Origin of the sequence: Adlercreutzia sp. ZJ176 (assembly GCF_011038975.1) — a bacterium.
In the GTDB taxonomy this organism is placed as follows: Bacteria; Actinomycetota; Coriobacteriia; order Coriobacteriales; family Eggerthellaceae; genus CAAEEV01.
Map to the genome: position 1 here is coordinate 56445 of NZ_JAAKEC010000004.1, position 115343 is coordinate 171787.

Annotated in this window: 87 protein-coding genes and 2 pseudogenes (2 of these 89 cut by a window edge); 23 read left to right on the forward strand and 66 right to left on the reverse strand. The window is 65.0% G+C overall.

The annotated features are described in order from the left end of the window. The 10 genes from G7Y50_RS11995 to nifS form a co-directional block, all read right to left on the reverse strand. Positions 1–626: the 5' portion of a flavodoxin family protein gene (locus G7Y50_RS11995; RefSeq protein ID WP_165053822.1), read on the reverse strand. The gene continues 217 nt to the left of window position 1, outside the view; only the first 626 of its 843 coding nucleotides appear in the window; its start codon is at positions 624–626; its stop codon lies off the left edge, out of view. Positions 627–783: 157 nt separating this feature from the next. Next, positions 784–1437, reverse strand: coding sequence for a TatD family hydrolase (locus G7Y50_RS02985; protein WP_165053819.1), 654 nt, complete (start codon positions 1435–1437; stop codon positions 784–786). Positions 1438–1455: 18 nt separating this feature from the next. Continuing rightward, positions 1456–1764 carry a nitrate ABC transporter substrate-binding protein gene (locus G7Y50_RS02990; protein ID WP_165053816.1) on the reverse strand — a complete coding sequence of 103 codons (309 nt, stop codon included), beginning with the start codon at positions 1762–1764 and terminating at the stop codon, positions 1456–1458. A 54-nt stretch (positions 1765–1818) separates the two neighbouring features. Then, the gene (gene metG, locus G7Y50_RS02995; protein ID WP_165053813.1) at positions 1819–3411 is read right to left on the reverse strand and encodes a methionine--tRNA ligase; all 1593 of its coding nucleotides are present in this window, start codon (positions 3409–3411) and stop codon (positions 1819–1821) included. Positions 3412–3570: 159 nt separating this feature from the next. Beyond that, positions 3571–4281 (reverse strand): DUF5714 domain-containing protein, encoded by a 711-nt coding sequence (locus G7Y50_RS03000; RefSeq protein ID WP_165053810.1) that lies wholly within the window; start codon positions 4279–4281, stop codon positions 3571–3573. Between the two features lie 240 nt (positions 4282–4521). After that, positions 4522–5553 (reverse strand): ABC transporter permease, encoded by a 1032-nt coding sequence (locus G7Y50_RS03005; protein ID WP_165053807.1) that lies wholly within the window; start codon positions 5551–5553, stop codon positions 4522–4524. Next, a complete protein-coding gene (locus G7Y50_RS03010) occupies positions 5550–6332 on the reverse strand; it encodes an ABC transporter ATP-binding protein (protein ID WP_165053804.1) in 783 nt (260 codons plus the stop codon). Before G7Y50_RS03010 ends, G7Y50_RS03005 begins: the two co-directional genes overlap by 4 nt. A 63-nt stretch (positions 6333–6395) precedes the next feature. Continuing rightward, complete coding sequence (locus G7Y50_RS03015) at positions 6396–7574, reverse strand: ABC transporter substrate-binding protein (protein ID WP_165053801.1); 1179 nt, start codon at positions 7572–7574, stop codon at positions 6396–6398. Between the two features lie 317 nt (positions 7575–7891). Continuing rightward, the gene (nifU, locus tag G7Y50_RS03020; RefSeq protein ID WP_165053996.1) at positions 7892–8356 is read right to left on the reverse strand and encodes a Fe-S cluster assembly scaffold protein NifU; all 465 of its coding nucleotides are present in this window, start codon (positions 8354–8356) and stop codon (positions 7892–7894) included. Between the two features lie 15 nt (positions 8357–8371). Continuing rightward, positions 8372–9586, reverse strand: a complete 1215-nt coding sequence (gene nifS, locus G7Y50_RS03025) for a cysteine desulfurase NifS (protein ID WP_206214748.1) — start codon at positions 9584–9586, stop codon at positions 8372–8374. Between the two features lie 193 nt (positions 9587–9779). Between nifS and G7Y50_RS03030 the strand changes: the two genes are divergently transcribed. Next, positions 9780–10262: an Rrf2 family transcriptional regulator gene (locus G7Y50_RS03030; protein WP_165053798.1), complete on the forward strand. Its 483-nt coding sequence runs from the start codon at positions 9780–9782 to the stop codon at positions 10260–10262. A 57-nt stretch (positions 10263–10319) separates the two neighbouring features. Here the strand turns inward: G7Y50_RS03030 and G7Y50_RS03035 are convergent, their stop codons facing one another. From G7Y50_RS03035 to G7Y50_RS03055, 5 genes are all read right to left on the reverse strand, one after another. Beyond that, positions 10320–10970, reverse strand: coding sequence for a M48 family metallopeptidase (locus G7Y50_RS03035; RefSeq protein WP_165056925.1), 651 nt, complete (start codon positions 10968–10970; stop codon positions 10320–10322). Continuing rightward, positions 10963–11988 (reverse strand): 16S rRNA (cytidine(1402)-2'-O)-methyltransferase, encoded by a 1026-nt coding sequence (gene rsmI / locus G7Y50_RS03040; protein ID WP_255464103.1) that lies wholly within the window; start codon positions 11986–11988, stop codon positions 10963–10965. Before rsmI ends, G7Y50_RS03035 begins: the two co-directional genes overlap by 8 nt. Positions 11989–11992: 4 nt before the next feature. Then, a complete protein-coding gene (locus G7Y50_RS03045; protein ID WP_241156649.1) occupies positions 11993–17014 on the reverse strand; it encodes a 2-hydroxyacyl-CoA dehydratase in 5022 nt (1673 codons plus the stop codon). A gap of 10 nt (positions 17015–17024) precedes the next feature. After that, positions 17025–17636, reverse strand: coding sequence for a TetR/AcrR family transcriptional regulator (locus tag G7Y50_RS03050; protein ID WP_165056775.1), 612 nt, complete (start codon positions 17634–17636; stop codon positions 17025–17027). 347 nt (positions 17637–17983) lie between these two features. Then, on the reverse strand, positions 17984–19363 hold the full coding sequence (locus G7Y50_RS03055; protein WP_165056774.1) for an MATE family efflux transporter: 1380 nt from the start codon (positions 19361–19363) through the stop codon (positions 17984–17986). 204 nt (positions 19364–19567) lie between these two features. Between G7Y50_RS03055 and G7Y50_RS03060 the strand changes: the two genes are divergently transcribed. Beyond that, entirely contained in the window at positions 19568–21058 is a 1491-nt protein-coding gene (locus G7Y50_RS03060) for a CapA family protein (protein ID WP_165056926.1), read from the forward strand. On the opposite strand, the gene G7Y50_RS03065 is transcribed toward G7Y50_RS03060, so the two are convergent. The 10 genes from G7Y50_RS03065 to nrfD (G7Y50_RS03110) all read right to left on the reverse strand — a co-directional run bounded on the left by G7Y50_RS03065 (position 21048) and on the right by nrfD (G7Y50_RS03110) (position 30964). Continuing rightward, on the reverse strand, positions 21048–21869 hold the full coding sequence (locus tag G7Y50_RS03065) for a molecular chaperone (RefSeq protein ID WP_241156486.1): 822 nt from the start codon (positions 21867–21869) through the stop codon (positions 21048–21050). The two genes, G7Y50_RS03060 and G7Y50_RS03065, sit on opposite strands and share 11 nt — an antisense overlap. Then, the gene (locus G7Y50_RS03070) at positions 21859–22365 is read right to left on the reverse strand and encodes a DUF4405 domain-containing protein (RefSeq protein WP_165054047.1); all 507 of its coding nucleotides are present in this window, start codon (positions 22363–22365) and stop codon (positions 21859–21861) included. The genes G7Y50_RS03065 and G7Y50_RS03070 overlap by 11 nt, the downstream gene beginning before the upstream one ends. Before the next feature lie 6 nt (positions 22366–22371). Continuing rightward, positions 22372–22737 (reverse strand): hypothetical protein, encoded by a 366-nt coding sequence (locus G7Y50_RS03075; protein WP_165054051.1) that lies wholly within the window; start codon positions 22735–22737, stop codon positions 22372–22374. A 161-nt stretch (positions 22738–22898) separates the two neighbouring features. Then, the gene (gene nrfD / locus G7Y50_RS03080; protein ID WP_165054072.1) at positions 22899–24125 is read right to left on the reverse strand and encodes an NrfD/PsrC family molybdoenzyme membrane anchor subunit; all 1227 of its coding nucleotides are present in this window, start codon (positions 24123–24125) and stop codon (positions 22899–22901) included. A gap of 18 nt (positions 24126–24143) precedes the next feature. After that, positions 24144–24752 (reverse strand): 4Fe-4S dicluster domain-containing protein, encoded by a 609-nt coding sequence (locus tag G7Y50_RS03085; RefSeq protein ID WP_206214753.1) that lies wholly within the window; start codon positions 24750–24752, stop codon positions 24144–24146. Between the two features lie 24 nt (positions 24753–24776). Continuing rightward, positions 24777–27194 carry a molybdopterin-dependent oxidoreductase gene (locus G7Y50_RS03090; protein WP_165054078.1) on the reverse strand — a complete coding sequence of 806 codons (2418 nt, stop codon included), beginning with the start codon at positions 27192–27194 and terminating at the stop codon, positions 24777–24779. Positions 27195–27357: 163 nt separating this feature from the next. Further along, the gene (locus G7Y50_RS03095; protein WP_165054081.1) at positions 27358–28470 is read right to left on the reverse strand and encodes a Fic family protein; all 1113 of its coding nucleotides are present in this window, start codon (positions 28468–28470) and stop codon (positions 27358–27360) included. Between the two features lie 88 nt (positions 28471–28558). Then, positions 28559–28954, reverse strand: coding sequence for a GntR family transcriptional regulator (locus G7Y50_RS03100; protein WP_165054084.1), 396 nt, complete (start codon positions 28952–28954; stop codon positions 28559–28561). A 16-nt stretch (positions 28955–28970) separates the two neighbouring features. Further along, on the reverse strand, positions 28971–29918 hold the full coding sequence (locus tag G7Y50_RS03105) for a slipin family protein (RefSeq protein ID WP_165054115.1): 948 nt from the start codon (positions 29916–29918) through the stop codon (positions 28971–28973). Between the two features lie 131 nt (positions 29919–30049). Beyond that, on the reverse strand, positions 30050–30964 hold the full coding sequence (gene nrfD / locus G7Y50_RS03110) for an NrfD/PsrC family molybdoenzyme membrane anchor subunit (RefSeq protein ID WP_165054118.1): 915 nt from the start codon (positions 30962–30964) through the stop codon (positions 30050–30052). Between the two features lie 202 nt (positions 30965–31166). Between nrfD (G7Y50_RS03110) and G7Y50_RS03115 the strand changes: the two genes are divergently transcribed. After that, complete coding sequence (locus tag G7Y50_RS03115) at positions 31167–32531, forward strand: PFL family protein (protein WP_165054121.1); 1365 nt, start codon at positions 31167–31169, stop codon at positions 32529–32531. Positions 32532–32596: 65 nt separating this feature from the next. On the opposite strand, the gene G7Y50_RS03120 is transcribed toward G7Y50_RS03115, so the two are convergent. The 4 genes from G7Y50_RS03120 to G7Y50_RS03135 form a co-directional block, all read right to left on the reverse strand. Beyond that, positions 32597–33361 carry a TlyA family RNA methyltransferase gene (locus G7Y50_RS03120; protein ID WP_165054124.1) on the reverse strand — a complete coding sequence of 255 codons (765 nt, stop codon included), beginning with the start codon at positions 33359–33361 and terminating at the stop codon, positions 32597–32599. Between the two features lie 156 nt (positions 33362–33517). After that, on the reverse strand, positions 33518–34573 hold the full coding sequence (locus G7Y50_RS03125) for an aspartate-semialdehyde dehydrogenase (RefSeq protein WP_165054140.1): 1056 nt from the start codon (positions 34571–34573) through the stop codon (positions 33518–33520). A gap of 350 nt (positions 34574–34923) precedes the next feature. Beyond that, positions 34924–36201 (reverse strand): aspartate kinase, encoded by a 1278-nt coding sequence (locus G7Y50_RS03130; protein WP_165054144.1) that lies wholly within the window; start codon positions 36199–36201, stop codon positions 34924–34926. A gap of 261 nt (positions 36202–36462) precedes the next feature. Then, positions 36463–37695, reverse strand: a complete 1233-nt coding sequence (locus G7Y50_RS03135; protein WP_165054149.1) for an MFS transporter — start codon at positions 37693–37695, stop codon at positions 36463–36465. Between the two features lie 114 nt (positions 37696–37809). On the opposite strand from G7Y50_RS03135, the gene G7Y50_RS03140 reads away from it, so the two are divergent. Next, a complete protein-coding gene (locus G7Y50_RS03140) occupies positions 37810–38775 on the forward strand; it encodes a peptidase (protein WP_165054152.1) in 966 nt (321 codons plus the stop codon). A gap of 146 nt (positions 38776–38921) precedes the next feature. On the opposite strand, the gene G7Y50_RS03145 is transcribed toward G7Y50_RS03140, so the two are convergent. The 9 genes from G7Y50_RS03145 to recJ all read right to left on the reverse strand — a co-directional run bounded on the left by G7Y50_RS03145 (position 38922) and on the right by recJ (position 54380). Then, a complete protein-coding gene (locus tag G7Y50_RS03145) occupies positions 38922–39551 on the reverse strand; it encodes a DUF47 domain-containing protein (protein ID WP_165054155.1) in 630 nt (209 codons plus the stop codon). Positions 39552–39590: 39 nt separating this feature from the next. After that, a complete protein-coding gene (locus G7Y50_RS03150; protein ID WP_165054166.1) occupies positions 39591–40646 on the reverse strand; it encodes an inorganic phosphate transporter in 1056 nt (351 codons plus the stop codon). 376 nt (positions 40647–41022) lie between these two features. After that, positions 41023–42627 (reverse strand): ATP-binding protein, encoded by a 1605-nt coding sequence (locus tag G7Y50_RS03155; RefSeq protein ID WP_165054168.1) that lies wholly within the window; start codon positions 42625–42627, stop codon positions 41023–41025. A 9-nt stretch (positions 42628–42636) separates the two neighbouring features. Continuing rightward, positions 42637–44364, reverse strand: coding sequence for a VWA-like domain-containing protein (locus G7Y50_RS03160; protein WP_165054170.1), 1728 nt, complete (start codon positions 44362–44364; stop codon positions 42637–42639). A 20-nt stretch (positions 44365–44384) separates the two neighbouring features. Further along, positions 44385–47009: a leucine-rich repeat domain-containing protein gene (locus G7Y50_RS03165; protein WP_165054172.1), complete on the reverse strand. Its 2625-nt coding sequence runs from the start codon at positions 47007–47009 to the stop codon at positions 44385–44387. Between the two features lie 18 nt (positions 47010–47027). Next, positions 47028–47687, reverse strand: coding sequence for a TetR/AcrR family transcriptional regulator (locus G7Y50_RS03170; RefSeq protein ID WP_255464110.1), 660 nt, complete (start codon positions 47685–47687; stop codon positions 47028–47030). A 192-nt stretch (positions 47688–47879) separates the two neighbouring features. Then, entirely contained in the window at positions 47880–48557 is a 678-nt protein-coding gene (locus G7Y50_RS03175; RefSeq protein ID WP_165054176.1) for an MBL fold metallo-hydrolase, read from the reverse strand. Between the two features lie 6 nt (positions 48558–48563). Then, a complete protein-coding gene (locus G7Y50_RS03180; protein ID WP_165054261.1) occupies positions 48564–50957 on the reverse strand; it encodes a bifunctional (p)ppGpp synthetase/guanosine-3',5'-bis(diphosphate) 3'-pyrophosphohydrolase in 2394 nt (797 codons plus the stop codon). 78 nt (positions 50958–51035) lie between these two features. Then, complete coding sequence (recJ, locus tag G7Y50_RS03185) at positions 51036–54380, reverse strand: single-stranded-DNA-specific exonuclease RecJ (RefSeq protein ID WP_165054179.1); 3345 nt, start codon at positions 54378–54380, stop codon at positions 51036–51038. Positions 54381–55010: 630 nt separating this feature from the next. Between recJ and G7Y50_RS03190 the strand changes: the two genes are divergently transcribed. Continuing rightward, entirely contained in the window at positions 55011–56285 is a 1275-nt protein-coding gene (locus G7Y50_RS03190) for an ATP-binding protein (RefSeq protein WP_165054181.1), read from the forward strand. A 157-nt stretch (positions 56286–56442) separates the two neighbouring features. Here the strand turns inward: G7Y50_RS03190 and G7Y50_RS03195 are convergent, their stop codons facing one another. After that, a complete protein-coding gene (locus tag G7Y50_RS03195; protein ID WP_165054183.1) occupies positions 56443–57426 on the reverse strand; it encodes a MarR family winged helix-turn-helix transcriptional regulator in 984 nt (327 codons plus the stop codon). A gap of 272 nt (positions 57427–57698) precedes the next feature. Here G7Y50_RS03195 and G7Y50_RS03200 point away from each other — a divergent pair, with 272 nt between their 5' ends. Continuing rightward, a complete protein-coding gene (locus G7Y50_RS03200) occupies positions 57699–60086 on the forward strand; it encodes a molybdopterin-dependent oxidoreductase (RefSeq protein ID WP_165054186.1) in 2388 nt (795 codons plus the stop codon). Positions 60087–60090: 4 nt separating this feature from the next. Then, a complete protein-coding gene (locus G7Y50_RS03205; RefSeq protein WP_165054189.1) occupies positions 60091–60507 on the forward strand; it encodes a 4Fe-4S dicluster domain-containing protein in 417 nt (138 codons plus the stop codon). A gap of 133 nt (positions 60508–60640) precedes the next feature. Here the strand turns inward: G7Y50_RS03205 and G7Y50_RS03210 are convergent, their stop codons facing one another. From G7Y50_RS03210 to G7Y50_RS03220, 3 genes are all read right to left on the reverse strand, one after another. Further along, complete coding sequence (locus G7Y50_RS03210) at positions 60641–61483, reverse strand: NAD(P)-dependent oxidoreductase (protein WP_165054192.1); 843 nt, start codon at positions 61481–61483, stop codon at positions 60641–60643. Between the two features lie 37 nt (positions 61484–61520). After that, the gene (locus G7Y50_RS03215) at positions 61521–63617 is read right to left on the reverse strand and encodes a TRAP transporter fused permease subunit (protein ID WP_206214749.1); all 2097 of its coding nucleotides are present in this window, start codon (positions 63615–63617) and stop codon (positions 61521–61523) included. 150 nt (positions 63618–63767) lie between these two features. Then, positions 63768–64772, reverse strand: a complete 1005-nt coding sequence (locus G7Y50_RS03220; protein WP_165054195.1) for a TAXI family TRAP transporter solute-binding subunit — start codon at positions 64770–64772, stop codon at positions 63768–63770. Positions 64773–65134: 362 nt separating this feature from the next. Between G7Y50_RS03220 and G7Y50_RS03225 the strand changes: the two genes are divergently transcribed. The 4 genes from G7Y50_RS03225 to G7Y50_RS03240 all read left to right on the forward strand — a co-directional run bounded on the left by G7Y50_RS03225 (position 65135) and on the right by G7Y50_RS03240 (position 68290). After that, entirely contained in the window at positions 65135–66064 is a 930-nt protein-coding gene (locus tag G7Y50_RS03225; protein WP_165054198.1) for a LysR family transcriptional regulator, read from the forward strand. A gap of 234 nt (positions 66065–66298) precedes the next feature. Next, positions 66299–67516, forward strand: coding sequence for a diphosphate--fructose-6-phosphate 1-phosphotransferase (locus tag G7Y50_RS03230; RefSeq protein ID WP_165054202.1), 1218 nt, complete (start codon positions 66299–66301; stop codon positions 67514–67516). Positions 67517–67638: 122 nt separating this feature from the next. Further along, complete coding sequence (locus G7Y50_RS03235) at positions 67639–67872, forward strand: antitoxin (protein WP_165054207.1); 234 nt, start codon at positions 67639–67641, stop codon at positions 67870–67872. Positions 67873–67882: 10 nt separating this feature from the next. Then, complete coding sequence (locus G7Y50_RS03240; protein WP_165054210.1) at positions 67883–68290, forward strand: type II toxin-antitoxin system VapC family toxin; 408 nt, start codon at positions 67883–67885, stop codon at positions 68288–68290. A gap of 435 nt (positions 68291–68725) precedes the next feature. Here the strand turns inward: G7Y50_RS03240 and G7Y50_RS03245 are convergent, their stop codons facing one another. From G7Y50_RS03245 to G7Y50_RS03265, 5 genes are all read right to left on the reverse strand, one after another. Beyond that, complete coding sequence (locus tag G7Y50_RS03245; protein ID WP_165054213.1) at positions 68726–70039, reverse strand: nitrate/nitrite transporter; 1314 nt, start codon at positions 70037–70039, stop codon at positions 68726–68728. An 87-nt stretch (positions 70040–70126) separates the two neighbouring features. Beyond that, entirely contained in the window at positions 70127–71188 is a 1062-nt protein-coding gene (locus tag G7Y50_RS03250; RefSeq protein ID WP_165054216.1) for an amidohydrolase family protein, read from the reverse strand. A 97-nt stretch (positions 71189–71285) separates the two neighbouring features. Further along, a complete protein-coding gene (locus G7Y50_RS03255; RefSeq protein ID WP_165054219.1) occupies positions 71286–72575 on the reverse strand; it encodes a nitrate/nitrite transporter in 1290 nt (429 codons plus the stop codon). Positions 72576–72643: 68 nt separating this feature from the next. Continuing rightward, positions 72644–72988 (reverse strand): oxidoreductase, encoded by a 345-nt coding sequence (locus G7Y50_RS03260; RefSeq protein WP_165054222.1) that lies wholly within the window; start codon positions 72986–72988, stop codon positions 72644–72646. Next, entirely contained in the window at positions 72985–75501 is a 2517-nt protein-coding gene (locus G7Y50_RS03265) for a molybdopterin-dependent oxidoreductase (protein ID WP_165054225.1), read from the reverse strand. Before G7Y50_RS03265 ends, G7Y50_RS03260 begins: the two co-directional genes overlap by 4 nt. A gap of 264 nt (positions 75502–75765) precedes the next feature. Here G7Y50_RS03265 and G7Y50_RS03270 point away from each other — a divergent pair, with 264 nt between their 5' ends. Beyond that, positions 75766–77220, forward strand: a complete 1455-nt coding sequence (locus G7Y50_RS03270) for a helix-turn-helix transcriptional regulator (RefSeq protein WP_165054229.1) — start codon at positions 75766–75768, stop codon at positions 77218–77220. Between the two features lie 56 nt (positions 77221–77276). On the opposite strand, the gene G7Y50_RS03275 is transcribed toward G7Y50_RS03270, so the two are convergent. The 9 genes from G7Y50_RS03275 to nhaA form a co-directional block, all read right to left on the reverse strand. Continuing rightward, a complete protein-coding gene (locus G7Y50_RS03275; protein ID WP_165054232.1) occupies positions 77277–77927 on the reverse strand; it encodes a YigZ family protein in 651 nt (216 codons plus the stop codon). 110 nt (positions 77928–78037) lie between these two features. Beyond that, the gene (locus G7Y50_RS03280) at positions 78038–79987 is read right to left on the reverse strand and encodes an ABC-F family ATP-binding cassette domain-containing protein (RefSeq protein ID WP_165054235.1); all 1950 of its coding nucleotides are present in this window, start codon (positions 79985–79987) and stop codon (positions 78038–78040) included. 3 nt (positions 79988–79990) lie between these two features. Further along, complete coding sequence (locus G7Y50_RS03285) at positions 79991–81355, reverse strand: DHA2 family efflux MFS transporter permease subunit (RefSeq protein ID WP_241156488.1); 1365 nt, start codon at positions 81353–81355, stop codon at positions 79991–79993. Positions 81356–81548: 193 nt separating this feature from the next. After that, a complete protein-coding gene (pth, locus tag G7Y50_RS03290) occupies positions 81549–82106 on the reverse strand; it encodes an aminoacyl-tRNA hydrolase (protein WP_165054241.1) in 558 nt (185 codons plus the stop codon). A gap of 293 nt (positions 82107–82399) precedes the next feature. After that, the gene (locus G7Y50_RS03295) at positions 82400–83365 is read right to left on the reverse strand and encodes a ribose-phosphate pyrophosphokinase (protein WP_165054245.1); all 966 of its coding nucleotides are present in this window, start codon (positions 83363–83365) and stop codon (positions 82400–82402) included. A 272-nt stretch (positions 83366–83637) separates the two neighbouring features. Further along, on the reverse strand, positions 83638–85011 hold the full coding sequence (glmU, locus tag G7Y50_RS03300) for a bifunctional UDP-N-acetylglucosamine diphosphorylase/glucosamine-1-phosphate N-acetyltransferase GlmU (RefSeq protein WP_165054248.1): 1374 nt from the start codon (positions 85009–85011) through the stop codon (positions 83638–83640). Positions 85012–85444: 433 nt separating this feature from the next. Continuing rightward, a complete protein-coding gene (locus G7Y50_RS03305; RefSeq protein WP_206214750.1) occupies positions 85445–87922 on the reverse strand; it encodes a cation-translocating P-type ATPase in 2478 nt (825 codons plus the stop codon). Positions 87923–87932: 10 nt separating this feature from the next. Then, positions 87933–88286, reverse strand: a complete 354-nt coding sequence (locus G7Y50_RS03310) for a metal-sensing transcriptional repressor (protein ID WP_165056374.1) — start codon at positions 88284–88286, stop codon at positions 87933–87935. A 267-nt stretch (positions 88287–88553) separates the two neighbouring features. Next, entirely contained in the window at positions 88554–90305 is a 1752-nt protein-coding gene (gene nhaA / locus G7Y50_RS03315; protein ID WP_241159491.1) for a Na+/H+ antiporter NhaA, read from the reverse strand. A 475-nt stretch (positions 90306–90780) separates the two neighbouring features. On the opposite strand from nhaA, the gene hpf reads away from it, so the two are divergent. Both hpf and G7Y50_RS03325 read left to right on the forward strand, forming a co-directional pair. Continuing rightward, positions 90781–91359, forward strand: coding sequence for a ribosome hibernation-promoting factor, HPF/YfiA family (gene hpf, locus G7Y50_RS03320; protein ID WP_165056369.1), 579 nt, complete (start codon positions 90781–90783; stop codon positions 91357–91359). 3 nt (positions 91360–91362) lie between these two features. Further along, positions 91363–91581, forward strand: a complete 219-nt coding sequence (locus G7Y50_RS03325; protein WP_165056366.1) for an acyl carrier protein — start codon at positions 91363–91365, stop codon at positions 91579–91581. A 93-nt stretch (positions 91582–91674) separates the two neighbouring features. Here the strand turns inward: G7Y50_RS03325 and G7Y50_RS03330 are convergent, their stop codons facing one another. The 5 genes and pseudogenes from G7Y50_RS03330 to alr all read right to left on the reverse strand — a co-directional run bounded on the left by G7Y50_RS03330 (position 91675) and on the right by alr (position 98530). After that, positions 91675–93264 (reverse strand): folylpolyglutamate synthase/dihydrofolate synthase family protein, encoded by a 1590-nt coding sequence (locus G7Y50_RS03330; RefSeq protein ID WP_241156590.1) that lies wholly within the window; start codon positions 93262–93264, stop codon positions 91675–91677. Positions 93265–93286: 22 nt separating this feature from the next. After that, positions 93287–95137: an NADPH-dependent glutamate synthase gene (gene gltA / locus G7Y50_RS03335; RefSeq protein WP_165056364.1), complete on the reverse strand. Its 1851-nt coding sequence runs from the start codon at positions 95135–95137 to the stop codon at positions 93287–93289. 255 nt (positions 95138–95392) lie between these two features. Beyond that, positions 95393–96232, reverse strand: a pseudogene (locus G7Y50_RS03340) (sulfide/dihydroorotate dehydrogenase-like FAD/NAD-binding protein); the annotation flags it as partial. A gap of 345 nt (positions 96233–96577) precedes the next feature. Continuing rightward, positions 96578–97174: a uracil-DNA glycosylase family protein gene (locus G7Y50_RS03345; protein ID WP_165056381.1), complete on the reverse strand. Its 597-nt coding sequence runs from the start codon at positions 97172–97174 to the stop codon at positions 96578–96580. Between the two features lie 135 nt (positions 97175–97309). Continuing rightward, positions 97310–98530 carry an alanine racemase gene (alr, locus tag G7Y50_RS03350; RefSeq protein ID WP_370457975.1) on the reverse strand — a complete coding sequence of 407 codons (1221 nt, stop codon included), beginning with the start codon at positions 98528–98530 and terminating at the stop codon, positions 97310–97312. A gap of 1005 nt (positions 98531–99535) precedes the next feature. On the opposite strand from alr, the gene hsdR reads away from it, so the two are divergent. Genes hsdR through G7Y50_RS03370 form a run of 4 tightly spaced genes read left to right on the forward strand, consistent with a single transcriptional unit; the run spans position 99536 to position 105769 of the window. Then, the gene (hsdR, locus tag G7Y50_RS03355; RefSeq protein ID WP_165056360.1) at positions 99536–101860 is read left to right on the forward strand and encodes an EcoAI/FtnUII family type I restriction enzme subunit R; all 2325 of its coding nucleotides are present in this window, start codon (positions 99536–99538) and stop codon (positions 101858–101860) included. Positions 101861–101875: 15 nt separating this feature from the next. Continuing rightward, a complete protein-coding gene (locus G7Y50_RS03360) occupies positions 101876–103354 on the forward strand; it encodes a class I SAM-dependent DNA methyltransferase (RefSeq protein ID WP_165056357.1) in 1479 nt (492 codons plus the stop codon). Continuing rightward, on the forward strand, positions 103355–104932 hold the full coding sequence (locus G7Y50_RS03365) for a restriction endonuclease subunit S (protein ID WP_165056355.1): 1578 nt from the start codon (positions 103355–103357) through the stop codon (positions 104930–104932). A gap of 33 nt (positions 104933–104965) precedes the next feature. Beyond that, positions 104966–105769 (forward strand): tyrosine-type recombinase/integrase, encoded by an 804-nt coding sequence (locus G7Y50_RS03370; RefSeq protein ID WP_165056353.1) that lies wholly within the window; start codon positions 104966–104968, stop codon positions 105767–105769. Here G7Y50_RS03370 and G7Y50_RS03375 read toward each other — a convergent pair. Together G7Y50_RS03375 and G7Y50_RS03380 are read right to left on the reverse strand one after the other, a co-directional pair. Further along, a complete protein-coding gene (locus tag G7Y50_RS03375) occupies positions 105756–107255 on the reverse strand; it encodes a restriction endonuclease subunit S (RefSeq protein ID WP_165056351.1) in 1500 nt (499 codons plus the stop codon). The two genes, G7Y50_RS03370 and G7Y50_RS03375, sit on opposite strands and share 14 nt — an antisense overlap. A 17-nt stretch (positions 107256–107272) precedes the next feature. Continuing rightward, positions 107273–109006: a DUF262 domain-containing protein gene (locus G7Y50_RS03380; protein WP_165056349.1), complete on the reverse strand. Its 1734-nt coding sequence runs from the start codon at positions 109004–109006 to the stop codon at positions 107273–107275. A 534-nt stretch (positions 109007–109540) separates the two neighbouring features. Here G7Y50_RS03380 and G7Y50_RS03385 point away from each other — a divergent pair. The 4 genes from G7Y50_RS03385 (at position 109541) to G7Y50_RS03400 (ending at position 112597) form a co-directional block, all read left to right on the forward strand. Beyond that, positions 109541–109843 carry a DUF1016 N-terminal domain-containing protein gene (locus G7Y50_RS03385; RefSeq protein WP_165056379.1) on the forward strand — a complete coding sequence of 101 codons (303 nt, stop codon included), beginning with the start codon at positions 109541–109543 and terminating at the stop codon, positions 109841–109843. Between the two features lie 123 nt (positions 109844–109966). Next, positions 109967–110929 carry an ORF6N domain-containing protein gene (locus tag G7Y50_RS03390; RefSeq protein WP_165056346.1) on the forward strand — a complete coding sequence of 321 codons (963 nt, stop codon included), beginning with the start codon at positions 109967–109969 and terminating at the stop codon, positions 110927–110929. Between the two features lie 287 nt (positions 110930–111216). Beyond that, on the forward strand, positions 111217–111465 hold the full coding sequence (locus G7Y50_RS03395; protein ID WP_165056344.1) for a DUF1016 domain-containing protein: 249 nt from the start codon (positions 111217–111219) through the stop codon (positions 111463–111465). A gap of 169 nt (positions 111466–111634) precedes the next feature. Next, positions 111635–112597 (forward strand): ORF6N domain-containing protein, encoded by a 963-nt coding sequence (locus G7Y50_RS03400; RefSeq protein ID WP_165056341.1) that lies wholly within the window; start codon positions 111635–111637, stop codon positions 112595–112597. A gap of 62 nt (positions 112598–112659) precedes the next feature. On the opposite strand, the pseudogene G7Y50_RS03405 reads toward G7Y50_RS03400, so the two are convergent. Then, positions 112660–112887 (reverse strand): annotated as a pseudogene (locus G7Y50_RS03405) (molybdenum cofactor biosynthesis protein B); the annotation flags it as partial. Positions 112888–113146: 259 nt separating this feature from the next. On the opposite strand from G7Y50_RS03405, the gene G7Y50_RS03410 reads away from it, so the two are divergent. After that, positions 113147–114106, forward strand: a complete 960-nt coding sequence (locus tag G7Y50_RS03410; RefSeq protein ID WP_165056338.1) for an Abi family protein — start codon at positions 113147–113149, stop codon at positions 114104–114106. A gap of 276 nt (positions 114107–114382) precedes the next feature. Here G7Y50_RS03410 and G7Y50_RS03415 read toward each other — a convergent pair whose 3' ends face one another. After that, complete coding sequence (locus G7Y50_RS03415; RefSeq protein ID WP_165056335.1) at positions 114383–114871, reverse strand: molybdenum cofactor biosynthesis protein B; 489 nt, start codon at positions 114869–114871, stop codon at positions 114383–114385. Positions 114872–114927: 56 nt separating this feature from the next. Continuing rightward, on the reverse strand, positions 114928–115343 hold the final stretch of the coding sequence (gene glp, locus G7Y50_RS03420; RefSeq protein ID WP_165056333.1) for a gephyrin-like molybdotransferase Glp. It continues 841 nt past the right edge of the window; only the last 416 of its 1257 coding nucleotides appear in the window; its start codon lies beyond the right edge, outside the window — the gene reads right to left on this strand; the stop codon is at positions 114928–114930.

Below are 115343 nucleotides of genomic sequence, written 5' to 3' on the forward strand. Positions count from 1 at the left end.
GCGAAGCCTCCCACGGGCGGGAGGGGGTATTCCTCGGCCTCGGCCGTGATCTCGCCGTTCTCGTCAATCTTCCCCACCCAGTCGAGCACGAGCTCGAGCTCGAAGCCCGCGCAGGCGAACGCCGAGCGCACGCACCCGATGAGCGGCTCGAAGCCGTGCGGGTCGCCGCCCTCGCCCACCACATGCAAGACCATCGGGCGTTTGGGCTGCGCGCGCACGTCTGACCAAAAGTACGGCTGCAGGCGGTCGAGCAGGCACTTGAGCTGGGCCGGAGCGCCCGCGAAGTACACCGGCGACACCACGATGAGCTCGTCGGCCGCGTCGAGGTGCTTGCGCACCTCGGTCATGTCGTCGTGGATCACGCAGCGGTGCACGAGCGCGTCGCTCGCCGCCACCGCAGGCCCCACGGCCAGGTTGTCGTCGCTTTCCGGCAGCTTGTCGGGTGCCTCCGTGGCCGCGCGGCACGCGTCGCACCCGCGGCACGGCCCCACCTCGATGCTCGCCACCGACACGATGGACACGCCGTCCTCCGGGCACTCGTCGATGCACGCGTTGAACAGCTCGTCGGCCAAGCTCGCGCTGCGCCCGTTCGTACGCGGCGACCCCACCACAATGACTCGATGCATGCTCATCCTCTCCTCGTCAGCCGCCGCCTCGCGGCTCGCCATCGCCCCACATCGTCGGCCGCTCGCGGCCCTTCGCCACCCGCAGCCGCCCCGCAGTCCCGCCGCCGACCGCGCCCGCTGCGCCAGCAGCGCCCGTCACCGCTGTCCGCCGACCGCCCTAGCGCGGCGCGCCCGCCTGCCAGGCCGTCGGCTTGCGGTCGAGCAGCTCCAGCGCGTTTCCCTGCGTCGCGAGCAGAAGCGCGCGACGCTCGTCCTCATCATCTGCGCCGCGCACCTCGCACAGGCGCTCGGCCGTGAACACCATCTGCGCCGGCTCGCACTTCTGCCCGCGCAGGGGCTTCGGCGCCATGTAGGGCGCGTCGGTCTCCAGCAGCAGCTGCCCGACCGGCACGCGCGCTGCCGCGTCGCGGATCGCGTCGGCGTTGCCGAACGTGATCGCGCCGCCGAACGACACCCGGCACCCCGCCTCGATCCACGGCTCGAGCGCCTCCCACGTGTCCGTGAAGCAGTGCAGCAGGACCCCCGCCTCGGGGATCCCCTCGTCCTGCACGATCTCCCACGCGTCGGCGAGCGCCTCGCGCACGTGCAGCACCACGGGCAGGCCCGCCTCCTTCGCCAAGCACAGCTGCGCGCGGAAGACGCGCTTCTGGTCGGCCACCGGCGAGAAGTCGTAGTGGTAGTCCAGCCCGATCTCGCCGAGCGCCACCACGTCGGGCTTGCGCAGCCACGCGCGCAGCTTTTCCTCGAGCGCCGCGTCGTAGTGCGCGGCGTTGTGCGGATGGCAGCCAGCCGCAACCTTGACCCGCGGCACGCGCGGGCGGGGCGTCCCTCAACAGTGCGGCACCGCGCGCTGCATGCTGACGGCGGCCTGGTGCGTCCACGGCCGCAAGCGGCCGAACACCGCCTCGTCGTCCTCGAACACGTCGAGCACCGTGCAGACGAAGCTCACGCCGGCGAGCCCCGCGCGCGCGAGGGCGCGCACCGGGTCAGCCAGGTACTGCAGGTGCGTGTGCGCGTCGGCGAGCGTCACGTCGAACGTCGGGGCCGCCACGGCCTTCCACGCGCCGTTCTTCTTCCTCACGCGGAACAGGTCGTCCGCGGACAGGGGCTCCTCGCCCGCCAGCAGCTCTTCACTCATCGGCAGCCTTCCTCTCCTCTCACGCGCCACGCGCCGCGCCGTCGCGGGGCGCGCCTACTCCACGCCCAGGTCGATGGCGTCCACGTCGAGGCGCGGGAACAGCACGTCGCCGACCTCCACCGCGTTGCCGGCGGGCAGCTGCCCCCACGCGGTCGCGGCCTCGATGTCGGCCACGGCCGTGATGTCGCCGAGCGACAGGCGGCGAAACACCTCGGCGGAGGTGTTCGGCGCGAACGGCGCCATGTACAGCGCCGTGATGCGGATGGCCTCGAGCAGGTTGTACATCACGAAGGCCAGGTCATCGGCGCGCTCGGGGTCCTTCGCCAGCTTGAAGGGCTCCGTCTCCTCGATGTAGCGGTTCGCGCGCTCGGCGAGCTTCTGCACCGCCGCGGCGGCCGCGGTGAAGTCGACTTCGGCCATGGCCGCGTCGTAGGCCGCGTACAGGCCCGACGCCACCTCGGCCAGCGGGTTCTCGGCGCCCGCGAGCCCCTCGGGCACGCGCGGCACCTGCGCGCCGAAGTACTTCTTGGTCATGTTGGTCACGCGGCTCACGAGGTTGCCCCACGTGTTCGCCAAATCGGCGTTGTACACCTGCACCATGCGCTCCATGGAGATGTTGCCGTCGTGCCCGAACTGCACGTCGCTCATGAAGTAGTAGCGGTACGCGTCCACGCCGAAGACCTTCACCAGGTCGGCGGGCATGAGGCCGTTGCCCTTGGACTTCGACATCTTCTCGCCCTTGGTGAGCAGAAAGCCGTGGCCGAACACCGTGTTCGTAACGGGCAGGCCCGCGGCCATGAGCATGGCCGGCCAGATCACGCAGTGGAAGCGCGTGATGTCCTTGCCCACGAAGTGATAGCGCATGGGCCAGGAGCGCTCGAACTCGCCTGCGCGCTCGTCCTCGTCGCCGTACCCGATGCCCGTGAGGTACGCGAGCAGCGCGTCGGCCCACACGTAGGCCACGTGCCCCTCGTCGAACGGCAGCGGCACGCCCCAGTTGAACGTCGAGCGCGAGATGGAGAGGTCCTTCAGGCCCGCGCTCACGAACGACACGATCTCGTTGCGGCGCGTCTCGGGGCGGATGAACTCAGGGTGCTCCTCATAGAACGCCAAAAGCGGCTCCTGGAAGTCGGACAGCTTGAAGAACCAGTTCTCCTCACCCGAGGCCATCAGCTGCACGGGGCGCTTGCAGTCGGGGCACACGAACTGCCCCTCCTCGTTCTTCTCGAGGTCGCTCTCGGCGTAGTAGGTCTCCTCGTGCACGCAGTACCAGCCCTCGTAGCTGCCCTTGTACAGGTAGCCGCGATCGTAGAGGTCCTGCCAGAACTTCTGCACGGTGCGCGCGTGGCGCGGCTCGGTGGTGCGCACGAAGTCGGTGTAGGTGATGCCGAGCAGGTCCCACGCGTCGCGGAAGGCGGGCTCCATGGAGTCGCACCACTCCTGCGGCGTCATGCCCTTCGCGGCGGCGGTGTCGGCCACCTTCTGGCCGTGCTCGTCCATGCCCGTCACGAACGACACGTCGTAGCCGTTCATGCGCTGGTAGCGCGCCACGGTGTCGGCGGCAACGGTGGTGTAGGCCGTGCCGAGGTGCGGCGCGGCGTTGACGTAGTAGATGGGGGTGGTGAACGAGTAGGTTCCCTTGGACATGAGTTGTGCTCCTTCCGAGCGCGCCGGCCAATGGCGCCCGCGCACCCACATGCGGCCCCGCGACCAATGACATCGCGCGCCTCGTACGGTTCATTGCATAAGCCGTATGATTCTAGCACTAACGGGAGGCTCAAGGGGCGAAGAGGAGGCGCGGCGCCCCTACTCCTGCGGGCCGGGGAAGTACGGACACGCGGTGCGCAGGCACTCCTTGTTGCGCGGGTAGTGCGTGCACGTGATGCGCTCGGGCATCTCCATCTGCACGCCGAGCGTCTCGCCCACGTACGCCGCGGTCACCTCGATGGCGGAGAACCCCGTGCGCTTGCAGCAGCGCGGGCCGCCCAGATCAGCCAGGCGCCCCAAGATGAGCGAGGTCAGACGCTGGGTGCGCGCCCACGGGTCGCGCGTCATGGGCGTCGATCCCGCCACGATGGAGTAGAACTGCCCCGCGCTCGTGGCGGCGCCGCACGTGCCCCAGAAGCCGCACGTGCCGCCCGGCACCTGCAGCGAGCGCTTCCTCAGCTCGGCGAGCCCCTTCTCCAAGTCGACGTCGCCGCCGGCGTTCGCGTACGCCGTCATGAGCGCCGCGCCCACGAGCGTGTGGTGCTCGGGCCCGTTCGGGAACACCGCCCTGTCGGCCATGAGCGCCTGCGCGATCTCCACCGGGTTCTTCGACGCGCACGTCGTGCAGAAGTCCATGATCCACGCCACGCCGCCCGCGCGGTGGCACGCGTCGCACACGTAGTGCCCCGCGGTGCAGATGGAGTGCCCCGTCTCCCTCTTCCCGCAGAGGTGGCACGTCACCTCCTGGGCCTCCTCGAAGTAGTCGAGCGGCTCCCCGCACACCAGGCACACGGCCAATCCAGCTGACATCGCATCTCTCCTCTCTTGATTACGCTTATCTTCGCACGTTTTGCGCGCAATCTCGCATGGCTTCGCGCGAAAGCGGTATCAGAACGCGTGTTTCTCGCCCCGCCTCTGACCTGGAACTATTCCAAGAAACACCAGATCATAAGGGTAGTCTGCAAAGGCGCGAGAAACACGCGTTCTGATACCGCGCCACCGCCTCCCACACCCACACGCGCCGCGCGCCCCCACGTCGCCGCACGCGGATCATTCGCTCCACTTCACCGTCTTGCGCACGAGCAGGCTCACCAGGCCGTCGAGCACCGTCACCACGACGCCCACCATGATGATGCCCGCCACCACGTTGGTGTAGTTCGCGTAGTTCGTGTAGTTGATGACGAAGTACCCCAGGCCGCTCGTGGCACCGTACATCTCCGCCATGACGAGCATGAGCATGGCAGAGGGCAGCTGCGTCTTCAGGCCTTGGGCGATGGTGGGGTACATGAAGGGCAGCAGCACCTGGAAGATCATCTCAGGGGTCGTAAGCCCCAGCATGCGCGCCGACTCCACGATGCGGTGGTCCATCGACTCCACGCGCAGGATGGTGCCGAGCAGCGTGGGCCAGAAGATCCCGAGGAAGATGACGGCGACAGCCGCCATCTTGAACGACGGCAGGAGCATCACCAGATACGGCGCGAACACGATGGCCGGCACGGGCGCGAGCACGTGCGCGATGGGATACACCGCCTCGCGCAGCTGCGGCACCCAGCCCACGAACAGCCCGACGAGGTAGCCCGCCACGAGCGCCGTGATGAAGCCCTGGGCCAGAAGCGCCATCGACGACGCCACGTTGAGCGCAAGCTCGTCGTAGAGCTTCGGGAACACCGCGAACACGTTCTCAGGGATGGGGATGAGCACCGGGTGCGTGAGCTTGAGGTCAGTCGACGCCACCTCCCACACGATGAGCAGCGCCCACACCACGATGGCGATGTGGCAGGTCGAGCGCTTCTTGCCGCCCGCCACGTAGCGCCACAGAAACAGCGCCTCCATGAGCGCCGCGGCCACGTAGAACGGCACGCTCGTACGCGGCGTCACCTTGCCGGGGACGGCGATGGCCACCAGGAGCGCCGCGAACATGACGGTCGCTACCAGAAACGACGCCGTGACGAACTTGTGCGGCGCGGCCTCCCCCGCGGGCGCGGGTGCCCCGGCTGCCGCGCACGCTGCGACGCTAGCCCCAGCCGCGCTGCCCGCCCCAGCCGCGCCGCCCGCGGCCGCCTTCTTCCTCCACGCCGTCATGCGTCCTCCCCTCCCGTCGCCGTCGCCTCGAAGAGCGCGAGCACCTCGTCCTTCACCGCGCGCACAGCTGGGTCGCTGGCGAGCGCCTCGGGGTCGCGCGAGCGGCCGCGCGGCAGCTCGAAGCTGCGCACCACGTGGCGCGGCTCCATGAACACGATGCGGTCGGCCAGGATGAGCGCCTCGTCGATGTCGTGGGTGACGAACACCGCCGTCTTGCAGCACGCGCCCTTCCACAAATCGAGCAGCAGCAGCTGCAGCTTGCGGCGGATCATGGGGTCGAGCGCGCCGAACGGTTCGTCGAGCAGCATCGTGGGCGCGTCGATGGCCAGGGCGCGCGCGATGGCGACGCGCTGGCGCATGCCGCCCGAGAGCTGGAACGGGTAGCGATCCGCCGCATCGCCGACGCCCACCTGCCCGAGCAGCTCGAGCGCCCGGGTGCGGGCCTGCCCCTTCGACGCCTTCCGGTCAGTCTTGCGGATGGCGAACATGACGTTGCGCAGCGCGGTCTGCCACGGGAACAGCGAGTAGCTCTGGAACACGATGGAGCGGTCGGGGCCGGGGCCGGCGACGGGCTCGCCGCCGATGAGCACCTCGCCGCGCGTGGGGCGCGCCAAGCCTGCGATCAGGCTCAGCATGGTCGACTTGCCGCACCCCGAGTGCCCCACCAGGCACAGAAACTCGCCCTCCCCGATCTCGAGGCTGACGTCCTCGAGCGCCGGGAAGGACTCGCCGTTGTTGACGTAGGAGTACGTGACGTCCTTGAAAACGATGGATGGCATGGAAGTCCTCGACGAAGAAAGCGCGCCCGCGAGAAGCGAGCGCGCATGCCTGCATGACAGGGGCTACACGCCCAGGGTGTTGTGGGCCTCGTAGACCTTGAGGAGGCCCTCGTAGAACTCCTTGTTCTCGCCGCGCTCGATCAGCGCGTCAAGCGCCGCCTTGTAGATGGTGGAGTCGAGGTGCGCGTCGATGAGGTCCTTGTTCGCATCCTCGATGTCGCCGTTGTCGACCATGTCGCCGTAGAACGCCTTCACGTCGTCGGTGTAGGGATCCATCTCGAACGTCATGGCCGCCACGTAGTCGCCCTTGCCGTACGTGATGTTCTCGACGTACTCCTCGGGCTGGCCGGAGTACGCGGTGATGATGGCGATGGTGCCCTCGTGGTCGTTGGCGATGTCGTACATGGCGCGCAAGTTGGCGATCTCGAACTTGATGAGCGCCGAGCGCTTCTCCTCGAACGCCGTGCGGTTGGTGGACTGGCGGCAGCAGGGGAAGTCCTTGCCGATGAGCTCGTTGGGGCGGAACGCCACGGCGCACTTGCCGCCCTGCGTGGCCACGTAGCCGTAGCCGCTGTTCACGAAGCACATGTCGATCTCGCCGTTCTCAACGGCGGCCACCTCGGCGGCCGAGCTCTCCAGCAGGATGAACTCCACGTCCTTGCCGTCCTCGATGCCGTTTTGGCGCAGCCAGCTCTTGGTGACCATGTGCCCGGTCTCCATGCGGAAGCAGCCGATCTTCTTGCCCCTGAAGTCCTCGGGCTTGGTGTAGCGGTCCTTGTTCTCGATGAGGGTGACGCACTCGGAGCCGTTGGCCACCGTGCCGCCGAAGATCACGAGGTCGTCGCCCTGCCCCACGTAGGTGCAGGTGGGGATGGAGCCGAAGGGAAGCACGTCAACCGAGCCGTTGAAGAGCGCCGGCATGGCCTCAGGGAAGCCGCCGGAGACCACCTGCGTGGACAGCGTGAGCTTCTCCTCGTCGTAGTAGCCCTTGTTGAGCGCCACGATGATGGCCGCGATCTTGGAGTCCTTGCCCAGAAGGACGGCCTTGAGCTCCTCCACCTCGGGGTTGATGGTGTTGTCGAACGTCGGCGCCTCCCCGGCCGCGCTGCTCGCCGCCGAGCTCGCGCCGCCCGCGCCGCTGCCGCCCGCGCAGCCCGCAAGCGCCGTCATCCCCGCCATGGCCGCCGCAGCACCCGCGACCTTGACGAAGGTGCGACGCGTCATCGTCCTCTGGTTGGTCATGTGTTGCCTCCCTTGTTCCGTGATGTCGCTCATGAGACAAGGGGAAGGCGCGACCCCGAGGGGCGCGCCTTCCCCTTGCTCTTGTCAATGCATGAGTGATTATAGCATATATTGGCTTATATCAACTATCAGCTTTACCACTACTTTAGAGGTAAGCAATTGCTTGGTTTTATCGGGTAGTAGAGCGGCACGCGCTTCGGGCCGGCGCCATGCGCCATGAGCCGTCGCGCGGTCCAACCTGGCGCCGCGCGGTCCAACCCGACGCCGCACGCTGCCGCACGATCCAACCCGGCGCCGCACGCCGCCGCGCGATCCAGCTACTCCTCTTCCTCTTCGTCCTCCTCGATCCCGTGGCCGTGGTCGTGCTCGCCGATGTCGCTCACGGGCTTCTCGAGGCCCTCGATCACGATTCCGTTCTTCTCGGCGTAGTCCCACAGCGCCGCGTGGATGGCCTCCTCGGCCAGAAGCGAGCAGTGCACCTTGACGGGCGGCAGGCCGTCAAGCGCCTCCATGACCGCCTTGTTCGTCACCTCGAGCGCCTCTTGGACGGTCTTGCCCTTCACGAGCACGGTCGCCATCGAGGAGGTGGCGATGGCCGCGCCGCAGCCGAACGTCTTGAACTTCGCGTCCTGGATGACGCCGTCGTCGTCGATGTCGAGGTACACGCGCATGATGTCGCCGCACACCGCGTTGCCCACGGTGCCGCAGCCGCTCGCGTCCTCGATCTCGCCCACGTTGCGCGGGTTGGTGAAGTGGTCCATGACCGCCTCGGAGTAGTTCATTGCCATGGGATGCTCCTAGTTCTGCTTCGAAAAGCTCTCGTCGATGATGGATGTCACGCGGCCCTGCTTGAAGTCCTCGTACAGCGGGCTCATCGCGCGCAGGTTCTCGAGCGTCTTCGCCAGCGCGTCGACGGCGAAGTCCACCTCCTCGCGCGTGGTGTCGCGCCCGAGCGTCATGCGCAGCGAGCCGTGCGCGATCTCGTGCGGCAGGCCGATGGCCAGAAGCACGTGGCTCGGGTCGAGCGAGCCGGAGGTGCAGGCGCTGCCGGACGAGACGCAGATGCCGCGCGCCGCGAGCTGCAGCAGCATGCCCTCGCCCTCGATGAACTCGAACGAGAAGTTCACGTTGTTGGCGAGGCGCCGCGTGGCGTGCCCGTTGAGCTTGGCGTGCGGGATCTCGGCGGCGATGCGCGCGAAGGCGTGGTCGCGCAGGGCGGCTTGACGCTCATGCTCAGCCTCGCGCTCGGCGCATGCCAGCTCGAGCGCGCGAGCGAACCCCACGATGCCCGGCACGTTCTCCGTGGTGGCGCGACGGCCGCGCTCCTGCTGCCCGCCGTCGATGAGGTTCTGGAGCTTCACGCCGCGTCGGATGTACAGAAGGCCGGTGCCCTTCGGGCCGTAGAGCTTGTGCGCGCTCGCCGACAGCATGTCGACGCCGAGCTCGCGCACGTCGACGGCCTCGTGGCCGAGCGCCTGCACCGCGTCGGTGTGGAAGATCACGCCGTGCTCGTGCGCGATGCGCGCCAGCTCGCCGATGGGCTGCAGCGTGCCGATCTCGTTGTTGGCGAACATGACCGACGCCAGGATGGTGTCGGGGCGCAGGGCCGCCTCGAAGTCGGCGGGCGACACGAGCCCCTCGGCGTCGACGGGCAGGTAGGTGACCTCGAAGCCCTCGCGCTCGAGCGCCTCGCAGGCATGCAGAACCGCATGGTGCTCGATGGCGCTCGTGACGATATGGCGGCCCTTGCCCGCGTTGGCGCGCGCGAACCCCTTGACCGCCCAGTTGTCGGCCTCGGAGCCGCCGGAGGTGAAGTACACCTCGCGCGGCGCGGCTCCGATGAGCCCGGCGATGGAGGCGCGGGCAGCCGCCACCGCGTCCGAGGCGCGCTGCCCGAGCGGGTAGATCGACGAGGGGTTGCCGAACTCGGTGGTGAAGTACGGCAGCATGGCGTCGAGCACCTCGGGCCTGACCGCCGTAGTGGATGCGTTGTCCAGGTAGATCTGCTTCATGATCGCGCTTCCTTTGCGTGGGAGGGGCGTTGCCGAAGGCGGCGAAACGCAAGCCCGCCGCCCCTCGTCGTTTCCCGTCATCCCATAGTCTAGTAGTTTGCTGGGCTTTAATATACGGGTTTCGACGACAAAGTCAAGCAAGTTGCTAGGTTTTTTGCTAAGCTATCGTCCAGAACGACTGAGAGGCAAGCTCATGAAGATTTCGACGAAGACCCGGTACGGGATGCGGTTCATGATCGACCTCGCCCAGCACGCGGACGAGGGCTGCGTGGCGCTCAAGGACGTGGCGGCGCGGCAGGGGATCTCGAAGAAGTACCTCGAGCAGGTGGTGGCGCCGCTTTCCAGCGCGGGGCTTCTGCGCGTGACGCGCGGGTACGCGGGCGGCTACGAGCTGGCGCGCCCGCCCGAGGAGATCACGCTCGCCGACGTGGTGAGCGCCTCGGAGGACGGCCTCGAGCTGCTCGACTGCATGAGCGGCCTGTTCGCGTGCGAGCGGCAGGAGGGCTGCCTGTCGCAGCGCATCTGGGGCGGCCTGCAGCAGGCGATGTTCGACTTCCTCGACGGCATGACACTCGCCGACGTGGCGGCCGAGACGCCGGGGACGGAAAGAGCGGAGGAAGCGCAGGGCATGGCGGAGGTGGCGAAGGCGCAGCCCGCCGAGCGCGCGGGCGCCTGACGCCGGCAGCTCGCCCGCCGCAGGGCGGCGGCGCCGGCGCGATCGCCCGCCGGCCCGCTAGCGCAGCTTGTCGCGGCGGGCGCGCCAGTCGGGCATGAAGTGGTCCATGAGCGCGCGGAAGCGCGGGCCGTGCCCGTGCTCGAGCAGGTGGCACAGCTCGTGCACCACCACGTACTCCAGGCACTCCGGCGGGTAGAGCGCCAGGCGCACGTTGATGCAGATGCGTCCCGTGGCCGGCTGGCAGCTGCCCCAGCGGCTCGTCATGTTGCGGTAGGTCAGCTTGCCTGCGCGCACGCCCATGAGGGGCTCCCACGCCTCCACGAGCGCGGGCACGCACGCCGACACCACGGCCTTCCACTGGGCGACCTCCTCGGGCGTCGCCTCGGCGGCGCGGAGGCGCGGCGAGTCTGCCAGCGCGCTGACCTGCGCGTCGATCCACGCGCGCTTCTCGCGCACGAAGGCGCGCACGAGGGCGTCTGACGTGCGCGCGGGCGCCGATACCTCCACGCGCGGGCCGCCCGCCGCAGGCCGCACGCGCAGGCTCACGTTCTTGACGCGCTTGCGCGCAACCCACACGTCCAGCCCGTCCACCGCCAGGAGCCGAGGCTCAGGTGTCTGCCTGCCCGCCGCGCGCGGGGCCGGCCTGCGCGGCGCCGACGCGCGAGCCGCTTCGCGCCCGCCGCCTGGCCGCGGCGCGGCGCTACCCATGCGCTTCCACCGCGATCTCGTAAGCGTCGTTGCGCGCGAGGCCGTACTCGGCGGACAGGCGCTTGGCGACCTCCTTCGTGCGCAGGCCCTGCGCGGTCAGCTCGCCTGCGCGCACGCGCGCCGCGCCAGCGGCGTCGGCGGCCGCCGCGGCCGCCTCGCGCGCGTTCGGCCCGTCGATCACGAGCACGATCTCGCCGCGGATGCCGCCTGGCTCCCCCGCGCGCGCCGCGAACGCGTCGCGCACCGCGCCCGCCAGCCCGCGCAGCACCTCCTCGTGCAGCTTCGTGAGCTCGCGGCACACCGTCACCTCGCGCAGGGGAAACGCCTCGGCTACGGCCTTCAACGCCCCCACCAGGCGGTTCGGGCTCTCGTAGAACACGAGCGCCGCGTCGAGGGCGCGCAGGGACTCCAGGCGCGCCCGCTGCTCGGCGGCCTTGCGCGGGAAGAACCCGCCGAAGAAGTAGCTCGTGTTCGCGCATCCGCTCGCCACGTACGCCGTGGCCGCCGCCGAGGGGCCGGGCAGCACCTCCACAGGCGCGCCCGCCGCGCGCGCGGCCGCCACGAGGCGCATCCCCGGGTCGGACACGCCCGGCATGCCCGCGTCCGAGCAGTACGCGATCACCTCGCCTGCGCACACGCGCTCGGCCACGCCCGCCGCGCGTACGCCGATGAGCGCCTCGTCGAGGCGCTCGAGGCGCTTCTCGATGCCGAACGCCGCCAAGAGCCTGCCCGTGACGCGCGTGTCCTCCGCGCACACCACGTCGGCCGCGCGCAACGCGTCGAGGGCGCGCGCCGTCATGTCGCCGAGGTTCCCGATGGGCGTCGGCACGATGACGAGCCGGCCGCGCGCGTCGCTCGCGCCAGCAGCGCCCAAATCGCCCGCGCCGGCCGCAACCTGCGCGTCGCTCGCGCCAGCAGCGCGCGACCCGCCAGCCGTCCGCGGCATACCTGCGTCAGCCGTCCGCGGCGCGCCTGCGTCAGCCGGCCGCGACGCGCGCTCGCCCACATCAGCCCCCACGGCCCTACGCCTTGATCTCCACGTAGCTCACGCTGTCACTCTCGCGCTCACGCGTGGGCTGGGCGGGAGCGTCGCGGTGGGCGTCGCGCGAGGTGCGGGCCTCCTTCTCCTTCGCCGCCAAGTTCGCCTTCGCCACCGCGATCATGAGCTTGATGCGGTTGAGCTGGTTCACCTCCGAGGCACCCGGGTCGTAGTCCACGGCCACGATGTTGCTCTCGGGGTACTGACGGCGCAGCTCCTTGATGACCGCCTTGCCCACCACGTGGTTCGGCAGGCAGGCAAACGGCTGCGTGCACACCACGTTGGGGCACCCGTTGCGCACGAGCTCCACCATCTCGGCGGTGAGCAGCCACCCCTCGCCCATCGAGTTGCACAGCGATAAGATCTGGCTCGCGTACTCGGCCAGCTCGTAGATGTCGGCGGCCGGCTCGAAGCGCTGCGAGCGCTTGAGGGCGTCGGTCACGGGCTTGCGGAACTTCGCGATGACCTCGAGCGCCATGCGGCTTCCCACCGCGCCCTTCGACGAGCGGCCGAGCGGGTCCTTCTGGAAGATGGCGCCCGCGATGCCGAACAGGAAGAACTCGATGAGCCCGGGCACCACGGCCTCGCAGCCCTCGCGCTCGATCACGTCGACGATCTGGTTGTTCGCCGTGGGGTGGAACTTCACGAGGATCTCGCCCACCACGCCCACGCGCGGCTTGGTGCCCTCGCCGGCGAGCGGCAGCGTGTCGAAGTCCTCCACGATGGCGTTCACCGTGCGCTTGAACCCGCCGCGCGTGACGCCCTCGGCAAGCTGCGATTTGCAGGCGGCCATCCAATGGTCGAACAGGCGCTCGGCGCTGCCCGGCTCCACCTCGTAGGGGCGCGTGCGGTAGAGGCACTGCATCAAAAGGTCGCCGTAGCACAGCGCGTACACCGCCTGCAGCAGCATCTTCGGCGTGATGTTGAAGCCCGGGTTCACCTCGCCGAGGTCCTTGAACGACAGCGCGATGACCGGGATGTGCCCGAGCCCCACGCTCTTGAGCGCCTTGCGGATGAGCGCGATGTAGTTGGTGGCGCGGCAGCCGCCGCCGGTCTGCGTGATGAGCACGGCCAGCTTGTCGGTGTCGTACTCGCCGCTCATGACCGCTTCCATGATCTGACCCGTGACCAGGATGGACGGGTAGCAGATGTCGTTGTTCACGTACTTGAGGCCCGCGTCCACCGCGCCGTGGTCCACGCTCGGCAGAAGCTTCACGTTGTAGCCGAAGCGCCCGAAGATGGGCACCAGCAGCTCGAAGTGGTACGGCGCCATCTGCGGGGCCAGGATGGTGTAGCCCGCCTCCTTCATCTCAGGCGTGAACTGCGGGCGCGCGAACTCGGTGGACTCGCCCTCGCGCTGGGCCACCTGGGCGGCGCGCACCACGCCGTCGGCCTTCTCGGTGAAGCTCTCGGGCACGAGCTTGTCGATGTCGTCGAGGTTGATGGACGCCGCCGGGCACGCGCGCCCCTCGGCCGCCGCGTCCGAGGCCGCCTCGGCCTCGCGGTCGGCCTGGTCCTTGAGCGCCGCGAGCAGGCTGCGCACGCGGATGCGCGCCGCGCCGAGGTTCGACACCTCGTCGATCTTGAGCACGGTGTACACCTTGCCCGCCGCCTCGAGCACCTCCTGCACCTGATCGGTGGTGAGCGCGTCGAGCCCGCAGCCGAAGGAGTTCAGCTGGATGAGGTCCAGGTCACGCCGCTGCGTGGCCACCTTCGCCGCCGCGTACAGGCGCGTGTGGTACATCCACTGGTCGACCACGCGGATGGGGCGCTCGAGCTGGCCCAGATGCGCGATCGAGTCCTCCGTGAGCACGGCCAGCCCGAAGCTCGTCAGAAGCTCGGGGATCGCGTGGTTGATCTCGGGGTCCTGGTGGTAGGGACGGCCCGCCAGCACGATGCCGTGCGTGCCCGTCTCCTCCATCCACGCGAGCGTCTCGGTGCCCTTCGTGCGTATGTCGCGCTTGAACGCCTCGTCCTCGGCCCACGCGGCGTCCACCGCCGCGTCCACCTCGGCCTGCGTCAGCGGCGCGCGCGCGACGCCCGCCTCCTCGGCGAAGTTCTGCGAGAGCTCCACGAACAGGCGCTTCTTCAGGTGCTCCTTGTTGTCGTAGGGCAGCCACGGGCTCACGAACTTGGTGTCGGACACGCGCAGCTCGTCGATGTTCAGGCGCAGCGCCTCGGGATAGCTCGCCACGATGGGGCAGTTGAAGTGGTTGCCCGCCGTGTCGTCCTCTTGGCGCTCCCACTTCGAGCACGGCATCCAGATGAAGTCCGGGTGCTTGTCGAGCAGGTTCATGATGTGGCCGTGGGAGAGCTTCGCCGGGTAGCACACGCTCTCGCTCGGCATGGACTCGATGCCGGCCTCGTAGGTCTTCTTCGTGGACGGGTCCGACAGGATCACGCGGTAGCCCAGGTTCGTGAAGAACGTGAACCAGAAGGGGTAGTTCTCGTACATGTTGAGCGCGCGCGGAATGCCCACCGTGCCGCGGCGCGCCTCGTCGGCGGCAAGCGGCGCGTAGTGGTCGAACAAGCGACGGCTCTTGTACTCGAAGAGGTTCGGCACGTCTGACTTCGCCGCGCCCACGCCGAGGCTCTCGCCCTTCTCGCAGCGATTGCCCGTAATGAAGCGGCGGTGCTTGCCCGTCTCCTCGTCGCGGCCGAAGTCGTTCACCGTGAGCAGGCAGCTGTTCGAGCAGCCCTTGCAGCGCACCGTGCGGTGCGTCGGGGCGAGCGCCTCGATGTCCTCGAGCGAGAGCAGCGAGGAGGCGGGGGCGGCTGCGGCGCTGCCTCCCGCGAGGGGCTCGGACGCGCCGGCGGCAGAAGCGCTGTCCCCCGCGAGGGGCTCGGTAGAGCTCAGTCGCTCGGACAGTCCTGCTCGCTCGAAAGCGCCGCCGGCGCTTTCGGCTCGTGCGGAACTCGCTTGGTGAGCACCGCCGAGCCCCTCGCCCGCTGCGTCAACCTCCTGCAGGAAAGCTGCGGCCGCAAAGGCGCCGGCGGCGCGCAGCTGCGTGCGGTAGCGGTCGCGCGCCAGAAGCGCGGCGCCGAACGCGCCCATGTTGCCGGCGATGTCGGGGCGCACGGCGTTCACCTCGGAGAGCTGCTCGAAGGCGCGCAGCACGGCGTCGTTCAGGAAGGTGCCGCCCTGCACGATGACCTTCGTGCCCACGTCATGCGGGTCGCGGATCTTGATGACCTTGAACAGCGCGTTCTTGATGACCGAGATGGCCAGGCCCGCAGCGATGTCGCCCACCGTGGCGCCTTCCTTCTGCGCCTGCTTCACGCGCGAGTTCATGAACACGGTGCAGCGGCTGCCCAAGTCGACGGGGCGCTCGGCCTGGATGGCGGTCTTGGCGAACTCGGCCACGTCGAGGTTGAGGCCGGTGGCGAAGCTCTCGATGAAGCTGCCGCAGCCCGACGAGCACGCCTCGTTGAGCATGATGTGGTCGATCACGCCGTCCTTCACGCGCAGGCACTTCATGTCCTGCCCGCCGATGTCGAGGATGAACTCCACGCCCGGCAGCATCTCCTGCGCGCCGCGCAGGTGCGCCACCGTCTCGATCTCGCCGGAGTCCACGCGCAGCGCCTCGAGCAGCAGCCCCTCGCCGTAGCCCGTCACCGTGGCGTGCCCGATGCGCACGAGCGGCTCGCCCGTGGCCTCGTCGCACGGCAGCGCGCGGTAGAGCTCGGCGAGCGCCGCCTTCGCGCACCCGAGCACGTCGCCCTTGTTGGAGGCGTACGTCGACCACAGAAGCGCGCCGTCCTCGCCGATGAGCGCGGCCTTGAACGTGGTCGAGCCCGCGTCGATGCCCAGGAAGGCCACGCCGCGGTAGTCCGCAAGCGACGCGCGGCGCACGCGCTCGGTGTCGTGGCGCGCCTTGAACTCGGCGTAGTCCTTGTCGTCGGCGAACAGCGGCGCCAGGCGCACCACCTCGCTCCCCTGCATGTCGCCGAGGTTCTCTAGGCGCACGAGCACGTCAGAGAGGCGCTCGGGCGCGGCGCCCTCCGCGGCGCCCGCGATGGCGCAGCCGCTCGCGACGAACAGGTGCGCGTTCTCGGGCACGATGATGGCGTCGCCCGCAAGGTCGAGCGTCTCGTAGAAGCGGCGGCGCAGCTCGGGCAGGTACTGCAAGGGGCCGCCGAGGAAGGCCACGTTGCCGCGGATGGGACGCCCGCACGCCAGGCCCGAGATGGTCTGCGTGACCACCGACTGGAAGATGGAGGCCGCGATGTCCTCCTTCTTCGCGCCCTCGTTGAGAAGCGGCTGCACGTCGGTCTTGGCGAACACGCCGCAGCGGCTCGCGATGGGGTAGATGGTGGCGTGGCTCTTCGCCAGCTCGTTCAGGCCGCCCGCGTCGGTGTTCAGAAGCGCGGCCATCTGGTCGATGAACGCGCCCGTGCCGCCCGCGCACGTGCCGTTCATGCGCTGCTCGATGCCGTTGTCGAAGTAGATGATCTTGGCGTCCTCGCCGCCGAGCTCGATGGCCACGTCGGTGGCGGGGATGAACGTCTCCACGGCCGTCTTGGACGCGATGACCTCCTGCACGAACGTGATGCCGAGCCACTGGGACAGAAGCAGGCCGCCCGAGCCCGTGATGGCGATGGTCATGCGCTCGGCGGGGAACTGGGCGGCGGCCTCGCGCAGCACCTCGATGATGGTGGCGCGCACGTCGGCATGGTGGCGGCGGTACACCGCCCACTTCACCTCGCCGAGCGCGTCGAGCACGGCGAGCTTCACCGTGGTCGAGCCCACGTCGATGCCGAGGCGCAGAAGCCCGTCAGCCGCCGCGAGCACCGCCTCGCGCTCGGCGGCAGCCTCGGCCGCGGCTTCGGCCTCCTCCACGCGCGTCACGCGCAGAGTGGCCGCGTCCTCGGTGGCGTCGGTGATGATCTGGACGTACTTCCTCTCCTCGCGCTTGGCGGACTTGCGCGCCGCGCGGGCGCCTCTCGCGGTCTTCCTCATGGTTCCCTTGGCTTTCTCGGATTTGTCGTTAGTCTTGTCGAACATGGTCCTCACCTTAGAGCTTGATCGATTCGCCGGGCTTTATGAACAGAAGGCGCATGACGATGCGCGCCATGTCCTCGGAGCTCTCCTGCATGCCGCGCTCCAGCCACCGCACGATGACGCCCAGATACGCCGACGCGTAGAACGCCACGTAGTAGTCGACGAACGGCGCGGGGTCGCTGCGGTAGCGCTCGTGCAGAAGCCCCAGGATGATGTCGGTGCACAGCGTGTCGCGCAAGCGCTGGCCGAAGCGCGCGTCGCCGCGCGGGCCGAGCATCGCGCGCAGGAAGTCGCCCTGCTCGCGCAGGTGGTCGAACAGCTCGACGAGCAGCGGCAGCGGCTCGCGCGATGCCTTGAGCTTCGCCAGGTCGAGCAGCGTGAGCTTGGACATCTCGCCGCGGAACTGGCGCAGGTCGCCCATGACCTCGTCCTCGAGCTGGGCGAGCAGGTCCTCCTTGTCGCGGAAGTGGTTGTAGAACGTGCCGCGGTTGAGGTCGGCGCGAGCGCACAGGTCGTTCACCGTGAAGCCGTCGAGCCCGCGCTCCTCGGTGAGCGCGATGAGCGCAGCGCGCAGCGCACGGCGCGAGCGCGTGATGCGGCGGTCGGTGCAACCGTCGGACGTCATGCGGTCCCCTCTTCGACGTCAAGGCCAATAATCAACACGATGTTCATTATAGCGAGAACGGGGCGGCCCGTCAGCCCTTGCGGGCGCCCCCGTGCAGAAAAACAGCGGCGTTTTGGCAGAAATTTACAGATATTTGTCACTCGGAAGGCAACGAGGGGCTCTTTTCTCGCAGATCACCCCGCTTTCACTAGCAAAACCGCAGGTCGCATTTTTTTCGATAGACCGGAAGAGCGCTCATCTTGCTGCGAAAAGACCAATATCTGAAGATTTCTGCCAAAATGGGCGCTGAGAATTGCACGCCGGGACGCCCCCCGCGCCAGCGGGCGGCGCTCGACGAAGCAGGCGCCCTACGCCAGCGGACGGCGCCTCTTCTTGCGCGCCTTCCCCGGGCGGGGCTTCATGAAGCCGTAGACGTCGCCGAGGCCGAGCATGAACGCGAGGGTGACCACGAGCGCCACCAGCTCGGCCGCGGGCGTGGCAAACCAGATGCCCTGCGGGCCGAACGCAAGCGGCAGCAAGAGCACCGCGGCGACCTCGAACACCAGCGTGCGCAGAAACGAGATGGCCGCCGACACCAGGCCGTTGTTGAGGGCGGTGAACAGCGCCGAGCCGTACACGCAGAAGCCCATGAGCAGGTACGTCAGCGCGTAGATACGAAACGCGCGCTCCGTGAGCGCGCAAAGCTCGGGGTCGTACCCCACGAACACCTGCGCCAACGCGCCCGCGCTCGCCTGCGCCAGCGCGAACATGCCCACGCCGCCCGCCGCCACGAACGCCATGCTCTTCCTGAACAGGCTGCGCATCTCGACGTGGTTGCACGCGCCGAGCTGGAAGCTCATGAGCGGCGAGGTCCCCATCGCGTACCCCATGAACATCGCGCCGAACACCATGGCCACGTACATGATGACGCCATAGGCCGCCACGCCGTCCTCGCCGATCAGGCGCAGCAGCTGGAAGTTGTAGAGCATGGCCACCAGCGACATGGCGATGTTGCTCACCATCTCGGACGACCCGTTCACGCAGGCGCGCGCCAGCACGCGGCCCTCGAGACGCGTGCGCCCTAGGCGCAGGAAGCTCGCGTTCTTGCGCGCGAAGTAGAGAAGCGGCACGCCGCCGCCGATGAGCTCGCCGATCGACGTGGCGATGGAGGCGCCCACCACGCCCCAGCCGAACACGCCGATGAACAGCGCGTCGAGCGCCATGTTCGCGACGCCGGCCGCAACCACCACGCAGAAGCCCAGCTGGGGCTTGCCCGCCACCACGAAGAAGCTCTGGAACACGTACTGGAGCATGAAGAACGGGAGCGACAGCAGCGCGATGAGGCCGTAGACCACAGCAAGCTCGAGCATCTCGCCGCTCGCCCCCATGAGCTGGTACAGCGGGCGCAGGACGAAGGCGCCGACCACCGCGAGCACCACGCCGATGAAAAGCGTCGCGTACACGAGCAGCGAGAAGTAGCGGTTCGCGCGCTCGTCGTCGCGCTCGCCGCGCGTCTTCGCCACGATGGCGCTGCCGCCCGCGCCGATCATGAACCCCACCGAGCTCAGCACCATGAGGATGGGCATCGCCCAGTTCACGGCGGCGAGCGCGGTCTTGCCGGCGAAGTTCGACACGAACAGCCCGTCCACGATGCCGTAGATGGAGGTGAAGATCATCATCGCGATGGACGGCGCAGCGTACCTCAGAAGCTGGGGCATGCTGAAGTGCCTGCCCATGTCAACGGCCATGACGGGAAACTCCTTAGGGGTCGAGGTGCGGAAGGCGGCGCGCAAGCGGCCGCGCCGGCGGCCAGACGTGGTCGCGGTGCCCATTGTAACCCAAAGCCCCGATGGGTAAAGGGGCTCCGCCTGCGCGCGCCTTCCCCGCGAACCGCTCCGCAAGCCGCGAAATGCCCTACAATGGACCGAGTGAAACCTGCAGAAGGGACTTCCATGGCAACCTCGGGAAGCAAGCCCACGCGTCGCAAGCCCAACCCCGCGGCGCGCCCCCAAGCCGCGCGACCGGCGCGGACGCCGCAGCCCGCGCAGCCCCAAGCCGCACGTCAGACGCGGGCGTCTCAGCCTGCCCAGCCCCGCGGCGCGCAGGCCGACCGCGCGGCCCGACCGTCGCAGCCCGCAGGCCGCTCCCCCCGACCGCAGCCCGCGCGACCGGCGCGGGCGCCGCAGCCCGCAACGCGCTCCTCCTCCCCGCGCCCCCGGGCGCAGGCATCGCAGCGCGCGCTTCCCCTCAGGGAGTCTGGCGCGCTCCCCGTCAGGGGGCTCGTCATCCTCATCGCCCTCATCGCCGCCGCGGCGCTCCTCTTCTCCGTCGGGAGCTGCGCCGCCAACGCCCTGTTCGGCCCCAGCCCCGCCGCTGCGCCCGAGGCTGCGGCGAGCGAGCAGCGCGTGAGCTTCGCAGCCGTCGGCGACAACCTGCCCGAGATCAACGCCGCCGCCTACGCCGACGCACTCGCCGGCGAGGAGGGCGACGGCCTCTATGACTACGCGCCCATCTACGCGAACGTCAAGCCCCTCGTCGAGGCCGCTGACCTCGCCTACGTGAAGCAGGAGACGCACCTGGGCGGCGACGAGATCGGCCCGCGCGGCTGGCCGTCGTTCAACACTACCGACGCCATGGCCGACGCCATCGTGGCAACCGGGTTCGACCTGGTGGCCTCCGCGTCGAACCACGCCTACGACTGGGGGACCTACGGCGCGGTAGAGCACTCGCGCAGCGTGTGGAACGCCCAGCCCGTGGCCTTCACGGGCACCGCCTCAAGCGCTGAGGAAGCCGCGCAGCTCGCGACCGTCGAGCGCGAGGGCATCACGTTCGCGCTGCTCGACTACACCTACGGCGTGAACGGCTTCGATCCCTCCGAACTGCCCGCCCACGCGGTGAACTTCATCGACGAGGAGCGCATCCGCGCCGACGTCGCCGCCGCGCACGAGACAGCCGACGTCGTGCTCGTGGCCATGCACTGGGGAACCGAGAACCTGATGGAGGCCGACGCCGAGCAGCAGCGCCTCGCCAAGCTGCTCGCCGACCTCGAGGTTGACGTGGTGCTCGGCTCGCATCCGCACGTCATCGGCCCGCTCGAGTGGGTGGAGGGCGAGACGGGGCACCAGGCGCTCGTGGCGTACTCGCTGGGCAACTTCCTGTCGCACCACGACACCCCTCACGTGAAGAACGAGCTGGAGGGCATGCTCACCTGCGACTTCGTGAAGGACGCGGAGAGCGGGGACGTGCGCGTGGAGAACGCGGCGTGGACCCCGCTCGTGAACCACACCGACGAGGACGGCAGCTTCAGCATCTACCCCTTGGGCGACTACACCCCCGAGCTCGCCGCCCGTCACACCCTCCTGGGCCAGGAGGAGGACCCCCTCGGGCAGCTGAACGCCCTCACGGACCAGACCATCGGCGACAAGTTCCCCATCAATAGGTAGCCCCGCACCCCACGAAAGCCGCAAGGAGCTGGGCAGCGGCAACGTAGAGCGGATGGCGCGCCTCGTCAGCGAGCCGTGCGGCGAAACCCGGCATCCACGCGAGCACGTGCTCGTTGAGGAGCTCGTCGTAGGCGGCGGCCGGCGAGCCTCCTGGGAGCTCGCCCTCGGAGCCCCCGCCCCCAGCTGCCCCTCCCGCGGCCTGCACGGCGAGGCGGCACATGAGCTCGAGCTCGGTGGCGACGTGGTCGAGCGGCTCGTTGGTGCCCTCGGGCCTCCCCAGGCCGCACGCGCGGCAGAAGCGCTCCACCTCCATGGAGTGCGGGTTCACGAACAGAAGAGCCGGCACGCCCTCGGCCTGCGCGCGCCACACGCCCTCGTAGGGCGAGCACGCCGGCTCGGGCGCGCCCACGAACAGGCGCGTCGCCTCAGGGCGCAGCGCGCGCAGGAGCTCCTCGGCGCTCGGGGCCGGACGGCTCCCGGCCGCAGCCGGGCTCGCGCCCGCGGCCCCGTCCGCGCCAGGGCCCTCGCAGCCCGCGCCCGCGTGCTCCCCCTCCGCGCTCGGAAGGCCCGCGCCGAAGCCCCCGGGCAGCGCGAGCCCGAGCGCCGCCGCTATCTCACGTGCGGCGTCGAGCCATTCTCCCGACGCCGCGGCCTCGGCCAGCGTCGCGCCCGGGTAGCGCAGCGTCAGCGCCAGAAGCTCGCAGGCCGCAGCCCGCACCGCCCATGCTTCCGTAATCTCAGCATCAGGGCGCGCGCCGCGGGCCGTGTCCCCAACGTCCTGCGCTGCCCTCATCTTGCCATCACTTTCCACAGGAGCCCTCCTTCTCAATCGAAGCGACGTCCCGACCGCTGCATTCGCCCCGTCCGTCACGATCACCCTGGCCACCCTGCCGCCACAGGCGAACCGCCAGCACAGCGTTCGCCGCCATGTGCACCAGAAGCAGCGCGAACAGCACCTTCGCCGAAGCTGCGTGCAGCGGGTTCCAAAAATAGTACCCTCCGACGTACAGACCGAAGGCCGGCAGCACTGCACCCGACACCATCAGCCCGGACACGACGCACGCAGCCAATGCCATCATGAGCAGCACGTCGAGCGCAAGTCGTCCGTGCCGCGCGACCGCAACGTCATCGCGCAGCGAGCGCGCCGCATCAACCGCCCAGTCAACGTGCTGCACAACATGCGCGAGTAGCAGCACGAGCACGCCCAATCCTAGCCACTCATGCACTGACACGCCCGTGATCTGGGGCAGCGACACAATGGCATACGCAAGCAGCACAATTGCGTCAACTATCAGGATCTTGCGCACCTTCGCTCACCTCACCTTCCGCACCACGAACGCGAGCGCCAGCACGAGCACTACCGGCGCCACCACCCACAGGTTCAGGCTCGCGTCGGAAGCTTGGTGGTAGCGGCCGCGCAGGGTGTCCCACGCATGGCACTCCACGCTCGCGCAGCCCGCCTCGGGGCAGACCATCTCGTGGACGCCGTCGGGCTCGGGCACGTCGTCGTAGCCGTGGCAGGTGCCGCTCGCGCAGCCCGTGGCCGGGCACGCCGACTCGGGCGTGACCGCCCGCGGCGCCACGGCGCCGGGCCCGCCCTGGGCCATTGCCCCCGCGCCGAGCACGCACGCACACGCGAGCGCGAACACCGCGAGCGTCACCGCTATTTTCCTCGCCATACGCGCCTCACCTTCCCGAACCTTCATCCTAGCTGCGCGGCCATCCCCGGCCCCGGCAGCCGCCGCTCCTTCGCCCCGCTCATCCCACCACGAAGGCGGGCAGGGCGAAGGAGGCAGGCGGAGCTGGGAGGGTCAGCTCCGCCTGCCAAGCCGTCAAGCCGCTATTCCTCTTCCCCAGCCGGCTTGAGCGGCAGGTACTTCAAGCCGAGGCAGAGCAGAAGCCCGCCGAGCGCCACCACGCCGAGCACGATGCCGAGCTCGAGCATAGTAGGAGCGTACACCAATCCCTGATACACGCCCGCCATGCCAGCGTCCCAGTTTGTCGCCGCCATCGGCGTCAAGGCAGAAGCGTAGTCCAGATTCGGAATCTGGAAACCGCCCACCAGAAGCTGGATGCGCTTGAAAAGGATGCCTACGATGGCAGCCACTGATGCAGCTACGATCAAGCCATTTTTGCGCAGGGAGGGCACGAAGCACACCACGGCACACGCAACGCACAGCACGATCTCACCCCAGAAGAAAGGGGCGAGCGGACCGGCGACCAGCATGGCGACCACCTCGGCACCTGATCCGTTCGGAAACGCACTTGTCAGGAGATCGCAGCCGAAGAAGTACAGATCGACGCACACGAACGCGCCAAGCATCTTCGCGAGCTTCTCCACGTTAGCCTGATCGACGGCCAGGTACCCCACGCGACGCAGCGCGATCACCACCACGAGCACGAGCGCGGTGCCGCACACGAGCGCGGAGCTCACGAACCACGGGCCGAGGAGCGCCGTGTGCCAGAGCTCATGGGACTGCTGCAGGCCGAAGATCCAGGCCGTCACGGAGTGCACGAGCACGGCGCACACGAGCGCCACCACGGCGATCACGCGCAGGGCGGTGTGGCTGACCTTGCCCGCCTCGGCGCGCACCTGCGCCCACAAATACACGATCGACAGGATCAAGTAGGTGCCCAGCACGATGATGTCCCACATCAGCGGGCTCCCCAGGTTGGAGTAGATGAAAAGCTCCCATACGCGGAAGGGCTGGCCCATGTCCACCACCACGAACCCGATGGCGAGCACCGTGCAGCAAATCGACGTCCACACGGCAACCTTCGAGATGCCGCCGAAACCCTTCATGCCGAACGCCTTGGGCACCGAGCTGATGATGAGACCGCCAGCCGACAGGCCCACGAGGAACATGAACATCGTGATGTAGGCACCCCACGAGTCAAGGTTGCGCATGCCCGTCTGCACCATGCCGCCGGTGAGCTGCACGATCCACAGCGCCACGCCGCAAACCGCGAGCAGCGCGCACACGCCAATGGCGATGTTGAGGCCCTTGCCCCCGTACCTGGCAGCAGGAGCCTTGGCTGCCTTCGCAGCCGAAGTATTCTCAGACATGTTTGTTCTCCTTTTCGCCTAGACGAGGTAATAGACCGAAGGCTTGGTATCCCGCTCAGGAAGCAGCTGCTTATACTCACGTTCCCGGACCAAGCGAGAAACTTCGGAACCCGGGTCGTCAAGATCGCCCCAGAAGCGAGCACGACCAGGACACAGCTCCATGCAGGCGGGGGTTCCCCCTTGCGAGGTACGCTGATAGCAGAACGTGCACTTCTCAACAACGTGCTTCTGGTGGGCAGGAGTGTCGACGTCCCCCACCGCAAAGTCAACCGAGAACTTGGGCTCCTCCCAGTTGAACGAACGCACACCCGTGTAGGGACACGCCGCCATGCACATGCGGCAGCCGATGCACTTGTCGTAGTCCTGGCGTACAATACCCGTCTCGGGGTCCTTATAGGTAGCCCCCACGGGACACACCTTCACACACGCCGGGTTCTCGCAATGCTGGCACGAAGTCGGATAATACTCGAGATGGTTTTTTGGATAGACCCCCGAGGCAGTATCCATGACGGGTCCCCCATCATTTAACACCCTATTCCACCAAATGCCATTCGGGAGGTTATTCGCCACCTTACAGGCAACGGCACACGTATGACACCCTATGCACCGTGTCACATCAATTGCCATTCCATAGTGCATTGTAGTTCCCTCCTAGACTTTCTCAATAGCAACAACTACATCGTTAAATGATGCGTTGGTGCAGGCGGGATTGACATACCGAGACGTTAGGCTGCTAAAATGACCGTCTATGTACTGACGGTTTTCCCAACCCTTGGGAGCAGACAGCATCTTCCGAGGCAATCCTGCGTTGGCAAACGCATGCATAGACACCGATCCACGGTCGTTGTAGACGCGAACCAGGTCGCCATCCTCTATGCCGTACTCCTCTGCATCCTCTGGGTTTATCTTCAGCAGCGGCTCTCCTCCGGCTAATTCGACAAGTGGAGCAGCCTCCCACCACTGCGAATGAGTATGGAAACGGGAGTGATCCGATAGCATGTGGAATGGATACCTATCGCGAAGCTCGGTCCCTTCCCTGACTTCATGTGGCGGCTCCCAATAGGGCACACGCTCCTTGCTCATATCTATCTCTTGGCCCCAATTGTATTCAGGCGCTGCCTTTTCGTGGTAGATACCGAGCAGGCTTGTGAACTTGTTCCCTTCCGCATACACATACGTACCCGGACCAGCCATGCGCATAGCGCCATTTTCTTTGAGCCTCTCGTACGATATACCAAACTTTTTCGCAAGATCGGTTTCAATCCACTCCTGCAAAAACTCACTGTCCGTCATCTGGAAATACTCGCCATATCCCAAAGCCCTTGCCAAAAGCGTAGCTATTTCGAAATCAGTCTTCGACTCAAACAAAGGGTTCGTCGCCTTCTCCTGATAAAGCATATAAGGATGGGCGGCAAACAAGCAGAAGATGTCTTCTTCTTCAAACCAATGAGCCGCAGGAAGAATAACGTCAGCCATCAATGCGTTCTCATTGAAATTGAGGTCTATCGACAATATGAAGTCAAGTTGCTCTAGCCAGTTTTTTGTATTGTTTCGTTCAACACCATTAGTCATTGCATTGCAGCCCACAAACACACATGCCTTTATGGGTGCGTCTTTTTTTCCGAACTTGCCAGTTTCGAGAATCTCATTCATGCGCAAGTTCGTGACATCAAGCGAAACGCCAGGAGCGCCTTTAGGCTTACCGCTCAGGGGGTTGCCGCTGAAACCAAGATACTCGTTAATGCCAAACCCAGCTCCAGACTTGCCCAAATTGCCCGTAAGGCACGGAAGGATGGCCGTACAAAAGTAATTCCAATGTCCATTCACATAATGGTTAAGTCCAAAAGCGGTGTAAATGTTAGAGGGACCCTCGTTGGCATACAGATCGGTGATCATCTCTATTTGCGTCTTGGGCACACCAGTAATTTCTTCGACACGGTCAAGATCGTACTCTTCGAGCCCCTCGCATACGAGAGTGTAGCTCGTCTTAACATTAAACCCCTCCACCTCGAAGGACCCCTCAAGAACCGGATCTTCAATCTCGGAAAGAGGAGCGAACTTTCCATTCCCATCGGTGACGATTTGGGGATCCTTGCCGCCTGAAACCTCAATGCCCAGATCCGACTGCCGGAGAAAAAGACCATCTTCCTTCACGAGGCAAGGTCCTACCGTGTACTTCTTGACAAAGCTCTCATCTACCCACTTTTTGTCAATGATCAGCTTCGCCATCCCCAAGGCCAGCGCTCCATCAGTCCCAGCTTTAATCGGCACGAATATATCAGCTTTGGACGAGATAGTGTTGTAAACGGGGTCTATAACGATGAGCGTGGCACCCGCTTCTTTCGCTTCGATGATGAAATGAGTCGTCTGAACTTGGGATATCGCAGGATTTGCACCCCACACTATAAAGGTCTTTGAGTTCTTGAAGTCCGTCGATTCATTTTGCGCGAACATAAGCCCAATGCCTACCGTCGGCACAATGCCATGCGCATGAGCAATATCCACGCTGCGATTGATCATTCCTGTGCCGACCACGTTCGTAAAGCGATTCCAAATGTCATTATTCCGGCACCCGTTCGCCGTTCCAAACTGGCCAGAACCCCAGTAGAAAGCAACGGAGCCTTTTCCGTACTCTTCCTCTATCGCATTCCACCTTTCAACGATATAGTTTATGGCTTCATCCCAGCTCACTCGTTCGAAAGAATCTACCGACCCGCGCTCTCCAACGCGCTTCATGGGGTACTTCACGCGATGCTCGCTGTACATACGATAGAGATGGGTAAGACCTTTGGGGCAGATGCGGTTGTATTGCGTGTCGGGCATGTCACGCGCTGATGTGCGAATGACCTTTCCATCTCTCGTATGAACGTTCAAAAAGCAACCACCCGCGCAATTGCCACGACATACCCCTGAATAAACCTGCTCTTCACTACTCGCAGATTTGTTGTCATCCGCGAGTGCGGTGAGAGTATCGCTGCCGGTAAGCGCGGCGGCTCCAGCCGCGACCGCCGTTGTCTTGAGGAAGCTTCTGCGCGTAAGCCCAGCTCGTGGGCTTTTCGTTGTGGACATTTCTCCTCCTACGTTCGCGAAGAGCGCCCCGTGCGCTCCTCTCCCCGAGGCGAAGGCCCATGCATGAACGCCTACGCCACACGCGAGGATGGCCAATCCCCGCATCATGGTTCGCAGTATACGCTCTTTGTTAGTTTGTCACAAGTCATTGTGACAATGAGTTTTACGAGATAGGACGCTCGCCGGGATCGTCTTTGAGCGCATAGGACACGCTTCGCCCGCCGGCCTTGCTGCGCACGAGCACGCCTTTGTCCATGAGGTCGTTTATGTCTCTCAGCGCCGTATCAGCCGACACCTTGCATATCTTTGCCCACTTGCTTGCCGTGAGCTTCCCCTCGAAGCCGCCTTTGAGCCGCTCAAGCATCGTACGCTGCCTGTCGTTGAGCGGCACTCCTTCAAGACGATTCCAAAAGGCGACCCTCCCCAGGACGCCCCCCATGCTCCTCTTGCTTTGCTCGATCGAGCCCTGCAAAGCCCGCAGGAACCACGCGAGCCATTCGGTGATGTCAGAGCTCCCTTTTTGCGCGTGTTCCAATGCGCAATAGTACCCCTCTCGATGCGCGAGGATGTACTGGGCCATGCTGTAGAAGCGTCGCGGGCTGCCATCGCTGCGCGCCAACAGCAGCTCGGTAAGAGCCCGCGCGATACGTCCGTTGCCGTCATCGAAGGGGTGCACCGTGAGATACCACAGGTGTGCGATGCCTGCCTTCAGCAGCGGCTCCACGCTGTCACACTCGTTGACCCACGAGACGAACTCCCCCATCAGCAAAGGAACGAGATCGGGATCGGGCGCCAGGAAATGCACCCGCTCCTTCCCTATGGGGCCGCTGACGACGCGCATCGGCCCCTCGCGATACCGCGCAACGTGGATCTTCCTCAAACCGCTGTAGCCCGCGGGAAACAGCGCGTTATGCCATCCGAAGAGACGCGCGTCGGAAAGAGGCTCAGCAAAACGGCGTGTGGCGTCGAGCATGACCGAAACCGCCCCATCGACATCGCGAGTGTCGGTCGCACTCGTGAAACCCTCCAACCCGAGCTGACGAGACACCGAGGAGCGAACCTCCTCCGCATCGAGCACGACGCCTTCGATCCTCGAGGAGGCGACGACCTCGCCCGAGAGGGCTTGGACCTCGACTTCCGACTTGACGTCGAAGCCCACGCCGGACATGCTGCCAAGCAGCTCCCCCTGCGCAAAGCGCGCTTCGCCGAGCAGCGGCAGAACCGTCGCGTCATCCCATGTGAAGTGGGTCCAACCGGTATGCTCGTGCAGGTACATGCCAGCAGTATACCGAATCATGCGGCGAATGACGATCTATTCACCGCAGATTATGCGGAGATTAAGCTGCTGCTCTCTGCCTGCGCGCCTACAGGTACTTCCTGCGCTCGAGGCGCGCGCCCACCATAGGGAGGATGTCATCCTCGGTGAGGCCGGCGGACAGGCAGGCGCGGATCATGTCGTCGATCACGAGCTCGACAGGGCTGTCGGCGGCACGATCAGCACCTACCTCATGGCGCTCGGCCACGAAGGTGCCGCGGCCCTTGCGCGTGGAGATATAGCCCTCGCGCTCCAAATCCATGTAGGCGCGGTTCACCGTGTTGTAGCTTATGTCCAAGTCAACGGCAAGCGCGCGCACCGTGGGCAGACGATCTCCCGCCGCGTACGCGCCCGAGCCGATCAGGTACGCGATGCGGTTCTTCACCTGGATCCACACGGGTAAGCCGCTGCCATGGTCAACCGCAAACGATTCGAATGTGCTCATGAGCACCTTTCCATTCTCAGAGTGACGAGGTCATGTTAGCAGAACTCGCGTCCACGAAGCCGTCGCTTACCGCACTCGGCACCGTAACCACCGTACCGCCCGACTTCTTCACCGTCTCGTACTGCATGAGCATGGTCCGCAGGCGCAGCGCCGCGTCAGGCGTGCCGTACACCGCCGCCGCCTCAGCGAGCATCTCGGCCAGGTCGGCCTCCACGCCCGCCACCGCCATGCGCGCGTTGCGCTCGCGATCAGCCTGGGCTTCAAGCGACATCACGTCCACAAGCGCGTCAGGCAGCACGATGTCGCGCACCTTCACTGATATGATGTCGACGCCCCAGTTCGCCGCCTGCTTCTCGATGTCAGCCTTGATTTCGACGTCAAGCTGATCGCGTCGCAGCGCCACCTCGGCCACCGTCGAGCGCCCTACCGCCTCGCGCAGCGCCGTCTGCGCGAGGAACGACACGGCGGCATAGTAGTCTTCCACCTCGGTGCACGCCTTCTCCGCGTCCCACACCACCCAGAACAGCACCGCGTCAATGTTCACTGGCACCAGATCGGCCGTCAGCGTGTTCTCGGCATAGAACGGCGTGGCGATGGTGCGCTGGTCAACGCGGATAGTGCCGTGCTCGATGATGGGAATGGTGAAGAAGAGGCCCGGGCCGGCCACGCGATTCACCTTTCCGAAGCGCAGCACCACTACCTTCTCCCAGCTCAGCGCAATATGCACCGACGAGAGCACCGCAAGAGACAAAAGAGCCGCACCCATAATGGCCGCGAAGCCGATGCGTCCCGCAACGGCAAGCACCGCTCCCAGCACGAGAGCGAACGCGGCAACGAACACTGCGATGCTGAATATGGTTGCGCCGTTGCGCGACGACTTGCGCGGCACATACGAAGTCGCCGCGAGGATCTCCGCCTCCTTGTCGTTGGCCGCATGCGGCGCGTCCCTGTGCATGCGGCTCATGCCCCCATCACGCGCCACACCCGCTCGTTTGCCTGATCGAAACATGGCATCCCGCCTTTCCACCTAGAGCCCGCTCATCGCGCAGCCCGCTCATGACCCAGTTTCCTTGCGCTGAACCCCACCCGACCCGACTACCCCACGCCGAACAAGGCGCCCGGCATCTGCGTAACGTCGAAAGCCGCCAAACCAACCACGCAGAAGCGCAGCGACAGGCCGCCCGCAAGCAAGCACGCCGCAATCCACAGCAGCTGCACGCGCGCGTTGCCGTACGTGAGAAGGCGCTCCATCGCAAAAGGGATCGCGAGCCCGCATATCACCAAGCCACCCCAGAAGTACCCGGCCATGTCGCACGCTATGAGCTCCTGCGCACCTAAGCGCGTGCCCTCACCCGCAAGCGCCCCCAACACAAACGCCGCCAACGCCGCCGCCTCGCACAAGATCAACACGCCGTCGACGCGGGCAAGCGCAAAGACAGGGCGTAGGCGAGGATGACGCGACTCCGTGAACGCCGCAATCACGAACACGCAGGCGATACCGCACGAGAGCGACGAGAGCGTGAAGAGGACGGGAATGAGCGGCGTGCGAAACGCCAGCACCGAGGGAAGCGACTGCAGGAGGACTCCCGTGTAGGCAGCCGTCACCATTCCCGCCACCGCGCCCGTCCCGGAAAGGCCGAGAACCGCTGCGCGGGAAAGGCCGCCCGCGTCAAGCAGCAAGGCCAACGCGAGCGCGCCCGAGCAGACAAGCGTCGCTGCAAGGGCAAACGAGCCCACTGTCAGGGCCGTCGCATGCGGGGAGGTGAACAGGCCCAGCAGGCGATCGGGACGACCTACGTCTGACACAAGGCAGGTCACGCCGAGCGCAAGCAGGACAAAGCAGCATGTCCAGCCGCGCGCGAACAAATCGCCCGGAAGCGCGAAGCCCGCCGAGGCGCAGCTGCGCGAGGGCTTGCACACCGCAGCGCACTCAAGCACGCTCAGCACCACGCAAAGGCCAGCACCTACACCGCCCAGGAAGAGGTACCCGATCGTCAACGCGTTGAACATGGCACTCCCCTCTTCCAGCGCTCCTGCTATTGTCGCAATAACTCACGACAAAGAGAGTATAGCACCTCGCGACGAACGCGCGACAAACATGCGACAGATGCAGGGCGCCGCATAATTTGCTATCCTGACTTGACGTACCCCTACCCACAGACGGCGGCCTGGCGCATGACGCAGCCCGCCTTGCACCCGAAGGACGGAGCCCATGCAGATCACGCCTGCCGAAATCGCTGAGACGCTTGCCATGGTGAGCAAGCAGAACCTCGACATCCGCACGATCACGCTCGGCATCAACCTGCGCAGCTGCGTGGACGCCGACATCGACCGCCTCGCCGCCAAGGTCTACGACCGCATGGCCACGGCCGCCGAGCGCCTCGTGCCCACCGCCGAACAGCTCGAGCGCGAGTTCGGCATCCCCATCGTGAACAAGCGCATCTCGGTGACCCCCGTCGCCGAGATCTGCGCTGCCGTGTCCGCCGCCGACCTCACGCCCATCGCCGTGGCCATGGACCGCGCGGGCAAGGAGGTCGGCGTCGACTTCGTGGGCGGCTTCTCCGCGCTCGTGCACAAGGGCGCCTCACGCGCCGACAACAAGCTCATGGACTCCATCCCCTCGGCGCTCGCCGCCACCGACCGCGTGTGCTCGAGCGTGAACGTGGGGTCCACGCGCGCCGGCATCAACATGGACGCCGCGTTCAAGATGGCGGGCATCGTCAAGAAGGCCGCCGAGGCAACGGCCGACAAGCAGTGCATCGGCGCGGGCAAGCTCGTGGTGTTCTGCAACGCCGTGGAGGACAACCCCTTCATGGCCGGCGCCTTCCACGGCTCGGGCGAGGCCGACGAGGTGGTGAACGTGGGCGTGTCGGGCCCGGGCGTGGTGCGCGCGGTGCTCGCCGACCTGCCGCGCTCGGCCGACGTCACCACCGTGGCCGAGGCCATCAAGGCCACCGCGTTCAAGATCACGCGCGCCGGCGAGCTCATGGCGCGCGAGGCGAGCCGCCGCCTGGGCGTGCAGAAGGGCATCCTCGACCTGAGCCTGGCCCCCACCCCCGCCGAGGGCGACTCGGTGGCCGAGATCCTCGAGGCCATCGGCGTGGGCACCTGCGGCGGCCCGGGCACCACGGCGGCGCTCGCCATGCTCAACGACGCGGTGAAGAAGGGCGGCGTCATGGCGTCCTCGAGCGTCGGCGGCCTGTCAGGCGCGTTCATCCCCGTGTCCGAGGACGCCGGCATGATCCGCGCCGCCGAGGCGGGCGCGCTCAGCTTGGAGAAGCTCGAGGCCATGACGTGCGTGTGCTCGGTGGGCCTCGACATGATCGCCATCCCCGGCGACACCCCCATCGAGACCATCTTTGGCATCATCGCCGACGAGTGCGCCATCGGCATGATCAACAACAAGACCACCGCCGTGCGCATCATCCCCGCCATCGGCAAGCAGGTGGGCGACCGCCTCGACTTCGGCGGCCTTCTGGGCTACGCGCCGGTCATGCCCGTGAACCAGCATGCCGGCACCGTGTTCGCCCACCGCGGCGGCCGCATGCCCGCGCCCCTCAACTCGCTGAAAAACTAGCGGCAGAGCCAAGAAGGGCGCGGGGCTCGCAGCCCCCGCGCCAAAAACGGCTTCGGCTCCGTGCCCTAGCCGCGGTACACGGCGCGCACGAGGTACTCCACGTTGCCCTGCGCGCCGCAGATGGGCGACTCCACCACGCCCGTCACGTCGAACCCCACGTCCTCGAGCGCCGCACGCACCTCCCCGACCGTGCGCAGGCGCACCGCCTCGTCGCGCACGATGCCGCGGTCGGTCTCCTCGTGGCGCGACTCGAACTGCGGCTTCACCAGCCCGATGAACACCGAGCCCGCGCGGCACAGCGGCGGGAACGCGCCTGCCAGCGAGGCGAGCCCGATGAAGCTCACGTCGATCACGATGAGGTCGAAGGGCGCGCCGAGCGCCTCGGGCGCGGCCTCGCGGATGTTCGTGCGCTCGAACACGCTCACGCGCGCGTCCTGCCGCAGCTTCCACGCGAGCTGCCCGTAGTTCACGTCCACGCACGCCACGCTCGCCGCGCCCGCCTGCAGCAGGCAGTCGGTGAACCCGCCCGTCGACGAGCCGATGTCCACGCAGCGCATCCCGCGCACGTCCTGCCCGAACGCGTCGAGCGCGCCCTGCAGCTTGCGCCCGCCGCGCGAGACGAACTGCCTGCGCCCGCGCACGAGCACGTCGGCGTCGGGCCGCACGCGCACGGCCGCGCTCGTCACGTACACGTCGTCGACGCGCACCTCGCGCGCGATCACCGCGCGCAGCGCCTCGTCGGCGCTCGCGAAGACGCCGCGCTCGACGAGCAGCTCGTCCACGCGCACCTTGCCGGGCTTTTTCCTTGAGAGGGGCTTCGAAGTATCCATGCGCACCATGATACCAAAGCGCCCCGCGTGCCAGCTGGCACGCGGGGCGCGAAAGAGGCGCTTACAGGCTCGCAGGCTGCGCCCGCACGGCGCGACCGGGCTCGACATCCGCGCACGGCGGCCTGCGCTCGCCAACCTGCGCCCGCCGGCTTGCGCTTACGCCTGGGGCAGCAGCAGCTGGGCGATCTGCACGGCGTTGAGGGCCGCACCCTTGCGGATCTGGTCGGCCACGTTCCAGAAGGCCAGGCCGTGCTCTACCGAGGGATCGCGGCGCAGACGCCCCACGTACGCGCCGTCGGTGCCGGCGAGCAGCCCCGGCATGGGGTAGGCGTTGCTCGCCGGGTCGTCCATCACGGTGATGCCGGGAGCCGCCTCGAGCGCGGCGCGCGCGGCCTCCACCGTCACCTCGTCGGCGAACTCCACGTTGATGGACTCGCCGTGGCAGCGCAACACGGGCACGCGCACGCAGGTGGCAGCCACCTTGATGTTATCGTCGCCCATGATCTTCTTCGTCTCCGCCACCATCTTCCACTCTTCCTTGGTGGAGTCGTCCTCGAGGAACTTGTCGATGTGCGGGATGCAGTTGAACGCGATGCGGTGCTGGAACGCCTTCACCGTGAGCTCGTCGTCGGCCTTGCCGTCGAGGAACTCGCGCGTCTGGTCGTAGAGCTCGCGCATGGCCGGCGCGCCCGCGCCCGACGCGGCCTGGTAGGTGGACACCACCACGCGCGTGATGCGGCTCAGGTCGTAGAGCGGCTTGAGGGCCGCCACCATCTGGATGGTGGAGCAGTTGGGGTTCGCGATCACGCCGGAATGCCAGCTGACGTCGCCCGGGTTCACCTCGGGCACCACGAGCGGCACGTCCTCGTCCATGCGGAACGCGCTCGAGTTGTCGATCATCACGGCGCCCGCGGCCACCACGGCCTCGCGCATCGCCTTCGACACGTCGGAGCCCGCCGAGAACAGCGCGATGTCAACGTCCTCGAACGACTCCGGGGTCATCTCCTGCACCACCAGCTCGCCCGCCGGCACGTCGCCGCAGCCGCCGAACTCGAGCTTCTTGCCCGCGCTGCGCGCGCTCGCCAAGGCGCGCACCTCGCAAGCCGGGAAGTCCAGGTCGTGCAGCACCTTCAGAAACTCGCGCCCCACCGCGCCCGTCGCGCCCGCGACCGCCACCACCGGCCGAGCCGGTATCTCTTTCGTCCAAGCCATCTTCCGTCTCCTTCAACCAAGTTCAGCGGCTCGCAAACCGCACGTCATAACTAGAATTTATCAGCCACGAACCCGGACTACGCGTCAAATCGGCAGATCGGCGGCAAAACCCAGCCGTCTGCCTTCCCAGCAAGCGCCCGCACGCCAAAAGACCGCATAAAGAGCGGTCAGTCAACCTTTCGACGCAAAGAGGCCCTCACGCAAGGCGAGCTGCGGAGGGGTGCTCACCAAGCGAGTTCCGCACGAGCCGAAATGCCCGGTGGGCATTTCGCGCGAGCAGGACTGTCTGAGCGACTGAGCTCCCCTTCGCAGCTCGCCTGGCGCCCGCAGCTCGCCTGACGCGCGAGCGCTTAGCGCCCCTTCTTCATCTTCGCGGCGATCTCCTCCGCCGAGAGCTGCGTCTCCTCGAACACGCTGTCGGAGTCCAGCTCGAACGCGGTGTGCAGCACCTGTACGGCACGCGTGGCCTCCGACGCCTCGACCACCATCGACAGCCTGATGGGCGACGTGGAGATGGCCAAGATGTTGATCTGGTTCTCGCCCATGGTGGTGAAGGCGCGCGCCGCCACGCCGGGCGACGACTTCATGCCCGTGCCCACGAGGCTCACCTTCGCGATGTCCTCGTCAACCACGTACTCGGTGGCGCCGATCTCGCCGATGATGCAGTCGAGCGTCTCTTCGGCGCGCTTCAGGTCGGCGCCGGGGCAGGTGAACGAGATGTCGGTGTAGCCGTCCAGCGAGATGTTCTGGATGATCATGTCGGTGTTCACCATGTTCGCAGCCAGCGCCGAGAACACCTTCGCGGCGACGCCCGTGTTGTCGGGCACGCGGCGGATGGTCACCTTCACCTCGGACGTGTCGTGCGCGATGCCGGTGATGACGGCTTCCTCCATGTCGGGGTCCTCCTTGATGTACGTGCCCTCCGCATCGGAAAACGCGGAGCGCGAGTGAATGACGACGTTCCACTTGCGCGCGAACTCGACGGCGCGGCTCTGCAGCACGCCCGAGCCGGCGCTCGAGAGCTCGAGCATGTCGTCATAGGAAATCTGATCGAGCTTGCGCGCGCGCGGCGCCACGCGCGGGTCGGTGGTGTAGACGCCGTCCACGTCGGAGTAGATCTCGCACACGTCCGCGCCGATGCCCCAGGCCACCGCCACAGCCGTGGTGTCGGACCCGCCGCGCCCGAGCGTGGTGATGTCGCCGTTCGCGTCGATGCCCTGGAAGCCCGCCACCACGGGGATGGCGCCGTCGTCGAGCGCCGCCAGAATGCGCTCGTTGTGCACCTTAACGATCTTCGCCTTGTTGTGGATGCCGTCGGTCTCGATGCCGGCCTGGCGGCCCGTGAAGCTCATGGACTTGTAGCCCAGCTCGCCGATGGCCATGGCCAAAAGCGTCATGGACACCTGCTCGCCCGTGGAGAGCAGGCGGTCGAGCTCGCGCGCCGGCGGGTTGGAGGTGACGGCGCGGCTGAGCCCCATGAGCTCGTCGGTGGTCTTGCCCATGGCCGAAACCACGGCGACCACCTTGTGCCCCTGCTGCCTCATCCCCACCAGGCGCTTTGCAACGTTCTTGATGCGTTCGGGCGAGGCAACCGACGTGCCGCCGAACTTTGCAACGATCAAAGACATGGTTTATCTCTCAGTTTTCTTCCCTGTGCGTCCTCGTCGGGCACGCGCCGAAAATGAGCAGGCGAAAACGTCGAAGAGAAGGCGCATGCCCGCGCACAAGCGCATAAACCCAGCAGCGTCCCACTATAGCAAAAAGAACGCGCGCCGAGGCCCTCTGCCAGCGAAATGCACGATCGGCCAGCCCACGAGCACGAAGGGCTAGCGCGCGCCGTCAGCCTGCGAACCCACCGCCCCGCGCCCGTGCCCGCAGGCTCGCGCCTGCTAGCGCGCGCCGTTCTCGGGCATCTTCCACATGAGGGCCAGCCCCACCACGAACAGCGCGGCCACGGACAAAACGCCGATGGAGGGGTTGCCGGTGAGCTGGGTGAACAGGCTCACGAGAAAGGTTCCCATGACGGCCGCGTACTTGCCGAGGATGTCGAAGAAGCCGTAGTACTCGTTAGCGCGCTCCTTCGGGATGAGCTTGCCGAACTCGCTGCGCGAGAGCGCCTGGATGCCGCCCTGGAACAGGCCCACGCACACCGCCAGGATCCAGAACTCCACCGCGCTGCGCAGGAAGAACGCCGCGAACAGCGTGATGCAGAAGTACGCGAACACCGCGATCATGAGCATGCGCCGCGTGCCGAAGCGCGCCGAGAGGCGCCCGTAGGCGATGGCCGACGGGAACGCCACGAACTGCGTCATCAGCAGCGCCAGCACGAGCTGCGTCGAGTCGATCCCCAGGTCAGTGCCGTAGGACGTGGACATCTTGATGATGGTGTGCACGCCGTCGATGTAGAAGAAGTACGCCAGCATGAACAGAAGGATGCGCTTGTCGCGCGCGATGTCGCGCACCGTGGCCAGAAGGCCCGAGAACGTCGCGCGCATCAGGTGCGGCACGCGCTCCTTGTAGTGCGTCTGGTGCACGTCGCGGATGATCGGCACCGAGAACGCCAGCCACCACGCCGCCGTGATGAAGAACGCGATCTTCATGCCGAGCATCATGTCGATGCCGATGCTCGGCCCGCCGAGCACCACCGCCAGACACGCGATGAACGGGATGCACGAGCCGATGTAGCCCCACGCGTAGCCATGCGACGACACCTCGTCGAAGCGGTCCTCGGTGGTGGCGTCAACCAAAAACGCGTCGTAGAACACCATGGAGCCGTTGAGCATGACCGCCGAGATCACGTAGAGCACGAGAAACGCCAGCGCATGGGTGGGCACGCCGAGCGCGGCGCACGCCACCACGCCCGTGCCGACGAACCCCACGAGGAACTTCTTCTTGTTGCCGCGCAGGTCGGCCAAGCTGCCGAGCACGGGCATGAGCAGGGCCAGGATGAGCGAGGCCACCGTCTCGGCGTAGCCCCAGGCCACCACGACCGACGAGCCGGGCTCGGCGAGGGAGGCGAAGTAGATGGGGATGAGCGCCGTCGAGAGCATGACGAAGCCCGAGTTTCCCACGTCGTAGAGCACCCAGCTGCGCTCCTGCCTCGTCATCTTCATGCGCCCCATGCGACCCCGTGTCCTTCCGTTTGCGGAAATTGAACGAAATTGATTTGATGCGCTGACTATTGTATATGATGTGACCCAGCACGCAGGTAAAGTTACGGTCAGATGGGAGCCGCCATGCCCGCAATCATCACGCACGACACCTTCGGACACGAGGTCTACTCGACGCTGTTCGAGTTCATCGGCGGCACGCGTGACGAGGCCGAGGCGTTCCTTCTGGGGAACCAGGGTCCCGACCCGCTGTTCTACTCCGTGGTGAACCCGCGCCTCGCGCCGGCGCGCCGCCTCGGCTCGATCATGCACGACCAGATGCCCGCCGAGCTTCTGTGCGCGCTCAAGCGCTCGGTCGCCACGCTGCCGGAGGCCGACCGCTCCTGCGCCCGCGCCTATGCGCTGGGTTTTTTGTGCCACTACGAGCTCGACTCCGCAGCGCACCCCCTCGTGTTCTTCTGGCAGCACGCCCTCTGCGACGCCGGCGTCGAGGGGCTTGGCCGCGAGCACGGCTCCGACGTGCACGCGCTCATCGAGAGCGAGCTCGACGAGCTGGTGCTCACCACGCGACGTGACGCCACCATCGCCACCTTCAACCCCTCGAAGGACGTGCTGAAGGCGTCGCGGCACGTGCTCGACATGGTCTCGAGCATGTACGCCTACCTGGCGCGCGACGTGTACGGACTGGTGATCCCCGCCGACACGTTCAAGGCGAGCGTGCGGGCGTTCCGCAGCGTGCAGGCGCTGTTCTACTCGCCGAGCGGGCTCAAGCACAACGTGATCGGGCGCGTGGAGACGCTCGTGCGCCCCCACTCGTTCTACCGCGCCATGAGCCACCGCAACCGCGCGCTCACCGCGTCGGCCTTCGACAACCACGAGCACGCCACCTGGGAGAACCCCTTCACGGGCGAGAAGTCGCACGCGAGCTTCGTCGAGCTGTTCGAGGGCGCCCGCGCCCGCGCGCTCGCCGACCTCGTCGCCTTCGACGCCCCCGCCCTCACCTTGGAGGGCGCACGAGCGATCACCCGCGACCTCAACTTCTCCGGCGAGCCCGTCAACGCCCGGATCATAGCCGTGGAGGACGCGCGGTAGCAACGGCTTTGGGCGAGACAGCCCCCAGCCCCGTGCGCTCGCCATGCCGCAGGCGCAAGAGGGGCGGCCCCGGCCGGACCGCCCCTCCCCTTCGCGTATGTGAACCTGCCCGAGGGCCTCGCCTCGGGGACAAGCCCGCGGCGCGCCTACATGTTCTTGAGCAGGATGGTGCTCACGATGTCGGCGGCATGCTCGGTGGCGTCGCAGCAGCGTTCCATGCGCTCGTAGACGCGCGACCACACGAGCACGTGCATGACGTCGTCGTTCTCCACGGTGTGGAGGCGGCGCATGGCGGCGCTGTAGAGGCCGTCAGCCTCTTCCTCGTAGTCGTTGATGTCGAGGATGAGCTGCTTGAACTTCTTCGACTTCTTGAAGTTGTGGAACTCGCTCATGGCGCGGTCGAGCGCCTTGCACGACTTCTTGATGAGGTCGGCGAAGCGCAGGGCGTCCTCGGGCATGGTGCGGATGTCATACATGTACATGTGCGTGACGACGTCCTCGATGTAGTCGAGCACGTTGTCGAGCGCATGCGCGAGCTCGACGATGTCCTCGCGGTCGATCGGCGGCATGAAGTCCGTCGCAGCGCTCGAGAACACGTCGTGGTTGATGCTGTCGCCCTTGCGCTCGAGCTCGTGGACCGCGGGGATCACGTCGTTCAGGTCCTCCGAGCCCTCGTAGCCGTCGAGCGCATTGATCAGGAGGTCGGACTCCTCCACGGCGAGCGCCGTCAGCTTCTCATACGCCTTGAAGTAGTCGTACTTCTGCTTCTTTGCCATCTTCGTCTCCTATCGAAGAATCGACTTGCCTTAACACGCCTACAGAATGAAGAGGAACATCTTCGCGCACGCGAATCCCAGGATGCCGCAGCCGGGGAACGTCAGGACCCAGGTCTTCACCATGTCGATGGCGATGCTCCACTTCACGCCCTTGGGGTTCTTCGCCGCACCCACGCCCATGATGGCCGTGGTGTTGGTGTGCGTGGTGGACACCGGCAGGCCGCCGAACGTGGCGAGCACGAGGCTCACGCACGTGGAGAGGCTTGCCGCGAAGCCCTGGAACGACTCAAGCTTGACCATGTCGACGCCGACGCTCTTGATGATGCGCTCGCCGCCGACCGCCGTGCCGAGGCCCATGTTCAACGCGCAGAACACCATGAGCCACACCGGCAGCACCATCGACTCGGCGCTCGTGCCCATGCCGAGCGCCAGCGAGATGGCCAGCACGAAGATCGACATGAACTTCTGGCCGTCTTGCGCGCCGTGCATGAACGCCACGCCCGCGCCCGCCGCGACCTGCGCCCAGCGGAAGAACTTGTTGGCGCTCTTGCGATTCGCGTTGCTGAAGGCGCGGCTGATGATCTGGTAGAACAGCCACCCCAGGCCGAAGCCGAGGAGCGTGGAGAGCAGGATGCCGTAGATGACCTTGACCCACTCGGCGCCGTTGATGGCGCCGAAGCTGCCCTGCAGCGCGATGGCCGCGCCGGTGAGGCCCGCGATGAGCGAATGGCTCTGCGAGGTGGGAATGCCGAAGTACCAGGCCACCGTGCCCCACACGATGATGGCCACCATGGCGGCCATGAGCGCGATGAGCGACTGGTGGGCGTCGCCGCCGAAGTTAACCATGGAGAAGATGGTGTGGGCGACGGCCGACGTCACGAGCGAGACGAGGAGCAGCCCGAAGAAGTTGCAGATGGCGGCCATGATGATGGCGTGCTTGGGCTTCATGGCGCGCGTGGAGACCACCGTCGCGATGGCGTTGGGGGCGTCGGTCGCCCCGTTGACCACGATGACGCCTATGTTGAGCAGCGTGACCACCAGAAGAAGCGGGTTCTGCATGAGTTCAGAAAGGAAAAGGGTCCACTCGATGGTCACAGGCGTCCTTCCGACGGTTCGGCTTCACGCGGCGGCGCCACGTGCAGGCAACTGAAGTTTAACAGTACCTTAACATTGTAAAGAAACAAACCGCTTTGTTTTACGCAGACGGTGAGCCAGTTTCGTAAAGTTTAGGTAAAGCAAATGTAAAGAACCGTCAGAAGGCGCCAAGGCGCAGGCGGCACGGGGGCAAAACGCCGCTTGTCGTTCGCAGCGTCGAGCAGTTCCGTCCGTTCCATCAGGACGGACGGAACTGCTCAGGCTCCCAGCCGAAGCGCGCGAAGGTACGGCGCCGGAGCTTGCAAGCGAAAGCAAGCGGGCGGCGGGGATGTTCCCGCCGCCCGCGTTCCTAGGCTCGCCGAGAGGCGCGCGGACGCTAGGCGTTCGAGTCGGACAACCCCATCCCGACGGCGCTGCCCATGTCGAGCGCCTGCGTCTCGAGGAGCTGCGCCTCCTTGATCTCGCTCATGATGTCAGTCAGGTCGCGAACGCGCGTCCTCAGGTTCTCGCGGGCCTCGTCCACTTTGAGCTCGCCGCTCCTTGCGTAATACGCGTCGCTTCCGAAGTACGAGATGAACTGCGTCGTGATGTTCCTCGTGCTCAGCTCGGCGAGGAACATGATCATCTCGCGGCCGTTGCCGAAGCACTCCTCCACGAACTTGATGCCGTTCTCGAGCTTCTTCTGGGATTGCTCGACCAGCGGCCCTATGGCGTCGACCTCCTTGCGGTAGGTCTGGCTCACCACCGCGAACGCCGCGCTGCCCGACTCGGCTCCCTCTGCGGAGCACGCCCCCGCGATGCCGCGGATCTTGCGGAAGAAGAGCTTCTCGCCGCGCACGAAGTCCCTGACGGCAGTGCCTGCCGCCACCTTGCGCTCAAGCTCGGCTTCGCGCTTGCTCAAGGGCGTGAGCACCGCCTCCTCCACCGTCTGGCCTCCCAGCAGCTTCGGCTTCGCGGCCCTCAGCTCGTCGCGCATCGCCAGCACGAGCTTCTGCTGGTCGAGCGCCTTTGCGCACTGCGTGGAGAGCGCGTCCAGGATCAAGCTGAGGAGGGCGACGCGCTCGTCGAACGGGGCGTCCTTGGCGCGGTTGACCACGTCAAGGCTCGCGTCCCCGTCGAGCACCTGGCTGATCTGGTAGTCCGAGCGGTACTTCTCGAACAAGGTGTAGTACACGGAGAAGCGGTCCGCGATGTCCTCGTCGCGCAGGAACTGGGAGAAGAGGACGTCGTTGCACGCGACCCCCGACTCCTCGTAGAGCGCTATGACCTTTGCCAGGTCCTCCCACCCGCGCGCGGTGACGAAGCTCTTGCCCCCGCCCGGCTTCGACTCGACCTTGTAGAAGCAGTCGGGCTTGGCCTGCAGGAAGGACGTGACGACGGGGTGGATGCCCTTCTCGGCGGCGTAGCGCCCCCAGACGGCATAGTCGGGCTCTACGTCCAACTCGCGCAGGCGGTCCAGGATCACGACGTCGAACTCGTGGACCGACCGGTTGTACTCGGGCGGGTTGCCGGCGCACACCACCACCCAGTTGTCGGGCACTTTGTGGCGTCCGAACGTCTTGAACTGGAGGAACTGCAACATGGAGGGGTAGAGCGTCTCCGACACGCAGTTGATCTCGTCCAAGAAAAGGATGCCGCGCTCTTCGCCGGTTGCCTCCATGTAGTCGTATATCGCGCCCACGATCTCGCTCATCGTGTACTCCGAGGCGTCGTATTCCAGCCCCTTGAACTCGCGATGGACTATGTGGGGCAGGCCGAGCGCGCTTTGGCGCGTGTGGTGGGTCATCGAATATGAGACGAGGCCGATCTGCAGCTCCTGGGCGATCTGCTCGATGATGGCGGTCTTTCCTATGCCGGGGGCGCCGACGAGGAACATCGGGCGCTGCCGCTCCGGCTCGATGATGTACATGCCCGCGTCATCTTGCCTGAGGTAGGCGTTCACGGTCTCCTTGATCTGCTTTTTCGCTGTGGCGATGTCCATGGTGGCTCCTTAACTCAGTTTGCTCTCGAAGCGGTTGATGCCTTCTTTGTCGATCAGGACGCGCATGGCCCAGGGGGGCACTTTGGGGATGTAGTTGTCGCCGTCGTCGAGGAACACGAACGCCGTGTCGTAGTCGGGCACCTTCTCGGGGAAGTCGCCGATCCCGTCTGTGAAGTAGATGATGCCCTTCAGGTCGGACAGTTCGCCGTCCCGCTTCAGCTTGTCGACGTAGCTGAAGGCGGGGCGGAAGTCGGTGCCGCCCATTCCCCGTATGACGAAGCCCTCCATGAGCCGGTCGACGTCGCGCAGGTCGCTTATCTTCGTGTCGGACTGGACTTTCGCATCGCACTGTATGACGTGGATGTTCACCTCGTGCGAGCAGTCCTCCTGCTTCTTCAGGATGCTGAACGTGTGCTCGACGAACTTCTTGACGAGCTCCCCCTCGCATGACTCGGACGTGTCGATGCAGATGGCGAAGTCGCGGATGTGGTTCGTCTCCTTGTACTCGAGGGGCTCGATGAGCGGCATGTCGCCGTACAGGCTCAGCCCGTAGGTGTAGAAGACGTAGTCGAACTCGTCGTCGTTGATCTTCATCTCCTCGGAGAGGGAGGCGAAGCGCCGCAGGAAGTCGGAGTAGTCGGCCTTCTTCCTGTTGGCTGCGGCCAGAAGCTTCGTGAAGTCGCCCGCTTCGCAGCCCCACGACGCCGAGAAGGTCTCCAGGTCGGTCTCCACCTGCTTGGCCAGCTCCTCCCAGCTGCGCTCTCCCTCGTCCTCCTCGGGGTCTCGCGTCGACTCGTCGACCTCGTCGCGCGGGTCGTCTGTTTCGTCCGCCTCGCTCGTCTCGGCGTCGCCGCGCTCGCCGTCTGCGTCCTTCGCTCCGGACTCGGAGCTCTCCGAGGTGTTCGGGGCGTCTTCGCCCTCCCTGCCGTCGGCGTCATCGTCTGGCGAGCTGTTGTCGTCCTGCCCCTCGGAGAGGTCGTACACGTCCTGGCGCTGCTCGTCCTGCGACGACGAGTCTCCGCCCGAGCCGCTGTCCCTGCCGTCAGATTCGCGCTTGTCGTCGGAGCTCTCGACGGTGCAGCTGTCATCGTCGGGGAGCACCGTCTTCAGCTGCGGCTTGTACGAGGGCCATCCGCGGTGGTAGTCGCGCTCGAACAGCGCGTGGAGCTCGTTCAGCCTGGCTCCGCTCACCCTCAGCTCATCGGGGCCCTGGGCCCACCTGAGCGAACGCGTGAAGAGGCCGTACAGGTTGCCGGGCGTGAGCTTTCCCCCGCAGAGGCGGCGCAGCTCCTCCAGGGCGGCCCTGCGCTCCCCGTCGAGGGGGCTCGCGAACCGCTTCCCGCAAAGCTCCATGGCGGCATGCTCCGCCACGACGTCGCAGACGAGCCACCACGCCTCGACGTTCCCGCGGGTCGTGTCGTAGGGGTGGCGGAAGAGGCAGTGCATGACGGAATGCAGGTAGTCGCGCACGACCTCGTCGAACCCGGCGTCGAAGCGCCCTATCACCGTGTAGGGGTCGTAGTAGACGTACGTCCCGTCAACGGCCAGCGCGTAGCGCCCGATGTTCTCCGTGAGCCGGGGCTCCATCTTCCAGAGCGCGATGTCGAGGAAGCGGAACTTCATCATGAGCTGGACGCGGGCTTCGTCGACGATCTCCAGCGCTATGCGCTGGGCCTGCTCGAAGCGGTCCTCTTCGTCTTGCAGCTTCTGCGGGAGGCTGCTGGATGTGGCGGTCATGGCATCACCAGGCAATCTGTCTACAGGTCGTAATCGAAGACGCTCTCTGAGCACATCAGGCGCTTCGTCTCCAGGAGATGGGCTGACGTCGCGGCGTCCCGCAGGGCGGTGACGCGCTCGATTATCTCGTCGAGGTTATCGGGGTTCACATAGCCCCTCTCCACCAGCTCGTCGAAGGTAGCTCGGTCGTCGTGCAGGGCGACGTCGACGCTGATGTCCACGATGTTGTTGCGGACGATCCGCTCCAGCGACGTCCTGTTCGCGGCGGTGAGCATGAACGGGTCCTCGAGCCTGTCGAGGATCAGCCTCACCTGCTCATAGGCGCTGATGTCGTCCTTTTTGTCGCGCGTGATGACGTAGCTGTGCGCGTTCGCCAGGCATATGTCGAGCTGCTCTATGATGCCGGGCACGTTCACCCAGTTCGCGCCTCCGAGGCCGACTGAGATCCCGCGGATGCCGCTCTGCGTGTTGGGGAAGCGGAAGTCGAAGGCGCACCTGCCTTCCAGAGGCGTTGCAAGCTCGACGTGGATGCGCTCTATCCAGCATCGTACCGACAGGCCGCTTGCGCCGATGACCTTGAGGTCGGGGTTCAGGGACAAGAGCTCTATCCCGCGGGCGTTGTTGAACGCGTAGTCCTCGACCCTCACGATCTCGTCGGGGAACACCACTTCCGGCTCCGAGCCGGCGAAGATGACGACGGAGTCACCGCGCTCTGACCTTCTGCACAGCATTCCGCACGCCAGGTAGAAGATGTCGTTTTCGGGGGACACGTCGATGCGCGCGAGAGACGGCACGCCCCTCCCGTAATGCGCCCCCTCCGTCACCAAGGCCCTGTCTCCGAGCGACTCCAGGCTCGCGGGTATGCGGACCTCCTCGAGGTTCGTGTCGAAGAACGCCTCGTCTCCGATGGCCTGCACGGAGTCGGGGATGCTCACGTGCCTCAGGTTCTTGCACACGCGGAACGCCGACTCCCCGATGCTGCGAACCGTGTCCGGGATGCGCACGCGCGTGATGCGGTCGTGGAAGGCGAAGGCCATCGGCTCGATCGCGACGGCGCCGTCGTAGACGCTGTAGATCTCCTTTTCCGCGTCGACGAGCTGCACGAGGTGGGCTCCGTCGGCCTCTCTCCGGTAGAGGCCCCCCTCTCCGTCGTAGAACTGGTCCTTCGAGCGCTCGTCGACGGCGAACGTGCAGCGAGGACCCGAATGCACGATGTTGGTGCCCCTCGTCACGGACGTTCCGATGTGCCTGACCGTGGCGGGGACGGTCAGGCTGTCCAGCGACGACCCTCGAAACGCCGCGTCTCCGATTGACTCGAGCCACTCGTTCAAGACGGCCTCATGGAGCCGGGCGCAGTAGAAGAACGCCTTGTCCTCGATGCTCTTGAGGGACGCCGGCGCTACGAACCGCTCCATGCCGGTGTCGGAGAAGGCGAACGGGCCTATCCTGACGACCGAGTCCGGCAGCGAGACGCGCTCGAGGCCCTTGAACCCGTGGCAGCATTTCTCGCCTATGACCTCGCATCCCTCCGCCACGGAGAGCTCTTTGCGGGGGCACGCGAGGGCGATCATCCGCTTGAAGTCGGCAGAGTATAGCGCGGAGCCGTCGGTGGCGATGAACGGGTTCTCCTCGCTCACGATGACTTCCGCGAGGACCGACCCCTGGAGGGCGCCCGCGTCGATGCTTCGAACGGCCTTCCCGATGACGAGCTTCTTGAGCTTCCCGCTGCTGAGAACGCCTCTCTTGATCCGCTCGAGTCCTCCGGGAAGCACGAGCTCCTCGAGGTTGGGGCATTGGTCGATCCAGCTCGCATCGAAGTCGGAGACGCTCTTCGGCAGGACGAGCCTTCTCAGGTTCGCGTTGCGCCGAAAGGCCCCGCTGCCTACCATCTCGATGCCGTCCGCGCAGATGATCTCCTCTGCCGCAACGTTGCCGGAAAGGGCGCTCGACGCTATCGCGAGGACGGGCACGTCCTCCACCTCCGCTGGGATGCTCAACGTGGGCGTTGCGGCTTTGACGCCGGTGATCTGCGCGCAAGAGCCGCCTATCACCACGTAGCGCCAGACGCTGCCGTCCGAGGTCTGAATCGAGCGCTCGCTTGACCTGCTTCCCTGCAGGGTCCCTCGCTGGCGGCGGCTGAAGCCGGCGCGCTTGTCGCCGATCTCCGCGATCTCCTTGAGCTGGGTGTCGCTCAGCGCTATGGCGGCCCCGCTGTCTGAGAAGCCCGTCGGGATCATAGACGGGAAGACCAGCCTGCTCCTGCCGCCCTCCTCCACGACATGGGGCCCCTCGTAGGGCTCGGCGTCAGGCTCATCCGGCTCGAGGGCTGTCCGCACGTTGCCGGCGATGTCGAATCGCCGGTTCGGCTCTATCTCCTCGGAGTGGAGGACGCAGTACCTCAGCCCCTTGGGAGTGGCGCGCAAGTTCGCGACGGGAAAGCTGCCGCGGTTGAGGACCTCGTAGGCGATCAGCCCGCGCGCGATCATCTCCTGGTAGGCTTCGCTGCCCTCGAGCGTCGACAAGGGCAGGTCGGTCGACTGCGTGCGCATGTTGTCCTGTCTCAGGGAGATGTTGTACAGGAGCACCTCTCGGTCTGCGGAGAGCCGGCCTTCGGCCAGGATCTCTTCATCGAACATCGTCAACATCGGCGTTTCCGCTCCTTCTCATGCGCCTGCCTGTGCCTTCGCGCTCGGCGCGGGGTTCTGCTTTGGGCTGGCTGCCGCGGCGCCGGACAGCCTTGCCTTGAGCTCGTCGAGCAAGCGGGCGTCAGGGCGCCCGTCGTCGAGCGTCCCGTCGAGGTCGAACGGCTCGGCTGCGCCGTCATGGAACGCCTCGAGTATCTGAAGCGACTTCGAAGGCGCGTCTATCTCGAAGCCCTGCTTGATCGAGTAGTACATCAGCTCGTAGAAGCCGCCCCATACTTCGATGACGCGCTGCGATCGGGACTCGAACGCCGGGCGCGTGGGGTCGAGGTTCTCCAGGCCCCATTCGTAGTGCCCGCGCATCAGCTCGTCTGCCAGCTCGCGGTCCTTGAGCATGTCGTAGAGGAGGCGCCGGCCGCCGTCCTTGCTGAGCAGGTAGCCGTAGTAGAGGCATCCGATGCGGTGCGCGTCCAAGTAGCTCAACTGCGAAGGGGTCCCGTACCCGACGATGCCGAGCATGTCGGCGATCGTCGACAGAAGCCCGTTCAGGTATTCGGCGGCGAAGTCCATCTTGCGCGGGTAGTAATGCTGGACGAGGGCCCTCGAGATGCCGGCCTCCTCGGCCACGAGCTGATACGAGGTCGCGTCAAGGCCCCTGGTGACGAGGCTCTCTCGGATCACAGCCTCCAAGCGCTTCCTCAGCTCAGGGTTTTTGGTTCGCGGCATGCCCAGCCTTTCGAGTCGACTTCACGATGCTGCCGTATTAAATACTATACGTGTATAGCTGTCAATACGGAAAGCTCGGCCAAGCCCCCTTCGCGTGGGGGAGAAAGCACCGCTTGTCGTTCGTAACGTCAGAGCAGGCGGAACTGACTACTCAGGCTCCCAGCCGAAGCGCGCGAAGGTACGGCGCCGCTCGGCCCCTATGGTGGTGAGGTCGTTGTGCCCGGGCAGCACCGCCACGTCGTCAGGGAGCTTCGCGAGCTTCTTCACGCTCGCCGTCATGTCGGACAAAGACCCGCCCGCGAAGTCGGTGCGCCCCACCGTGCCGGCGAACAGCGTGTCGCCCGAGACGAGCACGGGCAGCCCGTCGGCGTGGTTGCCGAACTGCGGCACCATGAACAGGCAGATCGAGCCCTTGGTGTGCCCTGGCGTGGAGATCACCTTCCACTTCATGCCGCCCACCTCGATCACGTCGCCGTTGGCCACGGTGCGGTCGACTGGGCACGGGATCGCCGTGTGCGAGGTGCCGGTGTCGTCGCGCGGCTGCTCCACGAACGGCGCGTCGACCGCCGACGCGATCACCGGCGCGCCCGTGATCGCGCGCAGGTCGGCGGCGCCGTCGGCGTGGTCCCAGTGCGCGTGCGTGATGACGATGGCGTCGAGGCGCGCGCCGCCGAGCTCGCGCACGATGCGCTCGGCATCGCACGACGGGTCGACCACCATCGTGCCCCGCCCGTCCGAGATGATGTACACGTTGTTCTGGATCAGCCCCATCACCAGGTACTTCACGTCGACGCAAAGCCCTTGGACCTCATAGGTTCCCGCCATGGCCCCCTACTTCCTCTTCCCGATCGACTGCCCCGGCACCATGCGCCGCGCGTCGAACACCCCGTCTATCTCACTGAGGCGCTTGAGCGCGAGCTCGATGCCCGACAGCGCCGACACCTGGAACAGAAAGCGCATCTCCACCATGCCATCGCGGTGCGTGGTGGTGGTGCACGACAGCACGTTGGCCCCCACCTCCGACAGGGTGCGCGTCACGTCGAGCAGCAGGTTCATGCGGTCGAGCGCCTCGATGTAGATCTCCACCTGGAACGACGTGGCCGCCGAGGGCGTGCCCTCCCACGACACGTCGATGATGCGCTCGGGCTGCTTCTTGAGGTCGATGGCGTTGGGGCAGTCGGCCCGGTGCACCGACACGCCGCGCCCGCGGGTCACGAACCCCAGGATCTCGTCGCCCGGAACCGGGTTGCAGCAGCGCGACAGGCGCACGAGCACGTCGTCGACGCCCTTCACCACGATGCCGTTGGAGGAGTGCGTCTCGTGCTTCTTCGCGCGCTTCACGCTGGTGAGCATCGGCGGCATGATGCCCGTCGCGGAGGCGCTCATGCCGAAGCCCGGCTTCTCGGCGTCCTCGGTCCCCTTGTCGACGAGGATCTTCAGCAGGCGGTTCGCCACGTGCTGCGCGCTCTCCTTGCCCGTGCCGAGCTGCACGAACATGTCGTCGGGGTCGTTGAAGCCCATGGCCTCGGCCACCGACTTCAGCGCGCGCATCGACTGGGCGCTCGAGATGCCCAGGCCGTGCTTGCGCATCTCGCGCGTGAGCTTGTCGCGGCCGAGCTGCAGGTCGTCGGAGCGCGACACCTTGGAGAAGTACGAGCGGATCTTGCTGCGCGCCGAGGGCGTCTTCACCATGGTGAGCCAGTCGCGCGAGGGCGTGGCGCTCTTCTGCGTGAGGATCTCCACGCGGTCGCCCACCTGCAGCTCGTAGCTCAAGGGCACGATGGAGCCGTTCACCTTCGCGCCCACGCAGTGGTTGCCCACCTCGGTGTGGATGGCGTAGGCGAAGTCGACGGGCGTGGCGCCGGCGCGCAAGCTCATGACCTCGCCCTTCGGTGTGAACACGAACACCTCGGAGTTGTCGAGGTCCATCTTGAGCGACTTGAGGAACTCGCGCGAGTCCTCCGTCTCGTCCTGCCAGTCCACCATCTCGCGCAGCCAGGCCAGCTGCTGGTCGAGCGCGTCGGCGCTCACCTTCCCGCCCGACTCCTTGTAGCGCCAGTGCGCCGCCACGCCGTACTCGCTCGCGCGGTGCATCTCCTCGGTGCGGATCTGCACCTCGAGCGGGCGGCCCGCCGGGCCCATCACCGTGGTGTGCAGCGACTGGTACATGTTGAACTTCGGCATGGCGATGTAGTCCTTGAAGCGCCCCGGCATCGGGTGCCACAGCGTGTGCACGGCGCCGAGCGCCGAGTAGCAGTCCTTCACCGACTTCACGATCACGCGCACGGCGATGAGGTCGTAGATCTCCGAGAAGCCCTTGCCCTTCTTCGTCATCTTCTGGTAGATGGAGTACAGATGCTTGGGGCGCCCCATGATCTGCGCCTGGATGCCCACCTTCTCCATCTCCTCGTGGATGATGCCCACCACGCCCGCGAGGTACTCCTCCCGCTCGGAGCGGCTCTCCGTGACCATGCGGCTGACCTGCTTGTACTTGTTGGGCTCGAGGTAGAAGAACGACAGGTCCTCAAGCTCCCACTTGATGGAGTTGATGCCGAGGCGGTGCGCGATGGGCGCGTAGATCTCGAGCGTCTCGCGGCTCTTGAAGATGCGGCGGTCCTCCTTGAGCGCGGCGAGCGTGCGCATGTTGTGCAGGCGGTCGGCCAGCTTGATCACGATGACGCGGATGTCCTTGCTCATGGCCACGAACATCTTGCGGATGGTGGCCGCCTGCTCGTCGGAGAGGCTCTCCACCTCGATGCGCGTGATCTTCGTGACGCCCTCGACGAGCTGGCGCACCTGCGCGTTGAACTCGCGCTCCACGTCGGAGGCGGTGATCTCGGTGTCCTCCACGGTGTCATGCAGGAGCGCCGCGCAGATGGTCTCGGCGTCCATGCGCAAATCGGCGAGGATGATGCCCACCTCGATGGGGTGGATGATGAACGGCTCGCCGGACTTGCGGCACTGCCCCTTGTGCGCGGCATTAGCGAACGCGAAGGCGTGCTCGAGCATGGCCTCCTCGTCGTCGGTCATGTACGGGCGCGTGAACCCCTGCAGCTCGGCGAAGCGCTCCTCGGGCGTGCGCGTGCGGCGGTCGGCCTCGACGCCCGAGGCCATGGACCGCTCGGCGACGTAGGGCCGCCCCAGCATGAGGTCGACCGTCTGCTTGACGGCGACTCCCTTCCGGGCCCTGCCCAGCATCTCCTCGTTGTTGCCCTGCGCGCCCATAAGCGCCCCCTTCCGTACGTCAAGCTCAGCCGTCACGGCGCGCAAGCGCGCCGCGTGGCGGTAGGTTTTGTTTTCCCGCTAGTTTCCCTCGCGCCAGCCGCGCGGGACGATCGGGTGCGAGACCCTCACGATCAGGCCCTGCGAGTCCTGGGCCAGGGCCCAGTCGCGGAACGCGTCGAACACGCCGCGCTCGCCGAGCCCCTCGCGGTAGCGCACCGAGTCGGTGAGCTCCACCTTCGACGCGCCCTCGTTCACGCGGATCCAGCGCTCGGTCTGCCCCGCGTTGCATGATACACGCGTCTCGATGAGCCCGAGCTCGCGAAACACCGCCACGCCGCAGGCGGCCGCCTCAGGCGCCACCACGTGCAGCTCGTCGGACGCGAGCGCGGCCAGATCGCCGTTCTCCATGCAGAAGTAGCTGCCCGGGGTCTGGCGCTGCCGTGCGCGCAGGCGACGGTACACCTGCGCCATCACGTCGTGGTCGGGCGTCATGTTCGCGAGGATGCGCTCGTTTAAGGCCACGTCCTGCCGCCCGTAGAGCAGGTGGACGCACGCGGGTTTGCCGTCGCGGCCCGCCCGGCCCGCCATCTGGTTGAACTCCACCTCGTTGAACGGCAGGTGGTAGAGCACCACGTGGCGGATGTTGGGGATGTCGACCCCCTCGCCGAAGGCCGACGTGGCCACAAGCACCATGATCTCGTCGTTGCGGAACAGATCCTCGATGCGCTTGCGCTCGGGGCGCGTGAGGCCCGCGTTGTAGAAGCCGATGAGCGGCGCGAGCTGCGGCACGCGGCGGCGCAGCAGGCGCGCCAGCGTGATGGACTGCTCGCGCGAGTTCACGTACACCACGGTCTTGCCGCCCGCCGCCACCAGGTTGGCCAGGTAGTCGTCGCGGTTGCGGATGTTGCGCTGGTCGTCGATGGAGAGGTTCTCGCGCGCCGTCTCGTCGATCACGCTGTCCTGGAGCGGGAGCGTGGCGTCGATGTCGGCGGCCACGCCGTCGGGCGCCGTGGCGGTGACGGCGAGCACCACGGGCGCGCCGAGCTGCGAGACGGCCATGCCGAGCTGCGTGTAGGCCACGCGCGAGCCCGCCTTCGCCAGGCCGATGTGGTGCGCCTCGTCGACCACCACGAACCCGACCCGCCCGCACGCGCCGATCTCGCCCACGTGGCAGATGAGGTACTCGGGCGTGGTGAGCACGATGTCCACCGTGCCCGCGGCCAGCCCCGCGCACACCCGCTCGCGCTCCTCCGCCGTGGACTCGCCGGTGAGGATGCAGCAGGAGAGCCCGAAGCGCTCGAGCGCCGTGGTGAGGTGGAACGCCTGGTCGGCGATGAGCGCGCGCAGCGGGTACACGAACACGCTGGCCTCGCGGGCCAGAAGCGCCCGCAGCGCCGCGTGCACCTGGAAGGTGAGCGACTTGCCGCGCCCCGTGGCCATGACGGCCAGCGTGGAGGTCCCCGCGCGCAGGCGGTCGAGGATCTCGCGCTGCGAGGGGTGCAGCGCGCTCGTCCCGATGATGGCGCGCACGATGGCCTCCTCGAGCGCGTCGGCGTCCTCGCGGGCGAGCGCCTCCCAGCGGGCGCGGGCCGCCGCGCGCTGCACGAGCGCGTCGGGCTCCTCGTCGGCCGTCGCGTCGGCCTCGGCGCAGAGCTCCTCGTCGCTCATGCCGAACAGGTCGTCGAAGAACGCGAGCGACGCGGGGTTCAGGCACGCCTTGAGCGCGCCGCACGAGCGCGCGGGCGCGAGCGTCTCGAGCATGGCCTTCACCGAGCGGCGGCCACGCCACTCGTCGATCTGCACGGAGAACGCCGCGTCGACCACCGACTCGTTGTACAGCAGCGTGTCGATGTAGCCGCAGTGGAACATGATGCCGTTCACCGCGCAGCGCCCGTTGGTGAGCGTGCACGAGAAGTGGTTCTTCTCGGCGCCCACCGCCCGGCAGCGCTCGAGCGACACGTTGCGCGCGAGGAAGGTGGGCTGGGGGTTCTCCTGCCCGAACGGCGCGAGCAGATCGAGCATGCCCACGGTCTCGAGCGTGAGCTCGTCGAGGTCGACGCACGCGTCGATCTCGATCATGGGGTGGAAGTCGTCTTCGGGCAGCGCGTCCATGTACGCGCACAGGCGCTGCGCGAACGCCTCGAGGTTCGCCACGGGAAGCGTCACGCCCACGGCCGCCTCGTGGCCGCCGAAGCGCGTGACCAGGTCAGAGGCGCTCTCCACCGCCGCGAACAGGTTCACCGAGCCCACGGATCGCCCGCTGCCGCGCGCCTCGTCGCCGTCGACGGTGAACAGCAGCGCGGGCACGCCGTAGGTGTTCACCAGGCGGCTTGCCACGATGCCCTTCACGCCCTCGTGCCAGCCCGCGCCCGCCACCACGAGCGCCCGCTGGCCGTGGTAGACCTCGGCGGCCTGCGCCTTGGCGATCTCGGAGAGCTCGGCCTCAATAGCGCGGCGCTGGTCGTTCACGCCCTCGAGCCTCTCCGCGAGCGCGCACGCCTCGCCGAAGTTGTCGCACATGAGCAGGTCGAGCGCGAGCTGTGCGTCGCCCATGCGGCCCGCCGCGTTGAGGCGCGGGATGAGCGAGAAGCTCAGCGAGGTGGCCGTGAGCGGCTTGCCCGCCGCGCCCGTGGTGCCCACGAGCGCGGCGACGCAGGGACGCGGGTTTGAGTTCATGCGCGCGAGCCCGTCGGCCACGAGCGCGCGGTTCTCGCCGCGCATGGGCATGAGGTCGGCCACGGTACCGAGCGTGGCGAAGTCGGTGTAGGAGCGCCACAGGTAGGGGTAGCCCATGCGCGCGCCGAGCATCTGCACGAGCTTGAGCGCCACGCCGACGCCCGCGAGGATGGAGCTCTCGCAGGCCGGGTCCATCTTGGGGTCGGCCACGGGCACGCCGCGCGGCACGAGGTCGGCCGCCTCGTGGTGGTCGGTGACGCACACGGGCACGCCGTCGGCCACGATGGCGGCCACCTCGTCTCTGCAGGCAATGCCGCAGTCGACCGTCACGATGAAGTCGGGGTCAAGCGCCTTCACGCGCTCGTAGGCCGCCTGCGTGAGGCCGTAGCCCTCGTCGAAGCGGCGCGGGATGAAGGGCGTGGCCTTGCCGCCGAGTGCGCGCAGGCCGCGCGTGAGCACCGTGGTGGCCGAGATGCCGTCGAGGTCGAAGTCGCCGAACACCACCACGTGCAGGCGCCGGCGGATGGCGTCCTCGAGCGCGTCGGCCACCTCGGCCAGCCCGGGGATGTCGTAGGGGTTGAGCCAGTCGCGCTCAAGCGAGGGCTGCAGGAACAGCCGCGCCGCATGCGGCGTGGCGACGCCGCGCGCAACCAGCGTTGCCGCGATGAAGCGCGGGAGGCCGAGGTCTTGCATGAGGCGCGCGACCCTCGCCTTGTCGGCGATGCGTATATTGAACTGCGCTGACATAACGGGTACCTAACAGGCTCAACATGCTCTTCTTGTCTTGGAGCCTATTTTCGCACAAACCTCCCGCCCTGTCATGGCTCGCGCGCGTCCGGCTCGCGCGCGCCTGGGCGGCAGGCGACTGGCTCGCGCGCGCCTGGGCGGCAGGCGCAGCGAAGGCAACGAGCCGCGAAAGCCATGACATGGCAAGGTGCCGAGGCGCCTCGTCTGCCCTGGGGCCCTCGAAGTCCTCGGAGTCCCCGGAGCACCCGGAGCCCTCGGAACACCCGGAGCACCGACAACGCGCCTTTTGCATCCACTTTTCCCGGGAAATCGCCGATAACGGCCTCGTTTCATCCAGAATCCCCTGAGGGGTGGATGGAAAAGCGCCGTTGTCGGTAACGCCGTCGGCGATGTGAGCGACACGCAGAGAGCGGCAGCCATCACCCGAAGCAAAGGCGTGACGCCTTCGGAGGCCCATCGCGGCGCCCTGGGGGTATTGCCTCGCGGTGCGATCATGGCGAAACCAGCGCCTTCAGTTCGTTTCGTCCTCCATGCCGGACGCTATTCGGCACTTTTCGTCCAGTATGATGGACGAAAAGTGATAGAATTTGTCCAGCATAGCGGACGAGTTTGAGCAAGGGTGGGATGAGTATGAACCACGACGTCTTGAAGAGCGTGATCTTCGACCAACACGAGGTCATCCGCTCTGCGCGCATCGTGCCCCGACGCTACGCGCTCGACCCTCAAGCCAGCTACGTCATCACCGGATTGCGACGGGCGGGAAAGTCGACCCTTCTCTACAAAGTCGCCCTCGACCTGGTTGCCTCTGGAGTGGACTGGACGCGCATCATCTACGTGAACTTCGAGGACGAGCGCCTCGCGGAGTTCGGCGTCAATGACTTCAACGACATCGTGCTCGTCCAAAGGGAGCTCAGCCAAGAGCGGGGGTTTTTCTTCTTCGACGAGATCCAGAATGTTCCCAGCTGGGAGAAGTTCGCGCGGCGCCTCGCAGACGCAGGAGAGCGCGTCTACCTCACGGGAAGCAACGCGAAGATGCTCGGCAGCCAGATGGCGTCGACGCTCGGCGGGCGCTACCTGACGAAGCATGTGAGCCCCTACCGCTTCGACGAGTACCTCGACGCCGTCGGCCAACCCCATGACGCACCTGCGCTCTACGCGTCAAGCGGCGCCGGCGCCATCGCCGCTCACTTCGAGCGCTTCTGTGTCAACGGGGGCTTCCCCGAGTCCCTTCGCTACGCCGCGCCCCGCGCGTACGTTGAGGGCGTTTACCAGAAGGTGCTCCTCGGGGACGTCGTCGCCCGCAACAACGTGAGAAACCCCCAGCTCCTGCGCGTGCTGGTGAAGAAGATAGCCGAAACGGTGGGCGAGGAGGCATCGTTCAGCTCGCTTCACGGCATGCTCAAAGGCATCGGCTTCTCCGCGAGCAAGGACACCGTAATCGACTACGTGACCCTCGCGGGCGACGCCTACCTCTTGTTCAGCATCAGCAACGCAACGGCCAAGTTCGTAGAGCGCGAGGGCAGCCCGAAGTACTACTTCTCCGACAACGGCCTGATCAGCCTGTTCCTCGACAAGAACAACTCGGCGCTTTTGGAGAACGAGATCGCCGTCGCCCTGCACGATGCGTTCGGCGACGGCCTTCACTACCTGAAGTCCCGCACGACGGGCATCGACGTCGACTTCTACGTCCCCGAAGCCGGGCTGGCCGTCCAAGTCGCCCGCTCACTGTCGGACAGCGCGCGCAAGCGCGAGGTGGGAAACCTCGTCAAGCTCGCGAAGGCCGACAAAGGCACGAGAAGGCTCCTCATCGTCACCCAGAGCGAGTCGGACGCCATCGAAGAGGGCGACGTCTCGATAGAGGTGAAGCCGGCGTGGAAGTTCGTGCTCCAAGACCTCATCGGGTAGATCGAGCCGGGAGGCGGCCGACGCCCAGGGCGCCGCGCGCCCAGCGTGAAAGAGGCATGCACCGCACACCGGGACGCAAGAGTGCCCCGCAGCTCGGATGAACTGCGGGGTCCTTGTCGCCCAGGGCGCCCCGCCCTCGAGCGGCGCCCTGCCCGCCCTAGGCGAACATGGTGGCACGCTCGGCTTCCACCACCTGCCTGGCAGCTCGAAGGTGGACCCCCACGGCCTCCTCGTTGCTGTGACAGGTCTCCAGGAGGGCGTCGAACACGAGAGGGAGCAGATCGGTCGCTTTCTGGCGGCCAGCTGGCGTGAGCGCGAGGTGCTTGGCGCGGCGGTTGTCGGCGCTGCGAAGCTTGGTCAGGAAGCCGCTCGCCTCGAGGTGCTTGATCGGGGACGTCACGTCGCTCGAGTTCAGGAAGAGGCGGCGCGCCACCTGCGAGCACGTGGCGGGGGCGTCCGCCAGGTATAGGTCGACCAAGATGCGGAACTCCGCGGTCCTAAGGCCGCAGGTGGCCAGCTTGCGCGCCGTGAGCGTACGCGAGATCATCACGGTGTCGAAAAACGCCGTGTCAAGGCGGTGATGCCCGTTCTCGATGCGCTGGACGCCATGGATGCACACAGCCGAAAGCGAGCTGACGATGGCCGCCTCAAGCTGCTCGCGCGTCAGGCAGCGCCAGTACGCCTCGAGGAACTCTCCCACGCGCGCGTCGGCGCGCTCGATGGCATGCAGGCCGCCCGCAGTGAGCTCAAGCTCGAACACGCGCATGTCGCTCGGCGCCTCAACGCGGCGCACCAGGCGCTCATCCGCCAGCTTCGCCACCGCCGCCGACACCGTGCTCAATCCCACGGAGAGGTTGTCTGACAAATCTGACACGCGCAAGCGGCGCTCACCCGCGCCCAGAAGGCGCAACAGAATGCGGTACTGCAACGTGGTGAGCGCGCAGCTCTCGACGAGAACTTGGTCGATCGAACGCGAGAGCAGGTGCATGAGCGTGAGGTAGTCAGCGGTGTCCTCCACCGTCTCGCGGTGCTGCGGCGAAGCGGCGTTCGCCAAACTCGCACGCCGCGCGGCATGCGGCATGAGCCCCACGGATTCCTCGCCCGCACGCCTGGCTTCCGCTTCCAGCACCGCTGCCCCCATGCTAGCCCTTCCCCGAGATTGCGTCCGCTTCACGTGGTAATTACTCCAATCACAATATTATCCAATACGCACATTGTCAATAGAGCAACCTTCTCTCCCCCGCGCATCAGGCGTAACCTAGACATAGGCTCGTGCGTTCGGGACGACGGGAGCGCAATCCCTCCACCCGCGCGATAGCGAACGAGCCGGCAGCGCTCGAGGCAGCGCTGGACAACGCATGTGGGCAGCGGGTTTGCGCCCCGTCGCCCCGTCAGCGAGCGAGAGGAGCTGAAATGGCGGAAGAGTCTTTCGTATACACCGCATGTCCTGGCTGGGGAGACCATGACTACTGCGCGCTCAAGACCATCGTGAAGGATGGCAAGATCGAGCGCATGGAGCGCATCGTCTACTCGGCCCCCGAGGAGCCCGACGGGCACATCTGCCAGAAGGGCTGCCTTGCCGGGCGCCAGCCGTACGACCCGAAGCGCCTGCGGAAGCCGCTCAAGCGCGTCGGCGAGCGCGGAGGCGGCCAGTGGGAGGAGATCAGCTGGGACCAGGCGCTTGACGAGATCGGCGAGAAGCTGTGCCACGTCCGCGACACCTACGGCGCCTCCTCGGTGGTGCTGTGGAACCTCGGCGCCGGCGTGCCCGCGCAGTACAGCTTCGAGAACCTCATGCCGTTCCGCTTCGCCAACACGTTCGGCGTCACAGTGCCGCTCGGGTCCATCGGCCTCGACAACGGGCCGTTCTACGCCGAGTTCTACAACGCGGGCAGCGAGTTCCCGCGCACGGTGGTCGACCCGCGCATCATGGTGGGCACCGACCTCATCTACGTCTGGGGCTGCAACCCCATCGAGAACCAGATGCGCTGCGCCCAGAACCTCGTGCGTGCGCGCGAAGCAGGGGCGCGCATCGTTGATTTGGGCCTCATCTTCGACGGCACGGCCGGGTTCGCCGACGAGTTCGTGGGCATGAAGCCGGCGAGCGACGGCTACCTCGCCATGGCCATGGTGAACTACATCCTGCAGAACGACCTGCAGGCGAACGACTACCTGCTGGCGCGCTCCATCGCGGCCTACCTCGTCGACGACGAGACGGGCCAGCTCGCACGCGACGCGGAAGGCAACTTCCTGGTATGGGACGCGGCGTCGGGCACGCCCGCTCCCGTCGCGCCCAAGCGCGGAGACTACCCCGAGGGCGCCGACGTGCAGCTGTTCGGCACCTACCAGGTTGACGGGCGCAGCCTCACCACGGCGCTGCAGAAGCTGAAGGACTCGTCGGCGGAGTACACGTTCGAGCTGGCCGCCGAGAAGTGCGGCATCACGGCCGCGGACGCCGAGCGCCTCGCGCGCGACTGGGTGGAGGCCGAGAACGCCTTCATCCTGAGCGGCTACGGCCTGCGCTACCGCAACTCCAACGAGACGTACCGCCAGTTCCTGCTGCTCGGGTGCCTGACGGGCCGCCTCGGCAAGCCGAGAAGCGGCGTCTTCGAGGCTCTGCAGCTGCAGAGCTGGCCTCTGGTGTTCAACGACGCGCCGATCAGCTGCCCCGACGGCGCGGCGAACGTGAAGTCGGTGCCCGTGCGCATGGCACAGTGGTTCGCCGCCGCCGAGGCTGATGACAGCCCGTACAAGGCGCTCATCGTGTGCAGCGGCAACCCCGTGCACCAGCAGCCCGACCGCCAGCGCTGGCTCGACGTGGTGCGCGACATGGAGCTGGTGGTGGACTATGACGTGTGGCTCACCGACACCGGCGAGATCGCCGACTACGTGCTGCCCGACCTCATGTCGTTCGAGCGGGAGGACCTCATCACCGGCGCGTGCTACAACCACCTCATCCTGCAGGAACCGGCCATCGAGCCGCAGGTCGACGGCCACGAGCCCGTGTGGGTGTTCAGCGAGCTCGCGAAGCGCGTGGACCTCGGCGACTACTTCACCATGTCCATCCCCGAGTACATCGACATCCGCCTGCAGACGAAGTACCCGCTGGTAGCGGGCATTCAGCCGCCCGTCACCTACGCGCGCCTCAAGGAGGAGAAGATCATCCGCGCCGCCGCGCCGCCCGAGCCGAAGTACACGCCGTACCTCAACCCCGCGGAGGTGCTCGACAACGAGACGGGGCGCATGGAGGTCATCTACGCGGAGAAGCTGGCCGACCTGGGCATGGCAACGACGCGCGTGCTCGAGCCGAACAAGATCGGCAAGTCGAAGGACTACCCGTACCAGCTGTTCACCGGCCGCCAGCGCTTCTTCATGCAGTCGAGCTTCACCGACGACCCCATCACCGTGAAGCTCTCGGGCGAGACGCCGGCCACGCGCCTGAACCCGGCCGACGCCGAGCGGGCGGGCCTGGCGCAGGATGACAAGGTGGAGGTGTACAACGACCGCGGGCACGTGGTGACGCGCCTCGACCTGGACGAGAGCATCCCCGAGGGCACCGTGCACGTGTGGTTCGGCTGGCGCCGCCGTCAGTTCGAGGAGGGCACGTACGCCGAGATCACGGCCCAGTGCGCGGGGCAGGACTCGCAGGGGCCGCTTGAGGACAAGTGGTTCGCCGACTGGCTGGCCGCCGGGCATCACCCCAACCCCTACGTGGAGTCGATGAGCTCGCTCACGGGCTCGACCGACTGCTACTGGGACTCCTGGTGCAACATCCGCAAGTACGCTGGCAAGGAGGCATAGAACCATGGCATACAAGATGTTGGTCGACATCGACCGCTGCATTGGCTGCTGGACCTGCGCGATGGGCTGCAAGGTGGGCAACCACCTCGCAGACGACGAGTACCGCGTGGAGGTGAAGACGCACGGCTCGGGCATCGGCATCGACCGGCCGGCCGGCGTCTACCCCGACCTGCATATGTGGTGGCAGCCGATCTACCTGCCGAGCTGCACGTTCTGCGCGCCCCGCGTCGCGGCGGGAGAGCTGCCGTTCTGCGTGATGGACTGCCCGACGCAGGCGCTCGCGCTCGGCGACGATGCGGATGCGGAAAGCGCCTACGCGCAGGCGAAGGCCCGCGTGGAGGGCCGCGGCGCCAAGGTGTGGGCGCTCGACGACGCCGGCGAGGCCACGCGCGCGGCCGTCGAATACGCCACGGCACGCTAGCTCTCGCGCACGCCACAACGCGATAGCCTGACAACGCGGGCGGCGGGGATGACCCCGCCGCCCGTCAAGACGCAAGAGGGCCCCGCCGCTCGCCCGAGCTGCGGGGCCCTCGTTCTTGTGCGCGCGAACGTCCCTACGCCAGCAGGCCCTCCTCGGCCATGTAGGCGCGCAGGTCGTCCTCCCAGGTGGGCAGGTCGGCGCCTACCATCTCGAGCATCAGGCTCTCGAGCACCACGTTCTCGGCCGTCTTCGGGTCGGTCTCGGGCACGAGCACCTTGCCCGGCTCGTAGCCGGCGTACTCCAGGATCTTCGCCGCGAAGTCGTAGCGGCTCGCGCGGCCGCGACTCACGATGTGGAACGTCCCCTTCGCATGCCGCTCGATGGCCTTGAGCATGAACGCCACGTACGTCGACACGCTTGTCGGCGCCGCGAACTGGTCCATGCGCGCGACGTACTTCTCGCCCGCGCGCGCCGCGTCGAGGATGTCCTTCATGCGGCCGCTCTGCGCGTGGTAGAGCCACGACGAGCGGATGATGATGTGGTCGTCGGTGGTGTTGCGCACCATCATCTCGCCGGCGCGCTTGGACTTGCCGTAGGGCGTGTTGGGGTGCGGGCTGTCGAACTCGTTCACCGGCTCGTCGAGCTTGGAGGAGTACACGTCGTCAGACGACACCTGCACGATGGTGGCGCCGATGGTGTTCGCCGCCAGCGCGATGTTGCGCGCGCCGAGCGCGTTCACCTCGTAGGCCTTCACGCGCGTGCCCAGCGTGGTCGCGTCGCGGCGGATGCCCGCGCAGTTGACGATCACGCCCGGCTGGATCTCCTCGGCGAATGCCTCGAGGCGCTCGGGCTCGCACACCGACAGCTCCACGTCGGTGCCGACCACGTTGTAGCCCGCGCGCTCGAAGCGCTCGGAGATCACGCCGCCCACGAAGCCCTTGCAGCCCGTTACCCACACGATGTTTCTATCTGCCATGATTCTCCTCACTCGACGGCGCCTGGCCCGAAGCGCCCTACGCGGCGGCCTCGGTCGGCTCGTCATCAGCTGAAACCTCAACGTCATTCGCCCTGTCCCTGCGCGCCAGCATCCACTGGACCAGGCACATGCCCACGATAACAGCAAGGCCGACGACGTCGGTGAACGTACCCGGAATCATCATGCACAGGCCGCCCACGGCGAGCACCAGGCGGAACAGCGGGTTGAGGTGGCGGTGGAACAGCGTGTTGGTGAGCGCGCACTGCAGGCCGAACACGCCCACGAGCGCCGTGGTGGTGTTCAGCACCACCGTGACCGGGGTCACGTTGTCACCCACGAGCAAAAGCACGGGGCTGAACGCGAAGATGTAGGGCACCACGAACTTGGCGATGCCGAGCTTGGTGGCGTTGACGGCCGTGGCCATCGGGCGCGACTTGGCGATGGCGCTCGCGGCGTAGGCGGCGAGGGCCACCGGCGGCGTGATGTCGGCCGCGATGCCGAAGTAGAACACGAAGAAGTGGGCGCACACCGGGTCGATGCCGAGCTGCATGAGGATGGGCGCGCAGGTGGAGGCCATGATGCAGTAGTTGGCCGTGGTGGGCACGCCCATGCCCAGGATGAGGCAGCACACCATGGTGAACACGAGGCCGATGATGATGAAGTCGCCCGCCATGAGCACGATCACGTTGATGATGGTGGAGGCCAGGCCCGTCACCGTGATGCAGCCGGCGATCATGCCGGCCATCGCGCAGGCAACCGCCACCGCGATGGTGTTCTTCGCGCCCGCGGCGAACGCGTCGGCGCAGGTGAACAGCGCGATCTTCACCGTCTCGGCGAGCACGGCGCCGAACGTGGCGCCCTCTTCGCGCTCACGCCAGTTGGTGAGCAGGAAGTTCACGAAGCCCACGAGGAAGGCGCCCAAGATGGAGATGGCAGCCGAGGCGGCCATGGTGCGCGTGCCCGAGGCCACGAGCCACACCAGGAGCACGAGCGGCAGCACCAGATAGCAGTTCTTCGCCAGATAGCCGAAGGTGGGAAGCTCGCTCTTCGGCACGCCCTTGAGGCCAAGCTTCTTCGCCTCGAGGTGCACGGCGATGAAGATGCCGGCGAAGTACAGAAGCGCCGGGATGATGGCCTTCGTGGCCACCTCGAGGTAGGGGATGCCCATGTACTCGGCCATGAGGAAGGCCGCCGCGCCCATGATGGGGGGCATGATCTGGCCGCCGGAGGACGACGCAGCCTCGACGGCGCCGGCGAACTCGGGCTTGTAGCCCACCTTCTTCATCATGGGGATGGTCACCGATCCGGTGGTCACGGTGTTGCCCACCGACGAGCCCGACACCATGCCGCACAGGGCCGACGCGATGACGGCCACCTTCGCCGCGCCGCCGCTCGACCAGCCCGCGATGCGGTTGGCCAGCGAGATGAAGAAGTTCGAGATGCCCGTGCGCTCCAGAAACGCGCCGAAGATCACGAACAGCACGATGTAGGTGTAGCACACGTTGATGGGCGTGCCGATGACGCCCGAGGTGGTGTAGAACAGCTTCTGCACGATCTTGCGCACCGAGGCGTACAGGTCGGCCGACGAGGACGACGAGAACTGCCAATAGAACGCGTAGATGACCAGGCAGCCCACCACGATGATGATGGGCAGGCCCACGCAGCGGCGGCACAGCTCAACTAAGACCAGGATGCCCACGATGCCGAGCGCCACGTGGAGAGGCTCGATGCGCGCGCCCATGAGCAGGATCTCGGTGCAGTTGACGGCGTAGTACATGAACGCGCCGAAGCCCGCCGCCATGAGGACGATGTCGTACCACGGGATGTGGTTCACCTTGTGGTTGGTCTTGCGCGCCGGGTACATCATATACCCGATCACGATGACGAACGCCAGGAAACGCGCCAGGCGCGCCTCGGCCTGCTCGGTCGACAGCAGCGTCATGGCCAGGCAGTACACCGAGAACAGCACCATGACGGCCGTGACCACGATCTTCGGGATGCCCTCCCAGATGCGCGTGTTCGACTCCTTGTCGTACTTGCGCATGACCTCCTCGGCGTCGATGTCGCCGGCGGGGATTGCGGCCACCATGGCATCGGCCTCCTCGGCGTCCTTCTTCCTCTTGAAAAGAGCCATGCCTCCTACCCTCCTTGCCTTCTGAAAAACCATGAGAAGGGCTGCGACGAACGTCTCGTCCGCCACAGCCCTTCAAGGGCGAAGCTCGCTTAGGCCAGCTTCAAATCGCGGCGCTTGCGGTCACGCCGCGCGGATCATGCCGTCAGAGCCCTACTTGGACCCCGTCGTGATGTTCTGCTCGGCGTAGTACTTGGCAGCGCCCGGATGATACGGCACGGTGGAGATGGAGGCCGCGTTCTCGATCGCGAGCTCCTTGTACTTCGCATGCGCGTCGGCGTTCTTCTCGGCGCCCTCGAAGATGGACTTCGTCAGGCCGTAGATGGCGTCCTCGGACACGCTGTTGTTGGCGATGACCACAGCGCCCACCGACACGGTGGTCACGTCGGACTCGAGGCCGTAGGTGTCAGCGGAGATGACGGCCTTGGCGTAGTACGGGGAGGCCTCGAGCAGCTTGGCGACGTGCTCGTCATCCATGGAGACCAGATAGGCGGTCTTGGTGGTGGACAGGTCGGTGATGGCCGTGGTGGGGGCACCGGCGACGATGAAGGCGGCGTCGATCTTGTTGTCCTTCAGGGAGTCAGCGGAGTCGCCGAAGGACTGGTACACCGGGCTGATGTCGTCAAGCGTGAGGTCGTAGGCGGCCAGCACGTCAAGCGCGTTGAAGTACACGCCCGAGCCGGCGGCGCCCACGGAGACCGTCTTGCCCTTGAGGTCGGCCACGGTCTTGATGCTGGGGTCGCAGGTCACGATCTGCACCTGCTCCTGGTAGAGGTCAGCCACGATGGAGAAGTCCTCGTAGCCGGCGCCCTCGAACAGGTTGGTGCCCTCGTAGGCGTAGGCGAGCACGTCGGACTGGCAGAATGCGATGTCGGCGTCGTCGTCCTGGAGCGCCTGCACGTTGGCCTGGCTGCCGTTGCCGGCAAGCGCCGTCACGGCCACGCCGTAGTCGCCGTTGGTGGCGTACTGGGCGAGCACGTTGCCGTACGCGTAGTAGGTGCCCGACTCGCCGCCGGTCACGAAGCGCAGGTTGGCCGTCTCGGCGGGCGCGCCGCCGTCGGACTTAGCCGCATCGCCGCCACCGCCGCAGCCGACGAGGCCCATGGCCATCACGCCGGTGAGCGCGACGGCGAAGAGCGCGAGAAACTTCTTCTTCATGTCTTCTTCCCTTCCCTGTTTGGTAACAGAAAACTCATGTAAAGAGTCTGTGGGCATTTTATGCGAAAAAAGGCGGCGAATATACACCTGCGGCGACATTTAACAAAAAATTTCGGTGAGATCACAAGATTTCACGGTAAACCAGGGGCGTTTTGGCTTACCGTGTAAGCGTTGCAGGTGCGCGGGCGCGAGAGTGCGGGCGCGGGAGCACGGGCACGGGAGTGCGGGAGCGCGGGAGCGTAGGCGTGGGCTGGCGCATCGGACGCAGGCGGGCGCGCACGCGAGCGCGGAAGTGCGGGCACGCGCCGGACGCGCAGGCGCGCACGCGAAGAGGTCGCCGAGATGAGCTGGGGAGGTCAGCGGTGCTTGAGTCTTGGGATTGGTTCGTCGGGCTGGTGGAGGCCGGGTCGTTCACGCGCGCTTCCGACGAGCTGCAGATCTCGCAGCAGACGCTGAGCTCACGCGTGGCCGCGCTCGAGCGCGAGCTGGGCTGCAAGCTGGTGGTGCGCAGCACGCCGCTCGCCCTCACGCGCGCGGGCGAGACCTTCCTCGCCTACGCCCAGGAGCAGGACCTCGCGCGCTCGGCCATGCTGCGCCACGTGGGCGAGGCCACCATCGGCGGCGCGGGCAAGCTCAAGGTGGGCATCTCGAACATGCGCGGGCGCGTGCTCATGCCCTACGTGATCGATCAGTTCCACCGCAGCCTGCCCGGCGTGAGCGTGAAGCTGATCGAAGGCACCAACGAGGAGCTCGTGCGGCTCGCCGAGCGCAACGAGGCCGACGTGGTGGTGGCGCACTTCGACAGCACGCACCCCGGCGTGGCCACGCGCCCGCTGTACCGCGAGGAAGTGGTGCTCGCCGTCCACCCGCATCTCCTGGAGAGGCACACCGGGCTCGCATGCGACGAGGCCGTGCCGCTGCTCGAGTCGGAGGGGCTCGCGCGGCTTTCGAGCTGCCCGTTCCTCCTCGAGACCATCGACGACATATCGGGGCGCGTGGCGCGCAGCGAGCTGCAGAGCGCGGGCATCAAGCCGAGCGGACTTGTGGAGTCCGAGAACCTCATGACGCTGCTCGCGCTCAGCGTGGCGGGGATCGGCGGGGTGTTCTGCCCGGCCAACATGCTCGACGCCACGTCAAGCCTCACCGGCGAGCTCGTGCGCGTGCGGCTGTCGGAGGCCGCGACCTACGACATCTCACTCGGCATGCCCGCGAGCGCCGAGCCCTGGACGCCCGCGCAGATGTTCGAGGACGTGATCGGCGCGCTGTTCGGCGAGAACCTCGAGCAGGGGTGACGCAGGGAGACGCAGCGGGTGGGCGACGGGCAGGCGGTCGGCGCGCAGCCGGCATATGACAGCCAGCACGGGGCCAACGCGGGGCCAACGCGAAGCCAGCGCGCGGCGCTCGCGGCGGGCGGCCGATGCACAGCGCGCGGCGGGCGTGGCGCCTGGCGCTCCCCCGCCGTCGCTTCGCCGCCATATCGGGTATCATGAACCCATTACCGAAACCCTACCCGAGGAGGCACCACCATGCGCAACTGTCTCGTCGCTCAATCGGGCGGCCCCACCGCCGTCATCAACGCGAGCCTGGCCGGCGTCATCCGCGCCAACCAGCTCAACCCCGTCTTCGACCGCGTGCTCGGCGGCATCCACGGCATCGAGGGCGTGCTCGAGGGCAAGCTGTACGACCTCACCGAGCTCTCCGGCCGCGAGATCGAGATCCTGAAGCAGACGCCGTCATCGGCGCTCGGCACCTGCCGCTACAAGCTCAAGCGCGGGAACGACGCCGACTACCAGCGCCTCGTGGAGGTGATGAGCGCCCACGACGTCGACGTGATGTTCTACATCGGCGGCAACGACTCCATGGACACCGTCGACGCGCTGTCGGAGTGGGCCGCCGCCAACGGCCGGCCCGAGCGCTTCGTCGGCATCCCCAAGACGGTCGACAACGACCTCGTTCCCGTCGACCACTGCCCCGGCTTCCCGTCGGCCGCCAAGCTCGCCTGCCAGGTGACGCACGCCACGCGCCTCGACTACGACGCCTACACGCGCCCCGAGGTGTTCGTGCTCGAGACCATGGGCCGCGACGCAGGCTGGCTCGCCGCGAGCTGCTGCGCCACGGGGGACGTGGATCTGCTCGTGCTGCCCGAGGTCGACTTCGACCGCGACGCCTTCCTCGCGCAGGTGCAGCGGAAGATGGACGAGACGGGCGAGTGCTACATCGTGGTGTCCGAGGGCGCGCACTACGCCGACGGCACGTACGTCTCCGCCGGCGACCCGGCCCATGACGGCTTCGCGCACGCGGTCTTGGGCGGGGCGGCGCTCACCATCAAGCAGATGATCGTGGATGCGGGCATCGCACCCCGCGGCGTGGTGCAGGACCTCTCGCGCGCCGCGCGCTCCTCGAACTTCGCGCAGTCGCTCGTCGACGTCACCGAAGCCTACGAGCTGGGCATGAGCGCGCACATGCGCGCCGCCGACGCCGCGTTCACCGGCCAGGTGGTCGGCGTGGCGCCGCGCACGCCCGAGCAGATCGCGAGCGGCGCGTACGACGCGCGCTTCTTCGCCGCGCCCGCAAGCGAGTTCGCCAACTACGTGCGCCACTTCCCTCAGGAGTGGATCCTGCCCGACTACCAGGGCATCAGCGACGAGGCGCTCGCCTACTTCCGCCCGCTCGTCGCCGGCGAGCCCAAGCTCGTCTACGAGGACGGCCTCCCCGCCACCCTCGAGCCCTTCAACAAGCGCTAAGGCAGACAGCCCCGACAACCCTGCTTCCCCCACGAGGGCGTCATGCGCGCCCTCGTTTTTTAACTCCTTATAAGTATACTTTTATGTTATACTTGTTTTGTTCAAATCGGATAGGAGACACGATGCCGCAGCTTTCCCTTTACCTTGACGAGCCCACCATGGCAAGCCTGCGCGAGAGCTCCGCGCTGGCAGACCTGTCGCTCTCGAAATACGTGTCCAACCTCGTACGCGACCACCGCGAGAACGGCGGGTGGCCCGCGGGCTACTGGGACGTATATGGCGCGCTCAGGGATGACACGTTTACGGTTCCACCCGATGTCGACCCTGCGCTTGACGGCGCCCTCCCCACGTTCTGAGGTGGCTGCCATGTACTTTCTCGACTCATGCACCTGTATCGATCTCATGCGCGGAAAGCTGCCCCACACCTATGACCTCATGCGCGCGAACAGCCCCAAGCTCTTCGCCATCCCGGCCATCGTGGAAGCCGAGCTGCGCGTCGGAGCGGAGAAGAGCGCTCACCCCCGGGAAAACCGGCTGCTGCTCGAGCGCTTCCTGGCCCCCTACGCCATCGTCCCCTTCGACAGCACCTGCGCCGCAGCTTACGGCCGCATCCGGGCCAACCTTGAAAGTCGGGGGCTCTCGATAGGCGGCAATGACATGCTCATAGCAGCAACGGCCATCACGCACGAGGCCGTGCTCGTCACGGGCAACGTCCGCGAGTTCCAGCGCGTTCCAAGGCTGTCGATCGAATGCTGGGATGAGATAGAGTTCTGAGCACTGAGCCTTGCTCTTCTTCCCGCTATCGCTGCACAAGGCAAAGTACTTCACTATTCCCGAGCGTTTCGCAAATCCGCATCACGGGGAGGCAAGCATGGACGATAGGCAGCTGGAAGCGATGTTCGGCATCAGCGAAGAGGCCATCGCGCGCAGGAGCGAGCCTTACGAGACAGGCGACTGGAAGCCCGGCACGACAACCCCTCTGGGCAGGCCCGCGCTTTACGGAAGCCGCATGAAGTCCGTAACCTATCGCGACACCGAAGACGGAGTTGCGGCCATGGACGCCCGCGCGCAAAGCCTCGGCCTGAGCCGCTCTGACTACCTGCGCAACCTCGTCAGAAAAGACCTGGCCACCGCCTCGCAAGGCCGCAGGTGGAAGCTCTTGACAACAAGGGGCCTGGAGCAACGGGGAGAACCATTCCGCCTTCTTGATCAGAACCCCTTAGGCCATGCGTCTTCAGCAGGAACATCGTCAAGCAATGTTACGTCTTTGCCTCGTGGCAACACGAAAAAGCATAGGACGAGCGCGAGTAAATAGCACGGAACCTGCAGTACGATTCCTGCTATTTCCCAACCTAGAGCACCAAGAGCTGCGCCGAAGATAGGAGAGCCGAGCGACGATCCGAGGTTTTGAGCGAATTGCAGCACCGCCATGGACATGGTGGCGCCCATCGCCGTATTGCGAAGGAGCATCGGCGCCATGGGTCGCAAGCTACCACCACACATGCCAGCGCCTATGCCTTGAAGCACGATGACCGCCCACATGATCGCAACAGCAAAGCTGCCGGTGTGGAACATGATGAGGCCGGTGACGAGCAGCAGGGCCATCATGATTATGCCGATAACGTATTTGCGCCCAAGCGGCAGACGATCGGAAATGTAACCCGTGCTCGGCGCCACGATCAGCGAGATGAACATCGTGATCGACGCCAGCGAGCCAGCTGTAGCCGCATCGAAGCCCAGCTCCGTCTCAAGGAATGTGTTGTAGTAGGTATTCTCTATGCCGATGACGGCAAATGCGAAAAGGAAGAAGATTGCGCCGAGAACCCAGATGCGCTTGCTCTTCAGCAGCTTGAAGGATTGCAGAAACGTCCCGTCTATCCCCATGTCTCCCATAGCGCCTTCAGGCATGCGGAAGACGATGGCGAACAAGATGAAGGCGATGGCGCATGCCGCCGCGAACACCATCATGGGAAGCGTCAAACCACCCGCCATGGCTAGCGGCGGCACCATGTTGAAGGAGATGACCGAGCCAAGCGGTACCCAAGTAGTCCAAATGCCCAATGCCAAGCCTCTCTTATGGCGCGGAAACCATACGGTGACGCACGAAGGTGCAGCCACGCCGATCAAGCCGAGACCCACTCCTTCCAGGAATCTGCCGACTACGAGCATCAAAATGTTGTCAGCCAAGCCGAAGACAACGCACCCGACACAAAGACACCCCACCGAAAACAATATGGTGTTCTTTAGCCCAATGCCCCGCGCGATCCAAGCAGCCGGGAAAGCGAGCACTACTCCGATGACGGAAAGCGCGCTCATCAGCAAACCGAAGATCACGGGATCCAGTCCGACTGGTCCGAATTCCATGAAAAGCCATGAAGCAGCCGCAGGAACCTTGAATTGGCATAGCGGAGCACAGATACTGCAGAAATACGTGACAGCGAGCATCGCCCAAGCGCGTGGCGTGATCTTCTCGGTATTAGCCAGAGGATCCGCAGTGCTCTTATCGATCGTTCTTTCTGACATCTTGTCTCCCTTAACAAAGATCTGAATGATGACGGCCCCGACCCTTCTCTGGACCAGGGCCGCCAGAACCAAGCCTCGTTATTCTGCCTAGAGGTTGAATATGCGCTGAGCATTCCCGCCCAAGATCAGGATGCGATCCTCTTCTGAGATATCGAGCGCGTTGATCGACTCCACAGAACGCGCGAGCCACTCATAGAACACCGGGAAGGAAGAGCCCATCAGGATATGATCGGCACCGCAAACCTTCACGGCACACTCGAGCTGCTCTTTGCCCCACGAGAGTGCATGGCAAGCATCAAAGTAGATGTTGTCCTTTAGGTAGCGGAAGTAGTCCTCGCGCGTGACATTGGTCGCCAGACGATTCATTGCCTCTTTCTTCTTCGTAGAGATATGCGGCGCACAGAGATTCTGCAAGCCAAACCAGTTACCGCCGAGCATGGTATGCACGAACTTCAGATTCGGGAACTCATCGAACATGCCAGAGTAAATCTCACGACCAACAGCAGCCGCCTGCACGCTCACGCGGCCCAGCTCACGGCGAAGCACCGTGTACTCCTCGAAGTTGGCGAAGGCATTCTGGCCAGGAGTATGGTGGATGACGGCCGGGATCTTATGCTCGTTCAGGTACTTCATGTACGGCCTGAAAAGTTCATCATCCAAGAATTTGTTGCCATAGCAGCATGCGAACTGCACTCCCACGAAGCCAAGCTCCTCCATGCAGCGCTTGACCTCATCGAGATCCTCGGAGCGACCCCAAGGAGGCACGACGGCGTTGGCCACCAGACGGCCGTTGGAACGCTTGCACATGTCAGCTGCTTGCGTATTCACTTCTTTGCAAATCTCGAGCGGCAGCCACTCTTGCCATACCGGCATACGCAGCATTGCGATGTCCACGCCGGCTTCATCCATCGCGGCCAGCTTCGCCTCGAGCGTGTAATCACCTTCGACGTAGTTCAGAATCTCCTCGCCCGAATCAGTGGCCAACACGATCTGATCCTTTTTGCCGTCAGGAGTCTTGTCCAGATAGGCCTTTACACCCAACGTGATGGGCGCTGAGAAAAGGAAGCCGTTCAGGATCTCCTTGTTCGTGAAGAGATTCGTCGGCAAGAAGTGCATGTTGTCATCGATAACCTTAAATTGCTCTGCCATTTTATTGCTGCCTTTCTTTCGGAAAATGAGGGATCGAGGATGCTTGAGGGAGGCGGAGGGTGCTCCAGGGGCATCCTCCGCCGGAGAAAGAAACAGGTTAGTCAGCTTGCACCGACCGCGTCGCAGAAGGAGTTTCGCCCTGCTTGCCGGAAGGCTTGACCAGCAGTGCGGAAACGAGCATGAGGGCTGCGCACGGCAACGCGACGAGCCAGCTAGCCGAAGCCCAGCCAACGGAATCGATCGCAGCACCGAAGAGATGCGTGAACACCTGCCCGAAGAAGCCGAGGAAAACGATGGCAGACATGCCGAGCGTCACGGCTGTCACACCGCCGCGTGCGACCAAGGCCGGCATCATCGGTCGAATCGTAGCGACCAGAAGCGCATTAGCAAGCGCAACGCAGACAAGGAATGCCGCGAATGCGATCATGCCCCAGTCCTTGTATGCCAGCAGGCACGCGCCCACGTAAAATGCAGCACCGGCAACGATCATCAAGTACTTGCGATTCTTCTGAATGCGGTCGGATATGGCGCCAAACAGTGGTGCCGTAATGCCGAACGCAGACACAACGGACGCGACGAGTGACGCGAGGGCAGGATCGATGCCCATGCCGACTTCCGTATCAGTGAAGAAGGTGACGTTATAGGTAACGAACACGTTCGAAACGTAGGTGTAGAGGAAGAAGCACACCAGCAATGCTATCACTTGGCGCTGCGCCAGCCACTTGAAACCGGACTTGAGTGATGTCGTCTTGGTAGAGATCTGGCCACCTGTCGGCATGCGATACGCGAAGAGCATCAGCAAGAACGCTACTGCCGTGATGCCGCCAATGATGATCCACATCATATGCACGTCGCCGTTCATGGCGAACGGGGCAATCAGGTTGTATCCGACCAGCATAGCGACAGGAACCCACGTCGCCCAGATGGCCATCGCAAGAGCGCGGCGATCGTCGGCAAACCAGATGGACACGGCCGTTGTTGCGGAGCATCCCGCGAAGCCTACGCCGATGCCGCCGACAAAGCGGCTCGCCACCAGCAGGTTATAATCGCTTCCCGAAGTCGCGGCGATGACATTGCCTGCCAGCAAGAAGGCGCCGGCGAGCACCATGACCCATTTAATGCCGATCTTGTTCTGGACGACCATCGCCACCAATGCCGCCGCCAATGCCGCCCAAGCAAGGTTGCTCATGAGCGCCCCGAAATTCGCCTGGATGTTCTCGGGTCCCAGCTGCACGATGTACGTGCCGATAATCGGCTGCGCCAGCGGCGGCGGAGAGAACCAGAACAGAGCCGCAGAGACGCTGAGCAGGAACACCGCGACGAGAATGACCCATGCATACGGCTGAGTCTTGCTTCCGACGTCTTTTCTGCTGTTTTCGCTTGTCATTATCCCATCCTTTCTGATGTCATGGCGGAGGGGCTTGAACCTCTGCCATCTTCCTGAGCGGCCATCGCTCAGGCTTCCTTTATTGCCACTACCATCTGCTTCGGAGAATCGATGCTAGCCGCAAGCTCCTCCACGGAGCCCCAGCCCAAGCACTGCGCCTGGCAGTGTTGCACGCAGCTCGGCGACTTGCCCTTAGCCGTGCGATCTGAGCAAAGGTCGCACCACTCGGTGAACTGCGGAATGAAGTCGTACTCGTAGTGTTTTTTGACCTTGTCGATCGCAATCGGTCCGAGTTGCGTGATCTTGATGCCGTATTCCCTTTCGGAATACCCATGCTCCTGCTGACAGGCAAGTATGCAAGCCTCGCAACCAGTGCAATAGTTCACATCGATCCTTATACCTAGCTGGCTCATAGCACCGCCTCCTCATCGACTCCGGAATGATTCATCGTATCGATCGTGGCGCCGTCAGCGGTCGAGTCGTCAGCGACGCCGGGCTTGGGAATGCCGACTGTCAACGGCGCAGGCGTCTCGCCATCTTTGTAGATACGGCACATCATCGACTTATAGTTCGATCCGAAGCCGGACACGCCAGCATCGAAGGGCACGAGGTTGTTGATCTGGCTTTCGAAGACGCCGAACAGGCCGTCCATCTCGTTCTCGACGTTCTCCTCGGCATGGTCCTTGCGCTCGGGAAACCACCAGCCGTGATCACACTGCATGACGCGCGGATCGTAGTTCTCGTCGAACTTCGCCTTGTACTTGCACTTGCCGTGCTGGTTCTCGAGCCACATCCAGTCGCCTTCCCCAATGCCATGCTTGGCGGCCGTTTCCGGATGGATATAGCAGAGCGGATCGGGATGCAGGCTGCGCAGCTTCTTCACCTGACGCTGCTCAGAGTGGAAGAAGTGCGGAACGCGCGCTCCGGAAGTGACAACATAGGGCAGCTCTTTCAGCGCTTCTGGATTGGAGTACGGGCTCTCGACCGGCTCGACATAGCTCGGCAGCGGATCAAGGCCGGACCATGACGTATGATGGAACACCATGGAGTAGACCTCGGCTCGACCGGTTTCGGTCTGGAAGCCCAATCTGCCATCATCGCGCAATCCGCCCGTCTCGTACTTGCGGTACTCGAACTCGGGGTACTTCCATGTAGACTCACGCAGCTCTTCCCACGTAAAGCCGCCGTCCTCGAGAGCGTAGTCCCACATTTCCTGGACAGAGTCCCACGGATAGGCGATGTCCTGGTTCTGCGGACGAATGGCTTCGGTCAGACGTTTCCCGAGCTCGAGGAAGATCGTATTGTCAGCCTTCGTATCACCGACAGGCTCGATTGCCTTGTTGATGCAGCTGATGCGATACGGGTTCAGCCCACCGAATCCGTCACGCTCTTCGTACGTAGCAGCAGGAAGCACGACGTCAGCCAGCGCCATCATGGTCGGCGTCATGAACAGATCGGACACTACCACGAACTCCAGGTTCTCTTTGTACCATTCAAGCTGCGTCATGGCCTGCGCTCCCATGGTCGCCAAGAAGTTGTTCGTAGCGAAGTAAGCAGCTTTCGGCTTATAGGGCTTGCCAGTCTGCCAAGCCTCTATGGTCGCGTTTGAGCTCATGACGCGGAAACCGGCTCCGAACATCGGATAGCGTTCGATGCCAATGCGCTTGGTGTGTTCCTCAGGGGAGATCAGCTCATCATAGCCCCAGTTGCCTACCCAGTTAGGCTGGTCGATGCCCCAGCATGCACGGCCGATCACGTTGCCGCCCGGAACATCGAGATTGCCCGTTATACACCAGAGCGCCGTCACAGCGTGGGCTGCCTGCTGGCCACCGGTCTGCTGATCGAGCGCGACGCCCCACTGGATGGCCGCGGGCTTGGAGGTGGCATAGCGACGTGCAACGCGGATAACGTCTTCCTTGGAAACCCAAGACTTCTCGCACAGATCATCCAGGTCCATCTCGGCCACACGTTCGCACACTGCCTCAAGGCCGTAGACCCACTTATCGCAGAAGTCCTTGTCGTAGAGCTTTTCATCGCAGATGACCTTCAGCATGGCCATGGCAAGAGCGCCATCGCCGCCCGGGCGAACGCGCAGCCAATCCTCGCCGGCCTTCGCAGCAATCCAAGTGAGCTTCGGGTCGATAACCGCCACCTTCATACCGCGCTTCATCAGATCCGTGATCCAATGACCGTAGAAACCATCGGCGTTCGAATAGAAAGGTTGATGACCCCAAACGATGCAGTATTCCGGTACGGTATAACGTGGATCATCGTAACGCTTGGGCAGGAACTGCGAGCAATCCATAACGCACGCGTCGCCCAGCATGCAAGCCATCGAGGAGATGCGTGGCAAGTAGCAAGAGTTGCCCGAGAAATACGGAACACCTTCGTTGGGAGAGCCTATGCAGGCATTCAGGCGCGTGATCTGATGGATGTCGCGACCTGTGCCCTGGCACATCATGATGTATTCCGACCCGTATTCGTCAGCAATGCGCTTGAAGTTCTCGACGATGATATCGTAAGCCTCGTCCCAGCTGATACGTTTGAACTTGTCCTTGCCGCGATCATCCCGAGAGCGTTTCATCGGATATTGCAGACGCTCTTCGTGATATACGTAATCGGGAATGCAAAGACACCGGCTGCACAAGCGTCCCTGATTGTAGGGATCCTCCGGGTCTCCTTCGACCTTTATCAGCTTGCCGTCTTTCACATAGCTGAGGATGCCGCACACGTTGTGGCACCCAGGCGCGCTTCGCGCGGTGCCGCGTATGACGGTCATCCCATCCTCCTCCCACATCCATGGGACATCTGGAGCTTCAGCGCATGGCAGCGGCGCCTTGACCTCAGTCCTCTTCTGCAGACGCGAGCCACGACGATACTTATGCCCATTCGTTTCGCTCCAGTGGTATTCCACCTGCTCGGCCATCTCTTCTCCTCTCTCGTGCCTCGTTGACACCTTGCGCACGAAGCTATTGCCAAGAAAGGCGCCCCTCAATCGGAAAAGCACCTCAAACGAGAATTCATGCCCGAGTATGAGAGCCGAGAAGACTCATTAAATCTGTATGAAAACGGGTGCATACGCCGGGAATGCCCTGCAGAGGCACCCGCCATTCGAAAAACGAGCGATAGGAGTAGCCTGAAGTTAAAGTAAACTAATCCTCAGGAGTCTTTAGCGTAGGGAGGTTTTGCCATGCAAGCGAAGCATCCGAAAGAGAGCGACCAAAAGCCTGTTTCCCCTGTCGAATTGCTAGGAATAGCAGGGTTCAGCCTTGCAATAGGATGGATGATCATAACGGGCTTCTGGTTGTTCTGCTCTTCGGACGGCTTGAGCGCTCTCCCTGATCGATCATTGATACATCTGACCTTGTTTGTCGGCTATCCCGCTGGCTTCGTGCTCCTTCATATACTGGGCAAGCGAACGACCTTCACGCCCTTTCTTCCGATAGTGCTCGTAGTCGAGGCTGTGACAGCTGTTATCCTACCCGCATTATGCATCGTCGCGTCGTTCCAGATTGAAATCGCACCTCTTCTTTTCCACATAGCAAGCTTCTTTGCAGGTTGCTCAGCCGCTTGCTATACGCTTTCTTGGCTGGACATCTGCAGCCGCTTGCACACGAAAATGTACGGTCGATTCACCGGCATGTCCTTCTTTTGGGGTTGCGTGGCGTTCGTCATCGCAGTGTCAGCTGAAAGCGTACCCACGCCTTGGTTCGCTTGCATTTATGCGCTCGTGAGCATCGGCGCAATCAGGTACACCACGATAGCGGCCGAAGGAAACGACACGAGACCGCCTCTTTCTTCGCTGCGACGAGGATTTCACTTCAGCAAAGAGATCGAGTCGTCATTTTTCCTGTTCGGAATAACGTTCGGGATGACATTCGCCTACTTTTTCGTTGTCGGAAGGGATGCCGTCTTCGTGGGCCTTTGCTGCATCATCCCAGGAGCTTTGTGCATCGCGCTTTTGTCCATGCTGCGCATCAAGGTCAGCGTTACCGTCATGATGCGCGTCTGCCTTTGCGTTTGCGTCTTTTCCTGCGTATTCATGCCATACAGTTCGGGTTTGGGTCGCCTCGTATGTTCATGCCTGATCGTCGCGGTCTCGGTGATTTTTACGGCTTTGAACTACGCGTTCCTCATAAGGAAATGCGTCATCATGCACAACGCTCCTTGCTTTAAGGAAATTGCGCTACGGCTGGCGGTACCAGCCGCAGGTTTTGCTGTAGGTTGGTTGGTCATCTGTATAGCTACCTTCTTTTTCGGGGAAGGAGCTGACGAGTTTATCCCTATAAGGCTGTTCTTCGCCGTGCTACTCGTCACAGTCTTCGCGTTCTTCTTCCCTAACCAAGAACATCACAGCATGGACAGCACCGCTTCCTCAACTTCGGGATTGGATGAAAAAGAATCGTTTGACCTGAAAATACAAGGAATCGCATCGACCTATGGTCTATCCCGCCGCGAGGTAGAGGTCACGAGGTTCCTGGCACAAGGTCGAAACGCAGCTTATATACAAGAACGTCTCGTGATCTCCCCTCATACCGTGCGAAGTCATATGTACAACATCTACAAGAAGCTGGAAGTGCATTCGCAAAACGAGATGATATCCGTAATTGAGAGGTTCGCGATCGATGAAGACGATCGCACCTAAGGATGGCAGATCGAGCTTGAAGCCGCGAATGCGCAGATTATGTACAATTCCGCGCGCTAGAAGGCGGCTTCGAAGGGGGCGCTTACCAGAAGCTCGCTTTGGCCGCGGGTGAGCTCGGTGAGGGCCGTCACCAGGGGGTCCTGGGTGCCGTCGAGCAAACGCAGGGTCACGAGCACCTCGGCGCCGAAGTCGGCTCCCATCACGCGCGCGCCGCTCGCCTCGGCGAGGCGCACCGTCTGCTCGTAGAGCGCGTAGGGCACCTCGGCCACCACCTCGACGCACTGCGAGATGACCACCACCCGCGCCGCCTCGATGGCGGCCTGCGTGGCGGCCGTGTACGCGCGCACGAGCCCGCCCGTGCCCAAAAGGATGCCGCCGAAGTAGCGCGTGACCACCACGGCCACATCGGCAAGCCCGGCGTGCTGGACGGCCTCGAGCGTGGGCATACCGGCGGTCTTGGCCGGCTCGCCGTCGTCGGAGTAGCGCACGCGCCCCGTCGCGCCCCCTTCCGCGCCCTGCCCGCGCAGCACGTAGGCGTACACGTTGTGCCGTGCCATGCGGTGCTGCGCGCGGATCTCGGCCAGGAAGGCGAGCGCCTCCTCCTCCGTCTCCACGTGGGCGATCTGCCCGATGAAGCGGCTCTTCTTCTCCACGATCTCCGCCGTCGCGCGACCCTCTACGGTGCGAAACGACGCTCCCTCGGTCATGCAGCAACCCTCCCCTCGTCAAAAAAGCCAGCAAAAGCGCCTGCCGTGAGTGCATCAGCGCTTTGCAGCGTCGGCCCGTTCCGCTTGTCTCGCCAGGGCAAGCGGAACCTTCACTCCCCCAGCGCCTCGGCGGTTTCGAGCCACTCGAACTCGAGCTCCTCGATCTGGGACTCGAAGGCGGCGATCTCCTCCTGGATGGCCGTGAGCGCCAGGTAGTCGGACGGGTCGGCCGCCGACATCTCGATGCGCTTCGCCTCGATCTTGCCGCGCAGCGTGTCGGCCTTCTTCTCGTTGGAGGCCATGAGCTTGCGCAGCCGCCGCTGTTCGCCCCCTGAGAGCCTCGCTGGGGCATTCGCGTCGCCTTCGGGCGAGCCCGCAGCGGGCTCTCCACCTCCGGGTGTGCTCACCAAGCGAGCTCCGCACGAGCCGGAAGCGCCGGCGGCGCTTCCGTGCGAGCAGGACTGTCCGAGCGACTGAGCTCGCCCGGAGGCGGAGGACCCGCGACCCCCAACGCCCGCAGCCGCACCAGCACCGGCGCCCGCGTGCGGCGCCTTGTCTTCCTCCCCCACCAGCCTCAGGTACTCGTCCACGCCGCCAGGCAGATGGCGCACCTTGCCGTCCAAGATGGCGAACTGGTCGTCGGTCACGCGCTCCATGAGGTAGCGGTCGTGCGTGACCAGAAGCAGCGTGCCCGGCCAGCCGTCGAGCAGGTCCTCCACGGCGGCCAGCATGTCGGTGTCGAGGTCGTTGCCCGGCTCGTCGAGGATGAGCACGTTGGGCTCGTCGAGCAGGATGAGCATGAGCGCGAGCCGGCGCTTCTGCCCGCCCGACAGGTCGCACACCGGCTCGTTCTGGTCGGCGGCGGAAAAGCCCAGGCGCTCGAGCAGCTGCCCGGGCGTCATCTCGCGCCCGTCGAGCATGGTGCGGCGCGTGTAGCGGCCGATCACCTGGCGCACGCGGTCGTCTCCGAACTTCGCAAGTTCGCTCAGGTGCTGCGAGAGCACCGCGAAGCGCACCGTGGCGCCGATCTTCACGCGCCCGCGCTCAGGCGCAAGCGCCCCCTGGATCACGCGCAGAAGCGTGGTCTTGCCGATGCCGTTGCCGCCCACGATGCCGAAGCGGTCACCTGGGCCGATGATCCACGACACGTCGTCGAGCACCTTGCGGTCGCCGAACTGCACGCTCACATGCTCCAGGTCGACCACCTGCTTGCCGAGGCGCGCCATGGCCATGCGCTTGAGCTCGAGGGGGTTGCGCAGCTCGGGCACGTCGGCGATGAGCTCGCGCGCCGCCGCCACGTGGAACTTCGGCTTGGTGGCACGCGCCCGCGCGCCGCGCGAGAGCCACGCGAGCTCGCGGCGCAGCTGGTTTCGGCGCTTCTGCTCGGCGAGGTCGGCCAGGCGGTCGCGCTCGACGCGCTGCATGATGTAGGCCGAGAAGCCGCCTTCGAACGGCTCGATCACGCGGTCGTGCACCTCCCACATGCGCAGGCACACCTCGTCGAGGAACCAGCGGTCGTGCGTGACCACCAGAAGCGCGCCGCAGCCGGGCCGCCAGCGCGCCTTCAGGTGCCGCGCGAGCCACGTGATGGCGCGCACGTCCAGGTGGTTCGTGGGCTCGTCGAGCATGAGCACGTCCCACTCGCCCACGAGCAGGCGCGCCAGGTCAACGCGGCGGCGCTGCCCGCCCGAGAGCTCGCCGATGCGCGCGTGCCAGTCGAGGTCGCCGAGCAGCCCGGCCAAGACGTCGCGCACGCGCACGTCGCCGGCCCACTCGTACTCAGGGCGGCTGCCCACGACCGCGCACTCCACCGTCGACGCGTCGTCGAGCTCGTCAGCCTGCCCCAGCACGCCCACGCTCACGCCGCGCGTGCGGATCACGCGCCCTGAGTCCACCTCCACCTCGCCCGCCAAAAGCCGCAGCAGCGTCGACTTGCCGTCGCCGTTGCGCCCCACGATGCCGATGCGGTCGCCCGCCTCCACGCCAAGCGACACGCCCTCGAACACGGTCTTGGTCGGGAACTCGACGCCGACCTTCTCACATCCCAGCAGAAACGCCATGCGCTACCGCACCTTCCACACGGCGCACGCCAGCACGCAGGCGGAAAGCGCCGCCGAGAGCGCGAACGCCAGCTGGTATCCCAAAGCGCCCGGCGCGGCGAGTGACGATGCGGCGGCGATCACGAGCACCATGACGGCCGTGCCCAGAGACGCGCACGCCTGGCGCACGCAGGCCACGAACGCGCTCGCGTCCATGGTGATCTCGCGCGGCAGGCCCGCCATGCCCCACGAGTTCAGAGGCCCGATGAGCGCGCTCACGCCCAGGCCGCGCACGGTCTGCATGAGCGTGAGCAGCCACAGCGGCGTGTCGGCGTTGACGAGCGCCATCGAGGCCGCGCCCGCCGTCAGCAGGACCCCCGCCACGATGACCACCGGGCGGGCGCCGAGCTTGTCGGTCAGGATGCCCGCGAGCGGGTTCACGATGATGGCGAAGATGGTGGCGGGGATGAACACGATGCCGGCCTCGAGCGCCGTGAGGCCCATGGGCCCCTGCACGAGAAGCGGCACGATGAGCGTGATGCCCATGAACGACGCGAACAGGCAGCACTGCGCCGCGAAGCTCGCGCGGTAGCGCGCCGACTCGAAGATGCGCATGCTGATGAGCGGGCGCTCCACGAGCTTCTGGCGCCGCACGAACAGCACGAGGCACACCGCGCCGAGGATGGCCGGCGCCCACACCGCGGGGCTTGCCACCGGCATGCTCGCCGCGTTCGAGAACGCCAGCAGAAGGCCGCCGAAGCCGAGTGTCGAGAGCAAGAGCGACACGCCCTCGAGCGTGGCCCTGCTCGAGGGAGCCTCCTCGCGCGCGACGAGAAGCGCGTTGGCTGCCAGAAGGACCACGAGCAGCGCCGCGAGGATGACGAAGAAGCTGCGCCAGCCCCAGGAGTCCACGAGCGCGCCGCCGATGAGCGGGCCGATGTTCGGCGCGAACCCCATGGCGATGCCGGCGATGCCCATGGCCGTGCCGTTCTGCCCCGACGGGAAGCGCATCATGGCGATGGACTGCACGAGCGGCAGCGTGATGCCCGTGGCCACCGCCTGCAGCACGCGCCCGAGGATCAGCACGAGGAAGCTGTCGGCCACGAAGTCGACCACCGCGCCCGCCGCGAACAGCCCGAGCGCAAGCGCCACCAGGTCCTTCGCGCACATCTTCTGCGCCAGGAAGGTGACGGCGGGGACGGTGATGCCGATTCCCAGCATGTAGACGGTGGTGAGCCACTGGCCCACGCTCGCGTCGACGCCGAAGTCGGCGCCCACTCCGCCGAGCATGGCGTTCATGACCGTCTGGGTGAGCGACCCGAGCGCGCACCCCAAAACCACGATGGCGAACAGCGCGTACGTGTTGCCCCTCTCGCTGAGCTTGATCACGCCATCTCTCCCTTCAAACCAAACCTCCCTTTCCGCTCGCAGCGTCAGCGAGAGGCTTTGAGATGCCTCGAATTGCCGTGAAAGCGCGAGGAAGCGTACTTCGTACGCGACGAGCGCTTGGGGCGGCAAGGCGAGGCGCCTCAAAGCTTCGCAGCATCGAGCAGTTCCGCCCGCTCCGTCAGAACGGGCGGAACTAGTTGAACTCCTGCTGGGTATTCTCCAGGCCATTCTGGATCAGGCAGAGCGCGGCCTGGGCGGCGCGGCCCACGGCGTACTCGAAGTCGTCCTTTGCCTCCTTCTTCGGAAGCGAGAGCACGTAGTCGGCCACGTTCATGCGCCCCAGCGGGCGCCCGATGCCCACGCGCACGCGGAACCAGTCGCGCGTGCCCGTCTTGTCGCAGATGGAGCGCAGGCCGTTGTGTCCGGCGTGCCCGCCGCCGAACTTCACGCGGATGGTGCCCGGGTCGATGTCGAGCTCGTCGTGGATGACCACGAGGTGGTCGGCGTCAACCCCGTAGGCGTTCATCAGCTGCCTCACCGGCCCGCCCGAGGTGTTCATGAAGCTCTGGGGCTTCGCGAGCACCACGTCGATATCGCGGTAGGCGCCCTTGCCCGAAAGCGAGCCGCACTCGGTCTTCCAGTAGCGCACGCCGATCTCCTCGGCGATGGCGTCCACCGCGTCGAACCCCGCGTTGTGGCGCGTGTGCGCGTACTCCTCGCCGGGATTCCCCAGGCCAACGATAAGATACACTTGCATTCCTTTCAGCTTCGCGCCGCCCCGCGCGTCCCTCTGCCCGACGCACTCACCGGCCGGGCGCCCCTGAGCGCCCTGATACTCCGAGCGCCCGGGAGCCGTCGGCGCCCCGGACGCCCCAAGCATCCCGCGGCCGTCGGCGCCCCTGACACTCCGAGCGCCCCCGGATCGTCAGCGCCCCGCGGCCCCTGATGCAGCGCGGCTTCCGCCGGTTTCTGAGAAACCGTACGGAAGCCGAAGATGACGAGCAGCTCATCCCAGACGCGCAGCGAGACTCCCCCGCGCGCGCCCTATTCGAACAGGCTAGAGACCGAGCCGTTGCCGTAGACGTTGCTGATGGTCTGGGCGAACAGCGGGCCTACCGAGAGCACCTTGATCTTGCCGGTCTGACGCGCGAGCGGCACGGGCACGGCGTTGGTGACCACGACCTCCTCGATGCAGGAGTTCTCGATGCGCTCGTACGCCGGGCCGCTGAACAGGCCGTGCGTGGCGCAGGCGTACACCTTCGCGGCGCCCTTGGCCTTGAGCGTGGCCGCCGCGGCCACGAGCGAGCCCGCCGTGTCGATCATGTCGTCGTTCAGAACGCAGATCTTGTCCGTGACGTCGCCGATCAGCGCCGTGATCTCGGCCTGGTTGTGCTTCGGGCGGTCCTTGTGCATGATGGCGATGTCGCAGTCGAGCATGGTAGAGAACTTCTTGGCGGCCTTCGCGCGCCCCACGTCAGGCGACACGACGCACAGCTTGTCGGTGTCAAGCCCCATGGACTTGTAATAGTCCACGAAGATGGTCATGGCCGTCATGTGGTTCACCGGGATGTCGAAGAAGCCCTGAATGGCGTCCTGGTGCAGGTCGATGGTGATCACGTTGTCAACGCCGGCGGCCTCAAGCAGGTCGGCCACGAGCTTCGCCGTGATGGGCTCGCGCGGGGCGGCCTTGCGGTCCTGGCGCGCGTAGCCGTAGTGCGCGATGACGGCCGACACGTTGTGGGCGCTCGCGCGCTTGGCGGCGTCGGCCATGATGAGCAGCTCCATGAGCGCGTCGTTCACGTCGTAGCCCTCGCCGGCGCACACCGACTGGATGAGGAACACTTCCTTACCGCGCACGCTCTCCTGGTAGCGCGCGTAGATCTCGCCGTTGGCAAACTTCTCGAGCTTGACGTTGCCCAGCGACACGCCGAGCTCCTTCGCGATGCTGTCGGCAAGCTCGGGGTTTGACGTGCCCGTGAACACGGCCATGGGCCTTTGCATATCCATCATGGAGGCTCTCTCCTTCGTTCGCATGGGCTTTAAACAGCACGCGCCGCCCCGGCGCATGCAACTTACCATTGTAGTATCTCACGCGGCGATTCGGCGCCTGAAAACGCCGAATACTTGCAGCCGCAGCCTGCGGCCTGCCAGCGGGCCCCGCGGCGGCCCTGCGACTTGGCGACAGCTTGGCGGGCCCGCCGGCGCAGCAGCGGCCCTGCGACTTAGCGGGCCCGCCGGCGCAGCAGCGGCCGCCCTGACGCGGCCGCCGCGGATGGCGTCTGCTACTCCTTGACCTTACGGTTCTCGTCAGCCCAGCCGGCGATCTCCGTCTGGCGCGCGCGGCCGAGGCCGAGGGCGCCCGCCGGGACGTCCTTCGTGATAACCGAGCCGGCGCCGATGATGCAGCCCGCGCCGAGCGAGACGGGCGCCACGAGCATGGTGGAGGACCCCACGAACGCGCCGTCGCCGATGTGCGTGGGCCACTTGTTCGCGCCGTCGTAGTTGCAGGTGATGGTGCCCGCGCCGAGGTTCACGCCCTCGCCGATGGTGGCGTCGCCCACGTAGCTCAGGTGCGGCACCTTCGAGCCCTTGCCCACCGTGGACTTCTTGATCTCCACGTGCGTGCCGGCCTTCGCGCCCTCGCACAAATGCGCCTTCGGGCGCAGGTAGGCGCGCGGGCCGCAGGTGGCGCCGTCGTCGACCTGCGCCTCTGTGGCCACCGTCTCGTCGACCACGCAGCCGCGCCCGATGCGCGTGTCCGTCAGGCGCGTGTTCGGGCCTATCACGCTGTCCTCGCCGACGGAGGTCTTCCCCATGAGGATGACCTGGGGCAGAAGCTCCACGTCGCGCTCGATCTCCACGTCGGGGCCGATCCACACCTGCGCGGGGTCCCACATGGTCACGCCGTTCGCCAGGTGCCGCGCGTTGACGCGCCGCTGCATGATGCCCGCGGCCTCGGCCAGCTGCATGCGCGAGTTCACGCCCAGGCACTCGGCGGCGTCGGCTGCCGGCAGCGCCAGCACGCGGCGACCCTCTGCGCGGCAGATGCCCAAAACGTCAGTGAGGTAGAACTCGCCTTGCGCGTTGTCGCTGCTCACCTGCGTGAGCGCATCGAAGAGCGCGCGGGCGTCGAAGCAGTAGAAGCCCGAGTTGCACTCGGTGACGGCGGCCTCCTCGGGCGTGGCGTCCTTCTGCTCCACGATGCGCGCCACCTCGCCGGCCTCGTCGCGGATGATGCGGCCGTAGCCGAAGGGGTCGTCGAGCTGCATGGTGAGCACCACCACGGCCGCGTCGTTCTCGTCGCGCAGGCGCACGAGCGCGGAGATGGTGTCGGGCGTGATGAGCGGGCAGTCGCCCGAGAGCACCACGAGCGAGCCCTCGAAGCCCGCAAGCGCGTCCTTGCACGCCGCCACCGCGTCGGCCGTGCCGCGCTGCTCGGCCTGCACCACCACCTCGGTGTCGGCCTCCACGAGCGGGATCACCTGCTCACGCGCGTGGCCCACCACGCTCACGATGCGCTCGGCGCCCGCGTCCTTCGCGGCGTCGACCACCCATCGCACGAGCGGCTTCCCCAGGATCTCATGCGCGACCTTGGGCTTCTTCGACTTCATACGCGTGCCCGCGCCAGCGGCGAGCACAACAGCGGCGGTGTTCATGTCAGACCTTTCGTCGGCGAATCAAAGCGGCGGCGCGGTCCCGGCGGGCACGCGCCCATGTGGCGAAAGTATAGCACTGGCTCGTTTCGCCCCGCGCGGGCAGCCGGAATGCGGTATGTGGGCGCGACCAGAGAGAGGGCGCGCGGGCAGCCGGGGAGGAGCGCGCGGGACACGCGCGGGACACGCCAGCGCATACCAACATGCGAGAAACACGCGATCTGATACCGCGAAGGGCGTCCCGAGCGCGGCCTTTAGGCTGCCACGGGACAAAACCCCTGATGGGGTTCTGTCGTTTTATGCGACAACATGCCTCAGGCGCGAAAACCGGTATCAGATCGCGTGTTTCTCGACGGTTTGGAGAGAAGAGTGTGTCGCATGCTGCCGGGGAGGGGCGCGGGCAGCGCGCCGGCGTGCCCCTCCCCGCGGGCGGACCCTACTTGAAGCGCTTGAGGAGCAGCGAGTTGGACACCACTGACACGCTCGAGAACGCCATGGCAGCGCCGGCGAGCGCTGGGGCCAGGATGCCCACCGCCGCGAGCGGGATCATGACGCAGTTGTAGACGAGCGCCCAGAACAGGTTCTGCTTGATCTTGCGCATGGTGGCCGCCGAGAGGCGCAGCGCCGTCACGAGGTCGCCCAGGTTGTTGCGCATGAGCACCACCTGGCCCGCGTCGAGCGCCACGTCGGTGCCGCTCGCCATGGCCACGCCGATGTCGGCCGCCGCGAGCGCCGGGGCGTCGTTGATGCCGTCGCCCACGAACGCGGTGACGACGGCCGGGGCGCCCTGCGCGTCGCGCCCGCGCGCGCCCGCCGCGCGACCCGCGCTGGCGTCGGAGCCGGAGCTGGCGCCCGCACCCGCGCCTGCGTCCCCGCCGGGGCCGGAGCCGGCGTCCGCGCCCGCTCCCGCGCCGGAGCCCATGCCCATGCCCGCGCCTGCGCCGGCGCGCACCGCCTGCACGCGCTCGGCCTTCCCGAGCGGCTTCACGCCGAAGAACACGTGGTCAGCGGGAATGCCCACCTGGGCCGCCACGTCCTCGGCCGGGCCCTGGGCGTCGCCCGTGACCAGGTAGGCCGCGATGCCGTAGGTGCCCTGCAGCTCGGCGAGCGCCTCGGCCGCGTCGGGCTTGGGCTCGTCACGGAACTCGAAACCGCCCCTGTCGGCGCCGTCCACCACGACGCGCGAGCCCACGAACACCTCGTGGCCCTCGACCACGCCGCGCACGCCCTCGCCAACCACAGCCTCGAACGCCTCCACCGCGGGAAGCCCGGCGAGCCCGCCAGGCTCGCCAGCCCCGCCAGGCTCCCCAGCCCCGCCGACACCGCCTTCCGCGCCGGCGCCATCTCCCTCGCCGGCGCCGACAGCACCGCTGGCCTGCGCGTACTCGACCACCGCGCGCGCCAGCGGGTGCTCGCTGCGCGCCTCGAGCGCGGCAGCCAGCCGCAACGCCTCGGGAGCCACGTCGCACGCGACCACCTGCGGGGCGCCCTGCGTGACGGTGCCCGTCTTGTCGAACACCGCCGCGTCGAGCTTGCACATGCGCTCGAGCACCTCGCCGTCCTTGATGAGCACGCCGAGCTGCGCGCCCTTGCCCATGCCCACCATGAGCGCCGTGGGCGTGGCGAGCCCCAGCGCGCACGGGCACGCCACGCAGATGACGGCGATGGCGGGCAGGAGCGCCTGCTGGAGCAGAGCATCCGGGCTTTCGGGCGGCACGAGGAAGAACCACACGCCGAACGTGAGCGCCGCGATGACCAGGATCGCCGGCACGAACACCGACGCGATCTTGTCGGCCATGCGCTGCACCGGCGCCTTCGAGCCCTGCGCGTCCTCCACCGCGCGCACGATGCGCGCGAGCGTGGAGTCGGCGCCCACGCGCAGCGCGCGCACCTCGAGCGCGCCCGTGGCGTTCGTCGTGCCGCCCGTCACGGCATCGCCCGCACGCTTGACGACCGGCAGCGCCTCGCCGGTGAGCATCGACTCGTCGACCTCGGACGCGCCGTCGCACACCACGCCGTCGACCGGCACCTTCTCGCCGGGGCGCACGAGCACGGTGTCGCCCGCCATCACCTGCGCGAGCGGCACCTCGACCTCCGCGCCGCCGCGCACCACGCGCGCCACGGGCGGCGTGAGGCTCATGAGAGACTCGATGGCCTGGTTCGTGGCGCCCTTCGCACGCGCCTCGAGGATCTTGCCCAGAAGCACGAACGTGATGAGCATGGCACACGTCTCGAAGTACGGCATGCCGCCGTTGACGCGGAGGGCCTCATGCCCCGTCCACTGGCCCGTGATTACCGGGAGGAACGTGATCCACAGCGAGAAGAGGAACGCGATCGACGTGCCGAGCGCCACGAGCACGTCCATGTTGGCGCTGCCTCCCTTGAGCGACCCCCACGCGCCCTGGTAGAAGCGCGCGCCGCAGCCGAACTGCACGGGGATGGTAAGCAGCATGAGCAGGACGTTCGCCGCGAACATGGACTGCACGTGCGTGGGCTCGGCGCCGCCTGTGAAAAGCCCCGCGAGGGCCGCTCCCACAGCCATGTGCGCGCCCGGCAGCATGCCGACGCACACGACGAGCACCGTGAGAGCGGCGCTTACCGCGAACACGCGCAGGTCGTGCTTGGCGCGGGCGGCTTCCCTGGCGCGGCGCTTCTCGTCGACGAGCGGAGCGTCGTCGGGGATGATCTCGGCGGTGAACGACAGGTTGTCGAACACGCGCAGCATGTCGTCGACGCTCGCCGCGCTCGGATCGAACGTGACCTGCCCGGTGTTGTTCGCCAGGTTGACGGAGCACCTGATCACGCCCGGGGTCTTGAGGTAGTGGCTCTCGACCGACCGCGCGCAGTTCGCGCAGTGCATGCCCTCGATGGAGAGGCGGATGGTGGCCTCGGCAGGCGCAATGGCTTCTTCCATGCCGGCCTCCTTAGGAGAAGCGCCGAATGAGGTCCATGACCTCTTCGACTACCTCATCGTTGCCCGCGCGGACCTCCTCGACCACGCAGGTCTCCAGGTGCTCGCGCAGCAGCATCTCGGACACGCGGCGGATCGCGCTCTGCGCCGCCGCGAGCTGCATGAGCACGTCGCCGCAGTAGCGGTTGTCGTCGATCATCGCCTTCACACCGCCGAGCTGCCCGATCGCGCGGTTCAGCCGCTTCTGCACGTCACGCTGCAGCTCCTCGCTGCGCGGCGTGTGTTTGTGCTTGCAGGCGCACGTGTGCGCGCCCGGCGCCGCCGCGTCAGCGCGCGGCGCGCACGCCTCGTCCTCTTGCTCGTACATGCCGTTCTCCTTTCAGCATACCCTCGGGGGGTATCTTGTCATTCGACGGCATTATATACCCCCGAGGGGTATAAGCAAGGGGGATTTCTGCGAAGAAGTCCGAAAGCAGGCGTACGAAGGTTCCTGGCAGCAGGCAGCCGCTGCAAGCAGGCAGGTGCCGCATCCGAAAGCAGGGTGCAGACCGGCAGACGCCGCGTCCGAAAGCAGGGCGCAAGCCAGCAGGTGCCGCACCCGAAAGCAGGGTGCAAGCCCGCAGACGCCGTGCCCCTAGCCCTTCCGGCGCTCCACCACGACCTCGGCCACCCCGGGCTTCGCGCGGCGGGCGGCGTCGACCTTGTCGTAGAGCTCGTCGTCATCGAGGCTCGCCATGAGCTGCACGGAGGCGCGCGCGGCCTCGGCCCCGGCGGTCTGACGATGCACGTCCTCGCTGCTCGTGGTGAGGTAGGCCACGCCGCGGTGCTTGTCCGCCCGCGCCTGCACGAGCAGGAACATGAAGCCCGCCACGCCCGCCACGAGCGACGCCGCCAGAATGCCCAGCTTCGCCGCGGAGATGAGCGCCTCGTCGTCGTACGCCAGGTTCGCCACGAAGATCGCCATCGTGAAGCCCACGCCGCCGAGGACGGCCGCGCCGAGCATGTGCACCCAGTTCACGTTCTCGGGAAGGCTCGCCACCTTCAGCTTCACCGTGAGGAGGCTGAACAGCATGATGCCCACGGGCTTGCCCACCGCCAGGCCGAAGAACACGCCGAGGAGCACCGGGCTCGAGAGCAGCGCGCCGAAGTCGGCGCCCGCCAGCGCCACGTCGGCGTTCGTGAGCGCGAACAGCGGCAGCACGCCGAAGTACACCCACGAGTACAGCTTGTGCTCGAGGCGCGTGGCCGGCGGCACCACCTGGCGCGTCACGCGCGAGAGGTTCTGCACCGTCTCGATGTACTCGCCCTGCGCGATCACGGGCACCTCGGCGTCATACACCTGCCGCGCTTCGCGCACGCGGTCGTCCGACCAGCTCAAAAAGCTGTTCAGGTTCACGCGCGAACCCGAGGGGATGGTGAACGCCAAAAGCACGCCCGCGATGGTGGAGTGCACGCCCGACATGAACACGCAGAACCACAGCACGGCGCCGATGATGAGGTAGGGGTACAGCGAGAAGATGTGCGCGCGGTTCATCACCAACAGCACCACGAGCACCGCCGCCGCGCAGCCGAGCCACGCGAGGGACGGGGTCGTCCCGTAGAACACCGCGATCACGAGGATGGCGATGATGTCGTCGGCCACGGCGAGCGTGGAGAGGAACACGCGCAGGCCGTTCGGCACGCGATTGCCCAGAAGCGCCATGATGCCCAGCGCGAACGCGATGTCGGTCGCCGTGGGCACGCCCCAGCCCTGCGCGGTGGCGGGGTTGCCCGCGTTGAACGCCGAGTACACCACGATGGGCACGACCACGCCGCCGACCGCCGCGATGATGGGCAGCGCCGCCTGGCGGATGTTGGTGAGCTCGCCCACCGTCATCTCGTATTTGATCTCGAGGCCCACCAGCAGGAAGAACACGGCCATGAGCACGTCGTTTATGATGTGCGCGAGCGACATCTCGCCGACGAAGTCACCGAAGCCGATGATGACGTGCGTGTGCCAGAACTCGAGGAACGACTCGTGCATGCCGGTGTTCGCCACCACGAGCGCCACGATGGCGGCCAGCAACATGACGCCCGCCGCCTTGGTCGAGGAGTGCGTGAAGTGGATGAGGCGGCGGTAGCGGCGCTGGTGGCCCTGCACCTCGTCGATGTAGATGCCGTGCGGGTCGGGGTTGCTGGCGCTCGGGTAGACGGGGGCGCCGGAATCATCGGAGGCCGGGACGGCCGCAGCGCCTTCGGATGCGTCGGGTACCGCGTCGGGCGCTGCGTCAGGCGCTGCGTCGGACGCGTCGGGTATCATGCCGAGCACGTCGGGCATCGCAGGCGCGGAGGATACGACCGCACGCGCCGCGGAGGCCCTTCCACGCGCGCTTTCCGCCTCACTCACAAGGGGGGTCTTCTTCTCCACGCCCATGGCAGCACCTCTCATGTCCCGTCCGGCCGAGGCCCTCACGTAAAGCTCTCTTCTTCTTTTCTTTTCAAGAACCTTACCAGATTACCAGATAACTCATCGCCGGACACTCATCCGCAGCGCACGCCCGCAAAAAAGCCGCGAAACAGACCACGCTTCCGCGCGTATCGCGGGCGCGTTCGCTCGACGTGCGGCATTTTCGCAGATAACGCCCGCATTTCGCACGCCATGCCCCACCTGTTGACCATATGACTTCAATTTGTGCGCCGTGTGCAAAACGTTTTGCGCTATGCTTGTCTTGCAGCCTTGAGACGAGGAGCCGCCGTTGAGGAAACCGTCTGATAAGCGCAGGTGCATGCGCGTTTTAGAAGACAGGGTCCGCGCGTACGCGCAGGAGCAGCTCACCCGCCTGGCTGTTTTTTGTTCGCCACGAGTTGAGAGGTGATACTTCATGAGCATTACCGTATCCGGACGCAAAATGCCCATCACCGACGCACTGCGCCAGTACGCTGAAGAGAAGATCGGCGCTGCCATCAAGGTCATCGAGGCCGACCCCATCAACACCGAGGTCGTGCTGTATAAGGAGAAGAACCCCGCGAACCCCGTGCCCGCCATCTGCGAGGTGACCGTGCGCGTGAAGGGCCACATCGTGCGCGTCGAGGAGAACGAGGAGGACATGTACGCGGCCATCGACGTGGCAGCCGCGAAGGTGTCCCGCCAGCTGCGCAAGTACAAGACGCGCGTGATCGACAAGAAGGTCCGCTCCGCCGAGAAGGCCGTCGACCTCGCCCCCGCCCCCGCCGAGGGCGCGCTTGACCTCGACCGCCTGATGGAGGAGCTCACCGACGACGAGGTCGTGCGCGTGAAGGAGCTGGAGTTCGCCCCCATGACCGAGGAGGAGGCCCTCATCGAGATCGACCTCATCGGACACGACTTCTTCGTCTATACTGACCGTGACACCAATCGGGTATGCGTGCTGTACCGCCGCGACGACGGCGGCTACGGCCTGCTGAAGCAGAAAGAGGACTAGCTCGTGGCTACCATCGACACCATTCGCTCCATCCTTGAGGAGAACCTCGACATCGCCCCTGAGAGCGTCACCGAGTCGTCCACGTTCGACTCGCTCGGCATCGACTCGCTCGACATGGTCGAGCTGATCTGCGAGCTGGAGGATAGGCTCGAGATCGACTTCGGCGAGCCCGAGGGCCTCGAGACGATGACCGACCTGGTGGAGTACATCGACAACCTGTAGACCAGGCTGCATGAGCCGTGCCGAAGAGGGCCCCGCGCGGGGCCCTCTTCTTGTTTGGGACAGCGATGACGCGGCGGGCGCGGTGCGGCGAAGTTACAGCGCGGCTTTGATGGCCCCCACGGCGTAGAGGGTGCCGAAGGCCACGACGACGCCGTCCGCGCCGGCGAGCGCGCGGGCGCGGGCGAGGGCTGCGGCGGGGCTTTCCGCCGCCTCCACGTGCGGGCGCACGGAGAGCGCATCCGTTTCGCGCTCGCAATGTGCGCAGGCGCCGGGCATGCCCGTCGCGCTCGGCGAGGGAGCATCGAGCTCACCCGATTCGCACTCGCAGGGCGCGCAGGCAGCCTCGATGGCGGCCGCGAGGTCGCGGGCTGGAAGCGCGCGGGGGTTGTCGGGCGCGTAGGCGACGAACGCGCAGGCGAAGGGCGCCACGGCCTCGATCATGGTCGGGTAGTCCTTGTCGGCGAGCACGCCCATGGCGAACGTCACGCGGCCCCGCGCCGCGTCGGCGCCGCCGAGCAAGTCGGCAAGCGAGGCGGCGAGAGCCTCGGCGCCCTGCGGGTTGTGCCCGCCGTCGACGATCGTGAGCGGATCGCGCGCCACCACCTCGAAGCGGCCCGGCCACGTGGTGCGCGCGATGCCCTCGGCAAGCGCCGCAGGCGTGATGTGCCACCCGCGCCGCCGCAACACGTCCGCCACCTCGATGGCGAGCGCCGCGTTCGCAGGCTGGTAGCTGCCGAGCAGCTGCGTCACATAGCTCACGCCCTTGTACTGGAAATGACGTACGAATGTTTCACGTGAAACATTCGCGAAGGCAGCTTCCGCGCCCTTCGCGCTGTCGGCGGCCTCCGCGTCCTTCGCATTCTCGGCGGCCTCCCCGCCCCGCGCGCCTTCCAGGGTTTCCGCGTTGCCAGCGACCTCCCTGCCTCGCGCAGCTTCCGAATCGCGCGCGCCTTCCGCGGCTTCCGCAGCCTTCGCGGGCAACGCGAGCGGAAGCACCTCGAGCTGGTCGAAGTCGGGCGTGAAGAGCTCGCAGCCCCGCTCGCGCACGACGCGCTCCACCACCTCAGCCGCCTCGGGCTCCTGCGGCCAGCTCACCACCGGCACGCCGGGCTTGATGATGCCCGCCTTCTCGCCCGCGACCTCGGCGAGCGTGCCCCCCAGAAGCGCCGTGTGGTCGAGCCCGACGCGGCAGATCACGCTCACCTCGGGCGCGTCGATCACGTTCGTGGAGTCGAGGCGCCCGCCGAGGCCCACCTCGAGCACCACCACGTCGCAGCGCGCCGCGCGGAAGTGCTCGAGCGCCACGGCGCACATGAGCTCGAACTCGGTGGGATGCTCGCCCGTGGCCGCCTCCAGGGCGCTCGCGTGCTCGCGCACGACGAGCGTGGCGCGCGCGAGGTCGTCGCGCGTGATGTTCGCGCCGTCCACGCGGATGCGCTCCTCGAACGCCTCGATGTAGGGACTGGTGAACAGCCCGACGCGGTATCCCGCGCACGTGAGCACCGACGCCACGTAAGAGCACACCGAGCCCTTGCCGTTGGTGCCCGCCACGTGCACGAACCGCAGATCGTCCTGCGGGCGGCCCATGCGCTCGAGCAGCGCGGTGATGCGCTCGAGGCCGAGACGCGACGCCTGCCAGCGCGGCGTGTTGATGTAGGCTACCGGATCGAACTCCTGCGGCACGTTCGCTGCCTCCTCCCGCACGCTACATCGCCCGCCGCTCGCGCATGACGGCCGCCGCGGCGCGCGCAGCCAGGTCGGCCTCGACGCCCACCTGCAGGAGGGCCCGCATGAGCGCGGCCTCCTCCTCTGCCGCGCCGCTCACGGCGTCGGGCGCCGCGGCGTGCTCGGGGCTCTCGGGCGCAGGGGCGCCCGCGGCCCCTTCGGCGCGCTTCGTGCAACCCGCCGCGCCCACCAGCTCGCCAGAGCCGTCCGCGTCCTTCGCGCCCGCCGCTTCCGCACCCGCCAGCTCGCCTGCACCCGCCGCGCCTTCCGCACCCGCCAGCTCATCAGCGCTCGCAACACGTTCCGCGCCCTCAGCGCCCGCTGCGGCAGCCGGCCCCTCGGGCGCGAGGTACGCCGCGATGCCCGCCGCCGCGCGCTTTCCCGCGCCCATGGCCAGGATCACCGTGGCCGCGCCGCTCACGGCGTCGCCGCCCGCGAACACGCCCGGCACCGACGTGGCGCCCGTCTCCTCGTCGACCACGATGAGGTTGCGGCTCGTGATGTCGAGCCCCGGCGTGGTCTGCGCGATGAGCGGGTTGGTCTTGTTGCCGATGGCGATCACGTACATGTCGCACGGGATCACGTGGTTCGAGCCCTCAACCGCCCGCGGGCGGCGCCGCCCGCTCTCGTCGGGCTCGCCGAGCTCCATGTCGACCACCTCGACGCCGGTGAGCCAGCCCTGCTCGTCGCCGTGGAGCTTCACCGGGTTGGTGAGCGTGCAAAGCTCGATGCCCTCCTCCTCGGCGTGGCGGATCTCCTCGGCGCGCGCGGGCATCTCGGAGCGCCCGCGGCGGTACACCACCGTGACGTCGGCGCCGAGGCGCTTGGCCGTGCGCGCGGCGTCCATGGCCACGTTGCCGCCGCCGACCACCACGCACCGCTGCCCCGCGTGCACCGGCGTGGCGTAGGCGGGGAACTCGTACGCCCTCATGAGGTTCACGCGCGTGAGCAGCTCGTTCGCCACGCACACGCCGTTGAGGCCCTCGCCCTCGATGCCCATGTAGCTGGGAAGGCCCGCGCCCGTGGCCACGAACACGGCGTCGAAGCCGCGCTCGTCCAGAAGCTCGCGCACGTCGAAGAGCTTACCCACCACGGTGTTGACCTCGAACTTCACGCCGAGCGCCTCGATGGCCGCCACCTCGCGCGCCACCAGGCTCTTCGGCAGGCGGAACTCGGGGATGCCGTAGGTGAGCACGCCGCCCACCTCGTGCAGGGCCTCGAACACCGTGACGGCGGCGTGGTGCTTGGCCAGCTCGCCCGCGCACGTGAGCGACGCGGGGCCCGAGCCCACCACGGCCACGCGCTTGCCGGACAGGTCGGTTCCCGGCGCGATCACCGGCACCGCCTTGCCGCCGAGCGGCGTGGTCTCGCTGAGCTCGCCCGTGTGTGCCGCGCGCCGCGCGGCCAGCGCGAGCGCCGCCTCCTGCGCGTGGTCGTCGGCCCAGTCGGCGATGAAGCGCTCCAAACGGCCGATGCCCACCGGCTCGCCGCCCTTCCGGCCGCGCATGCACACGCCCTCGCACTGCGACTCCTGCGGGCACACGCGCCCGCAGATGGCGGGCAGCGCGTTGGCGTCCTTCACCGCCGCGTACGCGCCCGGGAAGTCGCGCTGGGCGATGAGCGCCACGAACTCGCGGATGGGCACGCCCACCGGGCAGCCCGCCACGCAGGGCCTCGAGCTGCACTGGATGCAGCGGCGCGCCTCGCTCACCGCGCGCTCGGCGTTGTAGCCCAGCGTCACCTCGGAGAACGTGTGCGCACGCTCGAGCGGGTCGAGCACCGGCATGGGGGTCTTGTACCCCTGGCGGTTGTAGTTGAGCACCTTCGCCATGGCCTACTCCCCCTCTCCGTACACCGCTTGGCCCGCGCCCGTGGCCTCGGCGTGGCTCGCCGCGCGCGCCGCCTCCTCGCGCGCCGCCTTCGCCTCCAAAGCCGCGCGCACCTTGGCGGCCTTCGGGGGGTCCATCACGGCCAGCTTGGCCTCCATCGCGGGATCGAGCGTGATGCGCGCCGCCCTCCGCGGCCCGCCTGCGGCCTCTCCCGCCGCGCGCTCCGCAGCCCGCCGCGCCGCCATCGCATCGCAGTCGCGCGCCTCGCTGGCCAGCCGCTTCGACATCCTCTTGTGCGCCGACCCCTCGTAGGCGCGGTACATCACGCTGCGGCGCATGGCGTCGTCGTAGTCCACCAGGTGCCCGTCGAAGTCGGGCCCGTCCACGCAGGCGTGCAGGTACTCGTCGCCCACCTTCACGCGGCAGCCGCCGCACATGCCCGTGCCGTCGATCATGATCGGATTCATCGACACGAGCGTGCGGATGCCGAACTCCTTCGTGGTGAGCGCCACGAACTTCATCATGACGACCGGCCCCACGGCCAGCACCAGGTCGTAGTCGGCGCCCTCCTCGATCCAGCGGCGCAAAGGCTCGGTGACCACGCCCTTGTTGCCGTTCGAGCCGTCGTCGGTCATGATGATCGAGCAGCTCGAGCACGCCTTGACCTCGTCCTCGAGGATGACGAGGTCCTTCGTGCGAAAGCCCGTGATCACGTCGACCTCGCAGCCGTGGTCGTGCAGCCACTTGGCCTGCGGGTACGCGATGGCCGTGCCCAGGCCGCCGCCGATGACGCACGCGCGGCGCGCGCCCTCGAGCTCGGTGGGGTTGCCGAGCGGGCCCACGAAGTCGAGCAGGGTGTCGCCCGCCTGCAGGGTGGCCAGGCGCATGGTGGTCGCGCCCACCGCCTGGAACACGATGGTCACCGTGCCCGAGATCGGGTCGGCCGCGTTCATGGTCAAAGGGATGCGCTCGCCCTCCTCGTCGATGCGCAACATGATGAACTGCCCCGGCTTGATCTTCTTGGCGATCTCGGGAGCGGAGATGACCATGCGAGTCACTTCCGCGTTGAGTGCCTCCACGCTCTTGATAAGGTACATATGATGCCCTTCTTCTTCGCATGCAGAAAACGCGTGCGCGCGCTGCGACGTGGCTCCCCTTGCGCTCGCGGTCCCGCGTTTCGGAAGCCTACAGTATAGCAAAGCCTCAATCGGCGAACGTGCCGATTTTGTTCACCAACGGTTTATTTTATGGCAGCATTTCAGCTGCGGATGACAGCTTGCGGACGGGCGCCTGCGGCGCCCGAGGCGCGCACGCGCCGGCCCGCCGTTGCGCGGGCACCAGACGCCGGCCCGTCATTGCGCGGGCGCCAGACGCCGGCTCGCAGCCTGCGGCTTACGCGACCCGCCAAACGCCACCCGCGGCTTGCGGGTCGCCCAACGCGCCTACTGCTCCGGGGCGCCTTCCGCCGCGCGCGGCGGGCGGGTTCCCAGAAGCTCGCCCAGGGTGGCGAAGTCGTTCTCCAGCGCGAGGCGCTTGCTGCCGTCGTAGAGGGCGGCGGCCGGGTGGAAGATCGGGAACACCTTGAAGCGGCCGGCGCGCTGCAGCGTGCCGTGCAGGCGCGTGATGCCCACCTCGGTCTTGAGGATGAACTTCGTCGAGAAGTTGCCCAGCGTCACGATGAACTCCGGGTCGATGGTGCGCGTCTGCTCGCGCAGAAACGGCGTGCACAGCTCGATCTCCTCGGGACGCGGGTCGCGGTTTCCCGGCGGGCGGCACTTCAGCACGTTCGCGATGAACACGTCGTCGCGCGTGAGGCCCGCGATGCCCAGAAGCTCGTTGAGGTACTTGCCCGCAGCGCCCACGAACGGCTCGCCCTGCAGGTCCTCGTTCTTGCCCGGCGCCTCGCCCACGATGAGCACGCGCGCGTTCGGGTTGCCCACGCCGAACACCGCCTGCGTGCGCCCGTCAGCCAGAGGGCAGCGGCGGCACGCCTCCACGTCCGCGCGGATCTGCTCAAGCGGAATATGCGGTTTGGGAATCCCCATGCCCCTTCCCTTCCTTTGCTCTGCAGGTTTTGAGCGCTCTCGGGTCGCTCGCAGCGACGGCGAAGGCTATCGAAGCCGTGAGAGGCCGTGCGAGGCCGCAGCGGCGCGCGGCAGGGCGCATATATCGCTTTAGCGATATATGCGCGGCAGACGCGAGCAGCCGAACCCGATGGCGATCTCGTGCTGGATGGTCCCCAGCTTGTCGGCCATCTCGTCGATGGTCACCACGGCATCACCCGCCTCGCCCACGATGAGCACCTCGTCGCCGATCTGCGGGTCCACGCGGCGGCGCGTGGCGTAGGTGCGCAGATCGACCTCGAACATGCACTGGTCCATGCAGATGTTGCCCACCTGGCGGAACGCCTTGCCGTCTACGATGAAGTCGGTGTTGCCGGACAGCCCGCGGCGCAGGCCGTCGGCGTACCCGATGGGCACCGTGCAGATCTTCACCGAGCCGGGGCTGCGGTAGCGCATGCCGTAGCTCACGCCCTCGCTCATGGGCACGAGCTTGGCGTCGGTGACGCGCGCGTGCACGCTCATGGCGGGGCGCAGGTCGATCTCCCCGTACGTCTCGGGGCACGGGTAGAAGCCGTAGAGCGAGATGCCCAGGCGCACCATGTCGAAGTGGACCTCGGGGTAGCGGATGCCCGCCGCCGAGTTGGCCGCGTGCACGATGCCCGGGTCGACGCCGGCGGCGCGCAGGGCGTTCACCGCCTCGAGGAAGCGCTTCGCCTGGATCTGGAAGTCGAGCGTCTCGGCGCAGTCGGCTGTGGCGAAGTGCGTGAACGTGCCCACCAGGTCGAGCGCGCGGTGGAAGCCCACCTGGTGCATGAAGGCCACCACCTCGTCGTGGCGCACGCCGATGCGGTTCATGCCCGTGTTCACCTTGAGGTGGAACGGTGCGCGCAAACCCAGCGAGTCGGCCGCCTCCGCGTACTGGATGGCGAACTCCGCGGTGTAGACGCTCGGCATGATCTTGTACGCCAGGAGCAGCGGGATGGAGGAGATCGGGGGCTCGCCCAGGATGAGGATGGGCGCGTTCACCAGCGCCTCGCGCAGCTGCACGGCCTCGTTGACGGTAGCCACGCCCAGGTACTCCGCGCCCGAGTTGAGCGCCGTCTTGGCGCAGCGCACCGCGCCGTGGCCGTACGCGTCGGCCTTCACCACGGCCATGAGGCGGCAGCCGCGCGCGAGGCGGCTCTTCACCGCCATGGCGTTGTGGCGGATGGCGGAGAGGTCGATCTCGACCCACGCCCAGCGGCGGTCGGCCTCGGGGATGGTGGCCAGCTTGTCGGGGTCGAAGCTGGGGGCGGCGCCTTCGTCCTCGGACGCGGTGAGGAACTGGCCCATGCTCCGAGACGCCGTCGGGGCGGAGGGCTTCCCCCAGACGCCCTCGGGCTTGCCCTCGCCGTCGCGCATGCCGGGCACCTGCCAGCCGGCGCTCGCCGCGCGGGAAGCCGATGCGTCGCGCGAGGCGCTCGCGGCCTTCGCGGCCGCCTCGGCCTCTGCCTTCTTGATGGCGTCGCTCGCCGAGACGAAGCCCGCGTCGTGGCGGGGCCTGCTGGTAAATCCGTTGGGAATGTCGCTCATGTTCCTCTCGCCTTACACCTGCGCCGCTGCGCGCAAGGCAGCGGCTCGCCGAATCACATCCCAGCAGTATAGCGCAAAAGCCCCGCCCCGAACGCAACGCAGGGCGGGGCTCACAGGACGCAAGGACGACGGGGCATGGCTTGCTGCTTACGGAACAGGGCCATCGGCACCCCACCCGCGACTCCAATGCAGCGGAGTGGCACGAACCTACGAGGTGTGGGGCGACAGAATCTTCGGAACGCTCGCGGTGTCGAGTTATCTGCTTGAACGCGTAGCACCTAAGCCAGATGGCGAAGCCGCATGCTGAGCCTCACGAGCAGCCTCACAGAAGCCGGCGAACATCATATGGACCTCGAAAAGAACCGGGAGGGATGCTCGATACGATCGCGGCACTCTCGGCAATATCGGTCTTTTCTTCACGCCTATCCGAACGACTTTCGGCTTTCACCGTCCCCTTAGGTATTAGCGGCTAGCTTATATAAGATTTGGTGACTCACCCTCTGATAGAATGATTGCTGATGATGTACTGCATTACGCATGAGGCGGAAGGGCGTGCGATGAAGTATCCCCGGCTTATCGAGGGCGAGGCGAAAGATCCCAAGGCGCAGGCGTTCCTGACAGACGACAGCGTCGTGCCTATGGCCATTGGGATCCCGAGTAACTTTCACGACCCGGCAAAGGAATCCGCTCCGCCTCGCGACATAAGCCTTAACGCTTTCGCACGTACATGCATGATCCAAGAGCTGAGTGAGGGAGGCTAACGGCATGAACGAATCCGATACGAGGCTCAAGCTCATAGACCCGGCGCTCAAGAAGGCCTGGAAGCTCGACCAAATCCGCACTGAGTACTACTTCACTGATGGCGAGATCGTCGTTCGCAGCCGTATGACGTCACGCAAGAAGCCCAAGAAGGCGGATTATCTTCTCCTTTACGCTCCCGACGTTCCCATCGCCATCGTTGAGGCGAAGGACACCGAGCACAGCATTGGCGCAGGCTTGCAGCAGGCTATGGGCTACGCGCAATCCCTCGACGTGCCTTTCGCTTACAGCAGCAACGGCAAGGGCTTCATCGAGCATGACTTCTTTACCGGCAAAGAGCGCAGCTTCGGGATGAACGAGTTCCCAACGCCAGAAGACCTCTGGGACCGGTACTGCGCCACAAAGGGGCTCTATGACAAAAGAATGGAGGAAGCCGTCACCAGCCCTTACTATTACGAGCACGGCGGCAACGTTCCCCGCTACTATCAGCGCATCGCGGTCAATCGCACCATCGAGACAATAGCCAAGGGCGGAAAGCGCGTACTGCTAGTCATGGCTACCGGCACGGGCAAGACCTACACTGCCTTCCAGATTGTGCACCGCCTGCGCAGCATCGGAGCTGCCCGCAAGGTGCTTTATCTGGCAGATCGCAACATTCTGATCGATCAGACGAAGGACGGCGACTTCAAGCCTCTGCAAAAGGTGACCACGAAGGTGGAGCACCGCAAACTCGACCCCGCCTACGAAGTGTACTTCGCGTTGTACCAGCAGCTCGTCGGCGAGAACGATGAGGAGATATTCAGAGCCTTCGACAAGAGCTTCTTCGACCTCATCATCGTGGACGAGTGCCATCGTGGCAGCGCCTCGGAAAATTCGGCTTGGCGCAAGATACTCGAGTATTTCAACCCCGCCATTCAGATCGGCATGACGGCAACGCCCAAGGAGACCGAGGATGTATCGAACATCGACTACTTCGGCGAGCCTGCCTATACCTACTCGCTCAAGCAGGGCATCGAGGACGGATTCCTCGCACCTTACAAGGTCGTGCGGCCGAAGCTCAACGTCGATGTATACGGATACCGGCCCATCGCAGGCACGGCAGACGACAAGGGCCAGATCATCGAGGACCGCGTATACGAGAAATACGACTTTGACCGAGACATGGTCATTAAAGAGCGTACCGAGGAGGTCGCCAAAAAGGTGACGCAGTTCCTCAGGGAAACCGACCGTTATTCCAAAACCATCGTATTCTGCGTAGACATCGATCACGCCGAGCGCATGCGACAGGCTCTCGTCAACGAGAACAGCGATATCGTGGCCGAGCATCCGAACTACATCATACGCATAACGGGAGACTCAAAAGAGGGCAAAGATCAGCTTGAAACATTCATTGACCCTGACGAGACGTTTCCCACCATCGTGACTACATCGAAACTTCTCACCACGGGCGTGAACTGCAAGACGTGCAAGGTCATCGTGCTCGACAACATTTTCGGAGAGGCGGGCATGACCGAGTTCAAGCAAATAGTCGGGCGCGGGACCCGTATCTGCGAATCGTACGGGAAGCTGTACTTCACCATACTCGACTTCCGCGACGCCTCGCGCTTGTTCGCCGACCCAACGTTCGACGGAGAGCCGGTTCAAATATACGAGCCGGCGTCTAACGAACCGATCAACCCGCCAGTTTCGCCCCCTGCCATTACGCCTGTTCCGGACCCGCCAGCCTGGCCGGGCAACGGCAACGGCAACGGCAACGAGGCCCACGGTCGTGCAAAGTACTACGTATCCGGCGTCCCCGTGCACATCGTATCCGAGCGCGTCGAATACTATTCCACGAACGGCGAGCTCGTCACGGAAAGCCTGAGGGACTACACGCGCAAGAACATCCTCGGCGAGTATGACACGCTAGACCACTTCCTCATCGCGTGGAACGCCGAAGACCGTAAGCAGGCCATCATTGACGAGCTAACGGAACGGGGCGTGTTCTTGAATGAACTGCGCCGCGAGTCAGGTCAGCACGAAATGGGCGATTTTGACCTGATCTGTCATGTCGCCTACGACGCAAAGCCGCTCACACGCAGCGAAAGGGCGAACAACGTCAAGAAGGCCGGATACCTCTACGAGTACGAGGGCGTTGCCCGTGAGGTGCTGGAAGCACTGCTCGACAAGTTCGCGACCTCTAATCTCGTCGATCTGGACGACGCCCGAATTCTCAGCCTTGAGGAGTTTCGCCAGTTCGGCAGCCCTGTGACAATAGTCAAGGTGTTCGGCGGAAAAGACAAGTTCGTGGAGGCCGCGCAAGGTCTCGAAAACGCACTCTACTCTGCATAGCAAGAAGGGAACTATATGGCACTCGGCTCTTTGGTTAAGACCCTGCAGAACATCATGCGCAACGATGCTGGCGTGAACGGTGATGCCCAGCGCATCGAGCAGATGACCTGGCTCTTCTTCCTCAAGATCTACGACGCAAAAGAGGAGGAATGGGAGCTTTACGACAACGATTACGAGTCCGTCATCCCCGAGGGGCTTCGTTGGCATAGCTGGGCCGTCGATCACCTGGACGGCAAAGCCCTTACCGGCGACGAGTTGCTGCGATTCGTGAACAACGAGCTGTTCCCAACCTTGAGCGGCCTGGAGCTGGGACCTAGTGCGCCACTTCGGCAGGTCGTCGTGAAGGCAGCCTTCACCGATGCCAACAACTATATGAAGGACGGCATCCTGCTGCGCCAGGTGGTCAACGAGATTGACAACGCCGTCGATTTCACCGAGTACAAAGAGCGTCACGCTTTCGGTGAGATCTACGAGACGATATTGAAAGATCTGCAATCCGCCGGCAACGCAGGTGAATTCTATACTCCCCGCGCTGTCACTGACTTCATGGCCGAAATGCTCGACCCCAAGCTGGGCGAAAGCGTGGCGGACTTCGCATGTGGCACAGGCGGCTTCCTTACGAGCGCGCTCAAGCTGCTGACACCTCAGATAAAGACGCCTGCGGACCAGATAGCGTACTCAAACAGCATCTACGGTATGGAAAAGAAGCAGCTGCCCTATCTGCTATGTGTGACGAACATGCTCCTGCACGATATTGACTCGCCGCACGTCTTTCACGGTAACTCGCTCGACCATGACATTCGCGACTACAAGCACCAGAAGGGTGGCCAGTTCGACATAGTGCTGATGAACCCGCCTTACGGCGGGTCGGAGAAGGCGTCCATCCAGGGCAACTTCCCCACAGCACTACGCAGCTCCGAGACAGCTGACCTCTTCCTAGCGCTCATTCTCTACCGGCTCAAGAGAAACGGTCGCGCGGCGGTCATCATCCCCGACGGATTCCTGTTCGGACAGGATTCAGCCAAACTGGAAATCAAGCGCCGCCTCGTGGAGGAGTTCAACCTGCACACCGTGGTGCGCATGCCGCAGAGCGTGTTCGCGCCTTACACGTCCATCACGACCAACATCCTGTTCTTCGACAACACGGACAAGAGTGACGGCGTGTGGTTCTACCGCATGGACATGCCAGAGGGGTACAAGCATTTTTCGAAGACCAAGCCGATTCGGGACGAGCATTTCAGCCACGTACGCGAATGGTGGGCCAAGCGCAAGGAGATCGAGCTGCCAGACGGACCGAAAGCCAAGCGATACGCGGTGGACGAGCTGGCGGCTGGCGGCTACAACTTCGACTTATGCGGTTATCCGCATGAGGAAGAAGAGATCCTGCCACCTGACGAGCTCATCCGCAACTACCGTGCCGAGCGAACCAAACTTGATGCCGAGATAGATGCGAAGCTCGCCCAAATCTGCGAGATCCTTGGAATCGAGGCTTAGATGAAGGCCAAAGACCTCCGCAATTCGATTTTGCAGCTAGCCGTGCAAGGCAAGCTGGTACCGCAGAACCCTAACGACGAGCCCGCCTCCGTGCTTCTTGAGCGCATCCGCGCCGAACGAGCGAAGCTCATCAAGGAGAAAAAGATCAAGGCTCCAAAAAATGGCGAATCGATCATCTATCGTGGTTCCGATGGGTCGCACTATGAGAAGCGCGGCAAGGGCGAGTCAGTCTGTATCGAGGATGAGATCCCGTTCGAGATCCCCGAGAGCTGGACGTGGGCAAGATTTGAAACAGTAATCACGATCACATCAAATCTCGTTCAGCCAAACGCCTATGGGGCTATGCCACATATCGCTCCGGATAGCATCGAGAAAGAATCGGGTAAACTGCTCCCATTTCGTACAGTTGCTGAGGACGAGGTTAAAAGCAGCAACCATCTCTTCCACAAGGGACAGCTACTCTATTCAAAGATTCGCCCGGGATTAAGGAAGGTCGTTATTGCGCCATGTGATGGCCTCTGTAGCGCAGATGTGTACCCGCTGAGCACGTGCCTTAACGTTCATTACGCTATGGCTTTCCTGCTCGGTGATTACTTTACGCACGAGACGCTTAAAGGTGATACGCGTGTAAAGATGCCAAAGACAAACCAAACTGCCTTAAACGCAATTCTTGTGCCGATACCTCCGATAAAAGAACAGAAAAGGATCTCCGAGCGCGCTGCTGACCTGATGCCCTTGATTACCGAATACGGTACTCTCGAGGAAACGCGCGAGACACTTGACGCCGAGCTACCCGATCGCCTGCGCAAGTCAATATTGCAGCTCGCCGTGCAGGGCGGGCTCGTCGAGCAGGACCCGGACGACGAGCCCGCGTCCGTACTGCTAGAGCGAATCCGCAGCGAACGCGCCCGGCTCGTCAAGGGGAAGAAGGCCAAAGCGTCCAAGGGTGGCGAGTCGGTTATCTGGCGCGCTTCCGATGGCGGCTACTATGAGAAGCGCATCGACGCCAAAGGCCACGAGTCCGACCCTGTCTGCATAGACGATGAGATCCCATTCGATATCCCCGATAGCTGGGAGTGGGCTCGGATCTCCTCAGTGTTCAATCTCGTACGTGGCTCAGGAATCAAGAGAACCGAGATAACCGAAACAGGTGAGCCGTGTGTTCGTTATGGCGAGCTCTATACGACGTATAGGACCGAGATCGCCGTGCCGGCTTCGCATACGAACTTAGATGTCTACAATAGGGCCCATAAGCTCCTCAACGGCGAGATAGTTGCGACGCTTACAGGAGAGAACGACATCGACATCGGGCGGACGGTTGTCAACAACACAGGAAAGGCTATCGCCTTCGGTGGAGACCTTCTCGCGTTGAAGGGTAACTATGTAGATGGTAACTTTGCCATGCTTTGCATGAACGCTCCTTATATGCGATTGCAAAGGACGGCTGCCGCAAGCGGCAACATCATCGTTCATCTCTCAGCCGGCAGGATTGGCAATTTCCTTATAGCCATACCGCCGACTGAAGAGCAAAGGCGCATAGTCAGCCGCAGCAAGGAACTATTAGCTGCCTTAGGCTAAACAATCCTCCATGTCGGACGAAAGGAGTCTTGCATGGAGGATTACAGAACCTACCTGGTCGAGAAGGGATTCTCGGCATACACGGTCGAATCGTACCTGTTTGCGATTCGGCAGCTAAACGAACGTTTCGGAACAAAACTGACCAATGAAGGGCTGCTCGCTCACAAAGACTGGCTGGCCGCACACTTCGCCGCCAAGACGGTGAACCTGAGAATCACGGCCATAAACTCATATCTGGACTTTACGGAATTTCAAGGCATCCGATTAAAAAGCCTGCGCATCCAGCAAAAACCCTATCTCGATAACGTCATCAGTCAAGAGGAATACGTGCTCATGCGGGATGCGCTTCTCCAAGATGGCGAGCTGTTCTGGCATTACGTTGTCCGCTTTCTCACGTGCACAGGCGCCCGCATCAGCGAGCTGCGCATGTTCACAGTGGAGTCAGTGCGCATCGGGCATCTCGACATCATCTCGAAAGGTCAAAAGCTCAGACGTATCTACATCCCATCGCGGCTACAGCACGATGCGGAGGATTGGCTCGATATGTCTGAACGTACCGATGGTTACCTGTTTGCTAGTAACGGCGACAAGCCCATGACATCGAGGGGCATATCCATGGGACTCAAACGTTACGCCGAGAAGTATGGTATCAACCAGGATGTTGTGTATCCTCATTCTTTCCGACATCGCTTTGCCAAGAACTTCATCGAGCGCAACCCTGACATTTCGCTTCTCGCCGACCTTATGGGACACGAAAGCCTTGAGACGACGCGTATCTACCTGCGGCGCACTGCCTCGGAGCAGCGCGCCGCAGTTGATGCAGCTATTGATTGGTGAGTTGTGAGAGCACCTTTTCGAGCTTCGCGACAATCCTTAACTGCTCCCTATGAGGCGGAATCGGAATGAGGTAGCTTCGCACGGTATCCTGAGACAGCTCCTTCTGCTTCGTACTACCACTCGCTTGATCCTCAATAACTGACTGCACAGAAGGTCCTGTAAAATATGCGAAAGCAAAGCGGCAATTAAGCCAGTCTTGCAGCGTTCGAATAACAGTAACGTGACTATCGGCAACTGCCCACCCGTACTCGTTCACAGACGCATCGTAGATCGCCATTCGGCCCAGTGTCCCCAATCCGGTCGAGTTCCAGAGAAGGTCGCCGTCTTGAAGAATGCGCTCTGCTGCATATGAATCGACCGTACTCGGGTCAATGAACTTTGCGAGCTCAAGCGAAAAACCTGACCATTGGTTACACTTCTGCGCAACAACCGGGTACTTCTTGACAGGGGAGTACCTTGGCGACTTACCACGTTGAATGTAGGTCGTTACGCTCTCAAGCCGCGCCCACTCCCAGCTATCGGGGATATCGAATGGGATCTCATCGTCTATGCAGACAGGGTCGGACTCGTGGCCTTTGGCGTCGATGCGCTTCTCATAGTAGCCGCCATCGGAAGCGCGGTAGATGACCGACTTGCCTCCCTTGGGGGCCTTGAGCTTCTTCTCCTTGATAAGCTGCGCGCGCTCGGCCCAGATGCGATTGAGAAGGGCTGATGCGGGCTCGTCAGAGGGATCCTGCTCGACGAGCTTGCCTTGCACGGCAAGTTGCAGGATCGACTTGCGGAGCTTGTCGGGAAGCTCCGCGTCGAGACGTTCGCGGGAGTCTTCGAGGGCGCCGTAGTCGTCTACGAGCAGGGCCAGCTCAGCAATCCGCTGCAGAATGCGCGCTTGTTCTTCGGCCGGCGGCATTGGATACAAGAACTGCTCAAAGCTCTTTGCGGCGAGATTGGGCTGTGCAGTCCCGTTGTCATAACTGCGGATGCTCGCAGCTGTTATCGGAGCATCAAACAAAGCGAGCAGAAAGCGTCGAAGGGTATCCAGCGAAATAAAAGGTCGGACTATTACGAGCGATGACGCGATAGCGCCGTTTTCAAACGGAAAGATTCCGAACTTGCCAAGCGATCCCCTAATGCAGAAAACAATGTCATTGCGCTGAAGGATGCCTGCTCGCAAGGCTCCAAATTGCGCGTCTGTCATATAGAGCATCTGGTCTTCGATCACGATGCTATCGTTGATGTTCACTGCGCTGACAAACGGAATGCCCTCCGTAGTCAGTTTTGATTTTGCTGGATAGTTTTTTCCTCTGTCGCCATTCAAAACAGAGGCAATCGACTCCAGCCGCACCCACTCCCAGCTCTCAGGAATCTCGAACGGTATCTCGTCATCTATGCAGACCGGTTCGCTCTCTCCGCCCCTGGCATCTACCCGTTTCTCATAGTGCGACCAATAGGAAAATAAAACCGGGCCACCAGAGGCAACCCGGCACAATTTGACGACGAGTAGCTTTAGGCCAGCAGCAAGCTGTTTGCACCAAGGTATTCCATGAAGGAATCGATGATCCGTTCAGTGCGATCGTCGATTTCCTGCATCGTGAAGTCGACTTGGCCGTCGGCCATCAACAAGAGTTCGCGGTTGCCCGTGCCCTCGCGATACCCGCGCGCGCTCTCGAAGCCTCGGTAGTATTTCTTCTTGTCCTCGAAGCGGTAGTCTGATGCGCGGATGTTGATGCGCTTCTCGAGCAGCGCCTTGTTGCCTAGGGCTTCGAGCTTCGATTTGTCACCGTTCTCGACCTCCGCGCGCTTTTTTGCATAGATGTGCTCGATCTCAAAAACCGTGTTCAGTTCGAGAAGCGGCTGACCCTCATCTTCGAAAGCCCACCATGCAAGCATGGAGCGCGTAATGGGGCGGCCATTATTAAAGGCGTAGGCCATGAAGCGACCGCGCAGCGCCTCGTGGTCGAAGCGATGCTCGGCAAATTCAACCTCCTCGCCTTTGACGATACGGATGAGCTCGGGGTATACAGGCGTGCGAAGCGAGTTGACACCCGGACGCTCAATCGCATAGGCCCAGATGAAGGCTGTTATCTTGTGCAGGAATTCGTAGAATTCGACCTCGTCGAGCTTGTCTTCCTTATCCTTGTGGGTCATGAACCAAACAGAAACGATATAGGCCCACATGCCGTTCGGTGCATAGCTGAGAACGAAAAGCCGGCGAAGCACCCGCTTGGAGAACAGCTGGTCGTCCTGCTCGGATACGGCCATCCAGAACGCCGCGAGAGCTTCAAGGTTTTCAAGCGTCTCCTCGGACTTGAGCAATTTGTACGAGTCGCGTTCGTAGAAGTCGCGCAGGGCCTCGGTCGTGGTGTTGCGGTTGCCCTGCTTGGCGCGCTCGTAATACATATAGCGTGTGAAGAGCTCGTCCATAGGCGTTCCACGTGACGGCTTGAAAATCTTGTCGGTAATGTCCTCTAGCGCCTTCCAGCGCTCTATAAATCGGTCCTTCTCGTTGCGATCGGAGAAGAACTTGTAGAACTGCGACTTGAAAATGTCCGCGTCAGACAGTGGCAAACCGCGGTCATTGAGCGTCGAGAAGATGCGGAGAGCCGTTCCTTGGGATTCGGCCTCAATGGGCAGAAGGATCACGTTATTGAGGATACGCCAGACAAAGATGGCCACGTATGTCGGATACTTGCTCACGAGTTCAGAGATCTTGTCCTGGTAGAAGACAAACGTCTTGGCATACTTACTCTTCTGGCCAACCTTGACTTCTCCGGTGCTGAGGATGGAAAGAAACTCCTCCTTGTCCTTGTCTGAGGCGACTTCGGAATCGATCTTGAGCTTTGTCTTGTCGACCTTGTTGAGGGCGCCTGTTTTCCAGATGCAGGTCTCAAGATCAGCATGCATGGTCTTCGAGTCGCCGTCCTTCATGAACTCGAACTTCGAGCAGAAGGCGCGAAGAAGCAGCATGATGGTAGTAAGGCGCTGCTGGCCGTCGATGATCTCCAACTTGTCATCTGCATTGCGGAATGTCACGATAGGACCGAGGAAGTATTCTTCGTTCTCGTCAAATTCCTCTTCTCCCTCACCTGGAAGTGCAAAAGCGAAAAGATCATCCCAAAGAGTCCCGCACTCATCTTCGGTCCATGCATAGGGACGCTGGTAGTCAGGAATGAGGAAATCGGCTTTCTTGGCTGTGAGAAGATCTTTGATGGTCTTTTGGTCGATGTTGAGTTTCGACATATGAACGGTCCTTTACGGCTTGCACCTGCAAATCTTTAGTCATTTTAACGCGAAATACTGCGTTTCGAATTAGCCGACAGCTCAGCATTGCTGCTAATTGACCAGCTTGCGACATCACTCAACTACGCCTTCGCCAGTTTGGGTGCAGGCATTGCTCGTCTATACCTGACTGACGATGAAAGGCCATGTAAGATGAATGGTGAAGCCCGATGCAGAGCTAAACCGAAACGAGCGCGAGGAAGAAAACAGGCGATATCGGAGAACAGCACCCCCTGCAGCTACTTCTTTCCCGCGCCTCATCGTTTAGATCCGTGGGGTCTCTAGCGTGCGTCTTCACCGATGATTACCTACCCTTGAATTTGATGAGCACGCACTCACGAAGGGCGAAGTCGGTGCCTCCTTCTCGCAACCTTGATACGCAGCAACGCAAAGGAAGAAATAAACTTACAGAATGCTTCTAGCCAATCAGCTAAGGAGCTACACGCGCAATATCCCGACAAGAAGGCTACCTTTGCCGAGCTGTTGTATTTGTGCATGGAGCTAAGGAAGTCGGGGTGCATACGCGACGGCATCGTCAAACAAGTGAACCTCGACCTGCAAAGCGAGTTCCCGGACGCCAAGGGATTCGACACCACAAACCTGTGGTACATGAAGAAGTGGTATCAGTTCTATGCCAACGAAACAGAGAGCCCATTCCTCCAACAGCTCGTTGGGGAAATGGGTGGCGTGGCCCCTGTGCGGCTCGAACAGGTTGGCAACGTGGAATCTCCACTGGATTGGCGGAGAAACGGCTTTTCCAGCGACATTTGGCTTTATGCCGTGGCGTCACCACGCTGAGACAATCGCCTACTGCGAGTCCATCGGAAAGACCGCCTGCGTTATGCCCCGAACAGGTCACAAGCGCCTTGCCCGCTTGATATAATCCGCCTCACCAGACTGAGAGCGAAAGGGGTGGAAGCTATGGCAAACGAAGAGAAGGGCCTGTCCGTCGAGTCCGTGGAGGCGGAAGAAAACACGTCAGTCGCAATCGTTTCCGCGAACGAGCCGGCCATACGCGACCTCATATACACGGTGCGCGGCATCCAGGTCATGCTCGACAGCGATCTGGCGAAGCTGTACCAGGTCGAGACTAAGGCGCTCAACCAGGCCGTCACGAGGAACCCCAGGCGCTTCCCCGAGCGCTTCTGCTTTAGGCTCATGCGGGACGAGGCCGAAGACCTAAGGTCACAAATTGTGACCTTACGCCCTGAGCTGGGAAAACAGACCTCCTGGTGGCGGTACATGCCCCGAGTGTTCACCGAACAGGGCGTCTCGATGCTCTCCGCCGTGCTTCGCAGCGACACCGCCGTGGACGTGAGCGTGCGCATCATGGACGCCTTCGTCGAGATGCGCCACTTCATCGCCGGCAACGCCGCCATGTTCGAGCAGGTGCGGGGCGTGGAGCTGAAGCTGCTCGAGTACCAAAAGACAACCGACGAGCGCTTCGAGCGGGTGTTCGACTACATGAACACGCACGAGGCGCCGCGGCAGAAGGTGTTCTTCGACGGCCAGGTCTGGGACGCCTTCGAGCTCCTGGTGTCGCTCGTGCGGCGCGCCGAGCGCAGCATCGTGCTGGTCGACGGCTACGTGGACGCAGGCACCCTCAACATCTTGGCAAAGAAGGCCGACGGCGTAAACGTCACCGTATGGACCCGCCCACACGCAAGCCTCACCCAGCGCGATGTCGCGACATTCAACGCCCAGTACCCGCAGCTCACAGTCAAGCACACAACTGCCTTCCACGACCGCTTCCTCATCATCGACGGCATCAAGTGCTATCTCATCGGCGCCTCCCTCAAGGACGCGGGGAAGAAGAGCTTCGCCGTCGCGCGCATCGAGGACGAGGAGTCCGTGCGCGCCATCCTCGCACGCCTCGAGAGGTAGGGGCTGGCAGGCCTGCTCGCCCGGGAGGCGGCAGGACTCCCAGTGGCCGCCGGCGGCGGTCATCTTCACGGCGTGGGGCAGCACGCCCACGATGCCCCCAGTTCTCGGTGGCAGCCTTCGCAGGGCCGGGAAGGCTGACCACGAGCTGCAAATGTTGCATTGATGGCTTCGTTCGCAGTATCGTGGCAAAGAGGTCACCTCTGCCGGGTTGTTGCGTTTGCGCATGGAGCCGAGGAGGGCAGAGCGCGTACGCGACGGCATCGCGAACGAGACAAAGAAGCTGCACCATGGCTGATGATGCTGCATCTGAGAGCGACACAAGAATTCCTCGCATGGTCAAGTCGCATGACGTGTCGCTGGACGCCGAATACGCGGACTGGATTCGCGAGATCAAGCTCCGCTATCGTAGCACGCAGGTAAAGGCGGCAGTTAAAGTCAGCTCCGAACAACTCCTGTTCAACTGGGAGCTGGGACGGGATCTCGTCGCGCGAAGGGCGGAGGAGCGCTGGGGGGTCTGGGGTTGTCGAGCAGGTTGACAACGCAGAGACGAGAGGCAACTGCACCAGCTTGGTGCAGAAATGATGACCAAAACTCGCTGAGTGGCTGCGACTGAGTGGATGCCAAGCGAAGAAAACGCTCCTGTCGCAAGCATCCTCCACTTGGTATAATCCGCCTCACCAGACCAGGAGCGAAAGGGCGGAAGCTATGGCACGCGAAGAGAAGGACTCGTCCGCCGAGCCCATGGAGGCGGAAGAAGGCACGTCGGCCGCAATCGTCCCCGTGAGCGGGTCGGCCATACGCGACCTCATATATACGATACGCGGTACTCAGGTCATGCTGGACAGCGACCTGGCGAGGCTGTACCAAGTTGAAACAGGGGCGCTCAACCGTGCTGCCAAGCGCAACGAAGACCGCTTTCCCGAAGATTTTCGATTTCAGCTTACCCGCGAAGAACTCGCTGACTTAAGATGCCAAATTGGCATCTTAGCTGGTCAATCTCATGAAACGAAGATCGGCAGAACATATATGCCCTTCGTTTACACCGAGCAGGGCGTGGCTATGCTGTCAGGAGTCTTGCGCAGCGACGTCGCCATTCAAGCAAGCGTCCAGATAATGCGAGCCTTCGTCGAGATGCGCCACTTCATCGCCGGCAACGCCGCCATGTTCGAGCAGGTGCGGGGCGTGGAGCTGAAGCTGCTCGAGTACCAAAAGACAACCGACGAGCGCTTCGAGCGGGTGTTCGACTACATGGGCACCCACGAGGCGCCGCGGCAGAAGGTGTTCTTCGACGGCCAGGTCTGGGACGCCTTCGAGCTTTTGGTGTCGCTCGTGCGGCGCGCCGAGCGCAGCATCGTGCTCGTCGACGGCTACGTGGACGCAGGCACCCTCAACGTCCTGGCCAAGAAGCAAGACGGCGTGAGCGTGACCGTGTGGACCCGTCCGGGCACGCGCCTCACTCAGCGCGACGTCGAGACCTTCAACGCCCAGTACCCGCAGCTCACAGTCGAGCACACAACCGCCTTCCACGACCGCTTCCTCGTCCTTGACGGCGCGCAAGGCTATCTCATCGGAGCCTCCCTCAAAGACGCCGGGAAGAAGAGCTTCGCCGTCGCGCGCATCGAGGACGAGGAGTCCGTGCGCGCCATCCTCGCGCGCCTCGAGAAGTAGGGGCGAGCAGGCCTGCTCGCCTGGGAGCCGGCAGGCCTGCTCGCCCGGGAGGCGGGAGAACCCTAGTGGCCGCCGCCGGCGGTCATCTTCACGGCGTGGGGCAGCACGCCCACGATGCCCTCCCAGTTCTCGGTGGCCGCCTTCGTGGAGCCGGGCAGGTTGATCACGAGCGTGCTTCCGCGCTGCATGCACACCGCGCGCGAGAGCATGGCGTTCGGCGTGATCTTCAGGCTGTGAGCGCGCATGGCCTCGGCGATGCCGGGCACGTTGCGGTCGCACACGTCCATGGTGACGGCAATTGCGTCGGAGTCGCTGCAGGATTCTTCTGGACAGCGATTTTCGAACGCCTTCTTGATCGACGAGTCCTTGAAGCGGCGGCGAGCCACCCAGCTTTCGTCCCACTTCGCCGAGACAGCTTCCACAAGTCGTGCAAGAGAACTCCTGCCATCTCCCAGTTCGTGCTCACAGCAAAAGAGCTCGGTGCGTCATCACTTCGAATATCCTGCGGTAAAATGAGGCGGATGAACGACGAACCGTCAGGAGTACGAATTGCCCAAGACGCTGAACTCCCTCATGAAGCACCTCCGCGACGGCGGCATCGCCATCGGCGGCTCGACGCAAAAACGCCGGCTGAAAAACATCGGCTACTACCACGGATACAAAGGCTATCGCTTCGCCGGAAACGCCTCGAACAGGCTTCCCCTCACTAACTTCTCGCAGGTTGCAGATCTCTACGACTTTGACACGCAGCTCAAAGCGCTGTTCTATCCCCGCATCATGTCTATCGAGACCGCGTTGAAGAACTACACACTAGAAGCCGTGCTGAGGGACGCCAGTTCGGCGACCTTCGAGGATATTTGGCGCAGAAGCCTCACCGACTACCGCAGCTACACCGGCAGGACGTACCGCAAGGCGTGGGAGACGCGCCAACGTCTGCGCAGCGAGATCGACGGCATCATCTACGGTCATAGGGGGCGCGACGTCATCGGCCACTTCCGCGATGCCGACAAGGACATTCCCATCTGGGCTATCTTCGAAGTTATGACGCTTGGAAACTTCGGCTCGTTCTACGATTGTCTCGATAGGCGCGTCAAGACGGTCATCGTGCGCGACCTCGGCATGCCCACCAATCTGGATTCCGAGCTCCGCCTCAAGGAGATCGTGTTCGCACTCAAGGATTTCCGCAATGCCATAGCCCACAACGGCATTGTGCTCGACGTACGATTCCAATCTGGCTCCATCAACACGGGTGTCGCCCAGCTCCTCAAGCAGGAAACTGGTATCGGCAAGATCGACTTCACGGACATCACCGATTACGTCATCCTGCTCGTCTATCTCATGCGCAGGATGGAGTTCACGAAAACGGAGTGCAAGCAGCTCATAGCGGGGTACGAGATGATCCTCGAAAGGTACCGCAACGAGCTGCCCATCAACATATTCTCGAAGCTCATCAAGACGAGTACGAGAGGCAAGCTAACCGCTCTCCGACAGTTTGTGAGCAATGGCTAATCAGAATCTATGGGCTTGACTTGCGTGGTAGAATGCAGTTAATAGCGGTGGAAGGTTTCGGCCGACACCTGGGAAAGCCCGATGCGTCGGGCTTTTCTTACGCTACGACAACCCTCTAATCTCAGGGACAGATCATCCAGGACCTTCCCGTGAGTCATGCATGTTTTAGCCTCACGCAACAAGAGGTAGCCAACATGATCCACATGGCTAGTAACCCGTTTTGGTACCGGCAATCAGCACATTTGGGTCTGCTCATCTGGAAGGCAGCAGGGACTCCTAGTGACCGCCGCCGGCGGTCATCTTCACGGCATGGGGCAGCACGCCCACGATGCCCTCCCAGTTCTCGGTGGCCGCCTTCGTGGAGCCGGGCAGGTTGACCACGAGCGTGCTCCCGCGCTGCATGCACACCGCGCGCGAGAGCATGGCGTTCGGCGTGATCTTCAGGCTGTGGGCGCGCATGGCCTCGGCGATGCCGGGCACGTTGCGGTCGCACACGTCCATGGTGGCCTCGGGCGTCACGTCGCGCAGCGAGAGCCCGCTGCCGCCGCAGGTGAGCACCACGTCCACCTTCAGGTCGTCGGCACAGTGCTTGATGGCCTGCGCGATGTGCGGGCGCTCGTCGCGCACGAGCGTGTGGGTGCGGCACACCCACCCCTGCTCGGCGATGAGCTTCTCGAGCGCGTCGCCCGCGAAGTCCTGGGTCAGGTCGCGCGTGTCGGAGCACGTGACGATGCCGAACGTGATGGGCTTGATTTCCTCAGACATGCTGTCTCCTATCGTTCAAAGTTGGATATCGTTCCGCAAAGGCAAGCGAAATGCCCCTAGATCGCCACTTCCTCGGGTACGTCGAGCAGGAAGCATTCCACCAAATCGCCCGCCGCCTTCGACTCCATGCCCTCGGGCATCACGGCCATGCAGTTGCTCTTCTGGATGACGCCGAACAGCCCCGAGCTCTGGTTCTTCGCAGGCGTGACCACGTAGGCGCCCGCCTCGTCCTTCGTGAGCGTGGAGCGCATGAGGATGCGGCGCGGGTCCTTCTTCCGCACGTCCTTCGACAGCGCGGCCATCACGTGCGGGTGCGCAAGGCAGCTGTACCCCTGCATCTTGCGCAGCGCCGGGCGGATGATCATCTCGAAGCCGCAGTAGGCCGCGGCCGGGTTGCCCGGCAGGCCGAACACCGGCGTGCCCTTCACCAGACCGAACGTCTGCGCCTTGCCCGGGCGCATGTTCACCGTGG

Bases quoted from the DNA above. Each gene is read 5' to 3' on its own strand.
- G7Y50_RS02990 (WP_165053816.1), bottom strand. From the start codon at position 1,764: ATGAGTGAAGAGCTGCTGGCGGGCGAGGAGCCCCTGTCCGCGGACGAC.
- metG (WP_165053813.1), bottom strand. From the start codon at position 3,411: ATGTCCAAGGGAACCTACTCGTTCACCACCCCCATCTACTACGTCAAC.
- G7Y50_RS03000 (WP_165053810.1), bottom strand. From the start codon at position 4,281: ATGTCAGCTGGATTGGCCGTGTGCCTGGTGTGCGGGGAGCCGCTCGAC.
- G7Y50_RS03005 (WP_165053807.1), bottom strand. From the start codon at position 5,553: ATGACGGCGTGGAGGAAGAAGGCGGCCGCGGGCGGCGCGGCTGGGGCG.
- G7Y50_RS03010 (WP_165053804.1), bottom strand. From the start codon at position 6,332: ATGCCATCCATCGTTTTCAAGGACGTCACGTACTCCTACGTCAACAAC.
- G7Y50_RS03015 (WP_165053801.1), bottom strand. From the start codon at position 7,574: ATGACCAACCAGAGGACGATGACGCGTCGCACCTTCGTCAAGGTCGCG.
- nifU (WP_165053996.1), bottom strand. From the start codon at position 8,356: ATGAACTACTCCGAGGCGGTCATGGACCACTTCACCAACCCGCGCAAC.
- nifS (WP_206214748.1), bottom strand. From the start codon at position 9,586: ATGAAGCAGATCTACCTGGACAACGCATCCACTACGGCGGTCAGGCCC.
- G7Y50_RS03030 (WP_165053798.1), top strand. From the start codon at position 9,780: ATGAAGATTTCGACGAAGACCCGGTACGGGATGCGGTTCATGATCGAC.
- G7Y50_RS03035 (WP_165056925.1), bottom strand. From the start codon at position 10,970: ATGGGTAGCGCCGCGCCGCGGCCAGGCGGCGGGCGCGAAGCGGCTCGC.
- G7Y50_RS03045 (WP_241156649.1), bottom strand. From the start codon at position 17,014: ATGTTCGACAAGACTAACGACAAATCCGAGAAAGCCAAGGGAACCATG.
- G7Y50_RS03050 (WP_165056775.1), bottom strand. From the start codon at position 17,636: ATGACGTCCGACGGTTGCACCGACCGCCGCATCACGCGCTCGCGCCGT.
- G7Y50_RS03055 (WP_165056774.1), bottom strand. From the start codon at position 19,363: ATGGCCGTTGACATGGGCAGGCACTTCAGCATGCCCCAGCTTCTGAGG.
- G7Y50_RS03060 (WP_165056926.1), top strand. From the start codon at position 19,568: ATGGCAACCTCGGGAAGCAAGCCCACGCGTCGCAAGCCCAACCCCGCG.
- G7Y50_RS03075 (WP_165054051.1), bottom strand. From the start codon at position 22,737: ATGGCGAGGAAAATAGCGGTGACGCTCGCGGTGTTCGCGCTCGCGTGT.
- nrfD (WP_165054072.1), bottom strand. From the start codon at position 24,125: ATGTCTGAGAATACTTCGGCTGCGAAGGCAGCCAAGGCTCCTGCTGCC.
- G7Y50_RS03085 (WP_206214753.1), bottom strand. From the start codon at position 24,752: ATGGCAATTGATGTGACACGGTGCATAGGGTGTCATACGTGTGCCGTT.
- G7Y50_RS03090 (WP_165054078.1), bottom strand. From the start codon at position 27,194: ATGTCCACAACGAAAAGCCCACGAGCTGGGCTTACGCGCAGAAGCTTC.
- G7Y50_RS03095 (WP_165054081.1), bottom strand. From the start codon at position 28,470: ATGTACCTGCACGAGCATACCGGTTGGACCCACTTCACATGGGATGAC.
- G7Y50_RS03100 (WP_165054084.1), bottom strand. From the start codon at position 28,954: ATGAGCACATTCGAATCGTTTGCGGTTGACCATGGCAGCGGCTTACCC.
- G7Y50_RS03105 (WP_165054115.1), bottom strand. From the start codon at position 29,918: ATGAGCCGCATGCACAGGGACGCGCCGCATGCGGCCAACGACAAGGAG.
- nrfD (WP_165054118.1), bottom strand. From the start codon at position 30,964: ATGTTCAACGCGTTGACGATCGGGTACCTCTTCCTGGGCGGTGTAGGT.
- G7Y50_RS03115 (WP_165054121.1), top strand. From the start codon at position 31,167: ATGCAGATCACGCCTGCCGAAATCGCTGAGACGCTTGCCATGGTGAGC.
- G7Y50_RS03120 (WP_165054124.1), bottom strand. From the start codon at position 33,361: ATGGATACTTCGAAGCCCCTCTCAAGGAAAAAGCCCGGCAAGGTGCGC.
- G7Y50_RS03125 (WP_165054140.1), bottom strand. From the start codon at position 34,573: ATGGCTTGGACGAAAGAGATACCGGCTCGGCCGGTGGTGGCGGTCGCG.
- G7Y50_RS03130 (WP_165054144.1), bottom strand. From the start codon at position 36,201: ATGTCTTTGATCGTTGCAAAGTTCGGCGGCACGTCGGTTGCCTCGCCC.
- G7Y50_RS03135 (WP_165054149.1), bottom strand. From the start codon at position 37,695: ATGGGGCGCATGAAGATGACGAGGCAGGAGCGCAGCTGGGTGCTCTAC.
- G7Y50_RS03140 (WP_165054152.1), top strand. From the start codon at position 37,810: ATGCCCGCAATCATCACGCACGACACCTTCGGACACGAGGTCTACTCG.
- G7Y50_RS03145 (WP_165054155.1), bottom strand. From the start codon at position 39,551: ATGGCAAAGAAGCAGAAGTACGACTACTTCAAGGCGTATGAGAAGCTG.
- G7Y50_RS03155 (WP_165054168.1), bottom strand. From the start codon at position 42,627: ATGGACATCGCCACAGCGAAAAAGCAGATCAAGGAGACCGTGAACGCC.
- G7Y50_RS03160 (WP_165054170.1), bottom strand. From the start codon at position 44,364: ATGACCGCCACATCCAGCAGCCTCCCGCAGAAGCTGCAAGACGAAGAG.
- G7Y50_RS03165 (WP_165054172.1), bottom strand. From the start codon at position 47,009: ATGTTGACGATGTTCGATGAAGAGATCCTGGCCGAAGGCCGGCTCTCC.
- G7Y50_RS03175 (WP_165054176.1), bottom strand. From the start codon at position 48,557: ATGGCGGGAACCTATGAGGTCCAAGGGCTTTGCGTCGACGTGAAGTAC.
- G7Y50_RS03180 (WP_165054261.1), bottom strand. From the start codon at position 50,957: ATGGGCGCGCAGGGCAACAACGAGGAGATGCTGGGCAGGGCCCGGAAG.
- recJ (WP_165054179.1), bottom strand. From the start codon at position 54,380: ATGTCAGCGCAGTTCAATATACGCATCGCCGACAAGGCGAGGGTCGCG.
- G7Y50_RS03190 (WP_165054181.1), top strand. From the start codon at position 55,011: ATGAACCACGACGTCTTGAAGAGCGTGATCTTCGACCAACACGAGGTC.
- G7Y50_RS03195 (WP_165054183.1), bottom strand. From the start codon at position 57,426: ATGGGGGCAGCGGTGCTGGAAGCGGAAGCCAGGCGTGCGGGCGAGGAA.
- G7Y50_RS03200 (WP_165054186.1), top strand. From the start codon at position 57,699: ATGGCGGAAGAGTCTTTCGTATACACCGCATGTCCTGGCTGGGGAGAC.
- G7Y50_RS03205 (WP_165054189.1), top strand. From the start codon at position 60,091: ATGGCATACAAGATGTTGGTCGACATCGACCGCTGCATTGGCTGCTGG.
- G7Y50_RS03210 (WP_165054192.1), bottom strand. From the start codon at position 61,483: ATGGCAGATAGAAACATCGTGTGGGTAACGGGCTGCAAGGGCTTCGTG.
- G7Y50_RS03215 (WP_206214749.1), bottom strand. From the start codon at position 63,617: ATGGCTCTTTTCAAGAGGAAGAAGGACGCCGAGGAGGCCGATGCCATG.
- G7Y50_RS03220 (WP_165054195.1), bottom strand. From the start codon at position 64,772: ATGAAGAAGAAGTTTCTCGCGCTCTTCGCCGTCGCGCTCACCGGCGTG.
- G7Y50_RS03230 (WP_165054202.1), top strand. From the start codon at position 66,299: ATGCGCAACTGTCTCGTCGCTCAATCGGGCGGCCCCACCGCCGTCATC.
- G7Y50_RS03235 (WP_165054207.1), top strand. From the start codon at position 67,639: ATGCCGCAGCTTTCCCTTTACCTTGACGAGCCCACCATGGCAAGCCTG.
- G7Y50_RS03240 (WP_165054210.1), top strand. From the start codon at position 67,883: ATGTACTTTCTCGACTCATGCACCTGTATCGATCTCATGCGCGGAAAG.
- G7Y50_RS03245 (WP_165054213.1), bottom strand. From the start codon at position 70,039: ATGTCAGAAAGAACGATCGATAAGAGCACTGCGGATCCTCTGGCTAAT.
- G7Y50_RS03250 (WP_165054216.1), bottom strand. From the start codon at position 71,188: ATGGCAGAGCAATTTAAGGTTATCGATGACAACATGCACTTCTTGCCG.
- G7Y50_RS03255 (WP_165054219.1), bottom strand. From the start codon at position 72,575: ATGACAAGCGAAAACAGCAGAAAAGACGTCGGAAGCAAGACTCAGCCG.
- G7Y50_RS03260 (WP_165054222.1), bottom strand. From the start codon at position 72,988: ATGAGCCAGCTAGGTATAAGGATCGATGTGAACTATTGCACTGGTTGC.
- G7Y50_RS03265 (WP_165054225.1), bottom strand. From the start codon at position 75,501: ATGGCCGAGCAGGTGGAATACCACTGGAGCGAAACGAATGGGCATAAG.
- G7Y50_RS03270 (WP_165054229.1), top strand. From the start codon at position 75,766: ATGCAAGCGAAGCATCCGAAAGAGAGCGACCAAAAGCCTGTTTCCCCT.
- G7Y50_RS03275 (WP_165054232.1), bottom strand. From the start codon at position 77,927: ATGACCGAGGGAGCGTCGTTTCGCACCGTAGAGGGTCGCGCGACGGCG.
- G7Y50_RS03280 (WP_165054235.1), bottom strand. From the start codon at position 79,987: ATGGCGTTTCTGCTGGGATGTGAGAAGGTCGGCGTCGAGTTCCCGACC.
- G7Y50_RS03295 (WP_165054245.1), bottom strand. From the start codon at position 83,365: ATGATGGATATGCAAAGGCCCATGGCCGTGTTCACGGGCACGTCAAAC.
- glmU (WP_165054248.1), bottom strand. From the start codon at position 85,011: ATGAACACCGCCGCTGTTGTGCTCGCCGCTGGCGCGGGCACGCGTATG.
- G7Y50_RS03305 (WP_206214750.1), bottom strand. From the start codon at position 87,922: ATGGAAGAAGCCATTGCGCCTGCCGAGGCCACCATCCGCCTCTCCATC.
- G7Y50_RS03310 (WP_165056374.1), bottom strand. From the start codon at position 88,286: ATGTACGAGCAAGAGGACGAGGCGTGCGCGCCGCGCGCTGACGCGGCG.
- hpf (WP_165056369.1), top strand. From the start codon at position 90,781: ATGAGCATTACCGTATCCGGACGCAAAATGCCCATCACCGACGCACTG.
- gltA (WP_165056364.1), bottom strand. From the start codon at position 95,137: ATGGCGAAGGTGCTCAACTACAACCGCCAGGGGTACAAGACCCCCATG.
- alr (WP_370457975.1), bottom strand. From the start codon at position 98,530: ATGGGCCAGTTCCTCACCGCGTCCGAGGACGAAGGCGCCGCCCCCAGC.
- hsdR (WP_165056360.1), top strand. From the start codon at position 99,536: ATGAACGAATCCGATACGAGGCTCAAGCTCATAGACCCGGCGCTCAAG.
- G7Y50_RS03360 (WP_165056357.1), top strand. From the start codon at position 101,876: ATGGCACTCGGCTCTTTGGTTAAGACCCTGCAGAACATCATGCGCAAC.
- G7Y50_RS03365 (WP_165056355.1), top strand. From the start codon at position 103,355: ATGAAGGCCAAAGACCTCCGCAATTCGATTTTGCAGCTAGCCGTGCAA.
- G7Y50_RS03370 (WP_165056353.1), top strand. From the start codon at position 104,966: ATGGAGGATTACAGAACCTACCTGGTCGAGAAGGGATTCTCGGCATAC.
- G7Y50_RS03380 (WP_165056349.1), bottom strand. From the start codon at position 109,006: ATGTCGAAACTCAACATCGACCAAAAGACCATCAAAGATCTTCTCACA.
- G7Y50_RS03385 (WP_165056379.1), top strand. From the start codon at position 109,541: ATGGAGCTAAGGAAGTCGGGGTGCATACGCGACGGCATCGTCAAACAA.
- G7Y50_RS03390 (WP_165056346.1), top strand. From the start codon at position 109,967: ATGGCAAACGAAGAGAAGGGCCTGTCCGTCGAGTCCGTGGAGGCGGAA.
- G7Y50_RS03395 (WP_165056344.1), top strand. From the start codon at position 111,217: ATGGCTGATGATGCTGCATCTGAGAGCGACACAAGAATTCCTCGCATG.
- G7Y50_RS03400 (WP_165056341.1), top strand. From the start codon at position 111,635: ATGGCACGCGAAGAGAAGGACTCGTCCGCCGAGCCCATGGAGGCGGAA.
- G7Y50_RS03415 (WP_165056335.1), bottom strand. From the start codon at position 114,871: ATGTCTGAGGAAATCAAGCCCATCACGTTCGGCATCGTCACGTGCTCC.